This is a genomic window from Microbacterium abyssi, from assembly GCF_015277895.1.
Lineage (GTDB): Bacteria > Actinomycetota > Actinomycetes > Actinomycetales > Microbacteriaceae > Microbacterium > Microbacterium abyssi.
In genome coordinates, this window is record NZ_CP063815.1 from 2,768,157 (window position 1) to 2,882,194 (window position 114,038).

Below are 114,038 nucleotides of genomic sequence, written 5' to 3' on the forward strand. Positions count from 1 at the left end.
CTGATGCGTACACGGGAGCCTGGGCTGCAGGCAAGACGCGATCGCAATGACCTCTTGACCGGCGTCATCGTCGGAGCGCTCGCGATCGGTTTCCTGCTGTTCCGCGGCGTGAACGCCGTCGTGTCACTCTTCGCGGCCCCGGGCGCCATCACCGTTGAGTCCCCGCTTCCGGCTCAGGAGGTCACCACGAGGCTGGGCAATGGTGCGACGGCGACGATCACGAGCGGCACGCTGGTCGTGGCGGATGTCAGCACGATCAGCGTGGTCTCGCTCGTCGTTGCGATCATCCTCAGCACCATCGGACTCGTCGCCGCCGCCGCGCTCGGTGTGGCGACCTGCATCCGCTTGCTGCGAGGGCACGTCTTCGACCAGGTGAATGTGCGGTTGCTGTTCGCGTTGTCGATGAGTCTGCTGCTCGCTTGGGTGGGCGATGTCTGGTTCCGGAACATGGGTCTCAACGGCGTCTTCGCGGCTCTCGGAGACGAGTTTCGCGGCCAGACCGCGCTCAACCTCGACGGCGTCTCGCTCTTCGTGGCGGCGATCGCGGTGGGTGTGCTGGTGATCGTGTTCCGCCGGGGCGCGGCGCTGCAGAGGGAAACCGAGGGGCTGGTATGAGTCCCGCGGCTTCCGACGAGGAGGAGACCGGCATCCACTGCCGGCTCGATGAGCTGCTCGCAGAGCGGGGCATGACGCTGACTCAACTGAGCACCGCGGTCGGCGTCAGCATCGTGAACCTCTCGGTGCTGAAGAACGATCGAGCGCGGGCGATCCGGTACTCGACGCTGCGGGCGATCTGCGATGTGCTGCAGTGCGAGGTCGGCGAGCTGCTGGTGCTGGCTGGGGAGAGCTGATGGGTTCCGCGAGCGGCTTCGAATACGTCGTGCGCGCAGATGGGAGCGTCGTCATCACGCACCACGGGCGCAGGGCGACTGTCCTTCGCGGCGGTCGCGCGGAGAAGTTCCTCGAGGAGGCGCGCACCGACCCGCAGGGTGCGATGGCGCGGTGGACCGGGAACTACAAGCACGGCAACGAGCGCACGGCGAAGCAGCATCCGCGCAACCGAGGTTGATCCGAAGAGCGCGCGGTGACGAGCGCGCGGTGACGGGCCCAGGCTGGTCCGGCGCCGGGCTGAACTGCCCCAGGCTGGTCCGGCGCCGGGCTGAACTGCCCCAGGCTGAACTGACCCAAGCTGGTCCTACCCAGGCTGGATTGATCCCGGCTGATCTGACCCCAGGGGCGATCCACCTCTCACGCGGCAGGTCGGAACCGTTTCGGTGGCGGATCGATCCCACCCCACGCGTAGCTGAGCGCGGCCCGCGGTCGCATGGCGTATGTCTCCCCGGATCGGTGGTGCAGGACGAAGTCGTCTTTCCCTCGACGGGTGATCCTCCACTCGCCGTGGTGCAGCGTCATGTGGTGATACCGGCAGAGCAGGATTCCGCGATCGATGTCCGTTCGACCCTGGTCGCGCTTCCACTCATCGATGTGATGTGCCTCGCAGTACGACGCCGGCCGGTCGCATCCGAGCCAGCGGCACCCGCCGTCGCGGATCGCGAGCCCGATGCGCTGCTTCGGTGTGAACAGCCGCTGTTCCCGGCCGACGTCGAGCGGATTTCCGCACGCGTCGACGGTGACGGGAACGAATCCGCTGTCACACATGTGCTGCTCGGCGACCGCCCCGGGCACGGACACCAGGTGGTCTTCCGAGTGTACGACGTGCTCGGCGTTGCCGTCGGCATCCATGACCTGAACGAGACGCACGCCGGCCTGACGCGTGCCGAACACGGTCTCGGAATCGGCCAGCATGCCTGCTCGCAGTACATCCAGCACCAGGTCATAGCTGAGCTGATCGTTCGTGCGCGGGTCGTCTGCGAGTGATGCGGCGCGCTCCTTCTCGTCGGCATCCACGAATCGCGGGCCACCTCGCCGTGGACGCATGGCAGCAGCGAGAAGGGTCTCGATGAACAGATCTCCCTCGTCGTCGAGCGTCATGCTCGCGCGCTTCTGCCCATCCTGCCCGCGATACGTGCGGAACGATCGCTTCTCGAACCGCTCGAGGAATCGCGCTTCGGCACCCTCCGGATCGAGCAGATCGCGGACGGTCCGCGCCGCCTGCCACAGCTCTTCGACGGTACGCTCGGCGGCTTCGCCGATGAGGTGTTCCGACGCTTGTCGCCAAGCGGCGCGAGCTTCTTCGTGCGCTTGGGCTCTCGCCTCGGCATCCGTCGCATCGCCCGACGCATCGTCGCCGATCTCGGGCGGATCACCCAGCCCTCGCCTGATCGCGTCGAACTGCGACGACGTCAGGCGGCTGTCGCGCAGCGCATCGCGCAGCGGTTGATACCAGGGCCCCTCCGTGGGCCGCCCGCCGTTCGCATGCTCGTCGCCTGCAGGTTGAGTCGCGCTCGGTTCGTCGACCAGCGCCTCGCCTACCCGCACCTTGCGGTTCGCGTCGGCCTTGGTCGATCCGGTCACGTCTTGAATGAGCGCGGCGGCCGACCGATGCCCGCGCGACTGCGACAGCCCCGAATGACCGCGCTCGCGATTGGAGCGCAGCGCGACGACGCCGGCTGCCAGCACTTGGATCTGCTCGACTTGCTTGGCCAACGCCGCCGTCTCTTCGAGGATCTTCACGACGTCGGCATCCGTCATCAGCATCATCGACGCGCGCGCGAGATCCGCATCGGCACCATCGACGAGCCGCCCACACAAGGTGGGAATCAGCGCCGCGACGTCGGTGAAAGTTGCCATACTTCATAGTCTCAGGGGCCACCGACATTCAGGCAGACATCTGCACAGAAGCGTATGATGATCTGCATGCGAACGACACTCAACCTCTCCGACGCCCTCGCGCGCGAGGCGAAGTCGCGCGCTGCGCGTGAGGGACGCACCTTCACGAGCTTCCTCGAAGAGGCGCTCCGCGAGCATCTCGCGCGCGAGCTGCCGGATGCGCCTCAGACGCCCCTCCCCACCTACACGCCGAAGGTTCCTGGCAGTCTCGTCGACCTCGACGACAAGGACGCGGTCTGGGACGCGCTGGACAAGAGCGCATGACCCTCGTCGTTCCCGACGTGAACGTGCTCGTTTACGCCTTCCGCGCGGACTCGCCCGATCACGACGTCTACGCCGACTGGCTCAATGGCGCTATGCGTGCAGGTCGAATCGGCGTCGCCGACACGATTCTCAGCGGCTTCGTGCGCATCGTGACGCACCCCCGCATCTACGCGGAGCCGACTCCAGTCGCCGCGGCGCTGGCCTATGTACGACACCTGATCGACGCTCCGAACACCGACTGGCTGCGCCAGGGCCCGTCTGCATGGGAGAAGTTCGACGCGCTGGCATCCGAAGACGCCGCGGTGCGCGGCAATCTCGTGCCGGACGCCCACATCGCCGCGCTCTGTCTTGCCAATGGCGCACGCCTGGCGACGCGGGATCGCGGCTTCGCGCGGTTCCCCGGATTGAGATTGTTCGATCCGGCGAAGGCGGATGCTGGGCGCTGAAGCACGTGTCAGTCGAGCGCGCTCGGCGCCTTCGGCTGATCCCAGACGCGCGCGAACTCGTCGCTGATCAGCGGCCAGATCGTACAGGACGAAGTCGTGTGGAATCATCCGCCCCGCGCGATCCTTACGCCTATCCGGGTCAGCAATGCGAAGAGCAACCATGTCGCCGTGGCGAACGACTCCCACGGGCTGTTCGCCGAGATCTGCAATGACCGACTCGTACACGGGCAGCGGATCATCGAATCCGCCCTGCCTCAAGAACGAAGTCCCACTCCCTCCCGCGTGAAGCCCAGATCATTCTCACTTGAGACTCCGGATCAGGACCCGCGCCTTCTCACCATCGTCGAGTGCGATTCGGAATCGTGTGAGGACCGCAGTCAGGTACTCATGGCGTGCAAGCGCGGCGGCTTTGATCTCTTCAAGCTTGTCTCGTGCCAGCCCCACGCTCTGATCGATGACATCCTTCGACAGCACTGCGCTAATCAGCCTCCATCCCCAAGTAGTTCTGGTACGGCCTGCTGCCCTCTTGCATCGTCAGCTACCACGTCGAAGAGGTTCTGCTCGCCGAATCCCTCATACTCGGTAGGCCCGCTGTTCGAGTCGCTTTACCTGCATGAGTCACCCATTCTCTAGTCGCGTTCGCGGCATCAGCGCCAGGAGATCGTCGTACGCGCCGTCCGCGGAATGATCATGCACGCATGTGAAGCGGTTCGCCCGAATATCCCCAGCTACGGCAGCCACCTTCTCACGGATGTCTCCGATAAGCGCCGCATCGACCGGATCGTTGGTGCTCTTGCCCTGATCATCGAGGTTAAGGATCTGGATGCGGTCGGCCGAAGCACCCGAAAGCTCCTGGTATCCGAGTGCGTAGATGGCCAGTTGGTCACGAGTGACGTCCTCGTCCTGCGACCGCGCCGTCGACTTGAAGTCGACGATCGCGGTCTCGTCCGTCTCAAGAGATTTGATCAGATCAATCCTGCCGTTGACCGAAACTCCAGGGGCGATATCCACACCGATCTGCTTCTCCGAGTGAATCGTGCGGGTGAGGTCATCGCCATGCCGATCGAAGTAGCGCTCGATCGCTTTTACACCGGCACGATGCAGCTGCTCCCGAAGCGCCGGATATGCGTATGGGGTGTGCAGATGCCGCGTGACCAACTCGTCCGCCTCATCGCGACTCGGCGGATCCCCCGCGAGCGCACGTTTGTGCATCTCAGCAAGAGCGTCGTGGAGTCCCTTCCCGAATCCGAGCGCCTCGTGAATGGGTGGGTTGAACCCGTACATGAACCGGAGCTTGAACTGGTATGGGCAGTCAAACAGGTACTTGAGCTCCGAGAACGATATCGCGATGTTCGGCGTCTCCAGCCTGGGAGTCGGCTCGAGACGCGGAAGGCTGGGCAACCCCTCGTCGCTGGTCGAGACCCAGGACGTCGCCGTGCAATGCAAGTAGAAGTCCGACGCCTTCCCCTGCCCACGCTTCTCTCCAGGTGCGTAGCTGACGTAGAGGAACTTCTGCGACCGCGTCACCGCGACGTAGAACAGTCGCGTTTCGTCGGACATGCCGCCCTTGTACCGCTCACCGTTGACCACGGCGTCGTCGGCGATGATGTGCGGGATGACCTGAGTCCCACCCATCCCCCGCATCGGAAATCGCCCCTGACGAAGGAATGGGATGAAGACCGCCGGCCACTGCAAGCCTTTCGACCGGTGCACCGTGGATATCACCACCGCGTCGGGCTGCACATATCCGGCATCATCGTCCGATTCCTCGTAGACGCCCGGCGCTTGAAACGTCAAGAACCCGAGGAACGACTCGTACTTCCGCGCGGGCGATGATGCGAAGTGGATCGCTTCGAAGTCCGAGATCACCTGGGAGAACTTTCCAAGTTGATACATGACAAGCTCTCGACGACGGGCATCACCGGGGACCGTCTCCTCGCGAAGCCCCAGCGCGCTGAGTGCGGCCAAGTACAGACGCTGGATGTTGTATGTTCCCCACCGGTCACTCTTCTCGAAGTCGGCCCCGTCGTCGAGCACGTCGATCAGCTGCTGCCAATGCAAGGCGTCCGGCACGAGATCGGCAGCGTCCCACAAGTTGCGCAAGTCTGCCGCTGTGATGTCGTCCATCATGTAGCGGAACAGTCCGACGCATGCCTGGATTTCGGGTGCGTCGAACAACCGAGCGAGTCCCTTGATCAGGAAGGGGATGCCTCGGCGTTTGAACTCGTTGACGAGAGCATCCGCGTCCTTGACCGACCGGAACAGCACCGCGCAATCCGACCAGGAGAGACCGCGCGGTTCTGCACCGGGCTTGTCGACGAACGGCATCCCTTGCAGATCCTCGATGCGCTCGGCGATCCAGGTCGCCTCCTCGACGACATCCTCGAACTGTAGAGCGAGCATGTCACCGCGCTGCCACTCCTGGTGCGAAGCGTGAACCATCTTCTTCGCGAGGCGTTCACTGGAGTTGAGCCGCTCGGCGACGCTGCGGCCGAGCTCGACGACTCCCTTCGTCGAGCGAAAGTTGTCAGCGAGTTCGATCGTCCGCACGTCCGCGTAGCGGTTCGCGAACGAGATGATGTTCGAGACCTCCGACCCGCGCCACTGATAGATCGTCTGGTCGTCGTCACCCACGACGCACAGGTTCGCGCCGTAATGAACGAGTCGTTCGACCAGTCGCTCCTGGATGGGGTTCACGTCCTGGTATTCATCGACGATGACGAATCGAACCTCGTCTCTGACGTGGTCGCGCAGCACGCGTTCTGACGACGACAGATCATCCGTCGTCTCCACCTTCTGCAGGAAGTCAACGGCTTGAACCATCATCGACGTGTAGTCGAAGTACTTCCGATTCACGAGCAGCTCACGGTACGAGGCAAGACTCGACGCCACCGCTTCGCGCACCTTGGAGAAGTCGACTTCGTCCTCCTGCAGGATCGAAAGCGCCGATTTGTACGTGCGCGTATCGACAAAGCGCCGTAGGGGCGCCTCAGTCCCTTGGACGAGCTTGGTGCAGGTCGTCAGTCCAGAGTTCTTGCTCTCCCGGTCGATGAGCAGCTGCTGGGTGATGTCGGTGAGCACGCCGTACTTGAACGTCTCGGGCACGTACGTCTGTAGCAGATCGAGACAGTACCCGTGCATCGTGCCGATATACATCTCGGCCAGTCCGACGACCTCGCCGATCTCCGCCTTCACGACGGAATGCACGCGCTCCTTCAGTTCCGCGGCCGCCTTCTCTGTGAATGTGAAGGCGATCACGTTGGCGGGGCTCACACCGGGCTGCGCCAAGATGTGCGCGATCCGCTGCGCGAGCACCTGCGTCTTTCCCGACCCGGCGCACGCGATCAATTGGAGCGTGCTCGTCACCTCGGTGATCGCCGTCTCCTGCGACGGCGTGAACGTCAACGTGCTCATGCGTACTTCGCTCCGAACTCTGAACCGAACAGGTCGCTCGCGCTCCCCTTGGTCTCACGAACGACCTCGCGGACCGCCGGATCGAGCATGTCAAGCACCCGCAGCTCGCCCGACGAGCCGGACGCCCCCGACGTACCAATCGAGTCGATCCGGTGGAAGGCGTGGCCGTGTTGTTCTGCGAATGCCGCGAGCCCCCTCAGCTTGACGATCGAGTCATCGAGGTGCGTGCCGTGCGGGTCGACGATCGACGGACGGATCTCACCGTTCACGAGCGTGAAGATCAGAAAGTCCGGATGCAGCGTGCGCCAGTTTCCGGAGCCGTCACGGTAAGGCACTCCGAGGGAGTCCGGGCGCGTAACCGACGGATTGCGGTACCACGCGACGCAGTCGACCCGCTCGACTTCCTTTCGAACGACCGGACGTTCCCAGCCGTTCAGGCTAGAGAGAGGGAACTGGCCCTCCTCATCGGCCATCAGGTGCTTGTCGATGAGCTCCGCCGACTTGACCTGGTCGTTCTCGATCTCGGCGAAGTCCTCGAGTCGGGACTTCGGCCGCGCGAGCGGGGTCACCTGCGGCTCGACTGCCTCAGCACGGATCTCGTCGTACGCATCGCGTCGCTCGTCTGCCAGGCCGCGGAGTGCCACCCGATGCTCGCCGAACCAGTCGGACACGATCTCCTTGGCCGCCTGATCGATCTTCTCCCGCACATTCGGCACGGTCGCGAGAGCGGCCGCCTTCACGAAGGCACCCCGCAGGGCGTCGTCGCTGTCGTCGACTTCCGGATCGGCGATGAAGTCGACGTACGACTGCGCGATGTCTGCACCAAACGCGCGCTTCGCCTCTTCGAATGCAACGCGTATCGCGCGCTCGTCCGCTCGCTCGTTGAAATCGGAGTAGCTGACCTTCTTACTGGCGGTCCGACCCGAGATCGTCATGCCTCGTACGGTCAGCACCTCGATCTCCGCATTGCGAAGATCGCCGTCATAACGAGCGGCCAATGATTCAAGAGTGTTGTGCATCTGTCTCTTCACCGACGCGACAGCACCTTCGCGGATGTTGTCTGCTGCGAGCGCCTGCGCGAGACTGACGAGCTGCTTGACGGCTCGCGAACCACGGCGCGGGATCACCATGTGAGGCAGCTGATCCCAGCAGTCCCACACCGCGTCCGGGATCGCGGCGTTCGGCACGAGCTCACGCGGATCGAACAGAACCTTCTGTCCGGTGGTCGGCATCGACTCCGTGGCACCGGTGAGGTACTTGACGACGTGGCCGGCCGTGGTGCGATCGAAGTGCGGCAGGATGCAGTCGACCGAATTCAGGCGGTCCTCGCCGGGGATGCGCCGCGCAAGCGGCGTGCGCACCATGCGTCCGAGCAGCTGCGTGATGTGCGTGTGATCCTTCGCCGGACGGAACGAAACGAGAACTTCAGCGCGAGGGCAGTCCCACCCCGTCGAAATGCCGTCCTTGGCGATGAGCACACGCACCTGAGTCTCGTCCTGCACACGCTGCGGTTCGATCCAGTCAATCTCCCACGACCCGAAAGTAAGGGCCTTGTGTTCGCCGAGAACGTGGCGCACTCCGGTTGAGGTGAGCTCGCCGAGCTCCGCCTGGATCGTGTCGAGCCAAAGGCCGACGTCATCCACGTTCTCGGTGTTCGGGATCTGCAGGACGAGTAGCGGAACGACCCTGTCTGAAGAAGTTTCGCCGGGGAGCGCCTTCTGTTCGGCGAGATAACGCCCCCAGCGTTTCGCCGACTCCCTGAGCTTTCGGGCGGCGCGGGTCGTTAGTGTCGTCTCGAGGTTGCCCGCTTCGGCGGGGATGTCGAGTGCGATGACGTCCTTGATGAGGCCGGACTGCTGTACTCGGGCGGGATCCACGGTGACCGGCGGTAGCGTCGTCCGCCCTTCGACCGCGGCGTCCTTCATCGCGTCGGTGAAACGGTCGATCGTCGCCGAGATTCCCCACACCACGGGGATCGGAAGCCCTGTCATCTCTCCGCTGACGAGACGCCGCACGATCGTCGGCTTGTCTCTGGATGCTTTGCCGGTGAACCCTCGGTGCGCCTCGTCGAGGACGAGGTAGACGGTGAGGCCCTCGTCCTCGATCGTGTTCTCAAGCGTCTCCCAAATGTTCCACGCCAGGTCGTCCGGAGCCACCATGCTCTCGCCGCGGGCATCCGCCTCGTATGTCTGCTCGGCTCCCCTTGTGAGGAGCGATGTCTTCGACAGTCGCTGGGTGTTGAGGAAGTAGACGTGCTGCGGCTCGAGCGTCGGGAGTGCGAACGGCGGCTTGATCGTCACGAGTCGGTCGTAGGACAGCTTCTCCGATGCCTGAACCAGTCGCCGTTTCGTCTGCTCGTTAAGGTTCGGATCGTCGGAGAACCAGATGACGACGGCGCCCGGGTCGGGTTGGAACTCGAGTTCGGAGTCGCCGTAGAAGAGCGCCTCGATGGCGGCCGCCGCCATGACGGTCTTGCCGGCGCCGGTCGTCGCAGTCAGCGCGAACGACGTCTCCATCCCGTCGCGCTGATACAGCGTGCGAGCGCGACGGAGGTTGTCGAGTGTCTGGACGACGGCGTCACGCTGATAGTCCTTGAGCTTGTACCTCATCGCGCACCCCGCATCGCGTCGATCTCGAAGTTGCGCAGGTAGGAGTCATAAAGGCGCACAACCTCGACTTCTGCGGGCAACGCCCCGGCGATCGCCTCGAAGAAGCGGTCTTCATCGGTGACGATGAATGCGATCGAAGCATCGGATGCCGCGGTCATCGCCTCGACGAAAGCGTCGGTCTTGTCCATGTCGTCGATCACGCCATATGTTTCGGCGACGTCCCATCCGTTCGGCAACTCCTCGATGCGGCGTCCGCGCGAACCAGCCCTCAGCCAGAGCAGCGACGAAATCTTCTCGAACTCGCGGTGCGACTGCACACGCATGGACGCCTCGTAGGTGAGCGTGAAGAACTCGACGTTCTGGTCGAGCCCTTCGGAGTAGATGGTGCCGTCGTCCCGCAGCCCAGAAGCGACCGTGGAAAGCCGCGGCCTCGTGACATGTTCGAAGACGCCGCTCCGACGCCAACCGTCATCCCCAGGCCGCAACCCCTCCTTGATCAACCGCTTCGAGTCCTTCGCCGCAAGTTCATTGTTGGTGACGAGGATGCAGTTGCGAGTGCCACCGTCAGCATTGTTTAGTCGCATCACGGCTTCTGCCGTGGAGCCAGAGCCCCCGAAGAAGTCAAGTATCACGGCGTCGTCAGGCGCAATAAGCCTCAGCCAGCGAGCCAGTACGTCGACATCTTTAGGGTTCGGAAAGCGACGATCTCCGAACACCTTTGCCAGTTGACCCGAGGCGCGATTCCGGTCCTGCGAAAAGACGGACTCAGCGACACGAGTGTCCATCTCCTCAAGACGGTAAATCTCGCTGGGAATGCGACTTTCATCGTCCCCGAAGTACACTCGTCCAGCGGCCACACGCCGATCCATCTCATCGTTGCTGTACCGCCAACCGTTCGCAGGCACAGCAGTCGGGCGCTGTGTAATCGGATGAGTCAGCGGTCTTCTGGAGCGATTGGGTCGAGGTTCCGGCGCCACCATGCTGCCATCAGTTCGAATGGGTCGACCATTCTCGTCAAGGGATGAGTATCGGGCGATGGCGTCGAATCCTTTGCCCTTTCCCAAAGACTTGAGCCACGCACGCCATTGACGCTGCGCGTCAGCAGACTCAACCGCATGCGCCCAAATCCCAGCAGCCATTGCAAGCGCTTCATCCAATCCTGGTTTCTTTTCACGCCACTGAACTTCGGCCTGCACTAAGGCCGGCTCATCCTTGGCGTAGACGAGCATGTAGTCTGCTCCGTTCGACACGTAGCGCGTATAGCTCTTCGCGCCTCCTTGCCATACCACGTCTGACAGGAAGTTCTGCGCGCTGAACACCTGGTCCATCAGCATCCGCAACCGATGATGCTCCTCATCACCGATCGCAACGATGATCACTCCGGTGGGTGCAAGCAGCTCTTTGGCAAGCAGTAGCCGTCGCTCCATGAATGCCAGCCACTTCGAATGCCGATACATGTCGTCGCTCGACACATACTTGTCGTTGTAAATCCACCCATCGTTGCCGGTGTTGTACGGCGGGTCGATGTAGATTGCATCAATCCTGCCGCGATGTGTGTACAGCAGCGCCTGTAGCGCGTGATAGTTCTCGGCGTTGATCACCGAGTGAAAAGGCTTGCCTCCGCCGCGCTCGATCCTCCCCGTCGAAACGAGCCCTGGGTAGATGGGGTCGCGGAACTCCGCGACCACCACGAGATCAGCAACGTCTACCGTCGTTGCATCCATCTTGTCGCCCGTTCCGCGGGCCTCAAGATCGGCGGTTCGGGCATCCGAGTCGCCGCTGAGACTCGTGACCGTCCACAACTGATCTTCACCGCCCTTAGGCGTTTCGCCCCGCGGCGGCAGTATGTGAACTTTGTCTCCGACACGAGGACGCCGCCCCGGCAGCTCCACTGCTTCAGGGGTGTGCCGTTCAAAGTTGAGTCCGAACGCTCGCCGTTGCGCCAGCTGATTCACCTCACGCGCAAGACGATCGCCGAGCTCAGCGTTCGTTGCGCGTACCTGTTTGATCAGCTCATGGATGTACGCCACCGCAGCCCTCCCCAGGGTTCCTCAACCCCGGGAAGGTACTTGTACCCGGGTTTGTTAACCCTGGCACAAGTCACAGACATTGCTGACGCTTGATGGGTGCCCCGAATCCCGTCCGCCGCAGCCGAGCACATCGGGGCCAAGATCGTCGCCAAGCGCAAGCACTTCGGGTTGACGCAGGACGATCTCGCCTCACTCACGCGGATCGATTCGTCGAACATCCGCAGCTACGAATCAGGGCGCGCGATGCTGAGCGTTCAGACGCTCGTGCGCATCGCCGAGGCACTGAAGACCGAGCCGGGAGAACTGCTCGACGGACTCACCTCAGAGATGTTCGGCGAGGCCGCCGCGCCGAAGCGGCGCGCGGGATAGGCGAACCTGCGATCTCGAGACGGGCGCGCGGACGTCGGTACGCTGATGCCATGACGTACGTCAACGCCGGCACCCTGGGCGCCGTCCCTGGAAAACGCGATGAGCTCGTCTCGCTGCTCACGCAGCGCAATGAACGGCTTCGCGACCTCGGCTGCACCCTCTACGAGGTGGGCATAGACGATGACGAGCCGAACGTGGTCTTCGTCGTCGAGCTCTGGGAGAGCGCCGGAGCGCACCAGGACTCCCTGAGTCAGCCCGATGTCATGGCTGCCATCGCCGAGGCCAGGCCTCTCTTGAACGGACAGTTCGGCGGGTTCCGCTTCACCGTGGCAGGGTCACCACTTCGCGACTGAGGACGCCACCCCTCGTCCGAGTCGGTCGATGACCGGGCCGGCAGCCGGCGACTAAGCCCGCGACTAAGCCGGTGGCTACGCCCGCGACTGCGGCCGCGTCGCACCCCGCGTGTCCAGCGCGAGCTCCTCCGCATCGATCGCGGTCATGAGCTCGCGCATCAGCTCCTCGTCGAGGTTGTCGGCGTCACGCTCCGCGAGCAGCACCTCGCGCCGCACGTGCAGCCAGCCCTTCGACAGCTCCACCAGGTCGTCATAGGAGGGGCGAGGCATCGAATCCTCGACCTCCTGAGCACGATCGGTGTCCGTCTCGACCCGCGTCATCCTCGTCGCGAACAGGTCGAACGCTTTCATCTCGGCCTCGCCGTACTTCGCCGCCCACGCCTCGCGCTGCTCCGCCAGGAACGTCTTCCCGGCCTCGCGACTCCGAGCTCGCACGGCGGCCATCGCCGCAGCATCCGAATCGCGATCCGAATCACCGGCGACCCCCAACCGGCGGATCAGAACGGGCAGCGTCAGCCCCTGCAGCAGCAGGGTTGCAACCGTAACGATGAACGCCACCACGACGATCGCGTGCGCGGACTTCACATCGAGCGCCGCCAGATCAGAAGCGGCGAGCGCCGTCGCCAGCGTCACCACACCGCGCATCCCCGCCCACGAGATGACAGCGTTGTCCTTCCAGTCCAGCGCCGGTTCGGTCAGACGCCTCCGCATCTGCTCTTCGGTGAGCGGACGGCGCCCCGGGCCGCGCGCAGGAGACGCGAACCTCCCCGACGCGACCATCCGCTCCCACCGCCGCAACCGGCTCCGCTCCCGCCACCGCGCCCAGGCGTGCGCGGGATAGATGTAGAGCGGCCGCACCACCAGCACCGCGAGCAGCACCGCCCCCGACAGCCCCAGGATGTGCACCACCGACTCCGACCCCAGATCGCTCAGCACCCGGGGGAACTGCAGCCCGATGTATGCGAAGACGAAGCTCTCCAGCAGCAGGTCGGCCGACAGCCACAGCGGCGCCTCCTGCTGCCTGGTCGTGTAATCCGTGCGCGGAGCGTTGAACCCGACGTACAGCCCCATCGCGACCACCGCGAGCACACCCGAACCGCCCAGGTGCTCGGCGATCGCATACGCCCCGAACGGCACGAGCAGCCCGAACGTCCCGATCACCACGGGATCGGCCACCCGCATGCGCAGCTGGTGCAGCACGATGCCGAACACCAGCCCGACCACGACCCCGACGACAACCGCGACGACGAACTGCCAGATGCCGTCCCACACTGTGAGCGTCGCCCCCGCGATCACCGCGGCGAACACCCGATACAGCGTCAGCGAGGTCGCATCGTTGATGAGGCTCTCCCCCGACAGCACCGTCATGACGCGTCTCGGCAGCCCGAGCCTCCGGCCGATCGCGGCTGCGGACACCGCATCCGGCGGCGCCACGATCGCGCCCAGCAGCAGTGCGCCAGGCAGCGTGAGCGCCGGCATGATCAGCCACGCCACGAGTCCGACCACGGCGGTCGTGATCAGCACCAGCCAGATCCCGAGTCTGCGGATCTGCGGCAGGCTGCGCTTGAACCCGACGAACGACACATCCAGCGCCGCCGAGTACAGCAGCGGCGGAAGCACCAGATTCAGCAGCAGATGCCCGTCGATCTCGATCTCGGGGACGAACGGCAGGAAGGATGCCGCGAGCGCCACGACCGTGACCAGCAAGGGTGCCGGCCACCCCCGCCATCGTGCGATGGCCGCCACGACCACAGCACCGACGAGCACATAGAAGAAGGTGGCGTCCATGCGAAAAAGACTAACGGCGCGCTGTCATGGGGAATGCCCGCAACTCGTGAGCAGTTGCACCGGACGATGACTGCTGCAGCCCCCGCCCTGTCCGTGCTCGACCTCGTTCCGGTGCGCACCGGCCAGACCAGCGCCGAGGCCATCGCCTCCTCCCTGTCGCTCGCCGAGATCGCCGATCGCCTCGGCTACCGCCGCTACTGGTTCGCCGAGCACCACAACATGCCGGCCGTGGCATCCACCACTCCCCCGGTCCTCATCGCCGCGGCCGCCTCGCGCACGGAGACGATGCGCCTGGGCTCCGGCGGCGTGATGCTCCCGAACCACGCGCCGCTCATCGTCGCCGAGCAGTTCGCCGCCCTCGAGGCGATCGCGCCGGGCCGCATCGACCTCGGCCTCGGCCGCGCGCCAGGCAGCGACCCGGTCATCACCCAGCTGCTGCGGGGCTCGGGCACGACGAGCGATGTCGAGCAGTTCCCCCGCCACGTGCAGGACATCTCGCTGCTCCTGGGCGGCGAGGGCGCCACCGTCCGCTTCACCTCCGGCGGCGAGTACAACGTCCACTCGACACCGGCAGCGGTCGGCACTCCCGAGGTGTGGCTGCTCGGCTCGAGCGACTACTCGGCGCAGCTCGCGGCATCCCAGGGCCTGCCCTACGTCTTCGCCAACCACTTCTCCGGCCAGGGACTCGAACGCGCGCTCGACCTGTACCGCACCGGCTACCAGCCGAGCGAAGCCCACCCCGAACCGCGTACGTTCCTGACCGTGAACGCCGTCGCCTCTCCCACCGCCGAGGAGGCGGAGGCCCGCGCGCTCCCACAGCTGCGCATGATGGCCCGCCTGCGCCTGAACAAGCCGCTCATCGCCCTCGAGACGGTCGAGGAGGCACTCGCCGCCGCCACGGACCCCGCGACCGAACAGGTCATCGAGGCCGCCCGTTCACGCTGGTTCGTCGGCACCGGATCGTCCGTCGCGACGGAGCTGCGCGAGTTCGCGGCGAAGTTCGGCGTCGACGAGGTCATGCTGTCCCCCGTGGCCGGCGCGTACGAGTCCGAATCGATGGATGCCGCGACCGGCCGCGCCCAGACCCTGGAGCTCGTCGCCGCCGCTCTGTGAGCGCCCCGCGTCGCCCTCGCTCGCATGCGGGATGCTTTTCGTCGGTCATGCGGCGCTCACAACCGACGAACAGCATCCAGCGTCTCCGGCCCGACGCGGCGGGGACTAGCCGGATCGCCCGCGCGCGGGTACGGTCGGCAGTGTCGGAAGGAGTTCGGTCATGAGCACCACACGGACACGCGGCCTCTGGGTCGCGCACGGCACGAACGGGGTCGTCGGCAGCATCCGGCATGAAGAGGACGATTACGTCGTCGTCATGGTCGGAGCGGATGCCGAGACCGGGCGCTACCCGAGTCTCGAAGTAGCCAAGGGCGCGCTGTACTCGCACATGCGCCCTGGCAGCTCCTGGCCCAGATATCAGGAACACTGACGGCCGCGGCTTCGACTCGCTTCGCTCGCTCAGCCCGTCTCGTCTTCGTCGCTGCGCGACTCCGCTCAACGACCGGTGACTGCGGTCATCCGCGTCGAACGTGCACCCGCGGGTCGTTGAGCGAGCGCAGCGAGACGAAAGGCGCCCCGCGAGCCGGAGGCGAGTCGAAACGTCGCCTCCGTCCGCGGCATCCGCTTCAGGCCTCCGGCTCGCCGCTGATCAGCGCGCGCAGCCAGTCGCGCGCCTCGACGAAGACATCGTCGGCGTAGCGGTCCGGGTACTGCACGATCCGGCGGTCGGCGCGCGGGTACGACCCGAGGAACACCACGCGCGGGCTGAACCGGCGGATGCCGAGCAGCGCGTCGGCCATCCGCTCGTCGTGCACGTGGCCGTCCGCGTCGATCACGAACCGGTAGCGGCCCAGCGCATCGCCGATCGGACGCGACTCGATCAGCGACAGGTTGATGCCGCGCGTCGAGAACTGCTCGAGCATGTCGAGCAGAGCACCGGGGTGGTCGTGCGGCAGCTCGACGATCAGCGACGTCTTGTCGGCGCCGGTCGGATCGGGCGGCGTGGTCGTCCCGGTGACGAGCACGAAACGCGTGACGGCGGAGGTGTTGTCGCCGATCTCGGATGCCAGCACATCGACGTCGTAGTGCTGCACAATGTTCGGCGGCGCGATGGCCGCCTGCGCGGGCGAGGAGCCGTCGAGCACGCCGATCGCGGATGCCACGTTGCTCGCGGCAGGGACATGGGAGTGGTTCGGCAGGTGCTCCCCCAGCCAGCCGTGGCACTGCGCGTACGCGACGGGATGCGCGGCGATCACCGAGACATCCTCGAGCTTCGTGCCCTGCGGTGCGACGAGCACGAAGTTCACGCGCACCAGGTACTCGCCGATGATCCGGAGACCGGGGAGGGTGGCCAGAGCATCCTGCGTCGTCGAGACGCCGCCCTCGATGGAGTTCTCGATCGCGATCATGGCAGCGTGGCTGCGCCCCTCGAGGACGTCGGCGAGCGCCTCCCCGACGTTGTGGACGGGGCGCCAGTCCTGGCCGCGGGCCTCAGCGACCTGATCCAATGCCGCTTCGGTGAAAGTGCCCGCAGGGCCCAGATAGCTGTAGGTGCGCCGTTCAGTCACGCGTTTCACCTTAGCCCCGCGCGCGGAGAGGCGCGCGTGCGTCATCCGCGTGCGCGTGCGGCGAGATCGGGGCAGACTGTTCACATGACCAGCCGTGCCGGCCTCCCCGCGGAGGAAACTGACCTCATCGACGTCGACGCCCTCATCGCCGCGTACTACGACCGGCATCCGGATCCGTCCGACCCGGCCCAGCGCGTCGTGTTCGGAACGAGCGGCCACCGCGGCTCGTCACTGACGGGCAGCTTCAACGAGAACCACATCCTCGCGACCACGCAGGCGATCGTCGACTACCGCCGTTCGCAGGGGATCACCGGTCCCCTCTTCCTCGGCCGCGACACTCACGCCCTCTCCCTGCCTGCCGAGCGCAGCGCGATCGAGGTGCTCATCGCGAACGGCGTCGACCTCCGCGTCGACTCCCGCGACTCGTACGTGCCGACACCGGCGCTCAGCCACGCCATCCTCGCCCACAATCGGAACCTCGCCCCGGATGCCGCGGGCCGCGCCGACGGCATCGTCGTGACCCCCTCGCACAACCCGCCCCGCGACGGCGGCTTCAAGTACAACCCGCCGCACGGCGGCCCGGCCGACACTGACGCCACCGGCTGGATCGCCGCCCGCGCCAACGAGCTCATCGAGGGCGGCATGGCGGGCGTGAAGGCCCAGAGCTTCGCCGACATCGACTGGGACGCGCTGCCGAGCTACGACTTCCGCGACGCGTACGTGCGCGATCTGCCGTCGATCATCGACGTGGATGCCATCAAGAGAGCCGGCGTCCGCATCGGCGCCGACCCCCTCGGAGGGGCGTCCGTCGACTACTGGGCACTCATCAAGGAGATGCACGGCCTTGAGCTCACCGTCGTGAACCCCGAGGTCGACCCGACCTGGCGCTTCATGACGCTGGACTGGGATGAGAAGATCCGGATGGATCCGTCGTCGCCGTCCGCGATGGCATCCCTCGTCGCCCGTCGCGGTGATTTCGATGTGCTCACCGGAAACGACGCCGACGCCGACCGGCACGGCATCGTGACGCCGGATGCCGGCCTCATGAACCCCAACCACTACCTGGCTGTGGCGATCGACTACCTGTTCTCGCACCGCGCGGACTGGCCGCGGGATGCCGCGATCGGCAAGACCCTCGTCTCGTCGATGATCATCGACCGGGTCGCCGAGTCGCTGGGACGGCGCCTGCTGGAAGTGCCGGTCGGGTTCAAGTGGTTCGTGCCCGGACTGCTCGACGGTTCGGTGGCGTTCGGCGGCGAGGAGTCTGCTGGCGCGTCGTTCCTGCGCCGCGACGGCAGCGCGTGGACGACCGACAAGGACGGCATCCTGCTGTGCCTGCTCGCCGCCGAGATCATCGCCGTGACGGGCAAGTCGCCTTCGGAGCGCTACGCCGAACTCGAGAACGCGTTCGGGGCCTCCGCGTACCAGCGCGTCGATGCGCCCGCGACTCCCGAGCAGAAGGCGACTCTCGGCAAGCTCACGCCGGGTGCCGTCACCGCCACGACCCTCGCCGGCGAGGAAATCACCGTCAAGCTGTCGCACGCGCCCGGCAACGGCGCCGCGATCGGCGGTCTGAAGGTGCAGACCGAGCACGCATGGTTCGCCGCGCGTCCGTCCGGCACCGAGGACGTCTACAAGCTGTACGCCGAGAGCCTGAAGGGTCCCGAGCACCTCGCCGAAGTGCAGGACGAGGCGCGCGCCGTGGTGTCGGCGGCGCTGGAGGGCTGAACGAGCGCCGGAGCGTCGTCAGTTCGACGATCCGACCGCACCCGCATACGGCAGCGGCCCCAGCGTCGTGATGTCGATCGGGCGACGTGGCTCGTCGACGCGGTACAGACCCTCATCCGCGGCGAAGAACACCGGCGCGTCGGGGAAGACCAGATCGTCGGGAAGGGGCTCCTTGTCGGTCCAGCTGAAGAACGACCGCCCGAAGGTGTCACGGTCCTTGCGCCCATAGATGCTGAGGTCGCCGGCGGTGAGCGGACTCAGGATGCACCAGTGCACGCCGTCCTCCACCCAATAGGCCCGGTCGGAGAGCAGCGCCGACTGCCGGTCGTCGTCAGCGAAGACCCGGTCCCAGAAGTCATCGCCGAGTTCGCTGCCGTGCACGAGCGCCAGCAGGTCGTGCGCGTGCCATGCGGTGCTCGGCGCGACATCGGCCTCATTGTGCCAACCGGTCGCCGAGGCGAAGTATCCGGCAGGGGTTTGATACGACGCGTACGTCTGGAGACAGCGACGGCGGAACTCCGCGAGTTCGGGGTCGTCTCCCTCGGCTAGGACCTCATCGATGCCTCTCATGGTCAGTCCCATCCCGGCGATCAGCATCGGCGTGGTGGAAAGGCGCCGCACGTCGCCGTCGACGTACCAGTAGCGGTGGTATCGGGTGAGATCGCGGTCATCCGTCCACGCGGAGCGCGCCACGTGGCGGCAGATACCGCGCGCCTCCTCGAGCAGGTCGCCTCGCTTGTAGCGCCGGGCGGCGAGCACCAGCGGGACCACCATCAACCCGTAGTACTCAGCGGGCTCGAGGATGCCGCCGCGTTCACGGTCCAACGCGACGCGGAAGGTGCCGACGCTGTCGCCATCGGGCACTCCGCGCACTGAGCACAGCCGGATGAGGTCATCGAGATCGTCCGCGATCTCGACGTCGTACCGATCATCGCCGGAGAGCTCGGTGTAGAGCAGTTTCACCCACACCCGCGCGTACTCCTGGTTGCACGTGCCCCCGGGAGTCGGGCGCCCGCCACCGTACACCTCGCACGCGCGCAGGTTCTCTCGTACGGCGTCGAAGATCTCTGCACGCTCGGCCTCGCTCAGGTATTCCCCTGCGTGCCGCATTCCCTCCAGCATCCCGATGCTGCCGACCATGTTGTGGATGAGACCGGATGTCGCCGATTCGCCGACCTGGAAGCCGATGTGCGCGTACTGCCCGTCGGCCTGGACGGTGCGCGCCTGGAACAACACCATCCTGCGCCACAGGTCCAGCCCGCGCTCGTCGAATCGACGGCCGAGCGCCTCGCCGAAGGCCGCAGTGGCCGGGGCAGAGAACGCCTGGTGACCGCTGGTGAAGTCGAGGAAGGTGGCGGGGTTCGTGCCCCACACGCTGTGGTTGTGGAATCCGCGGATCTGACCCTGTTCGCCCACCCACGTACGCATCCAGCGGGCGAGCGATGCGACATCCGGGGCTTCTCTGTTCGAACCGGTCATCGGGATGAATCCTTCTCTCGTGAACGGTCGCGGGCGGCCCAGAGCAGCCCGCGGCGGATCATGGTGGCGGTCTCGGGCACGTCGAAGTCGGCCACCCGATGGCCGAGCGTGCAGACGAACACGCGCCCGGCGCCCCAGCGCCTTGTCCAGGTCACCGGCATGCTGACGGGCTCCTGCCACTCCGAATCGGCGGTCGCGTCGAACACCGAGCGTGCAAGCACCGTGCTGTGGCTGTCGGAGAGTACCCAGTACTGCTCGGTGCAGACCTTGAAGTCGGCGAGCCCTTCGGTGATCTCGCCGTCGGTGGTCGGTGCGGGATCGATGGTGACGGTGTACTCCTGGAAGCCCTCGGGGTGATACAGGAACCGCCCGCCGACCATCCGCAGATAGGCCGGATTCGAGACGTTGGTTCCGATGATTCCGCCGTGCCAGCCGGCGAAGCCGGTGCCGCTTCGGACCGCGGCGACGATGTTCGACTCCTGGTCGGCGGTCAGGATGCCGCCCGACCAGCAGTGCATCACGAGATCGAATGATGCCACCCGCGCGGCCTCGTCGTAGACCGCGAGATCGTCGGCGATCTCGACACGGAACCCCGCATCGCGCAGTGCGGGAATGAACCGTTCGGTGGCGCCGACAGGATCGTGTCCGTCCCAGCCTCCGCGGACGACGAGCGCAGTGCGCACCAGGTTCCGTTCGTGCGTGCGAACGTGGCTCATACGATCATCTCCTGGTACCGGAACGGCGCCCCCGCCACGAAGCGGCCGATCTCCTCCACGGCGTTCTGCCCCATCCGATGCAGCTCCTCCCCGAGGGATCCGGCGATGTGCGGTGTGAGCACGACATTCGGCAGCGACCAGAGCTCGTGCCCGGGCGGCAGCGGCTCGGGATCGGTGACGTCGAGGATCGCCCTGATACGCCCGGTGCGCAGTTCGTCGACGAGGGCGTCCTGGTCTACGACGCCACCTCTGGCAGTGTTCAGTAGCGTCGTCCCGTCGCGAAGGAGCGACAGCAGGCGCCGGTCGATCTGCCGCCGCGTCGCGGGGATCAGCGGCTGGTGGAGCGAGACGATGTCGGCCGCGGCGAACACCTCGTCCAACGACGCCCTCCGGACCCCCGTCTCAGCGGCGAGCGCCGGGGTGAGCTCAGGGCTGTAGACGAGAACATCGAAGTCGAACGGACGAAGACGCTCGATGAGGATGCGCGCCGTCTGCGAGAGTCCGACGATGCCCACAGTCCTGCGGTAATTGCCTGCGGCGATTCCGCCTTCACGGTCAGGCATCGTGCGGTCTGCGCGGAAGCGGCGGGCCGCGTCGAAGGCGCTCTTTCCGTCGAGAAGGATCATCGCCAGCGCGTACTCGGCCACCGGGATCGCATTGATCGCGCGGGCATTGGCTGCGGTGAGGCCTCGCGCAGCCCACCCATCGATGTCATCCAGACAGGTTGACGCAATCCCGCCGAGGTAGACCAGTGCGCGCACGTTCGGAGCATCCGATGGCCGGATGCGAGGCGCGCCCCAACCGGCGATCACGACCTCCGCTTCCCTCAGCGCTCTGCGTGCACCGTCATCGAACGTGGTGATCACCGCCGTTGTGTCGATGGAGACGAGGGTGCGGAGCTCGTCGAGCATCTCCGGAGAGAACAACTGGTCGACGAGGGACGCGGGGCTCATCATGGCAACGGCGGATGGGCGGATGATCGGCTCCCTCTCGACGGCATGGGCACGTCTCAGAGGACGGCGTCGGTGCTCGGTCGTATCGTGGAATTCATAACATATCATACCAATTTTCGTAACCTTGTGCCTCCAGATCCTCCTACATACGATGCATGTGTACGACTCGGAATGCGCTTTCCAACGCTCGAGAAGAATACGACGGACAAGGAGATCTCAATGAGGAGACGCACGCAACTGCGCAGCAGGTTGGCGTTGGCGACGACAGTGGTCCTGGCGGTCGGTGCCCTCGGTGCCGCGACAGCCGCGGCAGCCGAACGCCCTTCGGGCTCCGAGCTCACGGTGTACGTCGCGGAGGACGGGGACGACGCCAACGACGGCAGCCTTGACGCACCGCTCGCCACGATCGCCGCGGCCCGTGATGTCCTCGCGGGCCGCACGAGCGCCGAGGCGCCGGGCACGGTCTGGGTACGCGGAGGCACGTACGTGCTCGACGACACGATCGCGCTGACCGGAGCCGACAACTCCTGGGTGACCTACTCCGCCTACCGGGGCGAGGACGTCGACATCACCGGCGCGCACGAGCTTCCCGCTGACGGCTGGCAGCGCCTCGCCGACGCCGACCTCTCGGCGCCGACGCTCTCGTCGAGCTCCCGACTTCCCGCCGACGCCCGCGAGGGCGTCTGGGTCTACGACCTCGGCGCCGCGGGAATCGACCCGGGCACGCTGTACAAGAACGGCTTCAACTGGCTCCCCCAGCCGTTCGCACCCGAGCTCGCGGTCGACGGATCGATCCAGACGCTGGCCGAGTATCCGAACGGAGACGACTGTTCCACATCCGAGACCGCCTGCCACCTCTGGGGAACGGGCAGCAAGTGGGGCGCGGACGGCCCGCATGACCTCACCCAGGTCGACCTCGACGAGCGCTTTGCACCACAGGACGACTGGCAGACCAGCGGCACGACCCCCCGTGCGCAATTCGAGGACAAGAAGCAGCAGCTTCCCGAGGGACAATCGCGCGACACGTGGAGCCAGGAGGAGATGCGCAGGATGACGCCGTCGATCTTCCAGGTCGGCGGACGAGCGCTCGAGGGTGACCGGTATCAGAGCTGGGCGCCGGAGGCAGTTCCGGTCGTGCATGATTGGGGCACACGCGGCTTCGGGGAGTACTCCGATATCCCGGTGCAGGCAGATCCGGAGTGGATCGAAGACATCGACAACACCAGGTACGAGACGGAGGGCTGGCTGTCCGGCTACATCGGCAACAACTATGCGATCGACATGATCCGGATGCTGTCGTGGAGCGAGGACACGCTCTTCACCAAGTACGCCTCGATGTACATCCCGCAAGAGGGATACACGAAGGTCAAGGCGTCGAACGTGCTCTCAGAGCTCGATGTCGCCGGCGAGTACTACGTCGACCGACACGACGGAAACGACATGCTGTACTACCTCCCAGAGGGCGGCACGGTCGAGGGCAAGAACGTCACCCTCTCCGCGTTCGACAAGAACTTCTTCCGCCTGGAGGGGACGACGAACGTCACTATCCGCGACCTCGGGATGTCGGAGTCACTCGTGAGCGGCATTCAACTCCTCGACGCCCACGACACCCTCATCGACGGCGTCGAGGTGTCGAACGTCAGCATGGACGCGATACGCATCGGCGAGACGACCGAGTCGATCACCGCGATGCCGGATTATGAGACCGTGCGCGGCGGCACCGGCAACGTCGTGCGCAACTCCTTCCTCCACGATCTGGGCGGCGGCGGTGTGCTGCTGGGCGGCGGGGAGCGCAGCACGCTCGAACGAGGGAACAACGTCGCCCATCACAACGAGATCGCGCGCTTCTCCAAGCTCGCCACCTACACGCCGGCCGGCTACCTGTACGGGGTGGGCAACTCCTTCGAGTACAACGAGGTCTACGACGCACCGCACATGGCTGTCCAGATCATGGGCAACGACATGACGGTGAACCACAACTCGTTCCACGATCTCGTCACCAACGCCGGTGATCAGGGAGTCGTCTACACGGGACGCGACTACACCTACCTCGGCAACGAGATCGCGTACAACCTCTTCGACGGCATCGGCGGCAGCAATGACGCTTTCTACATGGACGACGGCGTCTCTGGGATGCGCTTCCACCACAACGTGGTCAAGGACGCGCATTCGGGGGTGTTCTTCCAGTCCGGACACAGCAACACTGCGAACGACAACGTGTTCATCGAAGTGGGCCGCACAGGCCACGACCAGCAGTACGCGAGCAAGGGCGAGAACAGCCTGCCCGTTTCGAACGCGTGGGTCGTGCAGAGCAGGTTCAACGCATTCCTCGACGTGCGCGAGGGAGAGAAGTACAGCGCCACCCCGGAGAACGTCGCGCTGTGGAAGGAGCACTACACCAGCGGTGACCACGAGTACTCCGATGGAGCGCCGATCGTGTTCCCCGAGATCGAGGAATGGTACGTCCCTCGCGTCATCGAGACCGGCGAGGCGTGCACCTCGGACGACTACGCGACGGATGCAACCAATGGCTGCGACCGCGAGAGCGTGTGGGAGAACCCGAACTCGCTGTATGTGCCGGCGCGCATCCAGCTCGATCGCTCGGTGATCATCGGCGGCGGCGAGTACAGCGGCAGCACCGTCGGGTTCGCCGATCCGGATGCCGAGTACTCGCTGTCCACCTGGAGCGACAAGGTCAACACGAACCTGGTCAAGCCCGCATCGACGGATGCCGCTGGACTCGACCTGGAAACGCTGAAGTTCTCGACGACCGGCGAAGTCGCGAGCGCCTTCGGCGCGGAGTGGATCGAGACATGGAACGCGCACGTCGCACTCGACGGCGTCGGCCGCCCCGACCGCGGCGACTCCGCAGAGCTGTGGGCGCAGGTCGAACGGGCAGAGGATCTGCTGGCGAGTGAACCCGCTGACGACGCATCCGCACTCAAGAGCGCACTGGCCGACGCGATCGCCATCGGGGATCGCACTGATGCCGGGCAGGCGGAGATCGACGACGCGACGGGGGCGCTGGCATCCGCTGTCGAGGAACTGCTGCCGCCGGAGCCGGGCAAAGCCGTTCTCAGCGACGACAACGACAACGACGGCATCCGCGGCAGTTCGTACACGGTCACGGCGAATCTCTGGTGGGGCCAGAACGGCACATCGCTGAGGCTCTTCGAGAACGAGGCGTTGGTCGCGGAGGTGGCGCTCACCGACAGCACCCCGAAGGCGCAGAAGATAGAGGTGCCGATCACGGGCAGGGCGGACGGCGAGTACCGCTATACATGCGAACTCGTGAACGTCACCGGGGCCACCCCGTGCGAGCCGCACACGGTGACGGTGGACGCGGCTGCGCCCGCCGCGCCCGCGCTCTCGCACGACAACCACGATCGCGACGGCGCATACACGGTCACCGCAGACATGTGGTGGGGCACCAACGCGACGTCATGGGCTCTGTCCGAGGATGGCGTCCGGGTCGCGGCGGGCGAGCTCGAGGACCGCTCGCCCGCCGCCCAGAAGGTGGAGGTACCCCTGACGGAGCGAACGACCGGCGCGCACGTATACGTCATGACGTTCACGAACGCGGCCGGGTCGATCGAGAGCGCGGAGCTGTCGGTGCGCGTGCGCTGACGCCGCAGTTCGGACTGGAGAGCGGGTCGGTGCGCTGGCGCGCATCGACCCGCTCTGTCGTTTCCGAGCGAGAGAGAACGGCATGCTCAGAAAAGTTGGGAAAGCGCTATCCAAGAACAGATGTCGTATGTATGATGACTTGAGTACCCGCTGCCCGTGGGGTGTGAACACGGGGTTTGAACACAAGGAGACGAAGATGTCTGGAACTTCTGATCGACGTGGATTCTGGATCGCCGCGGCGACTGCCGCCCCCCTTCTCGCGCTGACGGCATGCGCCCCGGGCGGCTCGACCCCGCCCGCGAACGATGGCGAGGTCGGCGGCGAGATCAGAATGCTCGTCAACATCACCGACAACCTCACCCAGGAGCGCTGGGACGAGCTGGTCGCGCCCTTCGAGGACGAGACCGGGGTCGACGTCAAGATCGAGGGTCCCACCGGACAGTCGGTCGCCGAGACGTTCCCCGCACTGCTCGCCGCAGGAACCGCGCCCGATGTCATCCAATCGATCTTTCCCACCGCAGACACCGCACCCGAGGTACTCGACCTCACGGAATACGACTGGGCGGCCGAGACGCCGATGGCGGACACCTACTCCACCGACGGCAGCATCAACGTCGTCGGCGTGGGCACCCAGGCGCAGTCGGTGCTCTATTACAACAAGGACCTGTTCGCCCAGGCGGGGATCACCGAGACCCCGCAGACGTGGGACGAGTTCGACGACGCTCTCGCGGCACTCGCCGATGCCGGTGTCGAGCGCCCGATCGCCTTCGCATCCGAGTGGGCCACCGGCGTGCAGGCGCAGCAGATCTGGCATCCGCAGCAGAACGTCACCACACCCGAGTGGCAGGCGGCCGTGTCATCTGGCGACAGCACACTCGGCGAGCAGTTCGAGCCGCTGTTCGAGCACATCCAGGGCTGGGTCGATGCGGGCTACACCACCGCAGACGACGTCGCGACCGACTCCGGCACCCAGGAGGCGAACTTCATCGCCGGTACCACGGGCATCTACCCGATGGGCTCCTGGTTCACCACGACGCTGGCGGCGAACCCGCCCGCGTTCGAGGTCGGTGTCTTCTCCCCGCCGGTCGAGAATGCGGCGGACTACCCGGGGCCCATGGGAGCTACGCTCGCCTACCCGTACATGGTGTGGTCAGGCTCGTCGAACGTCGCCTCGGCGACCGCGCTGGTCGAGTACCTCGTGACCGATGAGGACGCGATCAAGCTGCAGGCCGAGATGGACGGCCTCAGCCGCCCGGGCATGGACACGTCCACAGACGAGTACTCCGCCCTCGTCCAGGGTCTCGTCGAAGAAGCGCCGTCGCTGGTCGTCCCCGGCAACCAGACCGTCGGAGATCTGGCTCTTCCGGTCTCCGGCTTCAACGCGAAGTTCACCGAGTTGGTGCAGGGTCTCTGGCAGGGTCGTGCGTCATCCGAGATCGCTGACTCCCTCACCGCCTGGTACGAGGCGGAGAAGCTGAACTGACCATGACGCAGGTCGACATCGCGAGCACGAGGGGTGAGGTGCAGCCGTCCCCGCGTATGGCCGCTCCCCGCCCTTCTGCTCGCGTATCCCGTCGGCGTTCCGGGAGGGCGAGGCTCCTCGACCTCGCGCTCACCGCTCCCGCACTCATCGTGTACGTCACGCTCATGGTGGTGCCGGTCGGATTCGCCGTCTACTACTCCTTCACCCGATACAACGGCATCCCGACGCAGTCGCCGCAGTGGGTGGGGCTGGACAACTACAGCCGGATCTTCCAGGACCCCGCCAACGAGATGCACTCGTCGATCGCCGTCACCGCGATCATCGCGATCGTCGGGTCGTTCCTGGTGAACTTCGCGGCCCTCGGGCTCGCACTTCTGCTGCAGAAGCGGTCGCGATTCAACACCTTCGGCCGCGCCGTGATGTTCTACCCGCACGTGCTCTCCGCTCTGATCGTCGGCTTCCTCTGGCAGGCGATCCTCGGCCCGCAGGGCGCGATCAATGCGCTCATGGATCAGTGGACGGGATCGTCGCTGCCGTTCCTGTCGGACCCGACATGGGCGCTGTGGACGCTCGTCGGCGTCATCGTCTGGGCCCAGTTCGGCGTACAGCTCATCCTCTACATCTCGGGACTGCAGGCGGTCTCGACCGAGCTGCAGGAGGCGGCGCGCATCGACGGTGCGACCCGGAGGCAGGTCTTCCGTCATGTGACGTGGCCCGCACTCGCCCCGACGGTCACCGTCACCATCATCACCTCGATCCTGTCGCTGCTGAAGGTGTACGACGTCGTGCTCGGCCTCACCAACGGAGGGCCGGGCGACGCCACGCAGACGTGGGCCTACGAGATCCTGGCGGTTTCGTTCGCCAACAACCGCGTCGGGCTCGCCTGCGCCCAGGCAGTGCTGCTGATCATCGCCGCCGGCATCCTGTCGTTCTCGATCATCGTGATGCGCCGCAAGGCGGAAGAAGGGGCGGAGGCCGTCGGATGAACCGCAGCGCCCGAATCTCCAACACCATCAGGATCGTGTTCCTGTCGATCCTGTCGCTGGCCATGCTCGTGCCGATGTACATCATGGTCGTCAACGCGTTCAAACCGCAGCAGGAGATCCTGCTCGATCCCCTCGGACTCGATCCGGCGACCGCGACGACGGAGTTCCTCGCCGCGGCATGGAACTCCACGCAGTTCCCGGTGATCGAAGGGTATGCGTTCACGATCCTGCTGGTGGTGGCGTGCAACCTCGTCGCGATCGGGTTCTCGATTCCCGCCGCCTACGTGATCGCCCGCACGCCCGGCATCCTGTTCGGATTCCTGCTGATGTTCTTCGTCGCCGGGATGTTCATCCCGTCCCAGATCATCCTCGTGCCCGCGATCTTCGTGCTCAAAGCACTGGGGCTGATGGGCACCATCCCCGGGCTCGTGCTGTTCATGTCGGCATCGATGATCCCGTTCACGCTGTTCATCTTCAGCGGATACATCCGGATGCTGCCGCGCACGCTCGACGAGGCCGCGGCGATCGACGGCGCCGGCCGGCTGCGTGTGATCTGGACGATCATCGCGCCGCTGATGAAGCCGATCGTCGCCACCGCGTTCATCCTCAACTCGCTCAGCGCGTGGAACGACTTCGTGAGCCCGCAGCTCATCCTGGGCCCGGGGTCACAGGCCAAGACGATCACAACGGGCGTGTACGCGGCAGTCTCGTCGTACGCCACGAACTACGAGATCGTCTTCCCGACGCTGCTGCTGGCGGTTGCGCCGATCCTCGTGATCTTCGTCGTGATGCAGCGGTTCATTCTCGGCGGTCTCGCCGCCGGCGCCATCAAGGGCTGAAGAGGGCGCTCAGCGAGTCTGCTCGCGCGCCAGCGACACTCCGGCGGCGCGCAAGTGGCGGGCAGGCTCGGCGAGCGCTGCGGCGGACGACCCGGCGATGTCGGTGAGCGAGACGGATGCCGCAAACGCGGAGGCGTCGGCATCCTCGGTGATCCTGCCGGCGACGAGCATGGCCCCGGTTCCCGCGGCAGCAGCGAGGCCGGCGACGTGGGATGGCACCTTGCCTTCGCTGGATTGGCCGTCGTACGAGCCCTCGCCCGTCACGACGATGTCGGATGTCGCGATTGCGTCGGCGAGACCGATCAACTGCGCGACCTCTCCCGCGCCCGGTGCGAGCACGCCTCCCCACGCGATCAGAGCCCCGCCGACGCCGCCTGCCGCACCCGAACCCGGATGCGTCGGGTCCAGGCCGAGAAGCCGGCCCCATCTAGCGAGAGCGCCGTCGACCGCCAGGATGTCCTGGGGCTCGGTCAGGCCTTTCTGGGGACCGAAGACGGCGGCCGCCCCCCGCGGTCCGACGAGCGGATTCGTGACGTCGGTCAACACGAGAGTCTCCGGCGCCGGGCGCAGCGCGGACAGGTCGACCTCGGCGACTTCGGTCAGGCCGCGCGCTCCCCGCACCACGGGCTTGCCCGCCGCATCGAAGAACCGCGCTCCGAGGACCGTGAGCATCCCGAGCCCTCCGTCGGTGGAGGCGCTCGATCCGATTCCGAGCACGAGCCGCGACGCCCCCTGATCGAGGGCCGCCGCGATCGCCTGACCGAATCCTGTCGAATCGGCATCCCAGGGGCGGAGTTCGTCCATCAACTCGATGCCGGAGGTGGAGGCCAGGTCGATCACCGCGGTTCCGCCGGCGTCTGTGTCGGAGGGCGGCAGCAGCAGCCACTGCGCCGCCACCGGCCGGCCGGCCGGGCCGTCGACGGTCACCGGGATGAGCTCGGCGCCGGGGACGGCCGCCGCGAATGCCGCCACCGTCCCCTCGCCGCCGTCTGCCATCGGGCGCAGCACGATCTCGGCGAACGGATCGACCGAGGCCCATCCCTTCGCGAGCGCCGTCGCCGCGTCAGCTGCGGTGATCGACCCCTTGAAGCTGTCCGGTGCGATGACGACCTTCATGCCACGCGTCCAGGCGTCGACTCCCGGACGATGACCTGCAGCAACAGCGGTTCGGCGGACCAGTCATCGTCGACCGTCGCCCGGAACGCCTGATAGCCGACGTCGCTCAGCGGCACCCGGACGGTCGTGAGCCGGGGCGTGACGTCTACGCTCGATGGCACATCGTCGAAGCCGCAGACCGCGATGTCCTCGCCGATCTCACGCCCCGCATCCCTGACCGCGGACATCGCGCCGATCGCGATGACATCGCTGATGCCGAAGATGAGCGTGCCAGGGGCCACACCAGCGCGCAGCGCACGTGCCATGGACTCGTAGCCCGACTCACGCTGGAAGTCTCCCCGTTCGATGCGCTCGACGACTCCGCCCGTGGCTGTGAACCCGGCTGTGAATCCGGCGACGCGATCGTCCGAGGTGAGGACGCCCTCGGCTGCGGCGAGGGCGATCGCCGAGCGATAGCCGAGAGCAGCCATCCGCTCTCCGAGCATCCGCGCGCCGTGCGCGTTGTCGATGCGGACGGTGCGTTCGCCTGCGATGTTGCTTCCGAAGGTGACCACGCGTCCGCCGAGTGCCTCGAACGCGCGCAGGTCTTCCGCCGTGGCGCCCTCCTCACCGCCGCGCGACGCGGCGAGGATCAGCCCACGCGGGCGCTGACCGCGCAGCGTCCGCACGATCTCGCGCTCCCGCGACGGGTCACGCTCGGTGACCGCGATCGTGACGATCAAGCCGCGCTCATCGGCCCCGCGGGCGACGCCTGAGGCGATCAGCCCGAAGTAGGGGTCGGCGATGTCGGCGACGAGCAGGGCGATCACGGCCGAAGTTCCACGGGCGGTGGCCTGGGCCGAGGCATTCGCGGTGTACCCGAGCTTCTCCGCCGCTCCCTCGACCCGCTCCCGGAAGGACCCGGCGACCTTGCGGGTGGAGCCGTTCAGCACACGTGATGCGGTCGCGAGGGACACCCCGGCTTCGCGTGCGACGTCCTGAAGAGTCGGCGCCGACCCCAGACCCGCTCTGGTCGGCTGAGATGTCATGGATCAGAGCCTACTGTTCACGTTCCTGAACGCGCGCAGGCGAGCCGCCGTCACAGGTGCGGCACGACCGCATCGCGGAACCCGGCGGCGGTACGGCGCACGACCTCGCGATGCTCCGCAGCCCAGATGTCCTCGTTGAAGATCTCCACCTCGATGTCGCCGGTGTATCCGGCATCCACGACGGCGCGGGTGAGCGAGCCGAAGTCGATCACGCCATCGCCGGGATAGTGGCGGCTCAGCAGCACGTCCGCGGGCAGTGGCGTCTTCCAGTCGCATACCTGGTAGGTCGCCAGTCGCCCTTCCCGACCGGCACGCGCGATCTGGATCAGGACATCGGGGTCCCAGAAGACATGGAATGTGTCGACGGTCACGCCGACCGCCCTGGCGTCGAAATCCGCGGCGATGTCCAGCGCCTGCCCGAGCGTGGAGACCACGCAGCGGTCTGAGATGTACATCGGATGCAGTGGTTCGATCGCCAACGTGACGCCGGCGGCGAGGGCGTCGGGAACCAGCTCTCCGATCGCATCCTGAACGCGATGGCGAGTGCCCGCGAGATCACGCGCACCCTCCGGCAGCCCTCCGGCCACCAGCACCAGAACGGCGGTGGATCCAGCCGCGCCGGCGGCGGCGAGCGCTGCCGTCTCTTCGATCGCGCGACGATTGTCATCCAGCGCCGCGATGCGCGCGGGCCCGTCAGGCAGGGTGAAGAAGCCGCCTCGGCAATGCGTGGTGAAGCGCAGCCCCGAATCGGTCAGCATCCGCGTGGCGACGTCGAGGCCGACGTCGTTCACGGGCTCGCGCCAGAGACCGATCGCCTGCACTCCAGCGTCCACGGTGACCTCGAGAGCGGTCTCGAGGTTCGCGTACTTGATGGTCGCCTGGTTCATCGACAGGCGTGGGTCGACGGCGTTCATGCATTCAGTCCGTTCAGGCGAAGCATCCCGTGCCAGCGCTCGAGCGCCAGCTCCGGCTGTTCCAGTGCCATCGATTCATTGGCGAGTTCGACGATCCTGCTCAGATGCGGCAGGCTGCGCGCCGAATGCAGTCCACCCACCATCTGGAACGCGGGCTGGTGGCCGTTGAGCCAGGAGAGGAACGCGACCCCGGTCTTGTAGTAGAAGGTAGGAGTCTCGAAGACGTGGCGACTGAGCTCTTCGGTCGGAGCGAGGATCGCGAGGTAGCGCGCGGGGTCACCGGCGTCCAGCGCCTGGATAGCGGCCGACGCGACCGGGGTGATCGCGGCGAAGGCTCCGAGAAGAGCATCTGAGTGACTGTCGCCCCGCCCGACGGTGTCGCCGCCGATCAGGCCGACATAGTTGAAGTCGTCGCCGGTGAACATGCGCACCCCCTTCGGAAGCCGCTCACGCACGGAGATCTCGCTCTCCGCGTTCAGCAGACTCATCTTCACGCCGGCGACCTTGTCCGCGTTCTCGGCGATGATGTCGAGAAGGACGCCCGATGCCGTCTGCCAGTCAGCTGCTCCGAAGTAGCCTTCCAGCTCTGGGTCGAAGGCCGTGCCGAGCCAGTGCAGCACGACCGGGACGGTCGCGCTGCTGAGGACTGCGCGATAGACCCGGCGGTAGTCGTCTGCGCCGATCGCGACGCGGGCGAGATGTCGGGATGCCATCAGCACAGGACCGGCGCCCTGCTCCTCGGCGAAGTGCAGCTGCTCCTTGTAGGCGCCGATGACCTCGTCGAGGGTGATGCGCTGATCGGCGACGTGATCGGTGTTGACGCCCACGACGACCGATCCGCCCTGCTCCCGCGCGACCTCCGCGCTGCGCGTGATCAGTTCACGGGTCGCAGCGGCATCCAGTCCCATGTTGCGCTGCGCTGTGTCCATGGCATCGGCGACTCCCAGGCCCCAGGAGTACACGTTGCGCCGGAAAGCGAGCGTGGAGTCCCAGTCGATGTCCGCAGGCCGGCCCGGCGTGTTGTCGGCATGGACCCTGGGCACGACGTGCGCTGCCGCGTACGCGACCCGACTGCGAAGCGGACGTGCCGGGCGCACGTGGGTGCCGGTGTCGTTCAGCAGCACGGACGACAGCGCGCCCTCGGCGGAGATGAGGCGAAGCGTGCTCATCTGTCAGTCCAGACTCAGCGCGTCGATCGCAACCTTGCGCCCCTCGGCGCTCGAGGTCAGGCCGGCCTCGGCGAACTGCACGCCCTTGGCACCGGCGAGCAGGTCGAAGGGGTAATCGGTGCCTTCGACGAACGAGGTCAGATACTCTTCCCATTGCTGCCGGAAGCCGTTGAGGAAGACCTCATTGGTCGGCACGTTCTGCCAGTCGCCGTCGTAATCGTGTGTGTCTTCGAGGTCGGGATTCCACACCGGCTTGGGTGTGGCGTTCCGCGGCTGGATCTTCGCGCCGAACAGGCCGACTACCGCCGAGCCGTGGGTGCCGTCGACCTGGAACTCGACGAGCTCATCCCGGTTCACGCGGACGGTCCAGCTGGAGTTGATCTCGGCGACGATGCCGCCCTCGAGTTCGAAGATGCCGTACGCGGCGTCCTCAGCCGTTGCGGTGTATTTCTCGCCCTTCTCATCCCAGCGCTCCGGGATGTGCGTGGCGGCCTGCGCGTAGACGCTCCTGACTTCGCCGAACAGATTCTCGAGCACGTAGTTCCAGTGCGGGAACATGTCGCTGATGATGCCGCCGCCGTCTTCGGTGCGGTAGTTCCAGCTCGGGCGCTGCGCGGGCTGCCAATCTCCCTCGAACACCCAGTAGCCGAACTCGCCGCGAACCGAGAGGATACGACCGAAGAAGCCCGAGTCGATGAGGCGCTTCAGTTTCTGCAGACCCGGCAGGTACAGCTTGTCGTGCACGACGCCGGTCTTGACGCCTGCCTCCTTCGCGAGTCGGGCGAGCTCGAGCGCCTCGCCCAGCGACTCGGCGGTCGGCTTCTCGGTGTAGATCGCCTTGCCAGCGGCGATCGCCTTGCGGATCGCGGCTGCTCGCGCCTTGGTGACCAGGAAATCGGCGTAGATCTCCCACCGCGGGTCGGCGAGTGCCGCGTCGAGGTCGGTGGTGTAATCGGCGATGTCGTGCCGGGCGGCGAGCTCGGCGAGCTTCTGCTCGTTCCGACCGACGAGAATCGGCTTCACGGTCACCCTCGTGCCGTCGCGGAGTTCGATGCCGCCCTGGTCGCGGATGGCGAGGATCGAGCGGACCAGATGCTGCCGGTAGCCCATCCGTCCGGAGACGCCGTTCATGATGATGCCGATCTCGCGGCTCGTCGCCTGTGACATGTGTGATCCGTTCTGTCCTTCTACCATCGATCTGGTAAGCGCTTTCCCGAATCATCGCACGACATCGAGACGATGGCAACCGCGGGGTGCGCCTCGGAGGCGAATCGAGAGCGGCAAGGCGTTCAGACATCGCGCGGCCACGGGAGCGTGCGCCGGCGCTCGTCAGCGCGTGCTGGAGCGCTCGATCAGATCGGTCGGCACGACGCGCGAGACCGCGTCGACACCCGCGCCCGCGTCGGCGCCCTCGATGTCGGCGACGAGCGAGGACACGATCACCTCGGCGAGAGCGGCGAAGTCCTGCCGGATCGTCGTGAGCGGAGGGCGGAAGTTGGCGGCATCCGGCACGTCGTCGAAGCCGATCACGCTCACGTCGTCGGGCACGCGGCGGCCGCGATCGGCGAGCCCGCGGATGAGGCCGAGAGCCATCTGATCGTTGGCGCTGAACACGGCGGAGGCCTGCTCGAGGGCGGCGGCAGCGGCATGGCCGGACTCTGCCGACCAGTCTCCGCGGACGATCGGCGGCGCCTCGACCCTCGCAGCCTGCAGGCTCTCGCGCCATCCGCGCTCACGCTCGGCCGCGGCGAACGATCCCGCGGGGCCGGCGACGTGGTGCACGGTCTCGTGGCCGAGCTGCAGCAGGTGATGCGTCGCGGCCGCCGCGCCGCCGGCATGATCGCTGCTCACCGTCCGGAATCCGCTGTCCGCCGCGGCGTCGACGACCACGAGCCGCAACCCTTCCGGCTGATCGGATGCATGGGTGAGCGCGGACGCCTCGTTCAGCACGATCGCCCCGTCGACGCCCTGGTCCTGAAGGCGCTCGAACGCCGCGGCGACGTCATCGACCGCGGTCACCACCATCAGCGCATAGCCACGGCGTTCCGCGGCCGCGGCTGTGGCCTGCAGCATCCGCGAGTTGCCGACCGTCGCCAGCGTCGTCGCGACGATCCCGAGCGTCTGCGACCTGCCGGTGCGCAAAGCCCGCGCGGCGCGGTGCGGGCGGTACCCGAGCTCGGCCATGGCCTGCTCGACCCGCGCGCGCGTGGCCGGATCGACCCGCGGACTGTCGTTCACGACGCGCGATACGGTCTGGCCCGACACACCGGCACGACTGGCGACCATGGCCATCGACACGCGTCCGGACGGGGCGCTGCGGAGTCGGCGAGGGCGCTCGAGGCCGAACAGGTCGTCGGTCACCGGCATCCCCTCCTGGTCCTGGCTCGTCGGCCGCAGCCGCCCGCCGCGCATAACTCCTGAGTGTTGACGTTATCACCGCCGCAGCGTTACCGTGTTTACGTGAACATGCAAGATTCTCCGGAGCTGTGCGCAAGCGAACCCGGCGCGACTGAAGGCCCCGCGACCGAACTCGGCGCCGGCGTCGTCAAGCGCGCCACAACGCTCGCCGACGGCCGCGACCTCATCTACTACGACGACCCGGGAACCACCCTCGGCCCCGAGCGCTCCGTTGATGCCCGCACGCTCGACCCTCGCCCCGGCACCGCCACCATGCGGCTGGACGTGCTGACCGGCGACTGGATCACGGTCGCCGCGAACCGGCAGAACCGGGTCATGATGCCCGGCGCCGACGCCGACCCGCTCGCCCCGCAGACCCCGGCGAACCCGTCGGAAGTGCCCTCCGTGTACGACGTCGCGGTGTTCGAGAATCGCTCCCCGGCGTTCGGCCCCGCACTCGCAGAGCCCCACGGCGCAGCCCCCGCCGCAGCCAATCCTCCGCGCGGCCTCGACGACCTCGCCGCCCTGGGCCTCGGCCGCAGCCGCACCGCCGTCGGCCGCTGCGAGGTCGTCTGCTTCAGTCCCGACCACGCAGGCTCGTTCGGCACGCAGTCGGTCACCCGCGCTCGCACGGTGATCGAGGCCTGGGCCGACCGCACCGCAGCCCTGTCGCGGCTGCCTGGCATCGAGCAGATCTTCCCGTTCGAGAACCGCGGCGAGGCGATCGGCGTCACCCTCCCCCACCCGCACGGACAGATCTACGCGTACCCCTACGTCACGCCGCGCACGACTCGCCTGCTGGAGAGCATCGACCGCACGGCACCCGAGTTGTTCCAGCACATCCTCGAACTCGAGCAGGGCTCGGAGCGCGTCGTGCTCCGCGGCGAGCACTGGACGGCGTTCGTGCCGTTCGCGGCCCGCTGGCCCCTCGAAGTGCATCTCATGCCGCACCGGCACGTGCCCGACTTCGCCGAGACCACCGCGGCCGAGCGCGACGAACTCGCCCCGCTCTACCTGAAGCTGCTCCGCGGCGTCGACGCGCTCTACGAGGCCCCCACTCCGTACATCGCCGCGTGGCACCAGGCGCCCGTCAACATCGGTCGCGACTCTGTCCGTCTGCACCTGCAGCTGACCAGCCCGCGACGCGCCGCCGACAAGCTGAAGTTCCTCGCCGGATCCGAGGCGGCCATGTGGGCATGGACCGCCGAAATCGCCCCGGAACAGGCTGCCGAGCGACTCCGTGAAGCCATCGCCCTGGTCGGCGAGGTCGCCTGATGACGACGCCGGATGCCGCGACCGCCCTGTTCCACGATCTCACCGGCCGCACGCCCGACGGCGTCTGGTCAGCACCGGGCCGTGTGAACCTCATCGGCGAGCACACTGACTACAACGACGGGTTCGTCCTGCCGTTCGCGATTCCCCACCGCACCTATGCCGCAGTCGGCATACGTGATGACAGGCGCATCCGCGTGGCGTCGACCTTCGCAGACGCGCCGGTCGAGTTCGCCCTGGACGAGCTCGCCCCGCTCTTCCCGACCGCGCCCGGCCGGGAGCCTGCCGCCCCCGAGTGGGCCGCCTACCCGCTCGGCGTCGCGTGGGCCCTCCAGCTCGCCGCGACAGGCTCCGGAGCCGAGCTCCGCGGCGTCGACATCGCCATCTCCTCCGACGTCCCGATCGGCGCCGGCCTCTCCTCCTCCGCCGCGATCGAGGGGGCGACGGCATCCGCACTGAACGACCTCTGGCGTACCGGCCTCGACCGCACGACACTCGCAGGCATCGGCCGGCGCGCCGAGAACGAGGCCGTCGGCGCCCCCACCGGCATCATGGACCAGATGGCGTCCATGCTCGGCGAGCCCGACGCGGCCCTGTTCCTCGACTGCCGCACTCTCGACGCGCACCCCGTGTCGCTCGGCATGGCCGGGCTCGCACTGCTCATCATCGACACCCGCGTCTCGCACGCGCACTCCACCGGCGGGTACCGCGAGCGACGAGCGTCGTGCGAGAAGGGCGCTGCCGTCATGGGCGTCCCCGCGCTGCGCGATGTCTCGGTCGACGACCTCCCCCGGGCTCGGGAACTCATGGACGACGTGACCTTCCGCCGCGTGCGCCACATCGTCACCGAGAACCAGCGGGTGCTCGACACCGTGCGCACGCTGCGGGAGAGCGGAGCGCGCGCGATCGGCGACCTGCTCGTCGCCTCGCACGCCTCGATGCGCGACGACTTCGAGATCTCGGTCCCCGAACTCGACACGGCGGTCGAATCGGCGCTGGATGCCGGGGCGCTCGGCGCCCGCATGACAGGCGGCGGGTTCGGCGGCGCCGCGATCGCCCTGGTCGAGGAGGGCGCCGTGCAGGCCGTGTCGGATGCCGTCACCGCCGCGTTCGCGGCATCCGGATTCGCGGCACCGCACATCTTCACCGTCACGCCCTCCGCCGGCGCCCACCGTGAGGCTTGAGCGCGGCCCGGTCACGCCCGTCTGTTTCTGCCGTTCGTGCGCCTCGGGCGTGCCAGACCGTGCGTTCGGCAGAAACAGGCGGCCCCTGAAAGAATGAGAGCCTCGAGGAGAGGAAGCACATGTCTTGGATCGTCACCGGCGGAGCCGGCTACATCGGATCGCACGTGGTGCGCGCACTGGCGGAGGCCGGGCTCGCCCCCGTCGTCCTGGATGACCTCTCCAGCGGCATCCCGTCGTTCGTGCCGGAAGGCGTGCCGTTCGTGCAGGGCAGCATCCTCGATCGCGAGCTCATCGAGCGCGCGCTGCGCGAGCACGACGCCGAGGGCGTCATCCACGTCGCCGGGTTCAAGTACGCCGGAGTCTCGGTCCAGCGCCCGCTGCACACCTACGCGCAGAACGTCGAGGGCACGCGCGTGATCCTCGAGGCGATGGATGCCGCGGGCGTGCACAACATCGTGTTCTCGTCGTCCGCCGCCGTCTTCGGCACCCCGGAAGAGTCGCTGGTCGTCGAGGACACCGCCAAGCGGCCCGCCAGCCCGTACGGCGAATCCAAGCTGATCGGCGAGTGGATGCTGCGCGACCAGGCGATCGCGACGGCCGAGTCCGAGCATCCGCTGCGCCACACGTCGCTGCGCTACTTCAACGTCGTCGGCTCGGCGGATCCGACCGTCTACGACGTCAGCCCGCACAACCTCTTCCCGATCGTTTTCGAGGCGCTGCTTGCCGGAAAGACGCCGCGCATCAACGGCGACGACTACGACACCCCGGACGGCACGAACGTGCGCGACTACGTGCACGTCGGCGACATCGCCGCGGCGCACGTCGAGGCCGCCAAGCGCCTCGCCTCCGGCGCGCCGATCGAGCCCGCTTACAACCTCGGCTCCGGCGACGGCCTGTCCGTGAAGCAGATCATGGACGCCATGGTGCGCGTCACCGGCGTCGATTTCACGCCCCAGATCGGACCGCGCCGTCCCGGCGACCCCGACCGCATCGTCGCCGCAGGGGACCTCGCCGCCCGCGACCTCGATTGGAAGATGCGCTACACGGTCGACGAGATGGTCCGCACTGGCTGGGAGGCCCGCCGCAACGCGAGCTGAAGCGTAGGCTTCGCTCGCGGATGTGGGCTTCGCGCGGAGGAGTTCAGTAGATTCGTGCGAACGAGGCGCACATCTTTGCGGCAGGCGCTCACGCACGATCGAGGGAGGCAGCAGGTGACCGAGTCCCCGATCGTCGCGACCGCTTCAGGTCCGGTCCGCGGGTTCTGGCGCGACCACGGCACACCCGACGCGTCAGCGGCGTTCCTCGGCATCCCGTTCGCGAAGCCGCCAGTCGGAAAGCTGCGCTTCGCGGCACCCATCGCGCCCGACCCGTGGACCGAGCCGCTGGATGCCACGAGTTACGGCGCCACGCCGCTGCGGATCACGGGCGTGGACAACCTCATCCCCGAGCCGGCGGTCCCCGGTAAGAGCACGCTGAACGTCAACGTGTTCACGCCCGCGCTCGACGGCGCACTCCCCGTGCTGGTCTGGATCCACGGCGGCGGTTACACCGAGGGATCGCCGGCGAGCCCCTGGTACGACGGCGCGCGCTTCAACCGCGACGGCGTCGTGACCGTCTCGATCTCGTACCGGCTCGGCTTCGACGGTTTCGGGTACATCGAAGGGGCACCGGCCAATCGCGGAGTGCGCGACTGGATCGCCGCCCTCGAGTGGGTGCAGCAGAACATCGCCGCGTTCGGCGGAGATCCGGCGCGCGTCACGGTCGGCGGGCAGTCCGCCGGCGGCGGCGCCGTGCTGACACTGCTCGGGATGCCGCAGGCGCAGCACCTGTTCCACCGGGCGATGTCGTTCTCGGGCGCCCTAGCGGATGTGCCGCTCGACGCAGCACGACGGCGGGGTGAGCGCATCGCCGAGCTCGGCGGCGTCACCGCGGACGTCGACGGATTCCGCAGCCTCACAGAACGCCGCATCCGCCAGCTGCAGCCGAAGGCCGCGACTCCGCGTAAGGGTGTCGGCATGGTTCTCGACCTGCTCAGCGACGGCCTGCCATGGGGCCCGATGGTGGACGGGGAACTCATCGCACGCCCGACCGTCGACGCGCTCGCCGACGGCACCGGCGCAGACAAGCCGCTGCTGCTCGGTGCGACGGACGACGAGTTCACCATGGTCGCCGAGCGCGAAGGAGGGAAGCTGCGCCGAGTTCCATCCGCGATCCTGCTCCTGCCGTTCCTGCGCGGCCGCTCGACTCGGCACGCATATCTCACCGCCAACGCCGCGCAGCGCAAGAAGGGCGGCGTCGCGATGGTCGGGCGTTTCATCAGCGATCACGTGTTCCGCGTGCTGATCCCGCGTGTCGCCGAGGCACGGAACGGAGCGGATGCCGAGACCTGGGCGTACCGGTTCTCGTGGGTGTCCCCCACGAAAGGCTGGGCCTGCCACTGCCTCGACGTGCCGTTCTGGTTCGACGGGCTCGACCGCGAGAAGGTCGCGAATCTCGCCGGCCCCCACCCGCCCCAGGGTTTGGCGGACGAGATGCACGCGGCCGCCGTGGCGATGATCACCGACGGCGAGCCCGGGTGGCCGGCGTGGTCTACCGCCCCTGGGATCGCCCGGGTGTTCGGGGGGACGGGGCCGGACGTCTCGGAGGATGCCTATGACAGCGTGCTCGCGCTGGTGTGAGCAGGCTCGCTCAGCCGAGCCGCTCGACGATCTCCGCGACGAGCACCTCCGGCGTCCGATCGACGGTCACCTCGAGCCCTGCCTCATCAGTCTCGAGATCCTCGAGCGTGATCAGCTGCGAGTCGAGCAGTGACGCCGGCATGAAGTGATCCGTCCGCGCCTCCGCGCGCGAGAGCAGCAGCTCCCGCGACCCGGTCAGGTGCACGAACACGACGTCGGGCGCCGCCGCACGGATGCGGTCACGGTACACCCGCCGCAGTGCGCTGCACGCCATGACGAGTCCGGTCTCCGCCGCGGCGAAGCGACCGCCGACCGTGTCGAGCCACGGCCATCGATCGTCATCGGTCAGCGGGGTGCCGGCGTTCATCTTCGTCCGGTTCACATCGGAGTGCAGACTGTCGGCATCCAGGAAGGGTACGCCCAGCGTCTCGGCGAGCGCGATGCCGACGGTGGACTTGCCCGCCGCCGACACCCCCATGACGCAGATCAGCGGGGCGTGATCGCTCACCAGTCGTGAACCGTTCCGTCAGTGAGGCGGTTGTACGGCAGGTACGCCTGCTCGTACGGGTACTTGCCGGCCTCGTCGACGTCGAGCGTGACACCGAGCCCGGGCTGATCGCCGGGATGCAGCAGCCCGTTCTCCCAGGTGAAGGACTGCTGGAACACCTGGTCCGTCTTCTCGGAGTGCTGCATGTACTCCTGGATTCCGAAGTTGTGGATGCTGAGACCCAGGTGCATCGCGGCCGCCATGCCGACCGGCGAGATGTCGGTCGGTCCGTGCATGCCCGACTTGATCTGGTACTGCGCCGCGTAGTCGAGGGTCTTCTTCAACGGAGAGATGCCGCCCATGTGCGTGACCGCGCCGCGGACGTAGTCGATGAGCTGCTCGCGGATGAGGTCCTTGAAGTCCCACACCGTGTTGAAGATCTCGCCGATCGCGAGAGGGGTGGTGGTGTGCTGGCGCACCAGGCGCAGCGCCTCCTGGTTCTCGGCCGGGGTGCAGTCCTCGAGCCAGAACAGGTCGTAGGGCTCGAGCGCCTTGCCGAGTTTGGCCGCCTGGATCGGCGTCATGCGGTGATGGCCGTCGTGCAGCAGCGGGATCTCGGGACCGAACTCGTTGCGCACCGCCTCGAAGACACCGGGAAGATGCCGCATGTACGAGCGGGTGTCCCAGTCCTCCTCGACCGGCTTGGCGCCGCGGCGGGCCGGCTCGTGGTCGTAGCGCGCCTCGCCGCCGCCGGCGTCCGCCGCCTGCGATGCGATGCCGTAGATGGCCTTCAGTCCGGGCACGCCGGTCTGAATGCGGATGGCCTTGTACCCCTGGTCGAGGTGCGAGCGCACCGAGTCGAACAGTTCGGGCAGCTCCTTGCCGGAGGCGTGGCCATAGGCCATCAGCCCCGTACGCGATGCGCCCCCGAGCAGCTGGTACACCGGCATGCCGGCTGCCTTGCCCTTGATGTCCCACAGCGCCATGTCGACGGCGGCGATCGCGGCCATCGTGACCGGGCCGCGGCGCCAGTACGCCGAGCGGTACAGGAACTGCCAGGTGTCCTCGATCCGGTGCGCGTCCCGGCCGATCAGCAGCGGGACCACGTGGTCCTTCAGATAGCTCACCACGGCGAGTTCGCGACCGTTCAGCGTCGCATCTCCGATGCCGACGTGTCCCTCGTCCGTCGTCAGCCGCAGCGTCACGAAGTTCCGCCCCGGGCTGGTGACGATGACTTCAGCCTTGTCGATGATCATGATTCCTCCAGTGATGTCAGTTCTGAGTGAAGTCGGCGGCGGCGAGGGTGACCGCGTCCACGATATCCGGGTCGGTGAGCCGTTCGTCGATCAGCGCGAGAAGCGCCCCGACGGCGCCCTCACCCTGGCCGGTGGCATCCGCGACGGCCCGGCCGTTGCTGTCCTCCGGGAGCACGCCGGCTAGCGCGCGCGAGACCCACGCTCCCAGCACGCGGATGCCGGCGGCTCCGTCGCGACCGGCGGAGCGCTCGGCCAGCAGCACGTCGAGGATGCGCATGCGCAGTTTCGTCGTCCCGTCCTTGCCGATCTGCGCGAGCAGATGCTGGATGCGCGCGTTGTCGAAGCGCTCCAGGAGAGCGGCGCGGTAGTCGTCGATGCCGAGGTGCGGCGCGGTGAGGTGACGCGCGGCCTCGTCCCACAGCTCGTTCACCCAGCCGCGGATCTGCGGGTCGCCGATCGCCTGCGCGACGGTCTCGTGACCACGGGCGGCGCCGGCATAGGCGAGGAACGAGTGCGAGCCGTTCAGCAGCCACAGCTTCCGGCACTCGAACGGGTCGATGTCGTCGACGAAGCGTGCGCCGGCGTTCTCCCACGCGGGACGCCCGGCGGGGAACTCGCCGCTGATCACCCAGTCGCGGAACGGCTCTGTGACGACGGGGCCGGCATCCTCGAAGCCGGTCCGTTCGCGCACCAGCGCGATCTCGGCCTCGGTCGTCTTCGGGGTGATCCGGTCGATCGACGTCGACGGGAAGGCGACCTGCTCGTTCAGATACGCGAGGGTGTCGGATGCTCCGGCCAGCTGTGCGAGCGAGGTCATGGCCGTGCGCGTGAGCTCGCCGTTGCCGGGCAGGTTGTCGCAGGACACGACGGCGATCGGCCCTGCATCCGCGCGGCGGCGCGCCTCGAGTCCGGTGAGCAGACGGGCGAGCGCGGTCTGCGGTGCGGTCCTGAGGTCGATCTCCTCGGCGCGCAGGTGCGTACGCAGCCACTCGATATCGGATGCCACGGCATCCTGGCTCGTGTCGGGGCGGCCGGCGGCATCCACGGCGTATCCGGCCTCCGTGATCGTCAGCGTGACGAGCGCCGTCTCGGGGGAGGCCAGGGTCTCGGCGAGGATGTCCACCCGCGATCCGTCGACGGCGTCGACGATCGCGTCGATGATGGCGATGCTGTCGCCGTCGCCGGAGCGCTCGATCAGCGAGTACAGGCCGTCCTGCCCTGCGAGTTCCTCGGCTGCGGTGGCGCTGCGGCCGGTGAAGGCTCGGATGCCCCACTCGTTCGCCTCGTCGACGGCATCCGTGTACCAGGCCTGGTGCGCGCGGTGGAAGGCGCCGAGTCCGAGGTGCACGATGCGCACGGGCGCGCGATCGAACGAGCGGCCCTCGCGCTCGGCCGCCGAGGCGCGATCGAGGGCGGTGGTGACGACGGCGCTCACAGTTTGAAGGCCTTCTTCGGCACGGTGGTCACGAGATCGACGGCGATGCGCTCGGCCTGCGCACGCGAGACTCGCCCCTCGCCGACGAGGCGGGCGAGGAACGCCGAGTCGAGGCGACGGGCCATGTCGTGCCGCGCCGGGATCGACAGGAACGCGCGCGTGTCGTCGATGAAACCGGAGCCGCGGTAGAAGCCGGCGGTCTCGGTGACGGCGGAGCGGAAGCGCAGCACGGCATCCGGAGCATCCAGGAACCACCACGGAACGCCGATGAACACGCTCGGGTAGAAGCCGGCGAGCGGGGCGATCTCGCGCGAGTAGACCGTCTCGTCGACGGTGAACAGCACGATCTGCAGGCCCTTTTCGAGCCCGTGCTTCTCCAGCAGCGGGCGCAGATTCTGCGTGTACGTCGTGGTGAACGGGATGTCGTGCCCGGTGTCGGGACCGAACCTGTCGAACGTCGCGGTGGAGTGGTTGCGGTGCACGCCGGGGTGGATCGTCATGACCAGCCCGTCGCGCGCGCTCATGCCCGCCATGCGCAGCAGCATGTTTCCGCGGAACTCGCGAGCGCCGGCAGCATCCAGGTCTCCCGCGACAGCACGGCGGTAGAGCGATGCGGCCTCGTCGTCGCTGAGATCGACCGTGTACGGCTCGACCACGCCGTGGTCGGCTGAGACGGCACCGTGCGCGATGAAATGGGCGCGGCGTGCCTCGAGCGCGGTGAGATAACCCCGGAAGTCGTCGATCGGCGTGCCGTTCGCTGCTGTCAGCCGCTGCACATTGCCCACGAACGAGGCCGCGGCGGGGTCGAGATAGGCGTCGGGGCGGAACGTCGGCAGCACCCGTCCGCGGAAGGAGTCGTCGGCGGCGAGCTCGGCGTGCACGGCCAGGTCGTCCATCGGGTCGTCCGTGGTCGCCAGCACGTCGATGCGGAACTGATCGAACAGGGCGCGAGGCCGGTACGCGGGCTCGGCGAGCCGAGCGGCGATCGCGTCGTAGACCGCGTCGGCCGTCTCGGCGGAGGGCTCGACATCGATCCCGAACAGCGTGACGAGCTCGTGTGCGAGCCAGTAACCGGATGCCGTGCCGGCGAACACGTGCCAGTTCTCGGCGAACGCGCGCCACACCGCGCGCGGGTCGGCGCCGGTGGTGCGCCCCGCGCCGACGGTGGCGAGATCGACGCCGGCGGCGTGCAGCAGCCGCGTGACGTAGTGGTCCTTGGTGATGAACAGTTCGGCCGGATCCGAGAACGGGATGTCATCGCGCAGCATCGCCGGGTCGACGTGCCCGTGCGGAGAGATGATCGGCAGCTCCGCCACCGAGGCGTAGAGGTCGCGTGCGATCGCCCTGCTGGCAGGATCCACAGGCAGGAGGCGGTCGTCGTCGAGTTCAAGCGGCGCTGGCATTCCTCCATAATTCAGAGGGCGCCAAATCGTGTCAACCGGTTGCCATATGTGGCCGTGGATTGCGCTCATTCGGTGTCGAGGTGGACGGCGACGCGATCGAACCCTGCACCGCGCACGGCGCGCAGGACCTCGGCGCGCAACGGCTCGCCCGTGATCGCGGAGATCTCGTCATGCGGAGCCTCCAGGCAGGCCAGTCCCCCGTAGGCGTGCACCTGCACGTGACCGAGGCCCAGTCGACGCAGCTCCTCCTCGGCCAGTTCGGTCTCAGCGAGCATGTCGTCGTCGTTCACGCGTGTCCTCATCGTCGATGCGCGCTGCGCAAGGTGGTTCCCCTCCATTCAGAGGCGCTGGCAACAAAGCCGCAATCGGTTGCCATCAGTTGCACGGCTGACCTATCATCACGGCATGCCAGAGGAGTCCGCACCACCGTCACCGCGCAAGGAGCGACCGACGATCTACGACGTCGCCGCCGCCGCCGGAGTCGCGCCGTCCACGGTGTCCCGCGCGTTCTCCAGGCCCGGCCGTGTCAACGCGGAGACCGCCGAGCGCATCCGGCAGGTCGCGGCGCAGATGGGGTATCGGACGAACCCGCTGGCGCGCGCTCTTCCCACCGGCAAGACCTCGCTGCTCGCGATCATCGTCGCCGACGTCACCAACCCGTTCTTCTTCGAACTGCTGCGCGGCGCAGAGGACACCGCCACCAAAGCCGGGTACACCCTGCTGGTCGCCGACGTGCAGGAGTCCGTCGAGGCCGAGCGGCAGGCGCTGGACCGAGTACTGCCGATGGTGGAGGGCGTCATGCTCGCGACCTCACGCATGTCGGACTCCTCGATCCGGGTCGCGGCCAAGCAGCGCCCCACCGTCGTGCTGAACCGCTCCATGAGCGACATCGCCAGTGTCGCCACCGACAACGCCCGCGGCATGCGGCGCGCCGTGGAGCACCTCGGCGCGCTGGGTCACACCGGCATCACGTACATCGCCGGCCCCGATGCCTCCTGGGCGAACGGCGTGCGCTGGCAGGCGCTGCGCGAGGCATGCCACGAGCTGGGCCTCCGCGCCCGCCGGATCGGGCCGTTCTCCCCCACCCAGGCCGGCGGCCTCTCGGCGGCCGGCGAGCTGACGGCGACGCCGAGCACGGCGGTCGTCGCCTACAACGATCTGCTGGCGATCGGTCTCATGCGCGGGCTTCAGAGTCTCGGCGTCCGCATCCCGGAGGACGTCTCGGTCGTGGGATTCGACAACATCTTCGGCGCGGACTTCTGCACCCCGCAGCTGACGACGGTGGCGGCGCCCCTACGGCAACTCGGTGCCGTCGCGGTGCAGACGCTGCTCGACGACCTGGGTGGCAAGCTGCGCATTCCACGCAGCTCTCCCGGCGGTCCGCTGAAGACCGCACTGCTCCCCGCGCGGCTTGTCACGCGGGCGTCCACGGGGCCGGCGAACCCTATGAACGACTGGCCGAACGGCGGCAGACCGGCGTTCACCGATGACGCCGCGTACTGACGCCTGCCGACACGACGCGCGGCGGCAAAGCATGGCAACTGGTTGCCGTCGCATCGATTCGGATGGATGAATGTATGACGGACGGGTCGTAGTCGACCGATGTCCCACCCCCACACAGCATTCAAAGGAGAACCTCATGCGGAGCAAGACCCGGGTCGCCTTCCTCGCGACCACTGCGATCGCAGCACTCACCCTGGCCGGATGCTCCGGCACCGGCGGCGACGCAGAAGGCGGCGACGGTGGCAGCACCTCGACGACCGTCATGAAGCTCGCACTCAACCAGCCCGAGACGCACCCCTCGTTCATCGCCCTCGAGGCGTTCGGCGAGCAGCTCAATGAGGCCACCGACGGGCGTTGGGACGTCGAGGTGCACCCGAACAGCACCCTCGGCAACCAGGACGAGTACTTGCAGTCCGTCAGCCAGGGCGTCATCGACCTCGCCGTGGTCTCTGCTCCGCAGCTCGAGAACGTCAACGAGGACTTCGTGCTCTTCAGCCTCCCGAAGGTCTTCGACGACATCGACCACCAGATGTCGGTCCTCTCCGACCAGGAGATCGTCGGCGATCTGTACTCGTCGCTCGAAGAGAGCAACAACATCACCGTCGTCGGCGGGCTCACCCAGGGCGAGCGCAGCATCTACCTGAAGGACGGCGTCGCCGAGACGCCAGCCGACCTCAAGGGCAAGAAGATCCGCGTGCAGGAGAGCCCGGTCTTCATGGCGATGATCGAGGCCCTCGGCGCATCGCCGACGCCGCTGCCCTTCGGCGACGTCTACAGCGGCCTGCAGTCCGGCGTCGTCGACGGCGCCGAGAACAACGAGATCTCGTACTTCAGCAACAAGCACCACGAGGTCGCGCCGTACCTCTCGTACACCCGCCACCTGGTCGGCGCCGACTTCGTGATCATCAACAGCGACACGCTCGCCGAGATGACCGATGAGGACCGCGCCGCGTTCGACGAGGCCTGGACCGCCGCCTGGGAGCAGCACACCGACCTGTGGAAGACCGACACCGAGAAGGCCGTCGCCGACGCTGAGGCCGCCGGAGCGGAGTTCGCGGAGGTCGACGCCGACGCGTTCGCCGAGGCCCTGGAGCCACTGCTGGATGAGTTCCTCACCACTGACTCTCAGAAGGCCACTTACGAAGCGATCCGGGGCGCTGCAGAGTAGAACCTGACGCACCGGGGGGCGCGGGACGGTCGGCCGACCGTCCCGCGCCCCCCCGGGCTCAGGCTCACGCGACGACGACGTGCGAATACGGCGACGGCATCCGATTGCCCCGCTGGAACGGAGGACACCGTGACCACGAACACACCCGATGACGCCGGGCAGGGCGACCCGCCCGCCGGCGCCACCCGATGGCCTGGCCTGATGGCCGCGCTGGGCGCCGCTCGCAAGGGCGTCGACCGATTTCTCGGCTGGCTCTGCATCATCGTCTTCGTCGGGCTGGTCGCCATCGTGGCGTGGCAGGTCTTCACGCGTGAGGTGCTGAACGACACCGCGGCGTGGACGCAGGAGGCCGCGCAGTACAGCTTCGTCATCCTGGCAATGGTCGCCGCCGCGTACGTGTTCTCCGAGCGCGGGCACATCGCCGTCGAGATCCTCATCGAGAAGCTGCCGCTGCGCTCGCGCCGTGCCGCGGCGATCGTGATCGAGCTGATCGTCGCGTTCTTCATCCTCTCGGTCTTCATCGTCGGTGGGCTGGCGGTGGCCGAGAACTCCTGGCAGCAGCAGCTCTCGTCGCTCCCGCTGTCGATCGGACAGGTCTACCTGGTCATGCCGATCGCAGGTGTCCTGATCCTCTTCTACTCGATCGTCCAGATCATCGGCCTCCTCGCCGGCGTCGAGGAGCCCACTCCCGACACCAACGACATCAGCGAGGCGATCTGACATGGACACCATCACCCTCATCGCATCGATCGTCCTGATCGGCGGCATCGCCCTCGGCATCGCCGTCGGCCTGCCCGTCGCCATCGCCATGGGCCTGCCCTCCGCGATCGCGATCTTCATCCTCCTGGGCGACTGGGAAGGCGCCACCTTCACCTCTGCGCAGAAGATCTTCCAGGGCAGCAACTCGTTCAGCCTGCTCGCGATACCGTTCTTCATACTCGCCGGCGGACTCATGAACACCGGCGGCATCGCCGCGCGGCTCATCGACCTCGCCCAGGTCGTCGCAGGCCGGCTGCCGGCGTCGCTCGCCCAGACCACCGTCGTCGCGAACACCATGTTCGGTGCCGTCTCCGGCGCCTCGGTCGCCTCGGCTGCGGCGATCGGAACCGTCATGACCCCGCGCATGAACCGCGAGAAGTACGACCCCGCGTTCTCCGCCGCGGTCAACGCCGCCTCCTCTCCCGCCGGGATGCTGATTCCGCCGAGCAACACGTTCATCGTGTACTCGCTCGTCTCGAGCACCTCGATCGGCGCACTGTTCATGGCCGGCGTCGGACCGGGACTCATCTGGGCTCTGGTCTGCATCGTCGTCGTCGCCCTCTACGCCCGCAAGCACCCCGAGCTGCGGATGCCGAAGGGCACAGTCCGCCCGACTTTCGGTCAGACGATGATCGTGTTGCTCAAGGCACTGCCGGCACTGCTGATGATCTTCGTCGTCATCGGCGGCATCCTCAGCGGCATCTTCACGGCGACCGAGTCGGCCGTCATCGCCGTGCTCTACTGCTTCGTCCTGGGGCTCCTGCAGCGGACGCTCCCGATCCGCGAGCTGCCGAAGATCGTCCTCGAGGCCTCGAAGGTCACGGGCATCATCATGCTGCTGATCGGCGTCTCCGGCATCCTGGGCTACGTCCTCGCCTTCGCCCGCATCCCGCAGCTGGTCACCGAGGGGCTGCTCGGCTTCACCGACAACGTCGTGGTCGTGCTGCTCATCATCATGATCGTGCTGCTGCTGGCCGGAACGGTGATGGACCCGACCCCCGCGATCCTGATCTTCACGCCGATCTTCCTGCCGGTCGTGACGGCGCTCGGCGTCAGCCCTATCCACTTCGGCGCGATGATGGTGTTCAACATGTGCCTCGGCAACATCTCGCCGCCGATCGGCAACAACCTGTTCGTGGCGTCGCGCGTCGCCAACGTGCGTCTGGAGAAGGTCATCGCCCGCCTGTGGCCCTTCTTCTGGGCACTCGTGGTCGGCCTGTTCATCGTCGCGTTCGTCCCGGCGATCTCGATGTGGCTGCCCGAGACCCTGGGGCTCATCCGCTGATCGCACGGAGACCGAGCGGGGCTGTGAGCGCATCGTGCGCGCACAGCCCCGCTGCCGTCCGCCCTAGCCGACCAGCGTGATCTCGTTGGGCGTCTCCGGGAGATCGGCCTCTGCGACCTTCTCCCCGGTGACGGCATCGATCGCGACGATGGAGCGGTTCGCGGCATCCGTGACGTAGACGATGTCACCGTCGACGGCGATCGCCGGGTGCGGCTGCTGCCACTCGCTCGGACCCTCCCACGGCTCGATCGCGTCGTAGGACGCCGTGATCTCGCCTGTCGCCGGATCGATCACGTGCAGCTTGCCGTCCGAGCCGATCATCGCGGCGTCGCCGCTCTCGGTGCGCGTCACACCCCGGAAGGTGTAGCTCACGCCCTCAGGCAGGTCGACCTTCTCCAGGGTCTTGGCGGCAGTGTCGACCAGCGCGATCTGGGTCAGCAAGTAGCCCTCCGCGTCCGGATCGTCCTTGTAGTCCATGACGACGAGCGGACTGCTCTCCGACACGTAGGCGTTGCCGATGCGCCCGTACTCATCAGGCGAGGTCAGCTTGGTGATCTCACCGTCGTGGAAGACGAGTGCGCCGTTCTCGCAACCGAACACGACGGCCTCGTCCTGCGCGGTACCTTCGCCGTGGACGCCGGGGCACTCCGCGCTGGCCGCCAGCTCCGTGCCATCGGCGTCAACGGCGCGGATGCCGGTGCGACCACTCGCGTCGCCGACGGTCGTGACGAACGTGCCGTCCTCCAGCAGCACGGAAACGCCGTGGTGCGCCTCGACGCCCTCGATCACCCGCGCCTCCGGAAGCGCCCCGTCGATGTCCGCCAGCGCCGTTGTGTCGAAGATCGTGGTGTCGCTGGTCGCGTCGTCGTAGAGCACGGTCTTCCCGCCGTGCCCGACCACGTGTCCCGCCGCTGCGGCATCCACGACCAGATCGGTCAGCTCGGGCTCGCGCACGTCGAGCAGCTGGAAGCCCTCCGACGTGGTGACGAAAGCGTGGCGGCCGTCTCCTGCGGAGTTGAGCCGGACGAAGTCCTCCGACGGGAGGTCGCCGATCACCTCGAGCGTTTCGCCGTCGACGACGAGCACGCCTCCGGCGTACGCCACGGCGATGCGGGGCCCGTCGGTCACGGCATCCGCGCCCGTGGACGTCGATCCCGGCGACTGCGCTGCCGGCTGGGCTGCGCACCCGGCCAGCAGCAGCGCGGCCACCCCGGCTCCGGCCGCGAAGCGCGCGGTTCGGTTCAGCTGTGTCATTCTCTTCCTTTCGTTGTGCCCTCTCGGGCGGATCATGGGCTCAGGCCCTGGACGATGCGCTCGGTGTTGACGCGCATCATGTCGAGGTAGGTGTCCCCGGGCTCGCCGGTCGGTGCGAGCGACTCGGTGATGAGCTCCACCACGGCGACGTCCCGGTCGGCCTCGTCCGCGAGCACCTGCACGAGCCGGTCGGGCTGTGAGGACTCCGCGAAGATCGTGCGGACGCCCGCGGTGTCGATCGCGGTCACGAGCTCCTGCAGGTCGGCGGCGCTGGGCGCGGCGAGCGTGGTTCCGCCGGGGATGGCCGCACCGAGGAGGGTCACGTCGTACCGTCGCGCGAGGTAGCCGAAGACGTGGTGATTCGTCACGAGGGCGCGGTGCTCGGCGGGGATCGCGCCCAGCGAGCCCGCCATCTCCTCATCGAGCGCGAGGAGCGACGCGCGGTAGTCATCGGCGGCGGTGAGGACTTCGGCTCCCGCGTCACCGGCGAGCTCTCCGAGCAGCGGCGCGATCGCGTCGACGACGAGGAGCATCTGCCCGGGGTCGGTCCAGAAGTGCGGGTCGGGACCTGCGCCCTCGGCGTACTCGAGCACGTCGATGTGATCTCCCGCCTCCAGGACGGGGATGCCGTCGTCGGCCGCCGCCTCGACGTGGTGGGCGAGGCCCTCCTCCAGCCCCAGCCCGTTGGCGACGATGAGATCGGCATCACGGAGGCCCGCGGCCTGCTGGGCGGAGAGCTCGTACGAGTGCGGGTCGGCTCCCGGTGCCATCAGCGTGACGACCTCGAGCCGATCACCGGCGATCTCGGACACGACGTCGCCGAGGATGTTCGTGGTCACGTACACGCTCGGCCGCTCATCGGCGGACGCCGCGCATCCGGCGAGCGCGCCGACGGCGATGAGGGCGGCGAGCAGGCTCGCGGCTGCGCGCCTCATCGGCCGGTCCCCGCGAGGTGCAGCGGTGCGGCGCCGGTCTCGAAGGTGCGCGAGATGCGCGCCCCGTCCGCCGGGTCGATCTCCCACATGGTCTGCTCGGCGGGACCGTTCAGATAGGCACGGTTCTGATCGACGACGAAGGTCACGCCAGCTGCGAGGCCGGGATCGTCGAGGGATGCCGCGACGAGTGGCTCAGTGCGGGCGGTGATCTCGCCGTCGGACAGGATGAGCACAGCGCCGTCCGCCGTGAGGGCGAGTACGCGTGAGGCGTCGTCGTCGACGGCCGCCACCTGCACGAGCTCCTCGCCGATGTCATGCAGCGACCACGTCCGCTCGCGAGTGTCAAGCAGCCAGAATCCCGTGTCGCCGGCGAGCGCGGCGACCGTCGGCCTGCTCTTGCGGGCGGCGAATGACATCGCCCGCTGGTGCGCCTGCGCGGCTGCATCCGCCGGATAGGCGATGCGCTCCCACTCACCGGGGTCACCACCGACGGAGAGGACCGCTCCGTCGGCGCAGCCGACGACGGTGCCGACGACAGTGATGATCGTGCCCGCCGCCGCAGCGCAGGCGACGGACTCCCCCGTCGTGCCGTCGGCCGCGATCATCCGCAGCGCCTGCACGGCTCCGGTCGCATCCGGCTCCGTGACGGCGGCGCCCTGCGTCAGCGGGACGACGAGCCCGTCATGCGCATCGACGGGGATGCGGAAGCTCTCCACGATCTCCCCGTCGGCGAGGGCGGGCGTCTCGATCAGGACGGCTTCGCCCTCGAACAGCATCCCGACGCCGACCTCGCCGGGGACGACCGCCGCGCTGCCCGGTCCGGTGATCTCTCCGATGACCTTCGCGGGCGCCTCGTAGTAGTGGAAGTGATCGATGTGGCTCCAGGTCCAGACGCCGCTGTCGATCACGGTGACGGACCCTTCCCGGATGCCGAACAGGTACCTGCCGTCGGAGACGAGGTCGTCGATCGGCTCGATCCCGGCGAGGACCGACTGCCCCTCATCGAGCAGATCGAGGTGGTGCACCGTGCCCTCGGCGTCGATGGTCGTGAGGTGCAGGGCGGGTTCGGCGAGCTCGTGCGCTCCGGCGATCTCGCCGTGGCCGTCGCCGGTGTCCGAACTCGGCGACCCGGCGTTCCCGGGCGCTGCGGAGCAGGCAGTGAGGGCAAGAATCAGGATGCCGCAGACGGCGGCGAGGCGGGATCTCATGAGTTCCTTTCGGCGCGGACGCGGAGGCGCCCAGGGGTGAGCGGGGACAGGATGCGATGCGCGAGCGCCGACACGACGGCGGAGAGGATCGCGACGAAGGCGATCGTGGCGCCGGCGGCCGTGCCGGCATGCCAGGAGATGAGCAGTCCGAGCACGACGGCGGCGGTGCCGATCAGGCCGGCGAGCGCCATCGTTGACGGGATCCGGGTCGCCCAGCGCCCTGCCGCGACAGCGGGTCCCAGCAGCATCCCGACCACGAGCAGTGACCCGACCGCCTGGTATGCCGCGACGATCGCGAGCGTGATGAGGCCGACCAGGAGCACGTGTGCGGCGCGCGGGCGCAGGCCGAGCAGCTGCGCCTGCCGAGGATCGACCGTGATCGCGACGAAGGAGCGGTGCCCGCCGGCCGCCACGATGATCGTGATCACGGCGACGACACCCAGCATCACGACGTCGGCCGCAGACGCCGCGAGGATGTCGCCGAACAGGATGGCGGTGGCGTCGGTCGCGAAGCTCCGGGAGGCGGAGATGATGATGACGCCGAGGGCGAGGCTGGCGACGAAGAGCAGGCCGATGCTGGTGTCCGCGGACAGGCGCCCGCGGCGCTGCAGCATCCCGATTCCTACGGACATGCCCGCCGCGCTGACCGCGGCGCCGAGGACCGGCGGGACTCCGAGCAGGGTCGCGAAGGCGATCCCCGGCAGCATCCCATGCGCCATCGCCTCACCGAGGAAGGCCATCCCGCGCAGCACCACCCAGGTGCCGACAACACCGCAGATGACGGCGACGAGCGCGCCAGTGACAAGGGCGCGCTGCACGAAAGAGGCGGCGAAGGGATCCAGCAGGAACGACACAATCAGCGACTGTAGCAGTTATTGAGAATGATTTTCATTTGCAATAATGGAGTCGTGTCCCCTGCATCCGCTCTCCTGCCGACCACGCTCGTGCTCTCGCTGCGCGACATCGACGTGACCCGCGACGGGCATCCGGCGTTGCGTGGCGTCGACGCCCGGGCGCACGCCGGACGCCTGCTGGTCGTCGTCGGTCCGAACGGCTCGGGGAAGTCGACGCTGCTCTCGGTGGCGGCCGGGCTCCTGTCCGCCGACCGCGGAGTCGTCGAGATGCGGCCGCACACGCACATCACCCTCCTCCCGCAGTCCACGGCGCTCGCCCCGCACCTGCCGCTGACAGTCGCCGACGTCGTCGCGATGGGCACCTGGGCACGCCTCGGCGCGTGGCGCCCGTCCCGCAGGGCCGACCGCGATGCGGTGACCGAGGCCATCGCTGCTGTCGAGCTCACGGAACTGGCCCGACGTCCTGTCGGGACGCTCTCCGGCGGGCAGCGTCAGCGCGCCCTTCTGGCGCAGGTGCTCGTGCAGCGCGCGGACCTCGTGCTTCTCGACGAGCCCATGGCGGGTCTCGACGCGCGCTCGCGCGCGATCATCGCCGCGTCGATCGCGCGCCTCACGCAGGCGGGTGCCGCCGTGATCGCGGTCACCCACGACCCCGCCGAGTTCGCCTCGATCGACGACGTGCTCGAGCTGCACGACGGAAGGGTGCGCGCCTGAGCGCTGCGGTCAGCGCGTCGTGATCAGGGCGCCGTGGTCACGGGGTCGTTACCACGGCGTGCGGCATCCGCGCCTGCATGATCCGGATCGCTTCGGGGTTGTCGTCGACGAGCACGGCGTCGCGGCCGAGCGTCGATGCCACCGCCCCGGCCGTGCCGCTGCCGGCGAACAGGTCGAGCACGCGATCGCCGGGGCGACTGGACGCCTGCACGACGCGGCGGAGGATCCCCTCGGGCTTCTGCGTCGGATAGCCGGTCTTCTCCCGGCCGGTGGTCGGCACGATCGTGTGCCACCAGACGTCGGTGGGGAGCTTCCCGCGGGCGGCCTTCTCTGCGGTGACGAGGCCCGGCGCCATGTAGGGCTCGCGGTCGATGTCGTCGGCGTTGAAGACGTGCCCGCCGGGAGTCTTCACGTAGACGAGGATCGTGTCGTGCTTGGTCGGCCAGCGGCGACGCGACTTGGCGCCGTAGTCGTAGGCCCAGATGAGCTCGTTGAGGAAGCAGTCGCGGCCGAAGACCGCGTCGAGCATGACCTTGGCGTAGTGCGCCTCGCGGTAGTCGAGGTGCAGGTACAGGGTGCCGTCGTCGGCGAGCAGCCGCCACGCCTCCTCCAGCCGCGGGATCAGGAACGCGCCGTAGTCGTCGAACCGGTCGTCGTAGGCGCGCAGCATGCCGCGCACCCGTTCGTACTCGTGCCCGTGGAACCCGTGCCGGATCTCCCCCGCCGGCGGGTCCTCGCCGGACGTGCGCCGGGCGGTGACGACCTGCCGTTCCTGCGCCCGCCCCGTGTTGAAGGGCGGGTCCAGATACACGAGCGTGAAGGATGCCGACGGCAGCGACTGCGCGACGGCGAGGTTGTCGCCCTGGATGATCTGGACGTTGCCCGGTTCGGCGATCACGGCACGCGGTGCAGCCACGCGTCGGTGGAGAACTTCGACTCCACGAGCGCCTCGGCGTCGGCGTACTCTTCCGGCGTGATCGTGCCGTCCTCGGCATCCGTCAGCGAGCGGAAGGTCGTCTTGAAGCTCTCGATGATCTCTGCGCGGCTGAGCCCGGTCTGCGTGCGGAGCGGGTCGACGCGCTTGGCGGCCGACGTCGTGCCCTTGTCGCTGAGCTTCTCGCGGCCGATGCGGAGCACCTCGGTCATCACCTGTCCGTCGATGTCGTACGAGATCGTCGCGTGATGCAGCACGCCGCCGTTCGCGAGGCGCTTCTGCGCGGCCCCGCCGATCTTGCCGGACGGGCTCGCGATGTCGTTGAGCGGCTGATAGGTCGCGTCGATCCCGAGCGAGCGAAGCGCCTGGAGCACCCAGTCGTCGAGGAACGCGTACGAATCGGCGAACGTCAGGCCCTGCACGAGGGATGCCGGCACGTACAGCGAATACGTGACGATCTGCCCCGCGGCCATTAGCATCGCCCCGCCCCCGGAGATGCGGCGGACGACGTCGAAGCCATGGCGCTCGGCACCCTCTGGGTCGACCTCGTTGCGGTATGACTGGAACGAGCCGATGACGACCGCGGACTCCTCCCACTCCCAGATCCGCAGGGTCGGGCGTCGACGCCCCTCACCCACACGGGAGGTGAGCACCTCGTCGAGGGCGAGGTTCATCCGCGGCGAGACGGCCTTCTCGTGCACGATCTCCCAGTCGAAATCGCGCCAGCCCGGCGCCGTCACGAGCGCGCGGCGCACGGCGGTGCCGACCGACTCCGGCGTGAATCCGAGAAGCTGCGCTCCGGTGGGAAGGGCAGCACGCACCGCATCGGCGATGACCGTGGCATCGGACTCGGCGGGCAGCCCGTTGACGGCGGCGTCGATGTCTTCCAGCGCCGAGTCCGGTTCGAGGAAGAAGTCTCCGGCGAGACGGAAGTCCGTCAGTCTGCCGTCCGCGACCTCGACATCGACGACGACGAGCTTTCCACCGGGAACCTTGTACTCACCATGCACGAGTCCAGCTTAACGACCCGGATGCTCAGCGGGCCGGGATGTGCTTGTCGAGCCAGGCGAGCAGGTCGGCGCGGACCTCCTGCTGCTGCCGTTCGTTGAAGATCTCGTGGCGGGCGTCGGGGTAGACGAGCGTGGTGACGTCGTTGAACCCCGACCGACTGCGGTACTCGTCTGCGAGCTTGTGCACGCTGTGCGGGCCTCCGACCGGGTCATCGCGTCCCACCAGCAGCAGCATGGGGATGTCGCGGCCGAGATCCTTGGCAGGCCTGCCGTACAGCTTCAGCGCCTCGATAGGCCCGAACAGCTTCAGCAGCGGCACGTTCGTGGTGAGCGGATCCTCGTCGAACTCCTTCCACACCTTCTCGTCCCGGCTGAGCCATTCGTAGCCGGTGGCGTCCTTGCCCTCCCAGCGCGCGTTGAGCGGCGCGGCGTTCAGGTCGCGGATGGTGCGCAGCGCCGAGCCGGAGAGGACGACGGCGTCCCACGCCTCTGGATGCTCGTTCACGAGCATCTGCGCGAGGAACGAGCCCCACGAGTGTCCGAGCAGCACGAGCGGAAGGTCAGGATGCTCCGAACGGATGATCCCGGTCAACTGCCACACGGCGTCCTTGGCTGCGCGCAGGCCACCCTTGCCCAGCCGACCGAGCCGTGCCGGACCCCCGTGCTGACGGATGCCGGTACGACCGTGCCCGCGATGATCGTCGGCGTACACGATGAACCCGGCCGACGTGAGATCGGCGATCAGCTTGGCGTACCGGCCGGCGTGCTCGCCGACCCCGTGGAGCAGCTGCACGACACCCCGCGGCGCACCCTGCGCGTCGTGGACGTCGTAGACGATCGCGACGCCGAACGCGTCGGTGAACTCCGAGGTCTGGGACATGTGTTGCAGTCTACGATCCGGTGCGCGTTCTCCGCCCCGCACTGAGAAAACTTAGTTAGACTATCTAAGTAATGACTGAACCGGACGATCTCCTCCACGCCACCGCCACCGACCTGCGCCTGTCCACGTTCCGCCTCGCCCGCCGGCTCCGCCGCGAGCGCGCGGGCGACAATGTCAGCGACGCGCACTTCGCCGTGCTGGCGAATCTGAAGATGCACGGACGGCTCGCCATCGGCGAGCTCGCGCAGCGCGAGAGGGTGAGCGCTCCGACGATGTCGAACACCGTGGATGCGCTCGCGGAGGGCGGTCTGGTCGTGCGGGTGCCCTCCGAAGACGACCGTCGCCGCGTCTACATCGAGATCACGGACTCCGGCACCGAGATCGTCAGCGCTACCGTGCAGAAGCGCGACGCCGCCCTCGCGGACGCCATCGCCGAGCTCGACTTCACCGACGAGCAGCTGCGCACGCTTCGAGAAGCCGCGGCCCTGATGCGGAGGGTGGCAGAGCGATGATGGCGATGTTCCGCTCCTTCTCGACGTTCAACTACCGCATCTGGTTCCTCGGCGCCCTGGTCTCCAACATCGGCGGCTGGATGCAGGCCACCGCGCAGGACTGGGTGGTCCTCACCGAGCTGACCGACAACGACGCGTCCGCGATGGGCATCACCATGGCGCTGCAGTTCGGCCCTCCCCTGGTGCTCGTGAGCATGACCGGCTGGGTCGCCGACCGCTTCGACAGGCGCAAGATCCTCCTGATGACGCAGACCGTGCTGATGGCGCTCGCGATCGTCGTCGCCGTCCTGCTGCTCACCGGCGTCATGACACTGCCGCTGATGTTCTGCTTCGCGCTCATGTTCGGCATCACGAACGCCTTCGACGCCCCGGCCCGGCAGGCGTTCGTCTCCGACATGGTGTCGCTCGAGGATGCCTCGAACGCGGTTGCCCTGAACTCGGCATCATTCAACATGGCGCGCTTGATCGGCCCGGCGGTCGGCGGGCTGCTCATCGTCGCCGTCGGCACCGGCTGGGTGTTCGTGATCAACGCGGCCACGTTCCTCGCGATGCTGATCGCCCTCGTGCTGATCCGCCGCGGCGAGCTGCTCCCCCGCGTCAAGAGCAGCGGGCGCAGCGGCCTCGCCGAGGGATTCCGGTACGTCTGGGCACGCAGCGACCTCAAGGTCGTGTTCGTGATGGTGTTCCTCATCGGCGCGTTCGGGATGAACTTCCCGATCTACGCCTCGACCATGGCGCTGGAGTTCGGGCGCGAGGCCGACGGCTACGGAGTGCTCAGCTCGGTGCTCGCGATCGGGTCGCTCGCCGGAGCGCTGCTCGCTGCTCGGCGCGATCGGGCGCGGGTGCGCGTTCTGATCGTCGCGGCCGGCGGCTTCGGGCTGGCGTCCCTCGTCTCCTCGTGGATGCCGACCTACTGGAGCTACGCGACCGTGCTGATCTTCGTGGGCTTCTCGACCGTGACCATGCTGACCACGGCGAACGGCTATGTGCAGACCACGACCGATCCGGTGCTGCGCGGCCGCGTGCTCGCGCTCTACATGGCTGTCGTGATGGGCTCGACGCCGATCGGCGCCCCGATCGCCGGGTGGATCACGGATGTCGCGGGTCCTCGCGCCTCGATCCTGGTCGGCGGCATCGCAGGACTGGCCGCCATGGCCGTCGGTCTCGCGTGGATCATCGGCTCGGGCCGTCTGCGGCGCCTCGAGAACACCCGTTTCCGGCTCACGCTGGACGAGACCATGCCGATCTCGGTGACGCGGGTCGACCCGGTCGCGTTCAGCGATGAGGTCGCCGCCGCCACGACCCCGATCCGCATCGAACGCGCCGATTAGCACTGCCGCTCGGCTCTCGATCTGACTAGCGTTGGGCCATGAGCACATCAGGCGAAGATCAGAAACCGGATGCTGCGGCCTCTGTCGCCGATGTCGGCGGGGCCGAGGGGTCCGCGCCCCATCGCTCGCTGCCGCCGGTGCAGCGATGGGTGTTCTGGCCGGCCGCGGTCATCGTGATCGCGTTCGTGGCGTTCACGCTCATCGCCCCGGGCGTCGCGGAGAGCCTGTTCTCGACGATCCAGACCACGATCGTCAACGCGTTCAACTGGTACTACGTGCTGATCGCGGCGGTGTTCGTCGCGTTCAGCCTCTTCCTCGGCTTCAGCCGCTTCGGCGACATCAAGCTCGGCAAGGATGACGACGAGCCGGAGTTCTCGCTGATGAGCTGGTTCTCGCTGCTGTTCGCGGCCGGCATGGGCATCGGGCTGGTGTTCTACGGAGTCTCGGAGCCTCTCAACCATTTCGTCGATCCGCGCCCCGGTGTGGCGGGGACGCCTGAGCAGCTCGCGCAGGCAGCGCTCGGCCAGACTTATCTGCACTGGGGCGTGCACGCCTGGTCGATCTACGTCGTGATCGGGCTCGCCCTCGCATACGCGATCCATCGACGCCGGCGCCCGATCTCGATCCGCTGGACGCTCGAGCCGCTGCTCGGCAAGCGCGTCGAGGGCGGCTGGGGCCACGCGATCGATGTCATCGCACTGGTCGGCACGCTGTTCGGCGTCGCGACCTCACTGGGCCTCGGCGTGCTGCAGATCAGCTCGGGGCTCAGCGTCGCCGGCATCGCCGACCCGGACGAGACCACACAGGTGATCATCATCCTCATCATCTCGGTGTTCGTGCTCGCCTCGGTGCTCTCCGGTGTCACCAAGGGCATGAAGTGGCTGTCGAACATCAACCTCGTGATGGCCGGACTCCTCGTGCTCTACCTGCTCATCGTGGGGCCGAGCGAGTTCCTGCTGCGCGACTTCGTGCAGTCGATCGGCTACTACATCCAGAACTTCGTCGGGCTCTCATTCAACGTCAGCGCGTTCCAGGGCGAGGCGGGCGAGGCGTGGCAGGCGCAGTGGACCTCCTTCTACTGGGGTTGGTGGATCTCGTGGGCACCGTTCGTCGGCATCTTCATCGCCCGCATCTCGAAGGGTCGCACCGTGCGCGAGTTCGTCGCCGGCGTCATCCTCGTGCCCACTCTGCTCGGCATCCTGTGGTTCGCCGTGCTGGGCGGCTCGGCACTCGCGCTCGAGCTCGAGACCCCCGGCATCCTCACGAACGAGGATGGCTCGGTGGACCTGCAGGGCGCGCTGTTCGAGATGCTCGCTCAGGTACCCGGCACGACCGTGGTCAGCATCGGTGCCATCCTGCTGATCACGATCTTCTTCGTCACCTCCGCCGACTCCGGTGCCCTCGTGATGGGCATGATCGCGACCGGCGGCCAGCAGAATCCGAAGCGATGGATCCGCACGTTCTTCGTTGCGGTGACTGCGGCGCTCGCGATCGCCCTGCTGCTGGCCGGCGGCCTCACCGCGCTGCAGACAGCGGCCATCACCATCGCGCTGCCGTTCAGCATCGTGATGCTGCTGATCTGCTGGTCGACCGTGGTTGCGTTCACGCGTGAGCGCCGGGCGTACGCTCGAGCGGAGCGCGCTCAGCTCATCGACAAGATCGGCGACTACTACGGGCTCGAGGTGGAATCGCGTGACGCGACAGGCCTGATCGGCGCGCAGCCCCGTTGGCTGCGGCATCTGCAGCGGCGTCTGGGCGTGCCCGTCTCACCGACCACGCCGATCCGGATCCGTCACGAGGTGCTCGACGCCGAGAGCAGAACGGATGCCTCACCGGCGACGCTCGACATCGACGAGCTGGTGTCGGAGGACGAGCTGTCCAGCTACGACGATCACGACGTCCCCGAGCACGGGGAGGACGAGGCGCCCCCGGTGCGGTGAATCGCAGAGCTCCGGAACTCCCGGATATGACTCCCACCCATAACGAGAGGGAGAACATGTGCCAGGAGTCCATCGAATCCCGCTTCCACCACTCCTAGTCTGGCTCTCGTCGTGTTCGCAGGCGCTCCATGCCGTCCGCGGACTTCCCCCACACGAAGGAGTGCCATGGCCACCGTGCCCGCCGATGACATCGACAGCTCGGGACTCGACACCCGCAGCCAGCGCCGCCGGGCGGTGATCGGGAGCTCCGTCGGGACGATCATCGAATGGTATGACTTCACGTTGTACGGGCTCGCGTCGGCGCTGGTGTTCGCCCCGCTGTTCTTTCCGGGCGCAGGCGAACTCGCCGGTCTGCTCGGGGCATTCGCCGGCTTCGCGGTGGGATTCGGTGCGCGCCCGATCGGCGGCCTGATCTTCGCGCATTTCGGCGACCGGATCGGCAGGAAGACCACGCTGCTGGTGACTCTGCTGATGATGGGCCTCGCGACGACCCTGATCGGCCTGCTGCCGACCGGCGAGACGATCGGCGTCTGGGCACCGATCCTCCTCATCGTGCTGCGACTATTCCAGGGTGCTGGGGCGGGGGCGGAGTTCGCCGGCGCCATGACGATGGCCAGCGAGTCCGCTCCGAACCGCAATCGCGCGTTCATCGCAGGCTTCCCAGGCGCAGCCGTCTACGTCGGGATGGCGCTGGCCACAGTCGCGTTCGCGCTGATCAGTCTGCTGCCGAAGGAACAATTTCAGGCTTGGGGCTGGCGCATCCCCTTCGTCGCCAGCATCGTGATCGTCGCATTCGCGCTGTACTTCCGCCTGCGCGTCAAGGAGACCGCTGCATTCGAGGCCGCTGAGAGGCACGGTGAGGTCACCTCCGCCCCGCTGGTCGAGGCCGTGCGCAGTCACTGGCGGATCCTTCTTGCGGGAATGGCGCTGTTCGTCTTCGCGCTGCCCTGGGTCTACGTCGTCCAGACGTTCTCGCTGTCCTACACCACCGGTACCCTCACAGTGAATCCCACGCACGCCCTCATCGGCCTCGTCGTCGCCGAGCTGCTGACCATCCCGGTCACTCTTCTGTGCGGACGGCTCGCCGACCGCATCGGCCGCAAGCCTGTGCTCATGGCCGCCGCCATCTTCGGCGTGGTGTTCGCGTTCCCGATGTTCTGGTTGTTCAACACCGAGAACTCCTGGCTCGTAGGGATCTCGCTGATCCTTGGCCTCGCCGTGGTCCAGGGCGGAACGATCGGCGTGAGCGCCGCGATGCTGGCCGAGTTGTTCCCGACCCGGATGCGGTGGAGCGGCATCGCGATCTCGCGCGAGATCCCCGCAGCCCTCGTCGGCGGTACGGCCCCTCTGGTCGCGACAGCGCTGGTCGCATGGGCGGGCGGATCCCCGTGGCTCGTCGCCGGCTATCTCGTCGTGCTCAGCGTGATCGGTGTGATCGGGATCCGCAGTCTGCCGGAGACCCTCACGCCGGGGAGCGAGGCAGGGGATCTGAAGGAATAGGCCCAGTGCGGCGGACCACCGGCAGACCGGAGCCGGACTACCGCTCGCACATGATCCCGTCACGATCGGCGTCCCGTCGGGACGACTGGAGGTTGTAGAGGGAGGTGGAAGGGTACGGTTTGCCGACGAGCGGCTTGGGTTTACCGGCCTTCCTGTCGACGGTGACGTTGCTCTTGCGGATGCCGTCAGGGTAGTCCTTGTTCAGCTGCGCGCAGTTCGCGTACACCTTGCCCTGCACTGCGGCCGTAGCCGAACTCGACTTGGCCGCCGTGACGTATCCGGCCTTCGCTCCGGTCACCTTCACCGTGATCCGGGCGTAGGCGTCGGTGGGCCGCACAGTGTAGCTCGACGAGGTGGCCCCGGCGATGGCGGCGCCGTTGCGGTACCACTGGTACTTCAGAGTCGCCCCGCTGGTCCATGTTCCTGCTTTGGCGGTGAGCTTCGAGGCGACCCTTGTGGTTCCGCTGATCTTCGGGGCGGATGCGGTGAGTGTGCCGCGTGCGACTGCAGAAGTCGCCGAAGACGTCTTGCTGACAGTTGCGTACCCCGAGAGTCGGCCGGTCAGGGCGAGGGTGATCTTATTGCCGGCATCCGCCGCGGTGAGCTTGTAGGCGGCGCCCTTCGCGCCGGTGATGCTCGTCCCGTTGCGGAGCCATTGATAGCTGAACGCTGTGCCCTTGCTCCACGTGCCCTTGTTCGCACTGAGGGTCGCGCCGACCTTGGCCGTTCCAGTGATCTTCGGAGTTGTGACGGTGAGCACCTTCGCCGACCTGGCCGATGTCTTCGTGACCGCGGTGTAACCGTTCTTCGTCCCGGTGATCGTCACACTGATCTGCTTGCCGGAATCCGCGGAGGTCAGCCTGTAGCTCGCCGCGGTGGCTGCCGAGATCTTTGCTCCATTGCGAAGCCACTGGTAACGGAACGAGACTCCGGCGCTCCAGCCGCCGGGCTTCGCTGTCAGCGTCGAGCCGACCGCGAACGTCCCCGACAGGGTCGGCGTCGTGGAGGTCAGCGACCCCACAGCGACCGGGGCAGTCGGAGCGCTGACGAGAACGAGTTCCGCCCCGATGTCGTCCACCGCACGTCCGGTGACGCGCACACTGATGAGCGCACCGACATCGGCCGGCCCGATCTCATAAGAGACAGCGGTCGCCCCGGCGATCTCGCTACCGGCGCGAAGCCATTGATAGGCAGGCGCGTCCCATAGGGTGAGCGAACTGGGATCGAGGGTCAGCACGGCACCGACGATCGCAGACCCCGACACCGTCGGACCGGTCACGTCGACGACGCCGTCATCGGCTGATGCGGGCGTGTCCGGCGTCGACGTGACGACGAGCATGCCGGCGACGAGTATGCCGCCGATCACTCCCGCGAGCAGCCTGTTGCTCCGAACGATGAAGGCGTTGGCCATGTGTTCCCGGTTCCCCACTCCGTCGAGCGGGATCGGCTCGACATCACCCCTGTTGATCGTGTGATCAGCGTCGCGGTGCGGCCCCGATCAGCTTGACTGTAGGGGACGCGGAGCCGTCGGCGCAATCAGTGCGTCGCTCGCCGCACTCACCCCTCCAGCGCCACGCGCAGCTGCTCGAGCGCCCAGTCGATCTCGGTCGCGCGGATCACGAGCGGCGGCGCGATACGGATCGTCTGCCCGTGCGTGTCCTTGACGAGCACGCCGCGCTCCATGAGCTTCTCGCTGATCTCGCGTCCGGTGCCGCGCGCGGGGTCGATGTCGACGCCGGCCCAGAGGCCCGCGACGCGGATGCCGGTCACGCCGTTGCCGATGAGCGTCTCGAGCCCGGTCTGCAGGTGCGCACCGAGCTGGCGCGCCCGTTCCTGGAACTCGCCGGTCTCGAGCATCTCCACGACACGCCGTCCGACCGCCGCGGCCAGCGGGTTGCCTCCGAAGGTCGAGCCGTGCTCGCCGGGGCGGATGACTCCGAGCACGTCGCGGTCGCCGACCACGGCGGAGACCGGAAGAATGCCGCCGCCGAGCGCCTTGCCGAGCAGGTACAGGTCGGGAACGACGCCCTCGCGATCGCACGCGAAGGTCTCGCCGACGCGGCCGAGTCCGGCCTGGATCTCATCCGCGATGAACAGCACGTTTCGCTCATCGCAGATCTCGCGGATCCGCTTCAAGTAGCCCTCGGGCGGGATGACGACGCCGGCCTCGCCCTGGACCGGCTCGACGAGCACCGCGGCGGTCTCATCCGTGATGGCAGCGGCGATGGCATCCGCGTCCCCGTAGGGGACGGCGTCGAAACCGGGAGTGAACGGTCCGAAGCCGGCGCGCGCCGTCTCATCGTCGCTGAAGCTCACGATCGTCGTGGTGCGACCGTGGAAGTTCCCGGCGGCGACGACGATGCGCGCCTTCCCCGGAGCGATGCCCTTGACACGGTATCCCCACGCGCGGGCGACCTTGATGCCGGTCTCGACGGCTTCGGCGCCGGTGTTCATCGGCAGCACCATCTCCTTGCCGCACAGCCGGGCGAGGGCCTCTGCGAACGGCTCGAGCCGGTCGTTCATGAACGCGCGACTGGTGAGGGTGATCCGCCCCAGCTGCTCGACCGTCGCGTCGACGAGGGCAGGATGCCGATGACCGAAGTTCACCGCGGAGTACGCCGCGAGAAGATCGAGGTAGCGCTTGCCCTCGGTGTCGGTGACCCAGACGCCCTCGCCGGACGCGATGGTCACGGGCAGAGGGTGGTAGTTCTCGGCGACGTGCGTCTCGAGGGCCGTCCTCGTCTCCGCGGCAGTCACTTCGCACCGCGCAGCTCGAGCGTGCAGCACTTGATGCCGCCGCCGCCGAGCAGCAGCTCGGAGAGGTCGACGGTGATCGGGTTGTATCCGCGCTCGCGCAGCTGCTTCTCGAAGCCCTTGGCGCGCGGCGAGATGATGACGTTGTAACCGTCGCTGGCGGAGTTCAGCCCGAACACCGCGCCGTCCTCATCCGAGACGAGGATGGCATCCGGGTAGCGCTCCTCGAGGATCGCGCGGCTCGCGTCGTCGAAGGCGCCCGGAAGGTAGGCGATGTTCGCGTGTTCGGGCCCGCCGTTCTCGACGCCCTCGACAGGGTCGAGCACGGCGATCGCGGTGTCGAGGTGGTAGAAGCGGGGGTCGACGAGATTCAACGAGACCACTTCGCGTCCGAAGATCTCGCCGACCTCGCGGTGGCTGTCCCCTGTGGAGCGGAAGCCGACGCCGGCGAGGATCGTGTTCCCGACGAGCAGGAAGTCACCCTCGCCCTCATTGACCTCTTCGGGCTCGACGGTGTCGAACCCGCTGGCGCGGAACCAGTCCGCGAAGGCCGGTGCTTCGCCGGCACGCTCGGTGAAGCGGAACTTCGGCACGTAGGCGCGGCCGTCGATCAGGAAGCCGCCGTTGGCGGTGTAGACCATGTCGGGGTACCCGGCGAGGGGATCGATCAGTTCGACCTCGTGGCCGAGTTCCAGATACAGGTCGTACAACTTCTGCCACTGGGCGACGGCGTTCGCAGTGTCAGTGGGTTTCGCCGGCTCCATCCACGGGTTGATCTTGTAGCTGACCGTGAAGTGCTCCGGACGGCACATGAGGTAGCGGCGGTGCTGCGCGGTGCGGACGGGCGTGGGAACGGTGACGGTTTCTGGCGTCGACATCTGGCTCCTCGAAGGGATGCGGCGGACGCTGTCCAGGGGCCTGGCGGAAGTTCGACCCGCTCGACCCTTCGACAGGCTCAGGGATCGAGGGCGGGGAAGATGCGACGCAGGCACGCCAGTGCTCATTCTGGCATCCGGTCCTGGATGTTCGCCACCCGACCGGCGGGGCGTCATGGTCTCACTGCGGCGGGAAGGGCTTCCCCGGGCAGGCGATCGCCCATCCCTCGGCCAGCGCATCCTCAAGACCATAATTCAGGAAGAGCATCAAGCCCATCATCCCCTCCGCTCCGTCCCCGCCGTCGCACATGCTGACCAGCCCGGCAGCCGTCATGTCGAAGATGCTCACAGATTCCGTGGCCCCTTCAACATCCCCGGCCAAACCCGCAGTCGGGCCATTGGGATCATCCATCAGATCGGCGACTGCTTGGTCCTGCTCAGCAACCACGGCCTTCATAGCGGCGGAGGCGTCCTCAAGCCGAGTATCGGGAGCTGCGAAGCACGCAGACAGACTGACCGAGCCGAGCGCAGCGACCATCGACATCGTCAGAAACCGGTGCAGTCGCATGCGCAGATGCTATCGGCATCGCGGGTCAGAGAGCAGCGGATCCAGACGACGGATGCCGGGGATGCCGTCGAAAGACGCATCCGTCGGTGCGATCGTTTCGATGCCTTATGCCGGCGCCGCTCCTCGGTCGATCGGATCCTCAGCAGGTGACGCATCCGCGCGTCACTCCCGACCGCGCACGACCACCTTGCCGACCGTGTGACCGGACTCGAGGCGCGCGAGTCCGTCGACCGCGGCATCCCATGGCAGCGTCCGCTCGATGACCGGCGCGATCCGGCCCGCGATGGTGAGCTCGACGAGTTGCTCGTTGATCTCGCGCTTCGCGACGGCGGCGACCATGCGGATGCTGCGGCGAGAGCCGATGGACAGGAGCAGACCGCGCAGGATCCGCGGAATCGGGCCGAGCAGCCGCCCGCCCTCGCCGCCGACCATGGCGACGACACCGGTCGGCGCCAGCAGGCGCTTGAGCTGCCGCAGCGGCCGGGAGCCCGCGATCTCGATGATCGCGTCGAAGTTCGAAGGGAGCGTGGACAGATCGGTGGTCCGGTAGTCGAACGTGCGCGTGGCGCCGAGCGACTCCACCAGTGCGCGATTGGGTTCACCGCAGGTCGCCCATACCTCCGCGCCGCGCAGCGCAGCGAGCTGCACGGCGAAGGTTCCCACTCCCCCGGACGCGCCGATGACGAGCACCCGCTGGCCGCTGCTGACGCCGGCGGCGTCCAGCGCCTGGAATGCCGTGCCGCCCGAGATCGGCAGTGTGGCCGCGACCTCGGGAGTCAGCGCGCCCGGCCGCGTGACGAGCCGGTCAACTCGGGCGACGGCGTAGGGTGCGAGCCCGCCGCCGGAGTCGAGCTCCACGACGACCTCCTCGCCGATCCTCGATGCGTCGACGGTCTCGCCGACGGCGACGATCGTGCCCGCGACATCGTTGCCGCGGATCGGCTGCTTCGGCCGCCGCAGGCCGAACATCAGCCGCAGCAGCAGCGGATCTCCCAGCATGAGTCGCACGTCGGCGGCGTTGAGGGCCGTGGCGCGGATGCGCAGCAGCACCTCGCCCCGCCTCGGCTCCGGTGTCGGGACGGTCTCCCGCCGGGTGCCTGTGGCGGAGCCGTACCGGTCGTTCAGCCAGGCCGGCATGGTGTGGGTGATGGTGGTGCTCATGTCAGTCCCCTGAGGATTGGGCCGGGTATTGGAAGAGGTCGTCGATGCCGACCTCGAAAGCGCGGGCGATCTGGAACGCGAGCTCGAGCGTGGGCGAGTACCTGCCCTGCTCGATGGCGATGAGCGTCTGCCGAGTGACGCCGATGCGACCGGCCAGGTCGGCCTGGGTGATCCCGGCCTCCTCGCGTCTGGAGCGGATGCTGTTGGTGACGAGCGTGGGCTTGACCATCACACGAGCCCCCGGCGGTACGCGACGACGCGGGCCACGCCGCCGACGAACGCGGAGATCGCGAAGCCGAGGAACATGGCGTTGGCGATCCAGAACACGTCGGCGCCGAACGCGCACAGGGCGATGACGCCGAGTCCTGCGATCGCGAGCAGCGAGTGCTCGACGCGACCGCCCATCCGGTCGATGTCGCGATCGCGGATGTCGGATGTCGTCGCGCCGTTCGGGTCGCGAAGGCCGACCACGATCCCCCACACGATGCTGATCACGATCGCCGCCACGATGCTGATACCGATCGCCCACAGCATGATCGGGAACCAGTCCACCGAGGTGAGGGGCCGGTCGCCTGCCTGCTGGAGGATCACGACGATGTAACCGGGGATGATGACGACCGTGGCGATCAGCGTCGCCCAGACGGTGCGTTCTGCGTAGACCATGACGACCTCCGATGTAAAAGATTCTTGACACCCCGAAGATACTGCGGTCGCGGCATCCATGTCAAGAATTATTTACACGTGGTCGAATCAGATGATGTCGGCGCTCCAGTCGTCGGGATTGCCGAAGCGGTGCGCGGTGATGGCGATCGCCTGCTCATGCACGAATGGCAGCAGTTCGATGCGTCCAGCCGAGGTCACCTCGCCGTCATAGATCGCGAGGTCGGGATCTCCGCCGACCGCCTCGGCGAGCCGGCGGTGGAGGGCTGCGACGGCATCCCGCGGTCCCACCAGGCGCACGCGCGAGGCGCGCGGCGCGGCATCCGCGGTAAGCGGGTCGGCCTCGTCGTCGCGCGACATCCGCGCGATCCATTCCTCGTCGTTCTCGACCGCGACCGGAACGCGCAGCTCCGACAGCGTGCGGCGCACCTCGGCGGGCAGTCCCACCGGGGTTGAGAGGAAGAACTTCGACCCGGTGCGGATGCCGGCGACGACGACGCGCAGCAGCTCGTGCCAGCCGGCATCCCCCGTCGCGCGGATCATCACCGGAAGCGGCCGGTAGCGGAACAGGTTCCGTTCGACGCCGAGCTGCGAGACGTCGCGCACCCGGCCGAACTCGCGATCCCAGGCCACGGCGTCCGACAGGGCCGCACGGCGCAGCCACTCGAAGCTCTCGAAGTCGAGCGAAGGCTGCGCGGCCTCGATGAGATCGGTGATGCGCGAGTCGAGTCCGCGCAAGTGCAGCGTGCTGGAGGCGGGACCGCCGCTGCGTGGGTGCCAGCGACCGAGCCCGATCAGGTAGTTCGGTCCGCCGGCCTTCGTGCCGGGGCCGACCGACGAGCGCTTCCAGCCGCCGAACGGCTGGCGCTGCACGATGGCACCGGTGATGCCGCGGTTCACGTAGAGGTTTCCGGCCTGGACTCGATCGAGCCAGACGGCGAGGTCGCCGGGATCCTGCGTGTGCAGGCCCGCCGTGAGGCCGTAGTCGACGGCGTTCTGCATCTCGATGGCGCGCTCGAGGGTGGAGGCGTGCATGATGCCGAGGACGGGTCCGAAGAACTCCTCCATATGGAACCGCGAGCCCGGCTGAACGCCGACGCGGACGCCCGGATGCCACATCCGTCCTGTGTCGTCCCCGGCGATCGGCTGCGGCTCGATCAGCCACTGCTCGTCGCCCTCGAGTTCACTGAGGGCCCAGGCGAGTTTGCCCTGCGGCTTCTCGATCACCGGTCCCACCTCGCTCAGAGCGTCTGTCGGCCACCCGACATGCAGTGAGCGGACGGCATCCACCAGCTGACGCGCGAAGCGCTTGGAGCGACCGACCGGTCCGACGAGGATCGCCAGCGACGCGGCCGAGCACTTCTGGCCGGCGTGACCGAAGGCGCTCTTGACCAGGTCGGCGACCGCGAGATCGAGGTCGGCCGAGGGTGCGATCACGATCGCGTTCTTGCCGCTGGTCTCGGCGAGAAGAGGCAGATCCGGGCGCCAGGAACGGAACAGCGCCGCCGTGTCCCAGGAGCCGGTGAGGATGACGCGGTCCACCGCGTCGCTCGAGATGAGGCGTTGGCCGAGCGCCCCCTCCTCGATGTCGACGAGCGCGAGAACATCGCGCGGGATACCGGCCTCCCACAGGGCCTCGGCGATCACGGCGGCGCAGCGGCGCGCCTGAGGGGCGGGCTTGAAGATGACGCCGGATCCAGCGGCGAGCGCGGCGAGCACTCCCCCGGCGGGGATCGCGAGAGGGAAGTTCCACGGCGGCGTGACCACCGTGAGGCGTGCCGGTTCGAAGGAGGCACCGGTGACGGCATCCAGTTCGCGCGCCTTGGCGCCGTAGTAGCGCGCGAAGTCGACGGCCTCGCTGACCTCGATGTCCGCCTCGGCGAGCACTTTGCCTGTCTCGGAAGCGGCGACCTCGATGAGTTCTGCGCGGCGTGATTCGAGAGCAGCAGCAGCCCGCAGCAGCGTCTCCGCGCGTTCCGCGGCCGGGCGCGCGCCCCACCCCGGGGCGGCCGTGCGCACACGCGCGATCGTCTGATCGAGCAGTCCAGCGTCGTCGACGCGCGCCGCTCTGAGCGTGTCGTCGCCGGCCGTCGACGTCGCGATGCGTGAGCGGATGCCGCGGGCCCACTCGCGGTTCGCGGGGAGGGCCGGGTCGCTGTCGGGGGTGTTGCGGAAGCCGGGCGCCCCGCCGGAATCCGCCTCGGCCTCGCGCCTCGAGTAGACGGCCGTCTCGACGAAGGCGTCACCGCCGCCGGATCCGCGCGCGATGCCGAGCACGACCTGGGTGAGATCGCCATCGTCGGCCTGCGCCGCAGCCGCGGGTCGCAGCGACTCATGCACCGGCGTCTGACGGTTCTGCGTTCGGAAGGGCACCGTGCGCATCGTGTGATCGTCGGCGCGCGCGAGCGCCCGCAGGAACCGGTCGCGCTCGCGCGCGAACAGGCTCTCGTCGTCGTGCAGATGGAATGCCGCGGAAAGGAAGTTGTCCTGCTCGGCGTTCTCCTCCAGTCTTCGCACCAGGTAGCTGATGGCGACGTCGAACTCCTCCGGTTTCACGACCGGCACGTACAGCAGCACCGGGCCGACCTCGCGGGAGACGGCCTGCACCTGACCCTGCGCCATGCCGAGCAGCATCTCGAAATCGATCTCGCTGCGGACGCCGCGCTCGCCGGCGAGCAGCCAGGCGTAGGCGATGCCGAACAGGTTGTGTCCTGCGATCCCGAGCCGGACTGCGGCCGTGTTCCCCGGCCGCAGGGCTTCGTCGAGCACGCGCAGGTAGTTCGCGTCCGTGTCGAGCTTGGTCTCGTAGGTGGCCAGAGGCCAGCCGTGTGTGACGGCATCCACCTGCTCCATCGGGAGGTTCGCGCCCTTGACGAGCCGCACCTTGATCGCAGCACCCCCGTGCGCGATGCGGTCTTTCGCCCAGGCCGTCAGTTCACGCATGGCCCCGAGCGCATCGGGCAGGTACGCCTGCAGCGCGATGCCGGCCTCGAGCAGCTGCAGGCGCGGGTTCTCGAGGATGCGGGTGAACACCGCGATCGTCAGGTCGAGGTCGCGGTACTCCTCCATGTCGAGGTTGATGAACGTGCCCGTCTTCGCGGCGGTGACGTACAACGGCGTCAGACGCTCGACCACGCGGTCGACGACCTCGTCGAACGCCCACATCGACAGGTGGCTCATGACCGACGAGACCTTGACGGACACGTAGTCGACGTCGTCGCGTCGGATGAGGTCGTGGATGCCGTCCAGTCGCCGCTTCGCCTCGGCCTCTCCGAGCACGGCCTCGCCGAGCAGGTTGAGGTTCAACCGGGCGCCGGATTCGCGGAGCTTCTCGATCGCCGCCCCCAGCTTGGCCGGGCGGGCGTCGACGACGAGGTGCCCGACCATCTCGCGCAGCACGCGGCGGGCGATCGGCACCACCGGCGAGGGCAGCACGGGCGCGATCCCGCCGCCGAGGCGCACGGCGCCGCGCAGATACCAGGGCAGGAACTCCGGCACGATCGGGGCGATCCGCTGCAGTTGCGCCGCCGCGGCCGACAGGCTCTCCGGGCGCATGACGCCGTCGACGAAGCCGAGGGTGAAGGGCAGGCCGTTCTCGTCCTGCAGGACGTCGGCGAGGCGTTTCGCGGCGGGATCGACCTCGGCCTCGGAGGCTTCGATGATCCAGCGGCGGGCGAGCTCGACCGCGCTGTCGGCGAGGGGGAGAGCCTGGTGGGCGGACGACACTGACATGAGATCAGCCTAGGTTCGCGCGGGCCCGGTGGCGAGCTGCCACAGCGAGGCGACCTCAGGCTGCTGTGACTCTCCGTGCGGTCGTGACGATGCCGTGATCAGCCCGCCATGGGCATCCACGCGAGGATGCCGAGCAACAGAACCAGACCCGTCAGCGCGCCCAGACCCGACAGCACGATCGCGGTGATGCCGAACGCCCTGCCGCGCGGCTGGCGCACGGCGAGGATGCCGAGCACGATGCCGGCGACGGCGATGATGAGCCCCACGATCGGAACCCAGCCGAGGAGGAAGGCTGCGATGCCGACGATGAGTGCGGCGATCGCCAGTCCGCCTGCGCCAGGGCTCTGCGCGATGGGCGCCGGTGGGTACGGGGAAGGGCCGGTGTATCCGGGGTACTGCTCCGACATGCTGCCCGGTGCATCCGACATACTGCCCGGCGCGACGGCGCCGGGGTACGCGGCGGGAGCGACCGGGTCGGGGTACTGAGGCGTTCCGTATTGAGGTGTTCCGTGCTGCGGGCGATCCGGATCGGAGTTGGTGCGTTGGTCTGACATGTGATGCTCCCCTCGCTTCGATTCCTCGGCGTCGCCGACTCTCGCCTAGGCAGTCGACACTAATGCGTCAGCCGTCGCGTGGCCAGGGCTCCCGAGGTCACTTCCAGAGGCTGGGAGCATCCGCCTTCGTCGAGGGGAGGGACGTGGCATCCGCCCAGTCATGGATCCACTGATCGATCTCAGGGATCCCCTCCGGCCGGCCGACGGCGGCGAACAGCTCCTCGTGCGAGAGCGTTCCGCCCGAGCGCTTGAGCATGCGGCTGCGGATGATCGCGCGCGCATAGACCTCGCCGTCGACGACCGCGCGGTGCTCGAGGTAGATCGCCTTGTCGTCGTGACCGATCAGACGCGACTCGACGTCGAATCGCTGCCAGAGCTCGAGCGACTTGCGGAACGTCACGGTCTCGGCGGAGACGACCCCGTACCAGCCGTGGCGCTTCATCGCGGCGCCCATGCCGGTGCGGGTGAGCAGGTCCCAGCGTCCGAGGTCGAAAAGCGACAGGTATCGACCGTTGTTCATATGCCGGAGCACGTCGATGTCGGTCGGAAGGGTCGTCAGCCGGATGCGGCTGATCCCGGTCGGCGCGAGGCGCCCTTCACGGCGCAGCCGGCGGCGCGCGCGCCACATCACGAGCAGGGTCCGCCAGATCACGTTCACGAGGTTCGATGGTAGCCACGGGGGCACGAATCCAGGAGTCGTTTGTGGGATTCGCACAGACAGTGCGCCCGATTTCCCGTTCGCGCAAGGCCCGCGTAGAGTCACGGCATGAGCGCCGAAGCCCAGCCTGAAATCATTGTCCGTCCGGTCCGTGATGTGGATGCGGAAGCCCTGGGTCGCGTGCACGCGCAGTGCTGGCACGAGACCTACGATCACCTGATCAGCAAGGCTGCGCTCGAGCGGGTCTCCCCTCGCCGGATGGCCGAGCTGTGGACGCACTGGGCCGCCCAGGGCGATGACTTCAAGATGAGCGCGGCGCTCGTCGACGGCGAGGTCGTCGGATTCGTCGGATCAGGTCCCGCCCGCGACAAGGACGCTCCCGCGTTCCGCGAGCTGTACTTCATCTACCTGCTGCACCAGTGGCACTCCACCGGTCTCGGTCAGAAGCTCTTCGACGCCGCCGTCGAGAAGGACGAGCCGCTGTACCTCTGGGTCGCCGAGGACAACCCCCGCGCTCACCGCTTCTACACGCGTAACGGCTTCGCACTCGATGGCGCGTCGCACACCGAGCCGTTCCTCGGCGAGACACTCACTGAAGTGCGGTTCGTGCGGGCCTGACGTCGGTCGGATGACTGCATCCATGCTGGTCGGCCTCACCGGCGGCATCGGGGCCGGAAAGAGCACCGTTGCCGGGATCCTGGCCGAGCTCGGCGCTCGCATCGTCGACGGCGATCGCGCCGCACGGGATGTCGTGGATCCGCAGACGCCCACGGGTGCCCGGCTCATTTCGAGGATCGCCGCGCTCCTGGGCGACTCGGTCGTCAGGGATGATGGCTCACTCGACCGCGCGCTCGTCGCCGATGGGATCTTCAGCGACGAGGAACTGCTGCGGGACTACAACGCACTGCTGCGTCCGGCGCTGCTGGACGAAGTCGCCCACCGCATCGCCGACGCCACAGCCGAACCGGGGGTCGTGGTGCATGAGATTCCGCTGCTCAGCCGCACCAGCGCTCCGCTGCCCTGGGCCTACGACCTCGTCGTGACGGTCGAGGCGGCGCCGGAGATGCGGATGCGACGACTGCAGATCGATCGTGGGTACGGCGCCGATGAGGCCGTGCGCCGCGTCCGTGCTCAGGGCGACGAGCAAGACCGCATCGCGATCGCGGATTTCGTGCTGCGCACCGACGGCTCGATCGATGAGACGCGCCGGGCGACGGGCGAACTGTGGGCCCGGCTCAACGCTTAGCCTCCACTGCACGCCATCCCGTTCAGAGCTGTGGCAGATCGGCCGTGAACCGCGACCAGTCCTCCGGGTCGTGCACGATCCACAGCTCAGCGGACTCCTCCTCGATCACCGACCGCAGACGGCGCAGCGATCGGCGCGCCGCCATCGAGTCGACATCGCCGTGGTAGTGCACCTCGTGCTCATACGCATCCCGGGTATGCACGACATCACCGGACAGCACGAACGACCGGCCCTCCAGCCGCACGAGTGCCGCAAGGGACCCCGGCGTGTGGCCGGGCAGCCGGAGAGCCGTCACTGTGCCGTCGCCGAAGATGTCGAGATCGTCGTCTATCTCGTCGTAGCGCAGACCGTGCTCGTCGCTGAAGTCCTCAGGACGGTAGAAGGCGTCGGCGAAGCGCTCTGGGGACCCGGCGTAGGCCTGCTCGCCCGTTCCGAGGATGATGCGTGCGTTCGGGAACTGCTTGAGACCGCCGATGTGATCCCAATGCAGATGCGAGGCGATGACGGTCGTGACGTCTGCGAGCGAGTGGCCGCGCTTGCGCAGCTGCGTCTCCAGAAGATTGCGCTCGTCGAACCGCACCCGGATGCGCTCGGCGACCTCTCCGTACCCGGAGACCGGGTCGCCGACGGCATCCGGGTCGAGCCCTGCGTCGAACAGCACCAGCCCGTCTTGGTGCTCGATCAGATACGCCGGCATCGGCACGCGCGGCGCATCATCGCCGTAAACGGCGAACTGAGCGGGTGACTGATATGTCGCGGGCGTGAGCGGCCATAGCGTGAGCTTTGACGCGCTGCTCATAGCAGCTCCTTCCGCACCGCTGCAGGAAGCGCGTTCTGACGTCCTCCAGCGAGGAACGCATCCTTGATACCGTCGCGTTCATCGGCACCCATCCGACGGTACTCCTCGCCTCGGGCAGGTGCCCACCACACGTCGTCCGCCTCCCATGCCTCGGCTCTCAGCGGCGCCTTGTTGACCTTGCCGCTGCCCGTCAACGGCACGTCGCTCACGATCCGCACGAACGTCGGACGCCACTTGGTGCCGAGATCGCTCTGCGCGTCGAGAAATCTTCCGAACTCCACCGGGTCGAACTCCGCCCTCGGGTGCAAGGTCGCCGCGCACATGAGCAGATCGCCGGTGACGGCGTCGGGCACGCCGTAGCAGTGCACGCTGGCGAAGGCGTCGAACCGCAGCAGGATGCGCTCCACCGGCGCCAGTCCGAAGTTCTCTCCATCGACACGCACCCAATCACTGGAGCGTCCGCCGAAATAGAAGTAACCGTCCGCGTCCCGGTAGCCGAGGTCACCGGTCCAGAAGTCCTCGCCACCGAAACGGAGTCGCTCCGACATCGCCTTCGGATTCTTGTAGTACCCCTCGAATGCCGGGCCGCGACCAAGCACGACCATCTCCCCGGTAGCCTCCTCGGCATTGAGCAGCAGGCCGTTCTCGTCGAATCGCGCGCGGGGGCACTCCTGGCCGTCCTCGTCGCGAACTTCCACGGTCACGCCGGCTGCGGGCAGCCCGAGCGAGTGCCGCGGTGATCCCTCGACGGGCACGATGCGCACCATGCCCTCGCTCGCGCCGTATCCCTCGCGCACCTCGCATCCGAAGCGCTCGCGGAACTCGTCGACCTCGGCCGGTGCCGCTTCGGAGCCGAACGCGACCTCGAGGGCATTGTCCTCATCCGTGTCGCGGGGTGGATTCGCCCCGACGATGTAGCTCAGGACTCGACCGACGTAGTTGAAGAACGTGACGCGGTGCTCACGTACATCATCGACGAACCTGCTCGCTGAGAAGCGACGCACCATGACGATCGTCGCGCCGGCCTGCAGCGCTGTGGCGAGGTTCATCATGATCGCGTGCCCGTGGAACAGCGGCAGGCACAGGTAGTTGACCGAGTCGCGATGCACGCTGACCCGGTCGGTCATCGCCTCGGTCAGCCGGCCCAGACGTCCCTGAGAGCAGATCACCGCCTTGGGTGCCCCGGTCGAACCCGAACTGAACAGCAGCATGAAGATCGAGGCGGGATCGATGGTGGGCGACGGCACGTCGGCACCCGAGTGCGCGGCGATCAGTTCGGCATAGGCCTGGGTCTCGACATCGAGCAGTCGTTCGTCGCCGAAGGGCAGGTCGACGCCCCGTAACGCCTCTTCGTAGAACGGCTCAGTGACCAGCAGATCGCAGTCCACATGACGGATGTCCTGAGCGAGCTCGGCTCCACGCCTGGTCGGATTGATGCCGACCATCACGTCACCGTTGAGTGCGATCGCGAGGATCCAGAAAACGAAGTCCGGCACGTTCTGCATGAGCAGTCCCACGTGACGCTGTGGTCTCCCCCCGGCAGGCTCGAAAGTGCGCAGCAGCGACGCGCGCGTCGCGGCTTCGGCCACGATCTCGCCCCAACTCCAAGAGCGTCCCTCGAAACGCAGCCCCTCATGGCCGTCTCCGATACGGGTCCGGACGACCTGTGCGAACGTCTCCATCGACACTCCCTAGAAAACCAAGCGATTGTTTGGTACCAATATAGGGAGCGCCTCAGCAAGGGTCAACCATGCGCCCGAATCGAATCAACAGAATGCTCCCCCGCTCTCGTTCAAGGAGGAACCGGTGACAGAACCGCACTCATCCGCAGCGCTCACTGCGCTGTTCACCCCTGTGCGGATCGGCCGCACGACGGTCCGCAACCGCTTGCTGTCCACCGCGCATCTGACCAACTTCGCCCAGGACGGCCTGCCCACCGATCGCCACCGCGCGTACTGGTTGGAAAAAGCCTTGGGCGGAATCGGCATGGTCATCACCGAGGGTTCGCTCGTGCATCCCTCTTCGCGGACACCGGAGACCCGATTCATCGAGCTGTGGCGCGATGAGGTCGTCGAGCCGCTGAGTGGAATCGCCGATGACCTGCACGCACACGGCACCGCTTTCATCGCCCAGCTCAATCACATGGGCGTCGGCTGGGGTCCGTCAGCCTGGATGCGCCCGAACGGACTGCGGGCGCATGAGATGACGCGCACGGAGATCGCCGAGGTCGTTCAGTCATTCGCATCAGCGGCGGGGCGCATGCAGCGCGCAGGGCTCGACGGCGTTGAGATCCACGCGGCACACGGCTATCTCATCGAGCAGTTCCTCTCGCCGCTGACCAATCGTCGCCAGGACGAGTACGGCGGTGATGAGAACGGCCGCACCCGACTACTCCGCGACGTGCTGGCCGCTGTGCGCAAAGAGGTCGGCGAGGACTTCATCGTCGGCGTGCGCGTGCCCGGCGATCAGTTCGACGCCGGCGGCCTCACGCTCGAGGACATGCGCCGCATCATCCCCGCCGTGATCGCGGAGCATCCCGTCGACTTCCTCAACGTCAGCTACTACCACAATCACGACTACGGCCCGGCGGGCAACTCGATCGTGCCGATGTATGTCCCGGAAGGGCGCTTCGTCTACCTCGCGAGCGCGATCAAGGAGGTCGTCGGCGACACCCCGGTGTTCTGCGTGAACCGCATCGTCGATGCCCGCATGGCAGAGGAGATCATCCGCGACGGGCGAGCGGACATGGTGGCGATGACGCGCGCGCAGATCGCCGATCCGCACCTCGCGGAGAAGGCGGCCGACGGGCGTCTGGATGAGATCCGTCCGTGCATCGGCATCAATGAGGGATGCATGGGCCAGGTCATGAGCGGCGCTGCGAGCCCCATGACGTGCGCGGTGAATCCTTCGGCAGGCCACGAGTTCGAGCCGACGATGCCGACCGCACGCCCGCGCCGTGTCGCTGTCATCGGCGGCGGGATCGCCGGCATGGAGGCCGCCCGTGTCGCCGCGGAGCGTGGACATCATGTCACCGTCTACGAATCGGGACCAGAGCTCGGCGGGCAACTCCGTCTCGCCGCCCAAGTGCCACGTCTGCACGACATGATCAAGCCGGTCGCCTGGTTCCGCCGCCAGTTCGAACTCCTCGGCGTCGAAGTGGTCACCGGTCGCACTGTCACCCCCGCTGAGATCACAGCAATGGATGCCGACGAGATCCTCGTCGCCACGGGCAGCCGGGCTGCGCGGTGGAGCGAGGGGCCACTGACGTCTGCTCCGCGCATGCGCACGCTCACCGCCCGCGAGGTCTTCGACGCGCCCACCGACCTCGGCCGTGTGCTCGTGCACGCGACCGACCAGAGTCTCGAGGCTCTCGGCGTCGCCGATCTGCTCGCCTCGCGCGGCGCCCACGTCACCTTTGCAACACCACAGCCTCGCCTGGGCGGCATGGTCGAGAACGTCACACTGCCCTTCATCCTCGACCAGCTCACGTCGCAGTCGGTATCCCTGCTGTCACTCGCGCAGCTGGTCGTCGACGATGACGGTGCAACCTGGTTGACACACGACAGCAGACGCATCTCTGTCGATGGAGAGTTCGACACACTGGTGCTCGCCTACGGCGCGGTAGCCATCGACGACCTGCTGCGCGAGACTGACGATCCACGCATCACCGTGATAGGGGATGCCTTCGCCCCTCGCCGGATGGTGGCGGCCACACAGCACGCCTTCGCCGTCGCACGCGCGCTGTGAGCCCTCAGCAGGGCTGCTGCTCAGCGGTCTGCGCTGAGCAGCAGCCCTGAATGCGGCACCGGGGACCCGCCGGTGATCAACACATTGCCGATCTCCTTCTTCGGCTGGTTCGTCGATGCGCCCCGGATCAGGCGCACTCCCTCGGCGATGCCGTTGACTCCGTGCAGATAGCCCTCACCGAGTTGTCCGCCGTGAGTGTTCATCGGCCAGCGTCCGTCAAGATCGAGGTGACCGTCGCGCAGCAGGCCTGCAGCCTCACCGCGCCCGCAGAAGCCGTACTCCTCCAACTGCAGCAGCACCATCGGCGTGAACGCGTCGTAGATGATCGCCGCGTCGAGGTCATCGACACCGAGCCCGGACTGCTCCCTGAGCTGTCGTGCCACAAGCGCCACCTCCGGCATCTCATCGATGCTGTCGCGGTAGTAGCTACTCATCGAGATCTGCTGCGGCCCGACACCTTGCGCCGCGCCGCTGATAATGGCAGGGGCTTGCGGCAGGTCGCGAGCGCGCTCAGCGCTGACGATGACCAGCGCCTGACCGCCGTCGGTCTCCTGGCAGCAGTCCAGCAGACGCATCGGATCGGCGATCATGCGGGAGGACTGGTGGTCTTCCAGCGTGATCGGTCGGTCATAGAACCACGCTTTGGGATTGTTCGCGGCGTGCTGTCTGGACAGGACGGACACCCGGCCGAAGTCCTCGCTCGTCACCCCGAATTCGTGCATGTACCGTCGAGCGAGGAACGCCTCCTGCGACGCGGGGGTGAGCAGCCCGTACGGATTGATCCAGTTGCGGTACTCCTGATCCGTGCTCGGCATGTAAGCGAACGGCGGTGGCCCTGCACCGAATCGGTGCCCGGACCTCTCGTTGAACGCCCGGTAGACGACGACGACGTCCGCGACGCCGGATGCCACCGCTAGCGCCGCCTGCTGCACCGGCGCCGTGGCACCGCCCCCGCCGTGCGGAATACGGGTGAAGAATTTCAGTTGAGGGATGCCGAGGGCCCGCGCGACTGCGATCTCGGGGTTGTTCTCCATCGTGAACAGCGCGAACCCGTCAACCTCCTCAGGTCGGATCTGCGCGTCCTCCAGCGCGAGCAGGACGCTCTCGCAGGCGAGCTGCCACTCGGAGCGTCCGGAATCCTTCGAGAATTCGGTGGCGCCGATCCCCGCGATGGCCGCCTTCCCGGCGAATCCGTCAATCATTCCGTCTCCCCCGGCGTTCCCGATACGACAGCCGTGGCCCTCACGTGCACGCCGGCGTCGTTGCGTCCGACGACCTCGACCTCGGTGCGCCCGTCCTCGGTCGATCGCGCGAGCCCGGTGAGACGGAGCTGCATGCCGGCGAAATGCGGCACTCCGAGGCGCAATGCGATCGAATGGATGCGCAGCTGTGGTCCGCCCCAGTCCGTGAGGTAGCGACTGACGAGTCCGTTGGTGGTGTTGATGCTGAGGAAGATATCCGGCATGCCGCGCTGCCGCGCGCGACTCGGATCGTGGTGAACGTCTTCATAGTCCTGCGAAGCAAGAGCTGCGGCGATGATCGCCGTGCGGTCGAGCTCCAGGCTGAGAGCTGGCAGCACTGTGCCGCCCTGACATTCCTCGACTGCCGGCTCCACGTGCGCGGCAGCCGGTACGACATCGGGCTCTCCCAGGCGCACGAACGGCAGCTGCTCGCCATGCTCGTGCTCGCCGAACACGATGTGTGCCGCTGCACCGATCTCCAGCCCGCTCTCGGGCACGCTCTCGAAATCAGCGACGATTCGGATGCCTTCGTCGAGGTCGAGCAGCCCCACCGCAAGCGGGTAAGTGAAGGCGGGATCCTGCGGATGGTGCACAATCGTCCAGCTGTGCAGCGTTCCCCGCCCCGTGGACTCGACGGCATCCCAGGAGAAGGACCGGCAGTGCGGGCAGGACGGCCCCGGCGGGTGCCGCAACTCGCCGCAGTCCGTGCAGCGCTGGATGACGAGGCGGCCCTTCGCTGCCGCATCGAACCAGAAGCCGTTGTCCTGCGTGCGCACGAGTGGCGGGACCCCGGAGCGGCGGTCGGCCCGCGGTGCAGATGCGGGCCGGAACCGCAACAGCCGGAACCTCTCGGTCGCGAGTTCCCTGCCGTCTTCGTCGTCGTACCTCTTGTGCAGCGTCACGAAGTGACCGTCGCCGAGCTTCGTCTTCTTCAGTGGTGATACGTCTTCGATCGTGTAGCGGGCGGTCACGCGCGTCCCCACCGGGACCTCGGCGGTGTAGTGCTGCTCGACGTCGGTACCGACGACCGAAGTGAACCCCAGGTCGTCGAGCTCCCGCATGAGCGCGGAGTACTCGGTCGCCTCGGCTTCGCCGGCTTTCCGCCTCTGCTGCACCGCGCGGTAGCGCTGATATCCAGACATGACCCAGGTCGAGATCATCGCGGGTGGACAGACGGTCGTCGCGCGTCCGGCAGCACGCGCAGCATCCCGGTCCGCATAGAGAGGGTTTCGATCCTCGAGCGCCTCGGTCCAGTGCACGATCATCGCCTCGTTCACCTCGAAGCGGCTCACGCGCGGCGGCTCCGCTTCACGACCGATGTACGCGCTCAGGTCTCCCGCATCCGACGTCTGCGTATCCAACACGATGATCCCCTGACTATTCAGCGTTGAGCGTCTGCGCGCTCGACGATCTCGGCGAGCGCGCGTTCGACATCATCGCGGTCGTAGCCGAGCAGGGCGGTCTCCGCGGGGTCGGGTTCATACGCGATGACAGCGCCGCGTCCCTGCACGATGAACCGGTCCGGCTGATACGGATGCTCCTGGTCGCGCTCTTCTATGACGTGGGTGCTGCCCGCGGCATCCGCCAGCATCTGGAAGTAATCACGATAGGTGAGGTTGCGATCGCCGATGAGATAGGCGCGGCCGCCGTCGCCAGAGTCGAGCGCGCCCTGGACGGCCTGCGAGAGGGAGCGGACCGACATGTAATTGGTTCCACCGGGTGGGGCGAACAGCTCCGGCTCGTCGAGCTCACCACGCGTCCACGCGATCATGCGTGCGAACCGGCGAACCCCGCGCTCGTCCGCTCCGACGATCGACGGCGGATTCAGAGTCATCGCCGCGAACCCGCCGTCGCTGAGGGCGCGAGTGCCTTCGTCGGCATCGCGACGCGCGGCGACGTAGGGGATCCGCTCGGCCCACTCCGGATGCAGCTGGTGGTAGTAGCTGCCGACCTGCACGAATCTGCCGACGCCTGCAGCCTTCGCGCGGGCGGCGAATCGGGGCACGCCGGCGCTCTGCGTGCGATCCCAGAATTCGGCGTCCTCCTGATCGGCCGGAACATGACGGATGTCGTTGCCTGCGGCGAACACGATCGCGTCGAATCCCTCGAGTTCGCGCGGCGAAGCGTCGGCTTCGGTGTAGTCGCCACGCAGACGCGGCATCGACTGCACGGCCCGCGGGTCTCGCTCGGACGGTTCGCGGCGCGCCATCACGGTGACGTGATCCCCGCGGGCGGCGAGATCCGCAGCGACGTGACTGCCGATCATGCCGGTCGCGCCGACGACGAGTACACGACTCATGCGAACGCCGCCTTGCCATCGGAGATCACCGATGCCGCAGCATGGTGCACCTCGAATGCGCCGTCCGGCCAGAATTCCAGATCGAGCGCGTCGCCGGGGATGACTGGTCCGCTGAACCGTCCTTCCAGCGCGGCGAGATCGGCGGGATGCGCACCCTGCTCTGCTGCGAGCACCAGAGTGGTCGCGGCAAGTGTGCACAGCCCCTGCAGGATCGGCGTCGGCTGTCCGATGCGCGCGGAGGCCTCCGGGTCGATGTGGATGTGGTGACGGTCGCCGGTCAGACGATAGAGCGCCGCCTGGTTTGCGAACGTCGACACCGTCGAGCGGGCGCCCGCCGGACGTTGGGCTGGTGCCGCACGGGCGGGACCGCGCTCACCGCCGAAGCCACCGGCCCCGGGCGCGAAAAGCGACCAGGTGGCCGTGAACTCGGCGCATTCCACGATCACATCGAAGATGGCGGCCGAGCCCTTGTCCCACACATCGCCGACCCGCGCCGAGAGGTGCACCTCCCCCGAAGGCGGGAGCGGTCTGTGCACCTCAAGAATCTGCGACCCGTGCACCGCGCGGTTGTCGAACGCCCCTGCTCCGCCGAGCACGTCCGGCGCCCATTGCGCCAGGGTGAGGCCGAAGGTCGGCAGCACTCGCAGTCGATCCTCGAACACGAGGTCGAGGTCGGTGGCCTGCGCCCCGACCGCGATGGCGTAGAGGACCGCGTCCTTCTCGTCGTAGCCGACCGTGCGATCACCGAGGCTCTTGCCTGCCCAGTCCGCAGCACTCATGCGCCGTACACCGCCTCGGGTGCGGCGCCTTCGGCCACCAGTTCGCGTACCGCGGTACCGACTTCAGCGGCATCCCAGCGGCGATCGAGTTCGCGCACCGGGCCGTGACGCCAGCCATCCTCGAGGCAGATACGTCCGCCTTCGATCTCGATCATCCGTCCGGTGATCGAGCAATCCGCGCTCGCGAGCCACGCGACGACCGGAGAGACGTTCGCGGGATCCATCCTGTCGAAGCCGCCATCCGGCGCTGCCATCGCATCCGCGAACGGGCCCTCGGTCATGCGCGTGCGCGCAGAAGGGGCGATCGCGTTGACGGCGACGCCGTATCGGCCGAGTTCGGCTGCGGCGACGAGCGTGAGCGAGGCTATGCCGCCCTTCGCCGCAGAATACGCGGCCTGCCCGATGCTGCCCTGCAGTCCGGCGCCCGAGGATGTGTTGATCACGCGGGCGAGCGGCTGGCGGCCGCCCTTCGCTTCAGATCGCCAATATGCGCTCGCGTGACGGAGCGGGGCGAAATGTCCCTTGAGGTGCACACGGATGACCGCGTCCCACTCGTCCTCTCCGGCGTTGACCAGCATCCGGTCACGTACGAAGCCGGCGTTGTTGACGAGGATGTCCAAACCGCCGAATACTGAGACGGCCTGATCGATCAGTTCTGCAGCCTGCGCGAAGTCGGCGATGTCCGCCCCATTGGCGACGGCTTCACCGCCCGCGGCGACGATGCTGTCAACGACCTCCTGCGCAGGGCCGACAGAGAGGCCCGCGCCGTCAAGAGTTGTTCCTAGGTCGTTGACGACGACCTTCGCGCCCTGCCTCGCAAGCTCGAGCGCGTGCTCGCGTCCGAGGCCGCGACCGGCACCGGTGACGACGGCGACGCGGCCCTCAAGGATTCCTGGCATGTTCGACTCCCCTTCGAGCGTGGATATCCTGAGCATACCAACCAAGCAATTGTTAGGGCAACCGGGCGGAATTGCTTCCTGTACCAACCAAGCAAGTGCTAGGGTGACTTGAGCAAACGTTAGGTTAGGTGTCCGATGACGATCACTTCCACCCTGCATTCCCGCGGTGTCCGCACTGTAACGATGGACTATCCCCCCGTGAATGCCCTTCCAGTCGCAGGCTGGTTCGACATCGCGACCGCGATGCGCGAGGCAAGCTCCGACCCCGAGACGCGCGTCGTCATCCTTCGCGCCGAGGGCCGCGGCTTCAACGCCGGCGTGGACATCAAGGAGATGCAGAAGATCGAGGGCTTCTCCGGCATCCTCGGGGCGAATCGCGGATGCTACGAGGCATTCAAAGCGATCTACGAATGCGCGGTGCCCGTGATCGCCGCCGTCAACGGATTCTGCCTCGGGGGCGGAGTGGGTCTGATCGGCAATAGTGACGTCATCGTCGCCTCTGACGATGCGACCTTCGGCGTACCGGAGGTCGACCGCGGTGCGCTCGGCGCCGCCACCCACCTCTCGCGCCTGGTTCCGCAGCACCTGCTGCGCTCGATGTACTACACGAGCCGCACCGTCACCGCGCAGCGTCTTGCGGAGTTCGGCTCCGTCAGCGCGGTGGTGCCGCGAGCGGAGCTCGACGCGACCGCACTCGACATCGCTGAGGAGATCGCCGCAAAGGATCCCCGCGTCATCCGCGCAGCCAAGGAGGCGCTCAACGGAATCGATCCGATGGACGTCAACCGCAGCTACCGGTTCGAGCAGGGGTTCACCTTCGAGCTCAACCTCGCGGGGGTCTCGGACGAGCTTCGGGATGCCTTCGTCTCCACCGGCGCGAACCTCTCGACATGAGCGAGGCGACCTCGTCCATCGCGACGGTCGCCTCGCTGATCCACGACGGCATGACGATCGGGATCGGCGGGTGGGGCTCTCGTCGCAAGCCGATGGCACTCGTGCGCCAGATCGTGCGCTCCGGCGCCCAGGATCTGCGCATCGTCAGCTTCGGCGGAGCGGACGTCGGCATCCTCTGCGCCACCGGTCAAGCATCCGAAGTCGTGCACGGATTCGTCTCTCTGGACACGATCGCGGTGGACCCCTACTTCGCTGCCGCCCGCCAGAGCGGTGCAATCCGCAACGTCGAGTACGACGAGGCGATGCTGGTGGCCGGGCTCAGGGCCGCCTCGCGGCGACTGCCGTTCGAGGCGACGAGAGCAGGAGCCGGATCCGATGCCGTCGTTCGCAATCCCGAGATCCGCACGATCACGTCTCCCTACGCCGATGCCGAGGTGCTCGTGGCGATGCCTGCCGTGCCGCTCGACCTCGCGCTGATCCACCTCGATCGCGCCGATGCGGCAGGCACCGCAGTGTGTCTCGGTCCTGATCTGTTCTTCGACGATCTGTTCGCCGGTGCGGCAGAGCGCATCGTCGCGAGCGTGGAGAGCATCGTCGACACGGCCGAGCTGCTCACAGATGCAGGGCCCGCTGCTCGGGTGCTCGACCGCACGCTCGTCGATCTCGTCGTCGAGGCACGGGGAGGTGCCGGCTTCACCGCCCACCCGCCGCATACCGAGCGCGACGAGGCGCTGCAACGGGCGTATGTCCAGTCGGCCGTATCGGCGCAGACGCGCGCTGCATTCCTTGACCGGTTCGTCGATGTCGACGAGGAGGGCTACCGTGCGGCAGTGGAGGCCTTCCATGAGGAGGCTGCGCGATGAACGCGACCCGCGCTGAGGTCGCCGCGACCGCGTGCGGCGACCTGTTCCGCGGAGCAGGCACGATCCTCGCGAGCTCCATCGGAATCGTGCCGTCCATCGGTGCGCGCCTCGCCCGCCTCACCCACGCTCCCCAACTGCTGCTCAGCGATGGCGAAGCGACGCTGTACGCGGACACCCCCGCCGTCGACGAGCCGTTCCGTGAGCCGGAGGCACCATTCCCCTACGCCAGGTTGTTCGAGACCATCGCACGCGGCCGACGCCATGTGATCATGGGCGCCGCGCAGATCGACCGGCACGGCAACCAGAACCTCTCCGCGATCGGAGATCGTGACCATCCGTCCCGGCAGCTCCTGGGCGCCAGAGCCGCCGCCACCAATACGGTGAACCACACCACGAGCTACTGGATCGCGCGGCACAGTCCGCGGGTGTTCGTCGAGCAGGTCGACGTCGTCACCGGCGTCGGGCCCGCCCGTGCGCGCGCCACGGGCGCCGACCGCTTCCAGGATCTGCGCCGCATAGTCACCGATCTCGCCGTGCTTGATTTCTCAGGCCCGGACGGGACCGTCGCACTCATCAGCGTCCACCCCGGCGTGACACACGATCAGGTCAAGGCCGCCACCGGCTTCATCCTGCACATTCCCGCCGACGTCCCCGAGACCAGGCTCCCGACCGATGAAGAGCTGCGCCTCGTGCGCGAGCGATTGGATCCACGCGGACTCCGCGACCGAGAGGTGACCGCATCATGACAACTCCCCCGTTGATCTCGACCCCGCTGACCGCACTCACCGGCGTCGATCACCCGATCGTGCAGACCGGGATGGGCTGGGTCGCTGGAGCCCGACTCGTCTCCGCCACCGCCGAAGCCGGCGCTCTCGGCATCCTCGCGTCGGCCACGATGACCTACGACGAGCTCGAGCGGCAGATCATCGAGGTCACCGAACGCACCGACCGCCCGTTCGGAGTCAACCTCCGAGCGGATGCCGGGGACGCCGCCGAGCGCGTCGAGCTGCTGATCCGCCACGGCGTGAAGGTCGCCAGTTTCGCCCTCGCGCCCCGTCGCGAGTTGATCGAACGGCTGAAAGAGAACGACATCGTCGTGATCCCCTCGATCGGCGCGGTGCGCCATGCCGAGAAGGTCGCCTCCTGGGGTGCGGATGCCGTGATGGTGCAGGGCGGCGAAGGCGGTGGGCACACCGGCGCCGTGCCGACCTCGATCCTGTTACCGTCGGTGGTCTCCGCGGTTGACATCCCCGTAATCGCGGCAGGAGGATTCCACGATGGTCGGGGCCTCGCCGCCGCCCTTGCCTACGGCGCGGTGGGCGTCGGTATGGGCACTCGTTTCCTGCTCACCAGCGACAGCGCAGTGCCGGATGCCATCAAGCAGCGCTACCTCGGCTTCGGTCTCGACGGCACCGTTGTCACCACGAAGGCCGACGGCATGCCGCACCGGCTGCTGCGCACCGAGTTCGTCAACGGGCTCGAGAGCGGGAACGCTCTCTCCCGGCTGGTACCGACGCTGCGCAGGTCATTGGAGTTCAAGAAGATATCCGGACTCAGCTGGCCGCAGATGATCAAGGATGCCGTCGCGATGAAGAAGGCCACCGGGCGGAGCTGGGCGCAGATGACCCTCGCTGCGAACACCCCCATGCTGCTCAAAGCGGGGCTCGTCGACGGCGATACCCACGCCGGAATGCTGGCGGCGGGTCAAGTGGTCGGCATGATCGACGACCTCCCCAGCTGCGAGGCGCTGGTCGACCGTGTCGTGCGGGACGCGGTCGAACACCTGCGCGCAGCCGCGGGCCAGCTGAGGGCCTGACTCCCCGTCCGCAGAACCCGACGCGAAAAGGAGCAGGTATGACAGCGCAGTCGTATGAAGCCGAGACCTTCAGAGGAGGACTCGCCGTGATCACCGGAGCTGGCAGCGGCATCGGTGCCGGGCTCGCCCGACGTGCTGCCGCCCTCGGCATGCGCGTCGTGCTCGCCGACATCGATATCGATGCGGCGACGCGGGTCGCGGCGGAACTCACCGCAGACGGATCCGAAGCCTGGCCCGAGCACGTCGATGTGCGCGACCCGTCTTCCGTGGACGAGCTCGCAGCCCGCACGTACGCGCGCGGTTCTGTCGACCTGCTCATCAGCAATGCCGGCGTCGAGCACGTCGGCTACGCCTGGGAGATGTCCGAGGAGAGCTGGCAGCGCACCTGGGAGATCAATGTCGGCGGAGTCTTCCACGGCATCCGCTCCTTCGTCCCCCGGATGGTCGAGACCGGTCGCCCGGCGCGAGTGTGGAATGTGGCATCCATCGGAGCGATCAGCGGCATGCCGATGCAGGCCGCCTACATCGCCGGCAAGCACGCAGTGCTCGGTTTCACCGAATCGCTGCGAATGGATCTCATCGAGGCTGGGCACCCCATCGAGGTCGCTGCAATACTTCCGGCGCCGGTGGCATCGCGCATCTTCGAGGATGCCGATCTCACCACCGGCGATGACGCGGAGACCGCCGAGCGCGTACGCGCGCACATGACCGAGCTGCTGGCGGGGGCGCAGACTCCCGATGACGCCGCCCACGAGATCTTCCGCCAGGGTGCCGCCGGCGAGTTCTACATCCTGCCCGATGAGGCTTACGGCGAAGAGCGCATGCGCGTGCGCTCCGACCGCCTGCGGAGGCGCGAGGCCCCGGCTGCGGCGCGACGCGTCGAATAGCCCGATCCCGCGAGACGGCATCACCGCCGTCGCGCGGGATCAGTTCCTCAGAGACGCTCGATGATCGTCACGTTCGCGACTCCGCCGCCCTCGCACATCGTCTGCAAGCCGTAGCGGCCTCCGGTGCGCTCCAGTTCGTTGAGCAGCGTCGTCATGAGTCGTGTGCCCGTCGCACCGATCGGATGCCCGAGCGCGATGCCGCCGCCATTGACGTTCACCTTCTTCGGATCGGTTCCGGTCTCCTTCATCCATGCGAGTACGACCGACGCGAACGCCTCGTTCACCTCGAACAGATCGATGTCGTCGATGGTCATGCCGGAGCGCTCCAGCGCATAAGCCGTCGCGGGGATGGGGGCGGTGAGCATGAAGACAGGGCTGTCGCCGCGCACCGACATGTGGTGGATGCGGGCACGCGGGGTGAGTCCGTGGTCCTTCACCGCCTGCGCGCTCGCGACGAGCACTGCGCTCGATGCGTCGCTGATCTGCGAGGCGACCGCAGCGGTCAGCCGTCCGCCGGGAGTCAGCGACTGCAGGCCCGCCATGCGCTCGAGCGATGTGTCGCGCCGGACTCCCTCGTCGCGATCGAGTCCGTTCAGCGGTGCGATCTCACCGTCGAAGCGCCCTTCGTCCTGTGCGCGTGCCGCGCGCTGGTGGCTCTCCAGCGCGAACTGCTCCATCTCTTCGCGGGTGATGTTCCACTTCTCGGCGATCATCTCCGCGCCGACGAACTGCGAGATCTCCTGATCGGGGTAGCGCTCCTGCCAGCCGGGCGACTCGGCGAACGGGGTCGTGAAGCCGTATTGTTCGCCGGCGACCATCGCCGAGGAGATCGGCAGCTGCGACATGTTCTGCAGTCCGCCCGCGATCACGAGGTCGTTCACGCCGCTCATCACGGCCTGCGCCGCGAAATGCACCGCCTGCTGGCTGGACCCGCACTGGCGATCGACCGTGACGCCCGGAACGTGCTCGGGGAATCCTGCCACCAGCGCGGCAGTACGACCGACGTTGCCCGCCTGGCCGCCGAGCGTGTCTGTCGCGCCGATGATGACGTCGTCGATCACTCCCGCATCGATGCCGGTGCGCTCCACGAGTGCTCGGAGGCTGTGTGCACCGAGATCGGCGGGATGGATGCTCGAGAGTGATCCGCCGCGCTTGCCCACGGGCGAGCGGACGGCGTCGACGATGTATGCCTCTGCCATGTTCTTCCTTCTCTCTGCACTCACGGGTGCTGACTGCTGACGGCGACGACCTCGCCGGTCATGTATGAGGAGTATCCGCTGGCGAGGAACACCATGACGTTGGCGACCTCCCAAGGCTCTGCCGCACGGCCGAACGCCTCGCGTGCCTTGAGCTGCTCAAGCATCTCCGGTGAGGTGACCTTCTCCAGGAACGGGTGCATCGCCAGACTCGGCGACACCGCGTTGACGCGGATGCCGTGCGGAGCGAGATCCATCGCGGCGCTGCGGGTGAGTGCCATCACGCCGGCCTTGGCCGCGGCGTAGTGGGCCTGCTCCACCTGCGCGCGCCAGCCGATGACCGAGGCGTTGTTGACGATCACGCCGGCAGTGCCTGCCGCGACCATACGGCGGCCCACTGCGCGGATGCAGCGGAACGTGCCGGTGAGCGTCACATCGAGGACCTTGTCCCATTGCTCGTCGGTCATGTCGAGGATCGACACCGAGCCCCCCAGGCCGGCATTGTTGATCATCACGTCGATCGGTCCGCCGTCTTCCGCGAGGTCGAGGAAGGCCGCGACCTGTTCCTCCACCGTCACATCGCACACGGCCGTGCGCACGCGGTCGACTCCGAAGCGTTCGCCGAGCTCTTGCTGCGCCTCTGCGAGGCGACCGGCATGGGTATCGCCGAGGACGACGAGCGCCGCCCCCTCCTCGAGAGCGCGGATGGCGATCGCTTGACCGATGCCCGCGCCGGCGGCAGCGGTGATGACGACGCGCTTGCCTGCCAGCAGCTCGTGGCCTGGGACGTACTCGGGTGCGGTGTTGCTCATGGACGGGCCTCTCTGGGCAGGCCGAGCACGCGCTCGGCGATGACGTTTCGCTGGATCTCGTCCGAGCCGCCGTAGATCGTGTCGGAGCGGCTGAACAGGAAAAGGGTCTGCAGATCATCGAGCGCGTAGTCGTCGCCGACGACCAGGGATGCGGGGCCGGCGGCCTGCATGGCCAGCTCTCCGAGGCTGCGGTGCCAATTCGACCAGAGCAGCTTCGTCACTGAGGCGCTGTCGCCCTGCTCGCCGCCGAGTGTGCGCAGCGCGTGCTGACGGATGACTTCGAGATCCATGTCGGCCCTCGCCAGCCGATCGTGGATCACCGCGTCGTCGATGGCACCGGTGCGCTGCGCGGTGGCGATCACGGCATCCAACTCGCGGCGGAACGCGATCTGCTGGGCAAGCGTCGAGACGCCGCGTTCGAACCCGAGCGTCGCCATGGCGACCTTGAATCCGTTGCCCTCGCCGCCGACGACGAGGTCCGACGCGGTGCGGGCGTCGTCGAAGAAGACCTCGTTGAACTCGCTGGTCGCGGTGAGCTGCAGGATCGGACGCACCTCGATGCCGGACTGATCCATCGGCACCAGCAAGTAGGAGAGGCCCCTGTGACGCGTCGAGCCCTGCTCGGTGCGGGCGATCACGAAGCACCAGTCGGCGTGCTGCGCGAGCGACGTCCACACCTTCTGACCCGTGATCGACCACTCGTCGCCGTTGAGCACGGCCTTCGTCGAGACTGCGGCGAGGTCCGACCCGGCGCCGGGCTCGGAGTATCCCTGGCACCACAGCTCTTCGACGGCGACGATGCCGGGCAGGAAGCGCGCCTTCTGCTCGGCCGTGCCGTGCGCGATGAGGGTGGGGCCGAGCAGTTCCTCACCGAGGTGGTTGACCCTGGCCGGAGCATCCGCCCTGGCGTACTCCTCATGGAAGATGACCTGCTGCGCGATGCTGAGCCCTCGTCCGCCGTACTCGACCGGCCAGGCCACGCACGTCCAGCCGGATGCCGCCATGTGACGATTCCATTCCAGGCGCGCCTCGAAGTCTTCGTGCTCGCGTCCGGAGCCGCCGCGGCCGCGTAGTGCGGCGAAGCGGCCGGAGAGATTCTCACTCAGCCACTCGCGGATCTCGGCGCGGAACCGCTCATCCGCGTCGTGCTGCGTCGCGTCCATCTGTGCTCCTCGTCGAGTCGTGGTCTTCGGCATTCTCTTCACGTATAGTATCAACTAAACCAAGCGATTGTTTGGTTTCTGCCCGGAGCTCAGAGAGGAGCCGCCATGACCGTAGAATCCGCCGATGCCGTGGTCACCTATGAGGTACGCGGCACGACCGCGATCATCCGGCTGAACCGCCCCCAGTATCGCAATGCGCAGAACTCGAAGGTCACCTACGCGCTGGATGCCGCATTCATCCGCGCCGTCGACGACGATGCCGTGAAGACGATCGTCCTCGGCGGCAACGGCAAGCACTTCTGCGCCGGCCACGACATCGGCACGCCTGAGCGCGACATCGATGAGAGCTTCGAGCGCAAGGCCGTCATCTGGTGGGACCACGTCGGAGCGCAGGGCGTCGACTCGCGCTTCGCCCGCGAATCCGAGGTGTACCTGGGCATGTGCCGGCGCTGGCGGGAGATCCCCAAGCCCGTCATCGCCATGGTGCAGGGCGCCTGCATCGCCGGCGGCCTCATGCTCGCCTGGTCGTGTGATTTCATCGTCGCCTCGGAGGACGCGTTCTTCCAGGACCCGGTCGTCTCGATGGGCATCCCCGGTGTGGAGTACTTCGCCCACCCCTGGGTGACCAACCCCCGCGCCGCCAAGGAGATGCTCTACACAGGCGACCGGATGCCCGCCGATCGCGCCTACGAGCTCGGCATGGTCAACCATGTGGTTCCCCGCGACGAGCTGGAGGAGACGACCCTCGCTCTGGCCGAGCGCATCGGCAGGATGCCCCGCCTCGGGCTCGCCCTGACGAAGAAGGCCGTGAACCAGGCTGAAGACCTTCAGGGCATGCGCGCGGGCATGGACTCGGTGTTCGGCCTGCATCACGCGGCGCATTCGCACAACGCCGAAGTCGGCGGCGACTCGCTCGGCGGCGTAGACGTGAAGTCCATCAAGACGGACACAGAGCAGGGAGCGACGAAGTGAACCTCGACCTCACCCCCGAGCAGGGGGCCTTCGCCGCTGAGGCGCGCGCCTGGCTCGAAGCCCACGTGCCCGAGACGCCCCTGCCGTCGATGGACACGGAGGCGGGCTTCGCCGCGCACCGGGAGTGGGAGGCGACGCTCGCCGCCGGGCGGTGGTCGGTGGTGTCGTGGCCGGAGCAGTACGGCGGAAGAGACGTCGGCATCACCGAGTGGGTGCTGTTCGAGGAGGAGTACTACCGCGCCGGCGCACCTACTCGCGTCGCACAGAACGGCATCTCGCTGCTCGCGCCGATCCTGTTCGAGCACGGCACGCCCGAGCAGCACGAGCGCTTCCTCGGCCCGATGACCGACGGATCGCTGATCTGGGCGCAGGCCTGGTCCGAGCCGGGCGCCGGCAGCGACCTGGCCGCGATCCGGAGCACGGCCAGCCGCGACGACGAGCGCGGCGGCTGGGTGCTCAACGGCCAGAAGATCTGGAGCTCGCGCGCTGCATGGGCCGATCGCGGCTTCGGTCTGTTCCGCTCCGACCCCGAGGCGCAGCGGCACCGCGGACTCACCTACTTCCTCTTCCCGATGGATGCCGCAGGCATCACCGTCCGCCCGATCGCACAGCTCGACGGCACGACCGGGTTCGCGGAGATCTTCTTCGATGACGTGTTCGTGCCGGATGAGGATGTTCTGGGTGCGCCGGGCGACGGATGGCGCGTCGCCATGAGCACGGCCGGAAACGAGCGCGGCCTTTCGCTGCGTGCTCCCGGACGGTTTCTCGCCGCGACGGATCGCCTCATCGCCCTGCAGTCCGATGCGGACAGCCCCGGCGAGGACAACGCGGTCGTCGACGCCTGGATCGGCGCGGAGGCGTACCGCCTGTTCACCTGGCAGACCGTGAGCACCCTGCTCGAGGGTGGTTCGGTCGGCGCCGAAGGCAGCATCAACAAGGTGTTCTGGTCCGAGCTCGACCTGCACATCCATGAGACGGCACTGCGCATCCTCGGCCCTGAAGGAGAGCTGCGCGGCGCCTCCGCCACCGAAGGCGGACGGTGGGTCGACGACTATCAGTTCTCCCTCGCCGGGCCGATCTACGCGGGCACGAACGAGGTCCAGCGCAACATCATCGCGGAGCGGATTCTTGGTCTCCCCCGCAGCGGAACCGGAAGGCGCGCATGATGCGATTCCTGCCCACAGAAGAACAGGTCGCCTTCACCGAGGCCATCGACGACATCGTCGAGGGCGGAGGCGGAGCAGACATCGCCCGCAGCTGGGCCGACGGGGCCACGTCCGCGGGGCTCGCTCTGTGGCGCCGATTCGGCGAGATGGGCCTGCTCGGGCTTCGCGTGAGCGAGGCGGCCGGGGGCTTCGGCGGCACGCTGACCGACCTGGCGGTCGTGTTCGAGCGACTCGGATACCACGGTGTTCCCGGTCCCTACCTCGAGACCGTCGCGCTGCTCCCGTCGCTCGTCGATGACGACACCAGGGCGGAACTCGCGGGTGGTGCCATCGCGACCGCAGCTGTCGACGGCATCGCACCCGCCGCGCTCGATGCGCGCATCGCAACGCACCGCTACATCGTCCAGGACGGTGCGCTGGCTAGCGGCGAGATCGAGGAAGAGCTGACCTCTGTCGCGCCGACCCGGCGCCTTGCACGTCTGACCCAGAGCGGCTCCGCTGCTCCGCTCGAGCCCGGTGCGCTCGCGGGCGCGCTGAACGAGGCCGCCATTGCGGCGGCAGCAACGCTCGTCGGCGCCGGGGAGCGGATGCTGGACGAAGCCGTCTCCTATGCGAAGGTGCGCGAGCAGTTCGGTCATCCGATCGGCGAATTCCAGGCACTCAAGCACCAACTCGCCGATGTGCGCATCGCGCTGAGCTTCGCTCGGCCGCTGGTATGGAATGCCGCGTTGCGCGCAGACCAGTCAGATGCTGACAGGGCAGTCTCTGCAGCGAAGGTCGCCGCAGGCGATGCGGCGATGCTCGCCGCCCGCACCTCACTGCAGGTGCACGGAGCTATCGGCTACACCGCAGAGCACGCCCTGCGCATCTGGCTCGGCCTCGCACCAGCGCTCTCCGCGGCCTGGGGCACGCCCGAGTTCCACCGGGCGCGGATCGCCCGCGCTATCCTCCCGAAGGAGCGGTGATGTCATTCGAACCCGATGAGGATCAGCAGGAGCTCGTCGCGCTTGTACGCGGAGTCCTGAGCCAGCGTGCCGACAGCGCGGCGAACCGTCGCGCCCTGGACAGCGCCGAACGCTACGACGCGGAGCTGTGGCGTCTGCTGTGCGAGGAGATCGGCATCGCCGGGATGGCGATACCCGAGGAATACGGCGGCGCCGGCTTCACCCTGCGCGAGGCGCAGCTGGTGCTGGAGGAGATCGGATACTCGCTCGCCCCGTCGCCTTATCTCGGCTCCGTCGCCATCGCCGCACAGGCCATCGTCGCTTCTGGCGATCGGGACGCCGCGACTCGACTGCTGCCGGCGATCGCTGAAGGCTCGTCGTCGGCCGCACTCGCGTGGGCGGACCCGTCCGGCCGATTCTCTCCCGACAACGCGGGTGTCCGAGCAGCGGATCACAGCGGCTGGACGCTGACCGGCACGAGCGGATTCGTGCTCGACGGTGCGACCGCTGACGTACTGATCGTGATCGCACAGACGCCCGAGGGCCCGCGCCTGTTCGAGGTGTCCGATGCAGGCGCCGTCGCGCGCGAGGACAGCCGGACGATGGATCAGACCATGCGCCTGGCGACGCTGCGCTTCGACGCGACGCCTGCCCGTGCGCTCGGCGACGCTGATCCCGCTGTGCTGGAGACAGTGCGCGCACTCGCTCTCGCCGCGACCAGCGCCGTGCAGGCCGGCAGTGCCGCCCGCGCCCTCGACGAGACCGTGGCCTATGCGAAGCAGCGGGTGCAATTCGGACGGCAGATCGGATCGTTCCAGGCGATCAAGCATCGCCTGGCCGACATGCACGTGCAGGCAGAGATCGCACGTACGGCATCGCGAGCCGCATCCGACGCCCTCGCAGAAGGTGCGGACGACCGCTTCACGCTTGCCGTGATCGCCAAGGCGACCTGCTCCGAAGCACTCGAGCAGATCGCATCGGAGACGATCCAACTGCACGGCGGCATCGCGATCACCTGGGAGCACGATGCACACCTGATCTTCAAGCGCGCGCACTCCCTCGGGCAGCTCTTCGGCACGCCGCGCGAGCTCCGCGAGGCCTGGGTCCTCTGACCGCTGATTCCGGAGCCTGCCAAGGCCCTGGAATCAGCGCCGAAGCGGAGTGGACTCGGTCCAGTCGGTGTACTTGCGGCGCTCCTGGAACAGCCACTGGTCGCCAACGCGCACGAGCGTGTCGTCATACCGGTCGGCGAGCGTGAACCGCGTGCGCCCGTCCGGCGCCTCGCGGATGTGGTGCGACATGCAGTAGGTGTGCACGCGTGCGTTGTCACCGTCGATCTCGACATCGCTCGGTGACAGCACATGGCTGGTCACAGCGAACTGCGACAGTGCACTGAAAGCGCGGATGAGCTGCTCGCGGCCCTGCGGCGACTCGGCGGGTGTCTCGGCCCGCGGCCGGTACATCAGCATCCGGCCATCGGCGACGAACAGGTCTGCCATGTCCTCCGGTCGCCGCTGGTCGGCGAAGCGCCCGTAGCGGGCGATCACACGCGTGACCGCCCGCCAGTCCGCGAACTGCGCCGCAGCGTTCATGAGGCGCCTTCAGCCCTTTTCCGGTGCAGCGGAGTCGCGGCATCCGCTGACCATGCGGTGCGCCGCCGATCCGGTTCGACTGCACTGAGCGGCGGAACCGGACGCAGGCTCTCGCGACTGCGACGCGCGAGCTCCTGATAGATGCGCACGCCGTTTCGCTTCCACGCCTTGGCCTGCTCATCGAGCGGGCCGATCACCTTCGCGGGCGCGCCGAGCACCTTGGACCCTTCCGGCACGACGGTGCCGGCCGTCACCACCGCTCCCGCTCCGATGAGAGAGTCCGCGCCGATCTCCGCGCCGTCGAGCACGGTGACGCCGATGCCGATCAGTGCGAAGGAGCCGATCCGGCACCCGTGCAGCACCGCACCGTGGCCGACGTGGCTGTTCGGATCGAGTACGGCGTCTGCGCCAGGGAAGGCATGGATCACGCAGGAGTCCTGCACGTTCGAGCCCTCCCCCACGACGATGCGGCCGAAGTCACCGCGCAGGCTCGCGAATGGTCCGATATAGCATCCGGGGCCGATGATCACATCGCCGATCAGGCTCGCGGTCTCGTGCACGAACGCCGTCGGGTCGACGACCGGCACGACGCCGTCGAACTCGTACACAGGCATCAGGCGACCTGGCCGCCGTCGATCACGAAGTCCTGTCCCGTGCAGTAGCTGCTGGCGTCGCTCGCGAGGAACGCGACGAGATTCGAGATCTCCTCGGGGCGTCCGGCGCGTGGAATCGGGATGCGGGAGATGAAGCCGACACCGGCACGGGTGTCTTCCGTGATCATCGGAGTGTCGACAGCGCCCGGGCACACGGTGTTCACGCGGATTCCCCACTCGGAGAGCTCATGAGCGAGCGCATGCGACACACCCCGAAGACCCCACTTCGACGCCGAGTACGGCACGCGGTTCGCATAGCCGGAAACGCCGGCGGTGGAGGCGATGTTGACGACGGAGGCACCGCCGTTCTTCATCAGGGGCAGAAGTGCCTGTACGCCGAGCATCGGACCTATGAGGTTGACATCGAGCGTGAGCCGGATCACCTTCTCCGAGGTGTCGGCCAGCGGTCCCTCCGGGCAGAAACCAGCGTTGTTGACGAGAATGTCGACGCGCCCGAACGCCTGCTTCGCGTTCTCGACGACATCGTTCCAGGCTGCGGCCGAGCTGACATCATGGGCGATCCCGATCGCATCATCGCCGAACTCTGCGGCGAACTCCGTGACGGCATCGCCGTCGAGGTCGGTGAGCACGAGACGCGCGCCGAGCTGGTGGAAGAGCCTGGCATGCGAGCGGCCCTGCCCGCCGGCTGCTCCGGTGATGAGCGCGATCTTGTCGGTCAGATCGATGATGGGCGTTGCGTTCATGAGATTCCTTCGCAATAGTTAGCAAACAAGCATTTGTTTGGAGGCAGAATGAGTACGATTCATCACATCGGCATCACCGTGAGCGACCTGGCATCGGCGACGACGTTCTACCGGACGCTCAGCGGCGGCGAGGCCATCGGTCCGCTGATCAAGAGCGGGCCCGCTGTCGAGGCCGCCACCGGCTACCCCGGCGTGGAGATCTCGATGACCTTCGTACGCGCCTCCAATGACGTCTTCATCGAGCTGCTGGAATACCGCGGCGCCGACGCCCCGCGCATCGACCCGAACAACGGTCACATCGGCGCCGCGCACCCCGCGATCGTCGTCGATGACATCGAGGCGGCCATCGCACAAGCGACGGACCTCGGGTATCCCCCGCTTTCCGCGACGATGGTCGCCGGCACCGGCCCCCTCAAGGGTTACCGCTATGTGTACATACTCGGACCGGACGAGGTCCGGGTCGAACTGCTGCAGGCGCCTCATTCTTCTTCTTCCTGAGCGCCCGGAACGGACAGGCCCTTCGAGGCGGCCTCGGCCGTGGAAGTGAGCCGATCCGTCCATCGCCGGACCTGCGCGGGTTCGGCGTCGGGCGGAAATCCGAACAGCACGATGCTCAGGACCATCGCCCCGGTGGAGTCGAAAACAGGTGCCGACAGGATTCGCACACTCAGTGCGCCCGTGTCGAGCACGTCATCGGCCGGTTCGTACGCGTCCGCGATGCTCTCCAGCGCTGCACGGATGCGCACATCCACGCCGGTATGTCCGCTGTCTCTGCCATGGCGTGAGATCGTCGCCCAGTGCTCGTCGTGATCCTGCGCGACGAGGCCGACGGACCAGCCGCGGCGGCGCACTCGTTCGAGCCGCTCTTCCACGCCCGCGTCACCCGCGGGAAGAGCCTGTCGTGGCGGTGTCCATCGTGAGACCAGGGACTGGTCGAACGCGGGGAACGTCGCGCCATACGGCATCCGCAGCGGCAACCGTCGACCGATGTGTTCCCGGACCGATCTTTCGGATCCCGAGGCAGCAGCCAGAATCAGCAGATCCCCGCCGACGAGCGACTGAGTGTAGGTCTCGAGCCCGGTCTCTCTCGCAAGTGCTTCAAGGTGGGGACGAGTAGCGTCAGCGATCTGCAGCTGCCGGCTGAGCTGTGCGGCATCGTCGTCCTCCCGGCGTCGGTCGAACCGCCCGTATCCTCCTTGGAAGAACAGCAACGGGCCCGCGGGCTCCTCGGTGTCGAGCGCGGTGACGGCACCGATCACGATGTCGTGATCCCCCTCCGTGTGCCGAGCCGTCACTGTGCAGTCGATCCAGGCCACGGAGCCGTCGAGGATAGGGTTGCCCGCCGGGGAGGGGCGCCACGCGACCCCATCGAACTTGTGGGGGTCCCGACTCGCGAGGCGACGGCACAGCTCTTCCTGATCCTCGCTCAGCACATTCACGCAGAAGCCTTCCGCGCCGCGCATCCGCTCATAGCTCGAGGACGTGCGGGTCGGCAGGAACGCGACCAGCGGAGGGTCGAGGGAGACCGATGTGAATGATCCGACGACCATCGCTACGGGTTCGTCCTCGGGATCCCTGGCGGTGATGACGACCACTCCGGTGGGGAAATGACCGAGAACATCTCGGAACACACGCGGCTCCACGCCGCTCTGATTCGCGCCGGAAGCAGTCATTCGCTCAGGTGCTCCCGGAGAGTGCTGCCCGTGTACTCGCGACGGAAGAGTCCGCGCTCCTGCAGGATCGGCACGACCTGCTCTCCGAAATCCTTCAACCCCTGCGGCAGGTCCGCTGGCAGGACGATGAAGCCGTCCGCCGCACCAGCCGTGAACCAGCGTTCCAGGTCGTCGGCGATCGCCTCGGGCGTACCGATCACCGGGCGGTGCCCGAGGGTCAGCGCGATGCGCTGAGCGAGCTGGCGAAGAGTCAGCCCTTCCTTGAGCGCCGTCTCGATGTAGAGGCGGGGACGAGACACGCTCGCGTTCTCCGCGAGACGTGGACGCAGGTCCGGCAGCGGTGCATCCGGGTCGACGTCATCGAGATCGAGATTTCCGAGATGGTGGGTGAGGAATGCGCTGAGACCGGCGACATCGACGAAGCCTCCGAACTCGCGTGCCAGTGCCTGTGCTTCCTGCTCGGTGGAACCGACGAAGGGCATGATGCCGGGCAGCACCCTGAGGCTTCCCGGCGCGCGGCCGTGCTCCGCCGACAGCTCCCGTGTTCGCGCAACGAACTCGCGGCTGGAGTCCATATCCCACTGCGTGGTGAACGTCATCTCCGCCCAAGCGGCGCTGAGGTTCATTCCTGGTCCGGATGACCCGGCTTGGGCGATCACCGGACGCCCCTGCGGCGAGCGCCGCAACGGAAGGGGGCCTGCCACTTGAAAATGCTTGCCGCTGTGCGCGACCGCATGGATCCGTTCGAGGTCTGCATACCGTCCGGATGACGCATCCCCGACGATGGCATCCGCGTCCCAACCATCCCAGAGCGCCGTGACCACCTCGACGAACTCCTCTGCGCGTTCATAGCGGTCAGCATGATCCGGCAGCGCCGCCGAGCCGTAGTTCGCAGCGGACGCTCCGACTGCCGTCGTGACGACGTTCCACCCTGCGCGACCTCTGCTTAGATGATCGAGCGTCGCGAACTGGCGAGCCACCGTGAAGGGGTCATTGAACGTCGTGGAGCTGGTACCCACGAGACCGATGCGCTCGGTGAATCCGGTGATCGCTGACAGCACCGCGACCGGATCCGGCCGTTCCGTGGCATCCGTGGCGATCTGGTCGCCGATTGCGAGAACATCGGCGAGGAAGAAGGCGTCGAAGCACGCTGTCTCGGCAACCCGAGCGGTCTCGATCCAGTGATCCAGCCCCAGAGCATTGGCCGCGTCGGTGCGAGGCGAGCGCCATGCCGCCTGGGCTGCTCCGACTCCTTGGATGTACGCGGCGAGATGCATCATGATGGTTCTCCTTCTACTGAGGTGTTCACTCGGTCGAGTTCCGCAAGCTCGCCATCATCGAGCTCAAGCGTCGCCGCAGCGACAGAGCTGCGCACGCTCTGCGGCCTGCTGGCGCCGGGAACGGGAATGAGCCGCGGCGAAAGAGCGAGCAGCCAGGCCACGGCGACCTGCTGCACGCTGACACCGCGACGCTCAGCGACTCGCTGGAACGCGGGAGCAGCTGCACCCAGGCCCTTCGCCGCGCGCATTCCGCCCAGCGGCCCCCAAGCGAGGAAGGTGAGCCCGCGCTGTTCGCACAGCCGCAGTATGGCTTCGTTCGAGCGCTCCAACGGCGAGTACTCGTTCTGCACGCTGACGAGTCGGTCACCGAGAATCTCTGTCGCGGTATCGAGCTGTGACGCATCGACGTTGGATACGCCGATGCGCACGGCGATTCCGTCGTCGACGAGTTGCCGCAGAGCTCCCAGAGAGTCGGCATACGGCACACGGATGTCCGGACGATGATGCTGGTACAACGGCAGCGCCTCCAAGCCGAGCCGCTGCAGCGAATCGCGTGCCGCCCGAGCGATGTGCTCCGGAGTCCCGTCGACCCACCACGTGGCGTTCGGCCCACGAGTGTGGCCGCCCTTCGTGGCGATCACCACATCATTGAGCGCGTCAGGACGCGTGCGCAGGGCACGGATGAGAGCGAGTTCGTTCACTCCCATCTCACCGCTCGGCCCGTAACTGTCCGCTGTGTCGAACAGCGTGATGCCTGCATCCAGTGCCGCCTGAACGGTCTGTATTCCCTGCGCAGGGTCTTTATCGGGAGTCTGCGTGAGCGTCATCGCCCCCATGCCGAGCGAAGAGACCTGAAGATCACCCAGGGTTCTGGTCGGCATCACTTGCCGACCGCCGTCCACCCGCCGTCCACAGGAAGACACTGTCCGATCACGTGGCTGGCATCGAGCAGCAACCAGACGATGGACTCTGCCATCTCTCGCGGTGTGGCGAGCTGTCCGCGCGGCGTGCGCCGTTCAACGGCGCTGAGGTCGTATCCCGTACTGGCCAGGTCCTTCACCATCGGCGTCAGCGTATGACCGGGGGCGACTGCGTTGACCCGAACACCGAGCGGCGCCCACTCCACGGCCAGATTCTCCATGAGTTGCCGCTCGGCGGCTTTCGCGGGACCGTAGTCAACCTGGTTCGCCCAACCGCGGTATGCCGTGGTGGAGGAGATCAGCACGATCGAACCGTGAGCACCGTCCAGGCGCCGCACGAACTCCCTGGAGACAGCCAGCGCACCGACCACATGAATGTCGTAGAGGCGACGCATGAAATCGAGGTCCATCTCAAGCGCCGGCACGTAGGCACCACGGATACCGTGGCACACGACCAGTCCTGTGGCCGGCGATCGACGGCTCGCGTTGTCCACGGCGGTCTTGACTGCAGCTTCGTCTCGGACATCTGCGATCTCGCTGTCGACATCGTCCCGATCGCTCGGCCGCATGTCGAGCACCGTCACCCGATGGCCGCGCTCACGCAGCAGATCCACGACGGCGGCCCCTATCCCGCTCGCCCCGCCGGTCACGATCGTGTGCTGGGGCTGTGATGAGTGACTCATTCGTTTCTCCTTGACATCGTCGTCTGCGGCCGAGTTCCCGGCCACGAATGCGCTTGTCGCTCATGCTAGTCTGTCTCCCAAACAAGCGCTAGGTTCGCGTTTGTCGCAACGCAGCGAAGAGGAGCACCGATGTCAGACAAGCGCGTGGGCATAGATGAGGCAGTCGCCTCTCTCGAGAGCGGGATGACCATCGGGATAGGTGGATGGGGCTCGCGCCGCAAGCCGATGGCACTCGTGCGAGCCATCCTTCGCAGCGATCTGACCGATCTCACCGTTGTGACCTTCGGCGGCCCCGACGTCGGACTCCTGGCCGCGGCGGGCCGCATCCGAAAGCTCATCTACGGTTTCGTCTCCCTCGACAGCATCCCTCTCGACCCGCTGTTCACCCAGGCCCGCGAGCGTGGCGAGCTCGAGATCGAGGAGTACGACGAAGGGATGTACGTGACCGGACTGCGGGCCGCTGGCGCACGACTCGACTTCCTGCCGATCCGTGCAGGACTCGGCTCCGACGTGATCCCTGCCAACCCGCACCTGCGCACGGTGAAGTCGCCGTACTCCGACGACGAGTACGTCGCGATGCCGGCGCTGAACCTCGACGTCGCCCTCGTGCATGTCAACCGCGCAGACCCGCAGGGCAACGCGCAGTATCTCGGCCCCGACCCCTACTTCGACGACCTGCTCGCGATGGCCGCGAAGCGCACGATCGTGTCGGCCGAGAAGGTCGTGCCGACCGCCGAACTGCTCGACGAAGGCAGCTTCCACACTCTGCTGTTCAGCCGCATGTACGCCTCCGACGTCGTCGAAGCCCCACGAGGCGCGCACTTCACGACGTGCGAACCCGACTACGGCCGCGACGAGGCCTTCCAGCGCCACTACGTCGCGGCGGCGAAGGACTCCGAAGCGTGGCCGGAGTTCGAGCGCACCTTTCTGCAGACCGACGAGGACGGCTACCACGCGGCCGTCTCCCGCTTCCACGCCACGCAAGGAGAAGCATGACCACCGACGCCACTCTCGCCGAGATCTGCATCGCGGCCTGCGCGGATACCTACCTCGAGTCCGGCGAGATCCTCGCCCACGCCGTCGGGACGATCCCGACCCTCGGGGCACGCCTGGCCAAGCTGACCAGCGCACCGGACATCGTCCTCACCAATGGTGAGGCGTTCCTCCTGAGCGGCCCGCCCACGCCTGGCGCCAAAGAGACCGAGAGCTCCTTCATCGAGGGCTGGGCGCCTTTCCGCCGCATCTTCGAGATCCTTGCCACCGGCCGGCGCCAGAGCATGATGGGCGCCAGCCAGATCGACCAGTACGGCAACCAGAACATCTCACTCATCGGCGACTGGGATCGGCCTAAGCGCCAGCTCATCGGCGTGCGCGGAGCGCCGGGCAACACGGCGAACCACCGCGTCGACTATTGGGTGTCGCGCCACAGCGCGCGCATCTTCGTCGAGCGAGTCGACATGGTCTCCGGCGTCGGCAACGACCGTGCGCGCGAGGCCGGACTCGAATACCACCATCTCGGAGTCGTCGTGACGAACCTCGCAGTGTTCGGCTTCGGCACGGATGGCCGAGCGGTCCTGCGCTCGATACACCCAGGCGTGGATCCGCAGACCGTGCGTGAGAGCACAGGATTCGCTGTCGACATCGACGGGGTCCCTGCAACGCGCGTGCCGGACGCGGAGGAGCTGCGCCTCATCCGCGAGGTGCTCGATCCCCACGGCACACGCACGCGCGAGGTCGCGGACTGAGGCGGGTCGCCCGCTCAGTCCGTGAGAAGCCCCTGATGCAGCAGATCCAGGAAGTGGTCGGTCAGACCGTCCGCCGTGTGCCCGCGACCCGGTCGGTACCATCCGACCGACGACCACACGGCGTCGCGGATGAAGCGGTACATTATGCCGGCGTCGAGGTTGGCGCGGAAGACGCCGGTGCGCTGCCCCTCCTGGATCTGGCCGAGCCAGATCTCCTCGATGCGGAGGCTGTGGTCCTGGACGAACTCGAATCCGGGCTGCTTGGCCAGGTAGGCCAGTTCGCTCTGGTACAGCGCGACAGCATCGGGCTGACTCTCTATCGTCGCGAACGCGTGCGCGATGAGCTTGTCGAGCACATCGCGCGGGCTGCCGTCTTCGACGACGATCTCCTCGAAGCGCGCCAACAGCCCTGTCATGAAGCTCCGAAGGATCTCCTGGAGGATCGCCTCCTTCGAGGAGAAGTGGTGGTACAGGCTTCCCGACAGGATGCCGGCCTCATCGGCGATATCTCGCACGGTGGTCGCCGAGTAGCCGCGTCGAGCGATGAGGTGAGCGGCGATCGAGAGGATCTGCTCGCGCCGCTCGGAGCTCTGCTCCTGGCGACCGTTACGGGCGTTGCTTGCCATTCGTTCTCCTTCAGACGAACGCTCGCTGTCACAAGCGCTTGCTCAAGTCTGCCCCATCGCGGGCGCGTCCCGCATCATCATTCCGGAGTGTACGCATGATACTGGAGAGGATCACCATGAATGTCTCTGAATCGACGACTGTCCCGGCCCTGCTCACCGAACTGGCCGAGCTGGGCGAGCACCCCGCGATCGTCGACGGCGGAACCACCATCACCTGCGTCGAACTGCAGTCGCACGTTGCGCAGGTCGCCCGCGGTTACCTGGGCCGCGGCGTCGTGCCGGGTGACCGCGTCGCGGTCTGGGCTCCCAACCGCGCGGAGTTCATCCTCGCGATGCTCGGCGCCCAGTCGATCGGCGCAGCCGTCGTGCCTTTGAACACTCGGTACACGGGCCATGAGGCCGTCACGATCCTCAACAGGTCGCGCGCCTCGGCGCTCGTCATCGCAGACGGATTCCTCGGCAAGTCGTATGCCGCGTCCCTGCGAGATGCCGCGGCCGAAGCAGGCGACGAAGGCCCGAAGATCGCGGGGCTTCCACACCTGCACACCATCGTGACGATGGACGGTGACGGCACGGAAGGCATCCTTCCCTGGGACGCGTTCCTCGACGCAGGTCGCGTCATCCCCGACGAACAGCTCGCCGCCACTATGGCGGCGGTGACGCCCGACCAGGTGATGGACATCCTGTTCACCTCCGGCACGACGGGCGTTCCGAAAGGAGTGCAGAGCACACACAGCCAGACGCTCGGCGTCGCCCGCGCCTGGGCCCGCGGCGCACGACTGACCCGCGATGACCGCTACGCGGTGGTGAATCCGTTCTTCCACGGGTTCGGATACAAGGCGGGCATGATCACCTCGCTGATGACGGGTACCACGATCTACCCTGTCGCGGTGTTCGACGTCGACGAGCTGCTGCAGCTGGTGGAGTCGGAGAGAATCAGCGTGCTGCCCGGCGTTCCGACGATCTTCACTTCGATGCTCGATCACCCGCGGCTACGGGAGTACGATCTGTCGTCGTTGCGGTTCGCGATCGCCGGTGCGACGGCGGCACCGGCGACTCTGTTCCACGACATGGTGCACGTGCTGGGCTTTCGGACCGTGGCTCAGGCATACGGTCTCACGGAGTGCGTGGTGGCCACGATGTCGCGCGAGGGTGAATCCCTCGATCACGCCGCCCAAACCACAGGACCGGCGATCGAGGGCATCGAGATCCGCATCGTCGACCCGGACGGCGACGATCTCGGCACGGACGCCGACGGCGAGATCCTGCTGCGCGGCGACGTCGTCATGCTCGGCTACTTCGAAGACCAGGAGGCCACGGATGCCGTGCTCGACGCAGACGGCTGGTTCCACACCGGCGACGTCGGCCGGCTCGACGAACACGGTTGCCTGAAGATCACGGACAGACTGAAGGACATGTTCATCGTCGGCGGGTTCAACGTGTACCCGGCAGAGGTCGAGAACGTCCTGCGCAAGCACCCCGCCGTGAACGAGTCCGCCGTGATCGGGATCGATGACGCACGGCTGGGCACGGTCGGGCGCGCGTACGTGATGCTGTTGCATAATGCGGACCCTCGACCGGATGCCGCAGACCTCGAGTCGTTCTGCCGCACTCATCTCGCCAACTTCAAAGTGCCGCGCGAGTTCGTGCTCGTCGATGATTTCCCTCGCAACGCCACAGGGAAGATCCTGAAAACCGCATTGCGCACCGACGACCTCGCGAAGTGAAGCGAAGCGGCCGGCCCCTTCGGGGGCCGGCCGCTTCATCGTGCGAACGCTGCGCTCAGCTGAGACGCTCGAGCACCATCGCCATGCCCTGTCCGCCTGCCGTGCACATCGTCTCGACGGCGAACTGCTCATCGCGCTCGCGCAGCGCATTGATGGCGGTCGTGGTGATACGGGCACCCGTCATGCCATAAGGGTGGCCGAGGGCGATCGCTCCGCCGTTGACATTGACGCGCTCGGGATCGATGCCGATGTCGGCGATCGAAGGAACGACCTGGGCCGCGAACGCCTCGTTGATCTCGAGGAGGTCGATGTCACCGATCGTCATGCGTGCGTGTGCGAGCGCCTGCTCGACGGCCTGCACCGGGCCGAGTCCCATGATCTCGGCCGACAGTGCGGAGACGCCCGTCGAGACGATACGGGCAAGAGGAGTCAGCCCCAGTTCGGCGGCGCGGGTGTCGCTCATGATCACGAGCGCTGCGGCACCGTCATTGAGCGGACAGCAGTTCGCCGCCGTGACCGTACCGTGCGTCCGGAACACCGGCTGCATGCTGCTCACCTTTTCGAGCGTCACGCCCGGTCGAGGGCCGTCATCGGCTGTCACCAGCGTGCCGTCGGCCAGCCGCACCGGCGTGATGTCCTTGTCCCAGAAGCCGCGTGCGGCGGCCGCCTCAGCACGGTTCTGGCTGAGTACCGCCCACTCGTCCTGCTCCCTGCGGGATACGCCGCGGAAAGAGGCGACGTTCTCTGCTGTCTCCCCCATCGAGATGTAGATGTCCTCCAGTTCGCCACGGCTCAGAGGATCGGACCACACGAAATCGGGGTCCTGCGCCTCGCGTGCAGTGCGCTCCGCGGCAGCCGCCCATCGCGAGTTCTTCGTGTCCGGCATCCCGTCGGACTTGCCGGAGCCGAACTGCGACACGGCCTCGACTCCTGCGGAGACGAACACCTCGCCCTCGCCGGCCTTGATGGCGTGAAACGCCATCCGCGAGGTCTGCAAGGACGACGCGCAGTAGCGGTTGACCGTGGTTCCGGGTACCGAGTCCCAGCCCAGCTGCAGAGCCAGCATCCGGCCGATGTTGTATCCCTGCTGCCCGGCCGGCTGCGCGCAACCGACCATGAGATCGACGATCTCGTTCGGGTCGAGGCCGGGCACGGCGTCGATCGCGGCCTGCACCATCTGCGTGGCGAGGTCGTCGCCTCGCATGTCCTTCAGACTGCCCTTGAATGCGCGCCCGATGGGTGAGCGCACGGCAGAGACGATGACGGCTTCGGTCATGATGAGGTTCCTCCAGTGATGTCGATGCGGTCGGCCTGCTGCACGATGTCCGCGTTCGGGGTGTGGGTGAGAAATGCGGGCCATTCGCCCCCGCCGTCCACCGGCACTACGGCCCCGGTGACATGCGCCGAGAGCGGTGAGGCGAGCATGACGCAGACATTGCCGAGCTCGTGCGGTGACGCCAGCCGTCCACGCGGGATAGTGTTCGCGATCGCGGCATACTGCTCGGGCGTGCCGTAGTGGTCGACGGCGCTCTCCGTGTGGACCAGACCACTGCTGACGGCGTTCACTCGGATCTCGGGCGCCCACTCCACAGCGAGGCTGCGTGTGAGGCTCTCCAGAGCCGCCTTGGCCGCGCCGTAGACGGCGGTGCCGGGGCTCGGACGACGGGCACTGATCGAAGTGATGTTGATAACGCTTCCATTGACTGCACGCAGCGGCTCGAACGCCGCCCGAGTCGCCACGGCCGCGGACAGGAAATTGATCTCGGTGATCGCCTGGAAGTAGCGCGGCGACCCGACTTCGAAACGTCCGAACGGCGAGCCGCCGACATTGTTCACGAGCACGTCAAGGCGACCATGCCGCTCGGAGATGCCATCGATCCACGCCTCATTCTGAGCCGCATCGCGGACATCGACCGCACGGAAGACCGCAGTACGCCCGTCGCGCTCAGGCAGTACTTCCGGTTCACTGCGCCCGCAGAACTCGACGTCTGCGCCAGCCGCGAGGAACGCTTCGACCACTCCGCGTCCGACCCCGCGTCCACCGCCGGTGACCGCAACGACCTTGCCGGTGAAATCCATGACCAGACTCACATCGCCTCCTCCGTGCCGCGCTCCACTGCTCCGACCTGGCTACTCTACCAACCAAATGCTAGGTTTGTTGCATGAGTCACGATGAGGTCCCTCAGCTGCTCGCGCGCACCGTGGTGGTCACCGGCGGCGCCCTCGGTATCGGCGGCGGGATCAGCCGTCGCTTCGCCAGTGACGGCGATCACGTCGTCCTGGTCGACATCGACGAAGCCGCCGCCAACGCGACCGCAGCCGAGATCGAAGCGGATGGCGGTCGCTGTTCCGTACTGGTCGGTGACATCACTGCCGATGACACGGTCGCCGCTCTCGTCGCACTCGTCGAGAGCGAGCACGGCCACGCCGATGTGCTGGTCAACAACGTCGGTGATTTCCGACCCGCGAAGTCTTTCTTCGCGAAGAGTCCGCCAGAGCAGTGGCGGCGTCTGCACGAACTCAATCTGTGGCACGTGTTCGCCGTGACGCATGCGCTTCTGCCCGCGATGATCGCAGCCGGCGGTGGCAGCATCATCAACGTCTCCACCGTGGAGGCCTTCCGCGGCATCCCAGGCAGTGCTGTGTACTCGGCGTACAACGCCGGTGTCTCTGCGTTCACCAAGAGCCTCGCGGTCGAACTCGGCCCCTCGCGCGTCCGCGTGAACGCGATCGCCCCGGACCTCGCGGACACCCCGCAGACACCCGCCGAACTCATGCTCGCGGGGCGCGATCCCGCACTGTTGCGCTCCTGGCTCCCTGCCGGCAGGTTCGGCCAACCAGAGGACTTCTCGGGTGTCGTCGCGTTCCTCGCATCGAAGGATGCCGCCTTCATCACGGGTCACACCATCCCGGTGGACGGTGGAACACTCGCCGCGTCCGGCTGGTACGGAAAAGCAGCAGGTCGGGGATGGACGAACATGCCGGACCACGCATGAACCGTGCGGCCGAGCTCGCGGACCGACTCGAGATCCATGACCTCATCCTTCGGTACTGCTCCGCGGTGGACCGCGCCGATTACCCCGCCGTCCGTGCGGTCTATGCGCACGACGGGGTCGATCATCACACCGGCTTCTCTGGACCGGCGGACGACTACGTCGCCTGGCTCGCCGAGCGGACCGCCGACTTCGACGGCACGATGCACATCGTGGGAAACCACCGGGTCGAACTTCTAGGGAAGCACGCGTTCGCCGAAACCTACGGTACGGCCGTGCACTGGGGGCGACCACTGGACGACGAGTCACGCAACTTCACCAGCGGCTTCCGCTACCTGGATCATGTCCGTCGAGACGCAGACGGCTGGCGAATCGTGGCACGCACGGCCGTCCGCGAATGGACCAGGTCGGATGCCGGTCGCCTGCGCGAGCCCGAAGGCGATGGTCCGCGCGGTCGACGGGACGCCGGTGATCCAGCCACGCAGTTCCGTGAACGAGTGAGAGATGCCGCTGCGGCATCCAAAGCAGAGGAGACGGCATGACGGCAAGCATCGAACAGCGTCTGCAGGCGCTTGAGGACAAGCTCGAGATTATCGACCTGGAAGCGACGTATGCGCGCTCGTTCGACGAGCGAGACGGGGAGCGCTGGAGCTCGCTGTTCACCGAGAACGGCGTCTACCAGTCGCGACCCGTCGGCGATGCGCCATCGGCGACCTTCGTGCAAGGGCGCCTCGCACTGAGCCGTTTCTGCACCGAGGCAGTTTTCTCGGGCATCCACTTTCTGCATCTGCCGCAGCTGGTCTTCGACGGCGATAGAGCGACAGGTCGCATCCACCTCGAGTTCCACGGTGACTACGCTCGGGATGCCGGCGCCCCGCGCCTCGCCATGCACGGCTTCTACGATGTCGCGTACCGCCGCGTCGACGGGCGCTGGTTGATCGCCCATCGGGTGACGAGCGCCTTCAGCCGCGAGCAGTCCACAGTGCTCGGATATCCGACCGGGTCAGTGCTCCCTGCTGTCTGATGACATGCAGAACAATGCCCCCGCCGATCGATTCGGCGGGGGCATTCGTCTGTACGACCGGGCTGCTACGCGACCGCGCCGAAGTACGCCTTTTGCAGATCTTCGAGTGAGACGTCCGCGGCCGACCCGGAAAGCGTCGTGCGTCCCATCTCGATCACGCTCACCTCGTCAGCGATGGCGACCGACTCCTGAACGGCCTGCTCCACCAGCAGGATTCCGATGCCGGTGTCCTTGAGCGCGTGCACACGCTCCATGACTTCCTTGACGATCACGGGAGCGAGGCCTTGGCTCGGCTCATCGAGGATGAGAAGCTTCGGCTTCGCCATCAGCGCCTGCCCGATCGCAAGCATCTGCTGCTGGCCGCCAGACATACTCGCCGCCGGCAACGACCGCTTGCTGCCCAGGATGGGGAACAGTTGATAGATGTCCTCTGCCGCCGACGTCAGCTCGCGCTTGCCGACGCCGCGCGAGAACCCTCCGAGCACAAGGTTCTGCTCGATCGTGAGCTCATGGAAGACCTTCTTGCCCTCCTGCACGTAGGAGATGCCGCGCGCGACCCGCTTGTGCGGAGCATCCGTCAGCGATCCTCCGAGGTACGAGACCGATCCGCCCGAAACCCTGTTGAGCCCGGTGATCGCTCGCAGCGTGGTTGTTTTACCAGCGCCGTTGCGCCCCAGCAATACCGTGATCGCTCCGGAGCGCACGGTGAGCGACACATCGCGCACCACGGTCAGATCGCCATAGCCGGTCTGCAAGCCGGATACTTCCAGCAGCACCTCACTCATTGTCGCCGCCTCCTGTCGCGCTCGTCTCCGCCGTCACTCCGAGGTACTCCTCCATGACTCGCGGGTTGCTCTCGATCTGCCCCGGGGTGCCGTGCGCCATGACCGCGCCCTGCGCGAGCACGTAGATGTCGTCTGCCACTCGAAGCACGAGCTGGAAGTTGTGCTCCACCAGGATGACGGTCATGCCCGCATCGCGCAGCCGGATCACGAGGCCTTCAAGGACCTCAAGTTCGTCCTCGTCGAGGCCCGATGCGACCTCATCCAACAGCACCACCTTGGGCGATGCGGCGAGGCTTCGGGCGACTTCGAGCAGCCGTCGGTTACCCAGCGGCAGCGAGTCGGCCAGATCGTCGCGCTGATCGCTGAGTCCGACGAGAGCAAGTGCGCGCTCCGCCGCCGCGCGGTTATCGGTGCGCGTGCGCCAGAAGACGGGCAGGCGCAGCACGGAAGCGAGAACGCTCGCGCGACCGCTCGCATACCGCCCCGCTTCGACCGACTCCAACACCGTCAGCTTCTCAGGAATGTTCGGAGTCTGGAACGTGCGCGATACTCCAGCACGCGCGACCTTGTACGAGGGCAGCCCCTGAATCTGCTGCCCATCGAGCTCGATACTCCCGGCATCCGTCTTGTAGAAGCCGGAGATCATGTTCAGCAGGGTGGTCTTGCCCGAGCCGTTCGGTCCGATGATCGCGGTCACCGCACCCGGTTCGGCATCGATGGAAACGTTCGACAGGGCCTGATTTCCGCCGAAGGCCTTCGAGACACTGTTGGTGCGAAGGAGTGCGCCGTCGAGCTTCTCCACCACAGCCGGTGCGGACTTCACCGCAACCACCCCGGACTTCGCCTTGGCCGCGAGATCCATCTTGCGGATGAGCTTGCGCAGAAGCCCGGAAAGACCACCGGTGAACGCTACTCCGCCGATGAGGAGGAACGCACCCGAGATTATCAATCCGAACTTGCTGAAGTTCGTCGACTGGTTCATACCGAACTGCAGCACGGCAGCCCCGATCAGCGCCCCGTAGATGCTGGCAGATCCACCGAAGACTGACGCGGCGAGCACGGTCATCGCGAAGGAGAACGCGAACGCCTCCGGGGAGATGAACAGGTCGAGGTTGGCGAACAGCGCCCCGGCGATGCCCGCGGGAACCGCACCGATCGCGTAGGCGGTGAGCTTGGCGCGGAAAACCGAGATGCCCATCGAGGATGCCAGCACCGGGCTCTGCTTGAGCACGCGCAACGCGGTGCCGTGACCCGACACCACGAGGTTGCGAATCAGAGCGAACGCCACGATCGTCACACCGACGATGATCAGGTAGTAGGTGCGACCGTCGATCAACTGGCCGAACGAGGTCGCGGGCATGAGACCAGCCAGACCGTTGCGGCCACCGGTCTCGTCCTTGAAGATCGACAGTACGTCCGGGACGATCAGGATCAGGAAGAACGACGTCATAGCCAGCGACCAGCTGCCCAGACGCAGACCCGGAATACCGGAGACGAGTCCGACGACGAGCGCCACGGCAGCACCGATCAGTATCTGCAACCAGATGTCGGTGACGCCGGCCTTGTTCGCAATGCCTGCTGCATAAGCGCCGGCCGCATACATCGCCACCTGGCCCATCGCCAACTCACCGGCGTAGCCGAGCGACAGGTTGAGGCCCAGCACGATCAGCGCCAGGATGAGTGTCAGCTCGATCTGCCTCGTCGCGACATAGCTCAGCCCGACGAAGGGCATCAACACCAGCACCGCGCCGCAGGCTAGCGGCCAGACCCACCCGGGGACCGCGCGGAGTTTCAACCAGAATTCGGCCATGCTCACACCGTCCGTTCTATGCGACGGGCGAAGAGTCCCGTCGGCTTGACCATCAAGATCACGATGAGGATGAGGAACACAGTGATCCCCGAGAAATCAGCGCCGATATAGCGGGTGGCGAGTGCCTCGGCGAGCCCGACGATGAGTCCGCCGACAAGCACGCCGCCCAGCGAGCCGAATCCGCCGATCGCGAGGACGACGAATCCCTTCAGCGCGAGTGAAGCACCGAGGGTCGCCACAGCGTAGGTCTTCGGACCGACGAAGATTCCGAGGAACCCGGCGAGTACACCTGTGAAGATGAAGGCCATCAGGGCGAAGCGGCGTACGTTGACACCGCGGAGCTGGGCAGCCTCCCTGTTCTCACTCATGCCGAGAAGGGCGATGCCGGTCATGCTGCGCTTCGCGTACTGAGTGAGCACGATCACGAGCACGATGACGAGCACGATGAGCGCCACCTCGGCCGGGTAGACGCGCCCCCCGAAGACCTCGAGCACCTGGTCTCCCATGAAGAAGGGCA

Annotated in this window: 108 protein-coding genes (2 of these 108 cut by a window edge); 47 read left to right on the forward strand and 61 right to left on the reverse strand. The window is 67.3% G+C overall.

Going from position 1 to position 114,038, the window contains the following annotated elements:
• The 4 genes in view from IM776_RS13350 to IM776_RS13365 are tightly spaced (each overlapping or abutting the next) and all read left to right on the forward strand, a layout consistent with a single transcriptional unit that may run on beyond the window.
• Positions 1–4: the 3' end of a hypothetical protein gene (locus IM776_RS13350; protein ID WP_194420566.1), read on the forward strand. 617 nt of this gene lie to the left of the window's left edge; 4 of the gene's 621 nt are visible here — the last part of the coding sequence; its start codon lies beyond the left edge, outside the window; it ends in the stop codon at positions 2–4.
• On the forward strand, positions 4–615 hold the full coding sequence (locus tag IM776_RS13355; RefSeq protein WP_194420567.1) for a hypothetical protein: 612 nt from the start codon (positions 4–6) through the stop codon (positions 613–615). The genes IM776_RS13350 and IM776_RS13355 overlap by 1 nt, the downstream gene beginning before the upstream one ends.
• The gene (locus tag IM776_RS13360) at positions 612–851 is read left to right on the forward strand and encodes a helix-turn-helix domain-containing protein (RefSeq protein ID WP_194420568.1); all 240 of its coding nucleotides are present in this window, start codon (positions 612–614) and stop codon (positions 849–851) included. The genes IM776_RS13355 and IM776_RS13360 overlap by 4 nt, the downstream gene beginning before the upstream one ends.
• Positions 851–1,069 carry a hypothetical protein gene (locus IM776_RS13365; RefSeq protein WP_194420569.1) on the forward strand — a complete coding sequence of 73 codons (219 nt, stop codon included), beginning with the start codon at positions 851–853 and terminating at the stop codon, positions 1,067–1,069. The genes IM776_RS13360 and IM776_RS13365 overlap by 1 nt, the downstream gene beginning before the upstream one ends.
• A 179-nt stretch (positions 1,070–1,248) precedes the next feature.
• Here the strand turns inward: IM776_RS13365 and IM776_RS13370 are convergent, their stop codons facing one another.
• The gene (locus IM776_RS13370) at positions 1,249–2,751 is read right to left on the reverse strand and encodes an HNH endonuclease signature motif containing protein (RefSeq protein WP_194420570.1); all 1,503 of its coding nucleotides are present in this window, start codon (positions 2,749–2,751) and stop codon (positions 1,249–1,251) included.
• 66 nt (positions 2,752–2,817) lie between these two features.
• On the opposite strand from IM776_RS13370, the gene IM776_RS13375 reads away from it, so the two are divergent.
• Entirely contained in the window at positions 2,818–3,054 is a 237-nt protein-coding gene (locus IM776_RS13375; RefSeq protein WP_194420571.1) for a ribbon-helix-helix domain-containing protein, read from the forward strand.
• The gene (locus IM776_RS13380) at positions 3,051–3,500 is read left to right on the forward strand and encodes a TA system VapC family ribonuclease toxin (protein WP_194420572.1); all 450 of its coding nucleotides are present in this window, start codon (positions 3,051–3,053) and stop codon (positions 3,498–3,500) included. Before IM776_RS13375 ends, IM776_RS13380 begins: the two co-directional genes overlap by 4 nt.
• Before the next feature lie 300 nt (positions 3,501–3,800).
• On the opposite strand, the gene IM776_RS13385 is transcribed toward IM776_RS13380, so the two are convergent.
• From IM776_RS13385 to IM776_RS13400, 4 genes are all read right to left on the reverse strand, one after another.
• Entirely contained in the window at positions 3,801–3,974 is a 174-nt protein-coding gene (locus IM776_RS13385; protein WP_194420573.1) for a hypothetical protein, read from the reverse strand.
• Positions 3,975–4,118: 144 nt separating this feature from the next.
• The gene (locus tag IM776_RS13390) at positions 4,119–6,914 is read right to left on the reverse strand and encodes an ATP-dependent helicase (RefSeq protein ID WP_194420574.1); all 2,796 of its coding nucleotides are present in this window, start codon (positions 6,912–6,914) and stop codon (positions 4,119–4,121) included.
• Entirely contained in the window at positions 6,911–9,523 is a 2,613-nt protein-coding gene (locus IM776_RS13395; protein WP_194420575.1) for a DEAD/DEAH box helicase, read from the reverse strand. The genes IM776_RS13390 and IM776_RS13395 overlap by 4 nt, the downstream gene beginning before the upstream one ends.
• Positions 9,520–11,553, reverse strand: coding sequence for a site-specific DNA-methyltransferase (locus IM776_RS13400; protein WP_194420576.1), 2,034 nt, complete (start codon positions 11,551–11,553; stop codon positions 9,520–9,522). The genes IM776_RS13395 and IM776_RS13400 overlap by 4 nt, the downstream gene beginning before the upstream one ends.
• 96 nt (positions 11,554–11,649) lie before the next feature.
• Between IM776_RS13400 and IM776_RS13405 the strand changes: the two genes are divergently transcribed.
• The gene (locus tag IM776_RS13405) at positions 11,650–11,922 is read left to right on the forward strand and encodes a helix-turn-helix domain-containing protein (protein WP_194420577.1); all 273 of its coding nucleotides are present in this window, start codon (positions 11,650–11,652) and stop codon (positions 11,920–11,922) included.
• Between the two features lie 50 nt (positions 11,923–11,972).
• Positions 11,973–12,275 carry a putative quinol monooxygenase gene (locus IM776_RS13410; protein WP_194420578.1) on the forward strand — a complete coding sequence of 101 codons (303 nt, stop codon included), beginning with the start codon at positions 11,973–11,975 and terminating at the stop codon, positions 12,273–12,275.
• Positions 12,276–12,350: 75 nt separating this feature from the next.
• Here IM776_RS13410 and IM776_RS13415 read toward each other — a convergent pair whose 3' ends face one another.
• Entirely contained in the window at positions 12,351–14,063 is a 1,713-nt protein-coding gene (locus IM776_RS13415; protein WP_194420579.1) for a cation:proton antiporter, read from the reverse strand.
• A gap of 66 nt (positions 14,064–14,129) precedes the next feature.
• On the opposite strand from IM776_RS13415, the gene IM776_RS13420 reads away from it, so the two are divergent.
• Entirely contained in the window at positions 14,130–15,176 is a 1,047-nt protein-coding gene (locus IM776_RS13420; RefSeq protein ID WP_194420580.1) for an LLM class flavin-dependent oxidoreductase, read from the forward strand.
• Between the two features lie 160 nt (positions 15,177–15,336).
• Complete coding sequence (locus IM776_RS13425; protein ID WP_194420581.1) at positions 15,337–15,546, forward strand: methyltransferase; 210 nt, start codon at positions 15,337–15,339, stop codon at positions 15,544–15,546.
• A gap of 196 nt (positions 15,547–15,742) precedes the next feature.
• On the opposite strand, the gene pheA is transcribed toward IM776_RS13425, so the two are convergent.
• Complete coding sequence (gene pheA, locus IM776_RS13430) at positions 15,743–16,729, reverse strand: prephenate dehydratase (protein ID WP_194420582.1); 987 nt, start codon at positions 16,727–16,729, stop codon at positions 15,743–15,745.
• Between the two features lie 39 nt (positions 16,730–16,768).
• On the opposite strand from pheA, the gene pgm reads away from it, so the two are divergent.
• Complete coding sequence (gene pgm, locus IM776_RS13435; RefSeq protein WP_194420583.1) at positions 16,769–18,412, forward strand: phosphoglucomutase (alpha-D-glucose-1,6-bisphosphate-dependent); 1,644 nt, start codon at positions 16,769–16,771, stop codon at positions 18,410–18,412.
• A gap of 18 nt (positions 18,413–18,430) precedes the next feature.
• On the opposite strand, the gene IM776_RS13440 is transcribed toward pgm, so the two are convergent.
• From IM776_RS13440 to IM776_RS13450, 3 genes are read right to left on the reverse strand one after another with little or no spacing between them, the layout of a single operon-like run.
• Positions 18,431–19,891 (reverse strand): hypothetical protein, encoded by a 1,461-nt coding sequence (locus IM776_RS13440; RefSeq protein WP_194420584.1) that lies wholly within the window; start codon positions 19,889–19,891, stop codon positions 18,431–18,433.
• Positions 19,888–20,607: a ThuA domain-containing protein gene (locus tag IM776_RS13445; RefSeq protein WP_194420585.1), complete on the reverse strand. Its 720-nt coding sequence runs from the start codon at positions 20,605–20,607 to the stop codon at positions 19,888–19,890. The genes IM776_RS13440 and IM776_RS13445 overlap by 4 nt, the downstream gene beginning before the upstream one ends.
• The gene (locus tag IM776_RS13450; RefSeq protein ID WP_228479767.1) at positions 20,604–21,560 is read right to left on the reverse strand and encodes a hydroxyacid dehydrogenase; all 957 of its coding nucleotides are present in this window, start codon (positions 21,558–21,560) and stop codon (positions 20,604–20,606) included. The genes IM776_RS13445 and IM776_RS13450 overlap by 4 nt, the downstream gene beginning before the upstream one ends.
• Before the next feature lie 219 nt (positions 21,561–21,779).
• On the opposite strand from IM776_RS13450, the gene IM776_RS13455 reads away from it, so the two are divergent.
• From IM776_RS13455 to IM776_RS13470, 4 genes are all read left to right on the forward strand, one after another.
• Positions 21,780–25,187 (forward strand): right-handed parallel beta-helix repeat-containing protein, encoded by a 3,408-nt coding sequence (locus tag IM776_RS13455; protein WP_194420586.1) that lies wholly within the window; start codon positions 21,780–21,782, stop codon positions 25,185–25,187.
• 196 nt (positions 25,188–25,383) lie between these two features.
• Complete coding sequence (locus IM776_RS13460) at positions 25,384–26,670, forward strand: ABC transporter substrate-binding protein (protein ID WP_194420587.1); 1,287 nt, start codon at positions 25,384–25,386, stop codon at positions 26,668–26,670.
• A gap of 2 nt (positions 26,671–26,672) precedes the next feature.
• On the forward strand, positions 26,673–27,656 hold the full coding sequence (locus IM776_RS13465; RefSeq protein WP_228479768.1) for a carbohydrate ABC transporter permease: 984 nt from the start codon (positions 26,673–26,675) through the stop codon (positions 27,654–27,656).
• Positions 27,653–28,495 (forward strand): carbohydrate ABC transporter permease, encoded by an 843-nt coding sequence (locus IM776_RS13470; protein ID WP_194420588.1) that lies wholly within the window; start codon positions 27,653–27,655, stop codon positions 28,493–28,495. The genes IM776_RS13465 and IM776_RS13470 overlap by 4 nt, the downstream gene beginning before the upstream one ends.
• Before the next feature lie 9 nt (positions 28,496–28,504).
• Here IM776_RS13470 and IM776_RS13475 read toward each other — a convergent pair whose 3' ends face one another.
• The 6 genes from IM776_RS13475 to IM776_RS13500 form a co-directional block, all read right to left on the reverse strand.
• Positions 28,505–29,611 carry a glycerate kinase gene (locus IM776_RS13475; protein WP_194420589.1) on the reverse strand — a complete coding sequence of 369 codons (1,107 nt, stop codon included), beginning with the start codon at positions 29,609–29,611 and terminating at the stop codon, positions 28,505–28,507.
• The gene (locus IM776_RS13480; protein ID WP_194420590.1) at positions 29,608–30,639 is read right to left on the reverse strand and encodes a LacI family DNA-binding transcriptional regulator; all 1,032 of its coding nucleotides are present in this window, start codon (positions 30,637–30,639) and stop codon (positions 29,608–29,610) included. The genes IM776_RS13475 and IM776_RS13480 overlap by 4 nt, the downstream gene beginning before the upstream one ends.
• Positions 30,640–30,689: 50 nt before the next feature.
• Positions 30,690–31,553, reverse strand: a complete 864-nt coding sequence (locus IM776_RS13485) for a sugar phosphate isomerase/epimerase family protein (RefSeq protein WP_194420591.1) — start codon at positions 31,551–31,553, stop codon at positions 30,690–30,692.
• Positions 31,550–32,722, reverse strand: a complete 1,173-nt coding sequence (locus IM776_RS13490; protein ID WP_194420592.1) for a dihydrodipicolinate synthase family protein — start codon at positions 32,720–32,722, stop codon at positions 31,550–31,552. Before IM776_RS13490 ends, IM776_RS13485 begins: the two co-directional genes overlap by 4 nt.
• 3 nt (positions 32,723–32,725) lie before the next feature.
• On the reverse strand, positions 32,726–33,889 hold the full coding sequence (locus IM776_RS13495; protein WP_194420593.1) for a Gfo/Idh/MocA family protein: 1,164 nt from the start codon (positions 33,887–33,889) through the stop codon (positions 32,726–32,728).
• A 162-nt stretch (positions 33,890–34,051) separates the two neighbouring features.
• A complete protein-coding gene (locus IM776_RS13500; RefSeq protein WP_194422658.1) occupies positions 34,052–35,014 on the reverse strand; it encodes a LacI family DNA-binding transcriptional regulator in 963 nt (320 codons plus the stop codon).
• A gap of 174 nt (positions 35,015–35,188) precedes the next feature.
• On the opposite strand from IM776_RS13500, the gene galT reads away from it, so the two are divergent.
• The 4 genes from galT to IM776_RS13520 all read left to right on the forward strand — a co-directional run bounded on the left by galT (position 35,189) and on the right by IM776_RS13520 (position 40,253).
• Complete coding sequence (galT, locus tag IM776_RS13505; protein WP_194422659.1) at positions 35,189–36,394, forward strand: galactose-1-phosphate uridylyltransferase; 1,206 nt, start codon at positions 35,189–35,191, stop codon at positions 36,392–36,394.
• A complete protein-coding gene (galK, locus tag IM776_RS13510) occupies positions 36,394–37,575 on the forward strand; it encodes a galactokinase (protein WP_194420594.1) in 1,182 nt (393 codons plus the stop codon). The genes galT and galK overlap by 1 nt, the downstream gene beginning before the upstream one ends.
• A 119-nt stretch (positions 37,576–37,694) precedes the next feature.
• Entirely contained in the window at positions 37,695–38,672 is a 978-nt protein-coding gene (gene galE / locus IM776_RS13515) for a UDP-glucose 4-epimerase GalE (RefSeq protein WP_194420595.1), read from the forward strand.
• Between the two features lie 114 nt (positions 38,673–38,786).
• Positions 38,787–40,253 carry a carboxylesterase/lipase family protein gene (locus tag IM776_RS13520; RefSeq protein WP_228479769.1) on the forward strand — a complete coding sequence of 489 codons (1,467 nt, stop codon included), beginning with the start codon at positions 38,787–38,789 and terminating at the stop codon, positions 40,251–40,253.
• A 10-nt stretch (positions 40,254–40,263) separates the two neighbouring features.
• Here the strand turns inward: IM776_RS13520 and IM776_RS13525 are convergent, their stop codons facing one another.
• The 5 genes from IM776_RS13525 to IM776_RS13545 form a co-directional block, all read right to left on the reverse strand.
• Positions 40,264–40,761: a gluconokinase gene (locus IM776_RS13525; RefSeq protein WP_228479770.1), complete on the reverse strand. Its 498-nt coding sequence runs from the start codon at positions 40,759–40,761 to the stop codon at positions 40,264–40,266.
• A complete protein-coding gene (gene manD, locus IM776_RS13530) occupies positions 40,758–41,996 on the reverse strand; it encodes a D-mannonate dehydratase ManD (RefSeq protein WP_194420597.1) in 1,239 nt (412 codons plus the stop codon). The genes IM776_RS13525 and manD overlap by 4 nt, the downstream gene beginning before the upstream one ends.
• Positions 41,997–42,012: 16 nt before the next feature.
• Positions 42,013–43,431: a mannitol dehydrogenase family protein gene (locus tag IM776_RS13535; protein ID WP_194420598.1), complete on the reverse strand. Its 1,419-nt coding sequence runs from the start codon at positions 43,429–43,431 to the stop codon at positions 42,013–42,015.
• A complete protein-coding gene (gene uxaC, locus IM776_RS13540) occupies positions 43,428–44,834 on the reverse strand; it encodes a glucuronate isomerase (RefSeq protein ID WP_194420599.1) in 1,407 nt (468 codons plus the stop codon). Before uxaC ends, IM776_RS13535 begins: the two co-directional genes overlap by 4 nt.
• A gap of 65 nt (positions 44,835–44,899) precedes the next feature.
• On the reverse strand, positions 44,900–45,124 hold the full coding sequence (locus IM776_RS13545; protein WP_194420600.1) for a hypothetical protein: 225 nt from the start codon (positions 45,122–45,124) through the stop codon (positions 44,900–44,902).
• Positions 45,125–45,239: 115 nt separating this feature from the next.
• Here IM776_RS13545 and IM776_RS13550 point away from each other — a divergent pair, with 115 nt between their 5' ends.
• From IM776_RS13550 to IM776_RS13565, 4 genes are all read left to right on the forward strand, one after another.
• Complete coding sequence (locus IM776_RS13550; protein ID WP_194420601.1) at positions 45,240–46,337, forward strand: LacI family DNA-binding transcriptional regulator; 1,098 nt, start codon at positions 45,240–45,242, stop codon at positions 46,335–46,337.
• Between the two features lie 136 nt (positions 46,338–46,473).
• Positions 46,474–47,505: a TRAP transporter substrate-binding protein gene (locus IM776_RS13555; protein ID WP_194420602.1), complete on the forward strand. Its 1,032-nt coding sequence runs from the start codon at positions 46,474–46,476 to the stop codon at positions 47,503–47,505.
• Positions 47,506–47,634: 129 nt separating this feature from the next.
• Entirely contained in the window at positions 47,635–48,225 is a 591-nt protein-coding gene (locus IM776_RS13560) for a TRAP transporter small permease (RefSeq protein ID WP_194420603.1), read from the forward strand.
• 1 nt (position 48,226) lies between these two features.
• Positions 48,227–49,549, forward strand: coding sequence for a TRAP transporter large permease (locus tag IM776_RS13565; protein ID WP_194420604.1), 1,323 nt, complete (start codon positions 48,227–48,229; stop codon positions 49,547–49,549).
• A gap of 63 nt (positions 49,550–49,612) precedes the next feature.
• On the opposite strand, the gene aztD is transcribed toward IM776_RS13565, so the two are convergent.
• Genes aztD through aztB form a run of 4 tightly spaced genes read right to left on the reverse strand, consistent with a single transcriptional unit; the run spans position 49,613 to position 53,800 of the window.
• Positions 49,613–50,803 carry a zinc metallochaperone AztD gene (gene aztD / locus IM776_RS13570; protein WP_194420605.1) on the reverse strand — a complete coding sequence of 397 codons (1,191 nt, stop codon included), beginning with the start codon at positions 50,801–50,803 and terminating at the stop codon, positions 49,613–49,615.
• Positions 50,804–50,835: 32 nt separating this feature from the next.
• Positions 50,836–51,738: a metal ABC transporter substrate-binding protein gene (locus IM776_RS13575; RefSeq protein ID WP_194420606.1), complete on the reverse strand. Its 903-nt coding sequence runs from the start codon at positions 51,736–51,738 to the stop codon at positions 50,836–50,838.
• Entirely contained in the window at positions 51,735–52,946 is a 1,212-nt protein-coding gene (locus IM776_RS13580; RefSeq protein WP_194420607.1) for a hypothetical protein, read from the reverse strand. Before IM776_RS13580 ends, IM776_RS13575 begins: the two co-directional genes overlap by 4 nt.
• The gene (gene aztB / locus IM776_RS13585; RefSeq protein ID WP_194420608.1) at positions 52,943–53,800 is read right to left on the reverse strand and encodes a zinc ABC transporter permease AztB; all 858 of its coding nucleotides are present in this window, start codon (positions 53,798–53,800) and stop codon (positions 52,943–52,945) included. Before aztB ends, IM776_RS13580 begins: the two co-directional genes overlap by 4 nt.
• Before the next feature lie 54 nt (positions 53,801–53,854).
• Here aztB and aztA point away from each other — a divergent pair, with 54 nt between their 5' ends.
• Positions 53,855–54,514, forward strand: a complete 660-nt coding sequence (gene aztA / locus IM776_RS13590) for a zinc ABC transporter ATP-binding protein AztA (RefSeq protein ID WP_194420609.1) — start codon at positions 53,855–53,857, stop codon at positions 54,512–54,514.
• A 37-nt stretch (positions 54,515–54,551) separates the two neighbouring features.
• Here aztA and IM776_RS13595 read toward each other — a convergent pair whose 3' ends face one another.
• From IM776_RS13595 to IM776_RS13605, 3 genes are read right to left on the reverse strand one after another with little or no spacing between them, the layout of a single operon-like run.
• Positions 54,552–55,430 carry a DNA-methyltransferase gene (locus tag IM776_RS13595; protein ID WP_228479771.1) on the reverse strand — a complete coding sequence of 293 codons (879 nt, stop codon included), beginning with the start codon at positions 55,428–55,430 and terminating at the stop codon, positions 54,552–54,554.
• On the reverse strand, positions 55,409–56,458 hold the full coding sequence (locus IM776_RS13600; RefSeq protein WP_194420610.1) for a lipoate-protein ligase LplAB: 1,050 nt from the start codon (positions 56,456–56,458) through the stop codon (positions 55,409–55,411). Before IM776_RS13600 ends, IM776_RS13595 begins: the two co-directional genes overlap by 22 nt.
• Before the next feature lie 25 nt (positions 56,459–56,483).
• Positions 56,484–57,338 (reverse strand): alpha/beta fold hydrolase, encoded by an 855-nt coding sequence (locus IM776_RS13605; protein WP_194420611.1) that lies wholly within the window; start codon positions 57,336–57,338, stop codon positions 56,484–56,486.
• Positions 57,339–57,409: 71 nt separating this feature from the next.
• On the opposite strand from IM776_RS13605, the gene IM776_RS13610 reads away from it, so the two are divergent.
• The 4 genes from IM776_RS13610 (at position 57,410) to IM776_RS13625 (ending at position 62,621) form a co-directional block, all read left to right on the forward strand.
• Positions 57,410–57,850, forward strand: coding sequence for a MarR family transcriptional regulator (locus IM776_RS13610; protein ID WP_194420612.1), 441 nt, complete (start codon positions 57,410–57,412; stop codon positions 57,848–57,850).
• A gap of 5 nt (positions 57,851–57,855) precedes the next feature.
• A complete protein-coding gene (locus IM776_RS13615; protein ID WP_194420613.1) occupies positions 57,856–59,181 on the forward strand; it encodes an MFS transporter in 1,326 nt (441 codons plus the stop codon).
• 38 nt (positions 59,182–59,219) lie between these two features.
• Entirely contained in the window at positions 59,220–61,121 is a 1,902-nt protein-coding gene (locus IM776_RS13620) for a BCCT family transporter (protein ID WP_194420614.1), read from the forward strand.
• Between the two features lie 165 nt (positions 61,122–61,286).
• Positions 61,287–62,621 carry an MFS transporter gene (locus IM776_RS13625; RefSeq protein WP_194420615.1) on the forward strand — a complete coding sequence of 445 codons (1,335 nt, stop codon included), beginning with the start codon at positions 61,287–61,289 and terminating at the stop codon, positions 62,619–62,621.
• 37 nt (positions 62,622–62,658) lie between these two features.
• Here IM776_RS13625 and IM776_RS13630 read toward each other — a convergent pair whose 3' ends face one another.
• From IM776_RS13630 to IM776_RS13675, 10 genes are all read right to left on the reverse strand, one after another.
• Complete coding sequence (locus IM776_RS13630) at positions 62,659–64,032, reverse strand: excalibur calcium-binding domain-containing protein (RefSeq protein WP_194420616.1); 1,374 nt, start codon at positions 64,030–64,032, stop codon at positions 62,659–62,661.
• Between the two features lie 146 nt (positions 64,033–64,178).
• Positions 64,179–65,405 (reverse strand): ornithine--oxo-acid transaminase, encoded by a 1,227-nt coding sequence (rocD, locus tag IM776_RS13635; RefSeq protein ID WP_422730952.1) that lies wholly within the window; start codon positions 65,403–65,405, stop codon positions 64,179–64,181.
• Positions 65,375–66,253 carry a dimethylargininase gene (gene ddaH, locus IM776_RS13640; protein ID WP_194420618.1) on the reverse strand — a complete coding sequence of 293 codons (879 nt, stop codon included), beginning with the start codon at positions 66,251–66,253 and terminating at the stop codon, positions 65,375–65,377. Before ddaH ends, rocD begins: the two co-directional genes overlap by 31 nt.
• Positions 66,254–66,431: 178 nt before the next feature.
• Positions 66,432–66,818, reverse strand: coding sequence for a hypothetical protein (locus tag IM776_RS13645; RefSeq protein ID WP_194420619.1), 387 nt, complete (start codon positions 66,816–66,818; stop codon positions 66,432–66,434).
• Between the two features lie 162 nt (positions 66,819–66,980).
• Positions 66,981–67,979, reverse strand: a complete 999-nt coding sequence (locus IM776_RS13650) for an NAD(P)-dependent alcohol dehydrogenase (protein ID WP_194420620.1) — start codon at positions 67,977–67,979, stop codon at positions 66,981–66,983.
• A 1-nt stretch (position 67,980) separates the two neighbouring features.
• Positions 67,981–68,208, reverse strand: coding sequence for a helix-turn-helix transcriptional regulator (locus IM776_RS13655; protein ID WP_194420621.1), 228 nt, complete (start codon positions 68,206–68,208; stop codon positions 67,981–67,983).
• Positions 68,208–68,642, reverse strand: coding sequence for a hypothetical protein (locus IM776_RS13660; protein ID WP_194420622.1), 435 nt, complete (start codon positions 68,640–68,642; stop codon positions 68,208–68,210). Before IM776_RS13660 ends, IM776_RS13655 begins: the two co-directional genes overlap by 1 nt.
• An 87-nt stretch (positions 68,643–68,729) precedes the next feature.
• Positions 68,730–72,371: a proline dehydrogenase family protein gene (locus IM776_RS13665; protein ID WP_194420623.1), complete on the reverse strand. Its 3,642-nt coding sequence runs from the start codon at positions 72,369–72,371 to the stop codon at positions 68,730–68,732.
• A gap of 98 nt (positions 72,372–72,469) precedes the next feature.
• Positions 72,470–72,925 (reverse strand): DUF4190 domain-containing protein, encoded by a 456-nt coding sequence (locus tag IM776_RS13670; RefSeq protein ID WP_194420624.1) that lies wholly within the window; start codon positions 72,923–72,925, stop codon positions 72,470–72,472.
• Positions 72,926–73,022: 97 nt separating this feature from the next.
• Positions 73,023–73,583 (reverse strand): acyl-CoA thioesterase, encoded by a 561-nt coding sequence (locus IM776_RS13675; RefSeq protein WP_194420625.1) that lies wholly within the window; start codon positions 73,581–73,583, stop codon positions 73,023–73,025.
• Positions 73,584–73,691: 108 nt separating this feature from the next.
• On the opposite strand from IM776_RS13675, the gene IM776_RS13680 reads away from it, so the two are divergent.
• Positions 73,692–74,201, forward strand: a complete 510-nt coding sequence (locus tag IM776_RS13680) for a GNAT family N-acetyltransferase (RefSeq protein WP_194420626.1) — start codon at positions 73,692–73,694, stop codon at positions 74,199–74,201.
• 10 nt (positions 74,202–74,211) lie between these two features.
• On the forward strand, positions 74,212–74,829 hold the full coding sequence (coaE, locus tag IM776_RS13685; RefSeq protein WP_194420627.1) for a dephospho-CoA kinase: 618 nt from the start codon (positions 74,212–74,214) through the stop codon (positions 74,827–74,829).
• Positions 74,830–74,851: 22 nt separating this feature from the next.
• On the opposite strand, the gene IM776_RS13690 is transcribed toward coaE, so the two are convergent.
• On the reverse strand, positions 74,852–75,628 hold the full coding sequence (locus IM776_RS13690) for an N-acyl homoserine lactonase family protein (protein WP_194420628.1): 777 nt from the start codon (positions 75,626–75,628) through the stop codon (positions 74,852–74,854).
• On the reverse strand, positions 75,625–77,310 hold the full coding sequence (locus tag IM776_RS13695; RefSeq protein WP_194420629.1) for an AMP-binding protein: 1,686 nt from the start codon (positions 77,308–77,310) through the stop codon (positions 75,625–75,627). The genes IM776_RS13690 and IM776_RS13695 overlap by 4 nt, the downstream gene beginning before the upstream one ends.
• A gap of 124 nt (positions 77,311–77,434) precedes the next feature.
• On the opposite strand from IM776_RS13695, the gene IM776_RS13700 reads away from it, so the two are divergent.
• Positions 77,435–79,375 (forward strand): oxidoreductase, encoded by a 1,941-nt coding sequence (locus IM776_RS13700; protein ID WP_194420630.1) that lies wholly within the window; start codon positions 77,435–77,437, stop codon positions 79,373–79,375.
• Positions 79,376–79,395: 20 nt separating this feature from the next.
• On the opposite strand, the gene IM776_RS13705 is transcribed toward IM776_RS13700, so the two are convergent.
• From IM776_RS13705 to IM776_RS13725, 5 genes are read right to left on the reverse strand one after another with little or no spacing between them, the layout of a single operon-like run.
• Positions 79,396–80,577, reverse strand: coding sequence for a lipid-transfer protein (locus IM776_RS13705; protein WP_194420631.1), 1,182 nt, complete (start codon positions 80,575–80,577; stop codon positions 79,396–79,398).
• Positions 80,574–81,977: an OB-fold domain-containing protein gene (locus IM776_RS13710; RefSeq protein WP_194420632.1), complete on the reverse strand. Its 1,404-nt coding sequence runs from the start codon at positions 81,975–81,977 to the stop codon at positions 80,574–80,576. Before IM776_RS13710 ends, IM776_RS13705 begins: the two co-directional genes overlap by 4 nt.
• Positions 81,978–81,997: 20 nt before the next feature.
• Complete coding sequence (locus IM776_RS13715; RefSeq protein WP_194420633.1) at positions 81,998–82,915, reverse strand: NAD-dependent epimerase/dehydratase family protein; 918 nt, start codon at positions 82,913–82,915, stop codon at positions 81,998–82,000.
• Positions 82,912–83,694, reverse strand: coding sequence for a MaoC/PaaZ C-terminal domain-containing protein (locus IM776_RS13720; RefSeq protein WP_194420634.1), 783 nt, complete (start codon positions 83,692–83,694; stop codon positions 82,912–82,914). Before IM776_RS13720 ends, IM776_RS13715 begins: the two co-directional genes overlap by 4 nt.
• A complete protein-coding gene (locus IM776_RS13725) occupies positions 83,691–84,593 on the reverse strand; it encodes an SDR family oxidoreductase (RefSeq protein ID WP_194420635.1) in 903 nt (300 codons plus the stop codon). Before IM776_RS13725 ends, IM776_RS13720 begins: the two co-directional genes overlap by 4 nt.
• A 135-nt stretch (positions 84,594–84,728) precedes the next feature.
• Between IM776_RS13725 and IM776_RS13730 the strand changes: the two genes are divergently transcribed.
• The 5 genes from IM776_RS13730 to IM776_RS13750 are packed head-to-tail and all read left to right on the forward strand — an operon-like array spanning position 84,729 to position 89,053.
• A complete protein-coding gene (locus IM776_RS13730; protein ID WP_194420636.1) occupies positions 84,729–85,487 on the forward strand; it encodes an enoyl-CoA hydratase family protein in 759 nt (252 codons plus the stop codon).
• Positions 85,484–86,350 carry a CoA transferase subunit A gene (locus IM776_RS13735; protein ID WP_194420637.1) on the forward strand — a complete coding sequence of 289 codons (867 nt, stop codon included), beginning with the start codon at positions 85,484–85,486 and terminating at the stop codon, positions 86,348–86,350. Before IM776_RS13730 ends, IM776_RS13735 begins: the two co-directional genes overlap by 4 nt.
• Positions 86,347–87,096, forward strand: a complete 750-nt coding sequence (locus IM776_RS13740) for a CoA-transferase subunit beta (RefSeq protein ID WP_194420638.1) — start codon at positions 86,347–86,349, stop codon at positions 87,094–87,096. Before IM776_RS13735 ends, IM776_RS13740 begins: the two co-directional genes overlap by 4 nt.
• Entirely contained in the window at positions 87,093–88,166 is a 1,074-nt protein-coding gene (locus IM776_RS13745; protein ID WP_194420639.1) for an NAD(P)H-dependent flavin oxidoreductase, read from the forward strand. The genes IM776_RS13740 and IM776_RS13745 overlap by 4 nt, the downstream gene beginning before the upstream one ends.
• A gap of 38 nt (positions 88,167–88,204) precedes the next feature.
• Positions 88,205–89,053, forward strand: coding sequence for an SDR family NAD(P)-dependent oxidoreductase (locus IM776_RS13750; RefSeq protein ID WP_194420640.1), 849 nt, complete (start codon positions 88,205–88,207; stop codon positions 89,051–89,053).
• 47 nt (positions 89,054–89,100) lie between these two features.
• Here the strand turns inward: IM776_RS13750 and IM776_RS13755 are convergent, their stop codons facing one another.
• Genes IM776_RS13755 through IM776_RS13765 form a run of 3 tightly spaced genes read right to left on the reverse strand, consistent with a single transcriptional unit; the run spans position 89,101 to position 92,224 of the window.
• Positions 89,101–90,252 (reverse strand): acetyl-CoA C-acetyltransferase, encoded by a 1,152-nt coding sequence (locus IM776_RS13755; RefSeq protein WP_194420641.1) that lies wholly within the window; start codon positions 90,250–90,252, stop codon positions 89,101–89,103.
• Positions 90,253–90,272: 20 nt separating this feature from the next.
• On the reverse strand, positions 90,273–91,061 hold the full coding sequence (locus IM776_RS13760; RefSeq protein WP_194420642.1) for an SDR family oxidoreductase: 789 nt from the start codon (positions 91,059–91,061) through the stop codon (positions 90,273–90,275).
• Positions 91,058–92,224 (reverse strand): acyl-CoA dehydrogenase family protein, encoded by a 1,167-nt coding sequence (locus tag IM776_RS13765; RefSeq protein WP_194420643.1) that lies wholly within the window; start codon positions 92,222–92,224, stop codon positions 91,058–91,060. The genes IM776_RS13760 and IM776_RS13765 overlap by 4 nt, the downstream gene beginning before the upstream one ends.
• A 105-nt stretch (positions 92,225–92,329) precedes the next feature.
• On the opposite strand from IM776_RS13765, the gene IM776_RS13770 reads away from it, so the two are divergent.
• From IM776_RS13770 to IM776_RS13785, 4 genes are read left to right on the forward strand one after another with little or no spacing between them, the layout of a single operon-like run.
• Positions 92,330–93,196 carry an enoyl-CoA hydratase gene (locus tag IM776_RS13770; RefSeq protein ID WP_194420644.1) on the forward strand — a complete coding sequence of 289 codons (867 nt, stop codon included), beginning with the start codon at positions 92,330–92,332 and terminating at the stop codon, positions 93,194–93,196.
• Positions 93,193–94,362: an acyl-CoA dehydrogenase family protein gene (locus IM776_RS13775; RefSeq protein ID WP_194420645.1), complete on the forward strand. Its 1,170-nt coding sequence runs from the start codon at positions 93,193–93,195 to the stop codon at positions 94,360–94,362. The genes IM776_RS13770 and IM776_RS13775 overlap by 4 nt, the downstream gene beginning before the upstream one ends.
• Complete coding sequence (locus IM776_RS13780) at positions 94,362–95,327, forward strand: acyl-CoA dehydrogenase family protein (RefSeq protein WP_194420646.1); 966 nt, start codon at positions 94,362–94,364, stop codon at positions 95,325–95,327. Before IM776_RS13775 ends, IM776_RS13780 begins: the two co-directional genes overlap by 1 nt.
• Positions 95,327–96,418: an acyl-CoA dehydrogenase family protein gene (locus IM776_RS13785; RefSeq protein WP_194420647.1), complete on the forward strand. Its 1,092-nt coding sequence runs from the start codon at positions 95,327–95,329 to the stop codon at positions 96,416–96,418. Before IM776_RS13780 ends, IM776_RS13785 begins: the two co-directional genes overlap by 1 nt.
• Positions 96,419–96,451: 33 nt before the next feature.
• Here the strand turns inward: IM776_RS13785 and IM776_RS13790 are convergent, their stop codons facing one another.
• Genes IM776_RS13790 through IM776_RS13800 form a run of 3 tightly spaced genes read right to left on the reverse strand, consistent with a single transcriptional unit; the run spans position 96,452 to position 98,255 of the window.
• Positions 96,452–96,898, reverse strand: coding sequence for a nuclear transport factor 2 family protein (locus IM776_RS13790; RefSeq protein WP_194420648.1), 447 nt, complete (start codon positions 96,896–96,898; stop codon positions 96,452–96,454).
• Positions 96,895–97,512, reverse strand: coding sequence for a gamma carbonic anhydrase family protein (locus IM776_RS13795; RefSeq protein WP_194420649.1), 618 nt, complete (start codon positions 97,510–97,512; stop codon positions 96,895–96,897). Before IM776_RS13795 ends, IM776_RS13790 begins: the two co-directional genes overlap by 4 nt.
• Complete coding sequence (locus IM776_RS13800; protein WP_194420650.1) at positions 97,512–98,255, reverse strand: SDR family NAD(P)-dependent oxidoreductase; 744 nt, start codon at positions 98,253–98,255, stop codon at positions 97,512–97,514. The genes IM776_RS13795 and IM776_RS13800 overlap by 1 nt, the downstream gene beginning before the upstream one ends.
• Positions 98,256–98,303: 48 nt before the next feature.
• On the opposite strand from IM776_RS13800, the gene IM776_RS13805 reads away from it, so the two are divergent.
• Positions 98,304–98,753: a VOC family protein gene (locus IM776_RS13805; protein WP_194420651.1), complete on the forward strand. Its 450-nt coding sequence runs from the start codon at positions 98,304–98,306 to the stop codon at positions 98,751–98,753.
• On the opposite strand, the gene IM776_RS13810 is transcribed toward IM776_RS13805, so the two are convergent.
• The 4 genes from IM776_RS13810 to IM776_RS13825 are packed head-to-tail and all read right to left on the reverse strand — an operon-like array spanning position 98,735 to position 102,811.
• Positions 98,735–99,886, reverse strand: a complete 1,152-nt coding sequence (locus tag IM776_RS13810) for a flavin reductase family protein (protein ID WP_228479772.1) — start codon at positions 99,884–99,886, stop codon at positions 98,735–98,737. The two genes, IM776_RS13805 and IM776_RS13810, sit on opposite strands and share 19 nt — an antisense overlap.
• Positions 99,887–99,924: 38 nt before the next feature.
• A complete protein-coding gene (locus IM776_RS13815; RefSeq protein ID WP_194420653.1) occupies positions 99,925–101,208 on the reverse strand; it encodes an LLM class flavin-dependent oxidoreductase in 1,284 nt (427 codons plus the stop codon).
• Complete coding sequence (locus tag IM776_RS13820; protein ID WP_194420654.1) at positions 101,205–102,089, reverse strand: aldo/keto reductase; 885 nt, start codon at positions 102,087–102,089, stop codon at positions 101,205–101,207. Before IM776_RS13820 ends, IM776_RS13815 begins: the two co-directional genes overlap by 4 nt.
• Positions 102,089–102,811, reverse strand: a complete 723-nt coding sequence (locus tag IM776_RS13825; RefSeq protein ID WP_228479773.1) for an SDR family NAD(P)-dependent oxidoreductase — start codon at positions 102,809–102,811, stop codon at positions 102,089–102,091. The genes IM776_RS13820 and IM776_RS13825 overlap by 1 nt, the downstream gene beginning before the upstream one ends.
• A 129-nt stretch (positions 102,812–102,940) precedes the next feature.
• Between IM776_RS13825 and IM776_RS13830 the strand changes: the two genes are divergently transcribed.
• Together IM776_RS13830 and IM776_RS13835 are read left to right on the forward strand one after the other, a co-directional pair.
• Positions 102,941–103,807 carry a CoA transferase subunit A gene (locus tag IM776_RS13830; RefSeq protein WP_194420655.1) on the forward strand — a complete coding sequence of 289 codons (867 nt, stop codon included), beginning with the start codon at positions 102,941–102,943 and terminating at the stop codon, positions 103,805–103,807.
• Positions 103,804–104,556, forward strand: coding sequence for a CoA-transferase subunit beta (locus IM776_RS13835; protein WP_194420656.1), 753 nt, complete (start codon positions 103,804–103,806; stop codon positions 104,554–104,556). The genes IM776_RS13830 and IM776_RS13835 overlap by 4 nt, the downstream gene beginning before the upstream one ends.
• Before the next feature lie 14 nt (positions 104,557–104,570).
• Here IM776_RS13835 and IM776_RS13840 read toward each other — a convergent pair whose 3' ends face one another.
• Positions 104,571–105,182 carry a TetR/AcrR family transcriptional regulator gene (locus tag IM776_RS13840; protein ID WP_194420657.1) on the reverse strand — a complete coding sequence of 204 codons (612 nt, stop codon included), beginning with the start codon at positions 105,180–105,182 and terminating at the stop codon, positions 104,571–104,573.
• 116 nt (positions 105,183–105,298) lie between these two features.
• Here IM776_RS13840 and IM776_RS13845 point away from each other — a divergent pair, with 116 nt between their 5' ends.
• Positions 105,299–106,909 carry an AMP-binding protein gene (locus tag IM776_RS13845; RefSeq protein WP_194420658.1) on the forward strand — a complete coding sequence of 537 codons (1,611 nt, stop codon included), beginning with the start codon at positions 105,299–105,301 and terminating at the stop codon, positions 106,907–106,909.
• Positions 106,910–106,964: 55 nt separating this feature from the next.
• Here IM776_RS13845 and IM776_RS13850 read toward each other — a convergent pair whose 3' ends face one another.
• Together IM776_RS13850 and IM776_RS13855 are read right to left on the reverse strand one after the other, a co-directional pair.
• Entirely contained in the window at positions 106,965–108,185 is a 1,221-nt protein-coding gene (locus IM776_RS13850) for an acetyl-CoA C-acetyltransferase (protein WP_194420659.1), read from the reverse strand.
• Positions 108,182–109,000, reverse strand: coding sequence for an SDR family oxidoreductase (locus IM776_RS13855; protein ID WP_194420660.1), 819 nt, complete (start codon positions 108,998–109,000; stop codon positions 108,182–108,184). The genes IM776_RS13850 and IM776_RS13855 overlap by 4 nt, the downstream gene beginning before the upstream one ends.
• A 71-nt stretch (positions 109,001–109,071) precedes the next feature.
• Between IM776_RS13855 and IM776_RS13860 the strand changes: the two genes are divergently transcribed.
• The 3 genes from IM776_RS13860 to IM776_RS13870 are packed head-to-tail and all read left to right on the forward strand — an operon-like array spanning position 109,072 to position 110,926.
• Complete coding sequence (locus IM776_RS13860) at positions 109,072–109,905, forward strand: SDR family NAD(P)-dependent oxidoreductase (protein ID WP_194420661.1); 834 nt, start codon at positions 109,072–109,074, stop codon at positions 109,903–109,905.
• On the forward strand, positions 109,902–110,444 hold the full coding sequence (locus tag IM776_RS13865) for a nuclear transport factor 2 family protein (protein ID WP_194420662.1): 543 nt from the start codon (positions 109,902–109,904) through the stop codon (positions 110,442–110,444). The genes IM776_RS13860 and IM776_RS13865 overlap by 4 nt, the downstream gene beginning before the upstream one ends.
• Entirely contained in the window at positions 110,441–110,926 is a 486-nt protein-coding gene (locus IM776_RS13870) for a nuclear transport factor 2 family protein (protein WP_194420663.1), read from the forward strand. Before IM776_RS13865 ends, IM776_RS13870 begins: the two co-directional genes overlap by 4 nt.
• Positions 110,927–110,991: 65 nt before the next feature.
• Here the strand turns inward: IM776_RS13870 and IM776_RS13875 are convergent, their stop codons facing one another.
• The 3 genes in view from IM776_RS13875 to IM776_RS13885 are tightly spaced (at most 2 nt apart) and all read right to left on the reverse strand, a layout consistent with a single transcriptional unit that may run on beyond the window.
• Positions 110,992–111,711, reverse strand: coding sequence for an ABC transporter ATP-binding protein (locus tag IM776_RS13875; RefSeq protein WP_194420664.1), 720 nt, complete (start codon positions 111,709–111,711; stop codon positions 110,992–110,994).
• A complete protein-coding gene (locus tag IM776_RS13880) occupies positions 111,704–113,521 on the reverse strand; it encodes a branched-chain amino acid ABC transporter ATP-binding protein/permease (RefSeq protein ID WP_194420665.1) in 1,818 nt (605 codons plus the stop codon). Before IM776_RS13880 ends, IM776_RS13875 begins: the two co-directional genes overlap by 8 nt.
• A 2-nt stretch (positions 113,522–113,523) precedes the next feature.
• Positions 113,524–114,038, reverse strand: the 3' portion of a protein-coding gene (locus IM776_RS13885) for a branched-chain amino acid ABC transporter permease (protein ID WP_194420666.1). It continues 343 nt past the right edge of the window; only the last 515 of its 858 coding nucleotides appear in the window; its start codon lies off the right edge, out of view; its stop codon occupies positions 113,524–113,526.

Coding starts and splice junctions, on each gene's coding strand:
- IM776_RS13605 (WP_194420611.1), bottom strand. CDS start 57,338: ATGTCCCAGACCTCGGAGTTCACCGACGCGTTCGGCGTCGCGATCGTC.
- IM776_RS13580 (WP_194420607.1), bottom strand. CDS start 52,946: ATGAGATCCCGCCTCGCCGCCGTCTGCGGCATCCTGATTCTTGCCCTC.
- IM776_RS13745 (WP_194420639.1), top strand. CDS start 87,093: ATGACAACTCCCCCGTTGATCTCGACCCCGCTGACCGCACTCACCGGC.
- IM776_RS13425 (WP_194420581.1), top strand. CDS start 15,337: ATGAGCACCACACGGACACGCGGCCTCTGGGTCGCGCACGGCACGAAC.
- IM776_RS13390 (WP_194420574.1), bottom strand. CDS start 6,914: ATGAGCACGTTGACGTTCACGCCGTCGCAGGAGACGGCGATCACCGAG.
- IM776_RS13395 (WP_194420575.1), bottom strand. CDS start 9,523: ATGAGGTACAAGCTCAAGGACTATCAGCGTGACGCCGTCGTCCAGACA.
- IM776_RS13485 (WP_194420591.1), bottom strand. CDS start 31,553: ATGAACGCCGTCGACCCACGCCTGTCGATGAACCAGGCGACCATCAAG.
- IM776_RS13370 (WP_194420570.1), bottom strand. CDS start 2,751: ATGGCAACTTTCACCGACGTCGCGGCGCTGATTCCCACCTTGTGTGGG.
- IM776_RS13830 (WP_194420655.1), top strand. CDS start 102,941: ATGTCAGACAAGCGCGTGGGCATAGATGAGGCAGTCGCCTCTCTCGAG.
- IM776_RS13455 (WP_194420586.1), top strand. CDS start 21,780: ATGAGGAGACGCACGCAACTGCGCAGCAGGTTGGCGTTGGCGACGACA.
- IM776_RS13495 (WP_194420593.1), bottom strand. CDS start 33,889: ATGTCACAGGCGACGAGCCGCGAGATCGGCATCATCATGAACGGCGTC.
- IM776_RS13440 (WP_194420584.1), bottom strand. CDS start 19,891: ATGACCGGTTCGAACAGAGAAGCCCCGGATGTCGCATCGCTCGCCCGC.
- IM776_RS13470 (WP_194420588.1), top strand. CDS start 27,653: ATGAACCGCAGCGCCCGAATCTCCAACACCATCAGGATCGTGTTCCTG.
- IM776_RS13860 (WP_194420661.1), top strand. CDS start 109,072: ATGAGTCACGATGAGGTCCCTCAGCTGCTCGCGCGCACCGTGGTGGTC.
- IM776_RS13705 (WP_194420631.1), bottom strand. CDS start 80,577: ATGATTGACGGATTCGCCGGGAAGGCGGCCATCGCGGGGATCGGCGCC.
- IM776_RS13850 (WP_194420659.1), bottom strand. CDS start 108,185: ATGACCGAAGCCGTCATCGTCTCTGCCGTGCGCTCACCCATCGGGCGC.
- IM776_RS13460 (WP_194420587.1), top strand. CDS start 25,384: ATGTCTGGAACTTCTGATCGACGTGGATTCTGGATCGCCGCGGCGACT.
- IM776_RS13790 (WP_194420648.1), bottom strand. CDS start 96,898: ATGAACGCTGCGGCGCAGTTCGCGGACTGGCGGGCGGTCACGCGTGTG.
- IM776_RS13695 (WP_194420629.1), bottom strand. CDS start 77,310: ATGGAGACGTTCGCACAGGTCGTCCGGACCCGTATCGGAGACGGCCAT.
- IM776_RS13840 (WP_194420657.1), bottom strand. CDS start 105,182: ATGGCAAGCAACGCCCGTAACGGTCGCCAGGAGCAGAGCTCCGAGCGG.
- IM776_RS13870 (WP_194420663.1), top strand. CDS start 110,441: ATGACGGCAAGCATCGAACAGCGTCTGCAGGCGCTTGAGGACAAGCTC.
- IM776_RS13375 (WP_194420571.1), top strand. CDS start 2,818: ATGCGAACGACACTCAACCTCTCCGACGCCCTCGCGCGCGAGGCGAAG.
- IM776_RS13445 (WP_194420585.1), bottom strand. CDS start 20,607: ATGAGCCACGTTCGCACGCACGAACGGAACCTGGTGCGCACTGCGCTC.
- IM776_RS13500 (WP_194422658.1), bottom strand. CDS start 35,014: ATGGCCATGGTCGCCAGTCGTGCCGGTGTGTCGGGCCAGACCGTATCG.
- IM776_RS13360 (WP_194420568.1), top strand. CDS start 612: ATGAGTCCCGCGGCTTCCGACGAGGAGGAGACCGGCATCCACTGCCGG.
- IM776_RS13720 (WP_194420634.1), bottom strand. CDS start 83,694: ATGAGTGCTGCGGACTGGGCAGGCAAGAGCCTCGGTGATCGCACGGTC.
- IM776_RS13740 (WP_194420638.1), top strand. CDS start 86,347: ATGAACGCGACCCGCGCTGAGGTCGCCGCGACCGCGTGCGGCGACCTG.
- IM776_RS13610 (WP_194420612.1), top strand. CDS start 57,410: ATGACTGAACCGGACGATCTCCTCCACGCCACCGCCACCGACCTGCGC.
- IM776_RS13615 (WP_194420613.1), top strand. CDS start 57,856: ATGTTCCGCTCCTTCTCGACGTTCAACTACCGCATCTGGTTCCTCGGC.
- IM776_RS13845 (WP_194420658.1), top strand. CDS start 105,299: ATGAATGTCTCTGAATCGACGACTGTCCCGGCCCTGCTCACCGAACTG.
- IM776_RS13550 (WP_194420601.1), top strand. CDS start 45,240: ATGCCAGAGGAGTCCGCACCACCGTCACCGCGCAAGGAGCGACCGACG.
- IM776_RS13355 (WP_194420567.1), top strand. CDS start 4: ATGCGTACACGGGAGCCTGGGCTGCAGGCAAGACGCGATCGCAATGAC.
- IM776_RS13410 (WP_194420578.1), top strand. CDS start 11,973: ATGACGTACGTCAACGCCGGCACCCTGGGCGCCGTCCCTGGAAAACGC.
- IM776_RS13475 (WP_194420589.1), bottom strand. CDS start 29,611: ATGAAGGTCGTCATCGCACCGGACAGCTTCAAGGGGTCGATCACCGCA.
- IM776_RS13820 (WP_194420654.1), bottom strand. CDS start 102,089: ATGCCGACCAGAACCCTGGGTGATCTTCAGGTCTCTTCGCTCGGCATG.
- IM776_RS13365 (WP_194420569.1), top strand. CDS start 851: ATGGGTTCCGCGAGCGGCTTCGAATACGTCGTGCGCGCAGATGGGAGC.
- IM776_RS13670 (WP_194420624.1), bottom strand. CDS start 72,925: ATGTCAGACCAACGCACCAACTCCGATCCGGATCGCCCGCAGCACGGA.
- IM776_RS13880 (WP_194420665.1), bottom strand. CDS start 113,521: ATGGCCGAATTCTGGTTGAAACTCCGCGCGGTCCCCGGGTGGGTCTGG.
- aztD (WP_194420605.1), bottom strand. CDS start 50,803: ATGACACAGCTGAACCGAACCGCGCGCTTCGCGGCCGGAGCCGGGGTG.
- IM776_RS13765 (WP_194420643.1), bottom strand. CDS start 92,224: ATGGACGCGACGCAGCACGACGCGGATGAGCGGTTCCGCGCCGAGATC.
- uxaC (WP_194420599.1), bottom strand. CDS start 44,834: ATGCCAGCGCCGCTTGAACTCGACGACGACCGCCTCCTGCCTGTGGAT.
- IM776_RS13420 (WP_194420580.1), top strand. CDS start 14,130: ATGACTGCTGCAGCCCCCGCCCTGTCCGTGCTCGACCTCGTTCCGGTG.
- manD (WP_194420597.1), bottom strand. CDS start 41,996: ATGATCATCGACAAGGCTGAAGTCATCGTCACCAGCCCGGGGCGGAAC.
- IM776_RS13795 (WP_194420649.1), bottom strand. CDS start 97,512: ATGCCTGTGTACGAGTTCGACGGCGTCGTGCCGGTCGTCGACCCGACG.
- IM776_RS13865 (WP_194420662.1), top strand. CDS start 109,902: ATGAACCGTGCGGCCGAGCTCGCGGACCGACTCGAGATCCATGACCTC.
- IM776_RS13750 (WP_194420640.1), top strand. CDS start 88,205: ATGACAGCGCAGTCGTATGAAGCCGAGACCTTCAGAGGAGGACTCGCC.
- IM776_RS13565 (WP_194420604.1), top strand. CDS start 48,227: ATGGACACCATCACCCTCATCGCATCGATCGTCCTGATCGGCGGCATC.
- IM776_RS13645 (WP_194420619.1), bottom strand. CDS start 66,818: ATGCGACTGCACCGGTTTCTGACGATGTCGATGGTCGCTGCGCTCGGC.
- IM776_RS13875 (WP_194420664.1), bottom strand. CDS start 111,711: ATGAGTGAGGTGCTGCTGGAAGTATCCGGCTTGCAGACCGGCTATGGC.
- pheA (WP_194420582.1), bottom strand. CDS start 16,729: ATGACGCACGCGCGCCTCTCCGCGCGCGGGGCTAAGGTGAAACGCGTG.
- IM776_RS13770 (WP_194420644.1), top strand. CDS start 92,330: ATGACCGTAGAATCCGCCGATGCCGTGGTCACCTATGAGGTACGCGGC.
- IM776_RS13780 (WP_194420646.1), top strand. CDS start 94,362: ATGCGATTCCTGCCCACAGAAGAACAGGTCGCCTTCACCGAGGCCATC.
- IM776_RS13650 (WP_194420620.1), bottom strand. CDS start 67,979: ATGAGCACCACCATCACCCACACCATGCCGGCCTGGCTGAACGACCGG.
- IM776_RS13825 (WP_228479773.1), bottom strand. CDS start 102,811: ATGAGTCACTCATCACAGCCCCAGCACACGATCGTGACCGGCGGGGCG.
- IM776_RS13625 (WP_194420615.1), top strand. CDS start 61,287: ATGGCCACCGTGCCCGCCGATGACATCGACAGCTCGGGACTCGACACC.
- IM776_RS13755 (WP_194420641.1), bottom strand. CDS start 90,252: ATGGCAGAGGCATACATCGTCGACGCCGTCCGCTCGCCCGTGGGCAAG.
- IM776_RS13735 (WP_194420637.1), top strand. CDS start 85,484: ATGAGCGAGGCGACCTCGTCCATCGCGACGGTCGCCTCGCTGATCCAC.
- IM776_RS13835 (WP_194420656.1), top strand. CDS start 103,804: ATGACCACCGACGCCACTCTCGCCGAGATCTGCATCGCGGCCTGCGCG.
- IM776_RS13490 (WP_194420592.1), bottom strand. CDS start 32,722: ATGAGCACGCTTCGCCTCATCTCCGCCGAGGGCGCGCTGTCGTCCGTG.
- IM776_RS13815 (WP_194420653.1), bottom strand. CDS start 101,208: ATGATGCATCTCGCCGCGTACATCCAAGGAGTCGGAGCAGCCCAGGCG.
- IM776_RS13800 (WP_194420650.1), bottom strand. CDS start 98,255: ATGAACGCAACGCCCATCATCGATCTGACCGACAAGATCGCGCTCATC.
- IM776_RS13450 (WP_228479767.1), bottom strand. CDS start 21,560: ATGAGCCCCGCGTCCCTCGTCGACCAGTTGTTCTCTCCGGAGATGCTC.
- IM776_RS13785 (WP_194420647.1), top strand. CDS start 95,327: ATGTCATTCGAACCCGATGAGGATCAGCAGGAGCTCGTCGCGCTTGTA.
- IM776_RS13660 (WP_194420622.1), bottom strand. CDS start 68,642: ATGGTCTACGCAGAACGCACCGTCTGGGCGACGCTGATCGCCACGGTC.
- IM776_RS13415 (WP_194420579.1), bottom strand. CDS start 14,063: ATGGACGCCACCTTCTTCTATGTGCTCGTCGGTGCTGTGGTCGTGGCG.
- IM776_RS13725 (WP_194420635.1), bottom strand. CDS start 84,593: ATGCCAGGAATCCTTGAGGGCCGCGTCGCCGTCGTCACCGGTGCCGGT.
- galE (WP_194420595.1), top strand. CDS start 37,695: ATGTCTTGGATCGTCACCGGCGGAGCCGGCTACATCGGATCGCACGTG.
- IM776_RS13655 (WP_194420621.1), bottom strand. CDS start 68,208: ATGGTCAAGCCCACGCTCGTCACCAACAGCATCCGCTCCAGACGCGAG.
- IM776_RS13380 (WP_194420572.1), top strand. CDS start 3,051: ATGACCCTCGTCGTTCCCGACGTGAACGTGCTCGTTTACGCCTTCCGC.
- IM776_RS13480 (WP_194420590.1), bottom strand. CDS start 30,639: ATGACATCTCAGCCGACCAGAGCGGGTCTGGGGTCGGCGCCGACTCTT.
- IM776_RS13620 (WP_194420614.1), top strand. CDS start 59,220: ATGAGCACATCAGGCGAAGATCAGAAACCGGATGCTGCGGCCTCTGTC.
- pgm (WP_194420583.1), top strand. CDS start 16,769: ATGACCAGCCGTGCCGGCCTCCCCGCGGAGGAAACTGACCTCATCGAC.
- IM776_RS13555 (WP_194420602.1), top strand. CDS start 46,474: ATGCGGAGCAAGACCCGGGTCGCCTTCCTCGCGACCACTGCGATCGCA.
- IM776_RS13665 (WP_194420623.1), bottom strand. CDS start 72,371: ATGTCAGTGTCGTCCGCCCACCAGGCTCTCCCCCTCGCCGACAGCGCG.
- IM776_RS13630 (WP_194420616.1), bottom strand. CDS start 64,032: ATGGCCAACGCCTTCATCGTTCGGAGCAACAGGCTGCTCGCGGGAGTG.
- IM776_RS13680 (WP_194420626.1), top strand. CDS start 73,692: ATGAGCGCCGAAGCCCAGCCTGAAATCATTGTCCGTCCGGTCCGTGAT.
- ddaH (WP_194420618.1), bottom strand. CDS start 66,253: ATGTCGACGCCAGAAACCGTCACCGTTCCCACGCCCGTCCGCACCGCG.
- IM776_RS13805 (WP_194420651.1), top strand. CDS start 98,304: ATGAGTACGATTCATCACATCGGCATCACCGTGAGCGACCTGGCATCG.
- IM776_RS13575 (WP_194420606.1), bottom strand. CDS start 51,738: ATGAGGCGCGCAGCCGCGAGCCTGCTCGCCGCCCTCATCGCCGTCGGC.
- galK (WP_194420594.1), top strand. CDS start 36,394: ATGACGACGCCGGATGCCGCGACCGCCCTGTTCCACGATCTCACCGGC.
- IM776_RS13760 (WP_194420642.1), bottom strand. CDS start 91,061: ATGAGCAACACCGCACCCGAGTACGTCCCAGGCCACGAGCTGCTGGCA.
- IM776_RS13690 (WP_194420628.1), bottom strand. CDS start 75,628: ATGAGCAGCGCGTCAAAGCTCACGCTATGGCCGCTCACGCCCGCGACA.
- galT (WP_194422659.1), top strand. CDS start 35,189: ATGCAAGATTCTCCGGAGCTGTGCGCAAGCGAACCCGGCGCGACTGAA.
- IM776_RS13730 (WP_194420636.1), top strand. CDS start 84,729: ATGACGATCACTTCCACCCTGCATTCCCGCGGTGTCCGCACTGTAACG.
- IM776_RS13715 (WP_194420633.1), bottom strand. CDS start 82,915: ATGAGTCGTGTACTCGTCGTCGGCGCGACCGGCATGATCGGCAGTCAC.
- IM776_RS13465 (WP_228479768.1), top strand. CDS start 26,673: ATGACGCAGGTCGACATCGCGAGCACGAGGGGTGAGGTGCAGCCGTCC.
- coaE (WP_194420627.1), top strand. CDS start 74,212: ATGACTGCATCCATGCTGGTCGGCCTCACCGGCGGCATCGGGGCCGGA.